This window comes from Armatimonadota bacterium (assembly GCA_016789105.1).
Classification (GTDB): Bacteria; Armatimonadota; Fimbriimonadia; order Fimbriimonadales; family Fimbriimonadaceae; genus UphvI-Ar2.
On sequence record JAEURN010000002.1, the window covers coordinates 1 to 115,343 of the forward strand.

At 58.9% G+C, this 115,343-nt stretch carries 109 protein-coding genes, 5 tRNA genes and 2 pseudogenes (1 of these 116 running past the window's edge); 59 read left to right on the forward strand and 57 right to left on the reverse strand.

Annotated elements, in window-relative coordinates:
* Positions 1-178: 178 nt before the first annotated feature.
* Positions 179-254: transfer RNA gene (locus JNM28_00810), tRNA-Ala, on the reverse strand.
* A 97-nt stretch (positions 255-351) separates the two neighbouring features.
* Between JNM28_00810 and JNM28_00815 the strand changes: the two genes are divergently transcribed.
* Positions 352-427: transfer RNA gene (locus JNM28_00815), tRNA-Ala, on the forward strand.
* A 1-nt stretch (position 428) separates the two neighbouring features.
* Here JNM28_00815 and JNM28_00820 read toward each other — a convergent pair.
* The 6 genes from JNM28_00820 to JNM28_00845 all read right to left on the reverse strand — a co-directional run bounded on the left by JNM28_00820 (position 429) and on the right by JNM28_00845 (position 6,510).
* Positions 429-2,021: a hypothetical protein gene (locus JNM28_00820; GenBank protein ID MBL8066970.1), complete on the reverse strand. Its 1,593-nt coding sequence runs from the start codon at positions 2,019-2,021 to the stop codon at positions 429-431.
* Positions 2,022-2,099: 78 nt separating this feature from the next.
* The gene (locus JNM28_00825) at positions 2,100-3,092 is read right to left on the reverse strand and encodes a TerC family protein (GenBank protein MBL8066971.1); all 993 of its coding nucleotides are present in this window, start codon (positions 3,090-3,092) and stop codon (positions 2,100-2,102) included.
* The gene (locus JNM28_00830; protein ID MBL8066972.1) at positions 3,092-3,346 is read right to left on the reverse strand and encodes a zf-TFIIB domain-containing protein; all 255 of its coding nucleotides are present in this window, start codon (positions 3,344-3,346) and stop codon (positions 3,092-3,094) included. Before JNM28_00830 ends, JNM28_00825 begins: the two co-directional genes overlap by 1 nt.
* Positions 3,347-3,560: 214 nt before the next feature.
* Complete coding sequence (locus JNM28_00835) at positions 3,561-4,376, reverse strand: carbohydrate ABC transporter permease (protein ID MBL8066973.1); 816 nt, start codon at positions 4,374-4,376, stop codon at positions 3,561-3,563.
* Positions 4,376-5,248, reverse strand: coding sequence for a sugar ABC transporter permease (locus JNM28_00840; GenBank protein MBL8066974.1), 873 nt, complete (start codon positions 5,246-5,248; stop codon positions 4,376-4,378). The genes JNM28_00835 and JNM28_00840 overlap by 1 nt, the downstream gene beginning before the upstream one ends.
* The gene (locus JNM28_00845) at positions 5,245-6,510 is read right to left on the reverse strand and encodes a sugar ABC transporter substrate-binding protein (protein MBL8066975.1); all 1,266 of its coding nucleotides are present in this window, start codon (positions 6,508-6,510) and stop codon (positions 5,245-5,247) included. Before JNM28_00845 ends, JNM28_00840 begins: the two co-directional genes overlap by 4 nt.
* A gap of 42 nt (positions 6,511-6,552) precedes the next feature.
* On the opposite strand from JNM28_00845, the gene JNM28_00850 reads away from it, so the two are divergent.
* Genes JNM28_00850 through JNM28_00865 form a run of 4 tightly spaced genes read left to right on the forward strand, consistent with a single transcriptional unit; the run spans position 6,553 to position 11,208 of the window.
* Positions 6,553-8,649: a hypothetical protein gene (locus JNM28_00850; GenBank protein MBL8066976.1), complete on the forward strand. Its 2,097-nt coding sequence runs from the start codon at positions 6,553-6,555 to the stop codon at positions 8,647-8,649.
* 10 nt (positions 8,650-8,659) lie between these two features.
* Positions 8,660-9,325, forward strand: coding sequence for a DNA alkylation repair protein (locus tag JNM28_00855; GenBank protein ID MBL8066977.1), 666 nt, complete (start codon positions 8,660-8,662; stop codon positions 9,323-9,325).
* A 25-nt stretch (positions 9,326-9,350) separates the two neighbouring features.
* Positions 9,351-10,310, forward strand: coding sequence for a cysteine synthase family protein (locus JNM28_00860; GenBank protein MBL8066978.1), 960 nt, complete (start codon positions 9,351-9,353; stop codon positions 10,308-10,310).
* Between the two features lies 1 nt (position 10,311).
* Positions 10,312-11,208: a formamidopyrimidine-DNA glycosylase gene (locus JNM28_00865; GenBank protein ID MBL8066979.1), complete on the forward strand. Its 897-nt coding sequence runs from the start codon at positions 10,312-10,314 to the stop codon at positions 11,206-11,208.
* Positions 11,209-11,210: 2 nt separating this feature from the next.
* On the opposite strand, the gene JNM28_00870 is transcribed toward JNM28_00865, so the two are convergent.
* Positions 11,211-12,164, reverse strand: coding sequence for a hypothetical protein (locus JNM28_00870; GenBank protein MBL8066980.1), 954 nt, complete (start codon positions 12,162-12,164; stop codon positions 11,211-11,213).
* Between the two features lie 291 nt (positions 12,165-12,455).
* Between JNM28_00870 and JNM28_00875 the strand changes: the two are divergent.
* Positions 12,456-12,647 (forward strand): annotated as a pseudogene (locus JNM28_00875) (prepilin-type N-terminal cleavage/methylation domain-containing protein).
* Between the two features lie 573 nt (positions 12,648-13,220).
* Here JNM28_00875 and JNM28_00880 read toward each other — a convergent pair.
* Complete coding sequence (locus tag JNM28_00880; protein ID MBL8066981.1) at positions 13,221-13,802, reverse strand: hypothetical protein; 582 nt, start codon at positions 13,800-13,802, stop codon at positions 13,221-13,223.
* A 17-nt stretch (positions 13,803-13,819) separates the two neighbouring features.
* Between JNM28_00880 and JNM28_00885 the strand changes: the two genes are divergently transcribed.
* Positions 13,820-14,551 (forward strand): prepilin-type N-terminal cleavage/methylation domain-containing protein, encoded by a 732-nt coding sequence (locus tag JNM28_00885; GenBank protein MBL8066982.1) that lies wholly within the window; start codon positions 13,820-13,822, stop codon positions 14,549-14,551.
* On the opposite strand, the gene JNM28_00890 is transcribed toward JNM28_00885, so the two are convergent.
* Positions 14,548-15,024, reverse strand: coding sequence for a hypothetical protein (locus tag JNM28_00890; protein MBL8066983.1), 477 nt, complete (start codon positions 15,022-15,024; stop codon positions 14,548-14,550). The genes JNM28_00885 and JNM28_00890 overlap by 4 nt on opposite strands.
* Before the next feature lie 128 nt (positions 15,025-15,152).
* Between JNM28_00890 and JNM28_00895 the strand changes: the two genes are divergently transcribed.
* Complete coding sequence (locus JNM28_00895) at positions 15,153-15,761, forward strand: ArsR family transcriptional regulator (GenBank protein MBL8066984.1); 609 nt, start codon at positions 15,153-15,155, stop codon at positions 15,759-15,761.
* Between the two features lie 66 nt (positions 15,762-15,827).
* Positions 15,828-16,907 carry a PEP-CTERM sorting domain-containing protein gene (locus JNM28_00900; protein ID MBL8066985.1) on the forward strand — a complete coding sequence of 360 codons (1,080 nt, stop codon included), beginning with the start codon at positions 15,828-15,830 and terminating at the stop codon, positions 16,905-16,907.
* A gap of 17 nt (positions 16,908-16,924) precedes the next feature.
* Here the strand turns inward: JNM28_00900 and JNM28_00905 are convergent, their stop codons facing one another.
* The gene (locus JNM28_00905; protein MBL8066986.1) at positions 16,925-17,134 is read right to left on the reverse strand and encodes a hypothetical protein; all 210 of its coding nucleotides are present in this window, start codon (positions 17,132-17,134) and stop codon (positions 16,925-16,927) included.
* Between the two features lie 112 nt (positions 17,135-17,246).
* Here JNM28_00905 and JNM28_00910 point away from each other — a divergent pair, with 112 nt between their 5' ends.
* Positions 17,247-17,990: a hypothetical protein gene (locus JNM28_00910; GenBank protein ID MBL8066987.1), complete on the forward strand. Its 744-nt coding sequence runs from the start codon at positions 17,247-17,249 to the stop codon at positions 17,988-17,990.
* Positions 17,991-18,026: 36 nt separating this feature from the next.
* Here the strand turns inward: JNM28_00910 and JNM28_00915 are convergent, their stop codons facing one another.
* Complete coding sequence (locus JNM28_00915; GenBank protein MBL8066988.1) at positions 18,027-18,485, reverse strand: hypothetical protein; 459 nt, start codon at positions 18,483-18,485, stop codon at positions 18,027-18,029.
* Between the two features lie 86 nt (positions 18,486-18,571).
* On the opposite strand from JNM28_00915, the gene JNM28_00920 reads away from it, so the two are divergent.
* Together JNM28_00920 and JNM28_00925 are read left to right on the forward strand one after the other, a co-directional pair.
* Positions 18,572-19,561 carry a tRNA-dihydrouridine synthase family protein gene (locus tag JNM28_00920; GenBank protein ID MBL8066989.1) on the forward strand — a complete coding sequence of 330 codons (990 nt, stop codon included), beginning with the start codon at positions 18,572-18,574 and terminating at the stop codon, positions 19,559-19,561.
* A gap of 70 nt (positions 19,562-19,631) precedes the next feature.
* Positions 19,632-20,624 (forward strand): lactonase family protein, encoded by a 993-nt coding sequence (locus JNM28_00925; GenBank protein ID MBL8066990.1) that lies wholly within the window; start codon positions 19,632-19,634, stop codon positions 20,622-20,624.
* On the opposite strand, the gene JNM28_00930 is transcribed toward JNM28_00925, so the two are convergent.
* The 7 genes from JNM28_00930 to JNM28_00960 form a co-directional block, all read right to left on the reverse strand.
* The gene (locus JNM28_00930; GenBank protein MBL8066991.1) at positions 20,625-23,141 is read right to left on the reverse strand and encodes a hypothetical protein; all 2,517 of its coding nucleotides are present in this window, start codon (positions 23,139-23,141) and stop codon (positions 20,625-20,627) included.
* Positions 23,142-23,237: 96 nt separating this feature from the next.
* Positions 23,238-23,549, reverse strand: a complete 312-nt coding sequence (locus JNM28_00935) for a hypothetical protein (GenBank protein ID MBL8066992.1) — start codon at positions 23,547-23,549, stop codon at positions 23,238-23,240.
* A gap of 1 nt (position 23,550) precedes the next feature.
* On the reverse strand, positions 23,551-24,657 hold the full coding sequence (locus JNM28_00940) for a histidinol-phosphate transaminase (GenBank protein MBL8066993.1): 1,107 nt from the start codon (positions 24,655-24,657) through the stop codon (positions 23,551-23,553).
* A gap of 40 nt (positions 24,658-24,697) precedes the next feature.
* The gene (locus JNM28_00945; GenBank protein MBL8066994.1) at positions 24,698-25,357 is read right to left on the reverse strand and encodes a CoA transferase subunit B; all 660 of its coding nucleotides are present in this window, start codon (positions 25,355-25,357) and stop codon (positions 24,698-24,700) included.
* 89 nt (positions 25,358-25,446) lie between these two features.
* The gene (locus JNM28_00950; protein MBL8066995.1) at positions 25,447-27,405 is read right to left on the reverse strand and encodes a methyl-accepting chemotaxis protein; all 1,959 of its coding nucleotides are present in this window, start codon (positions 27,403-27,405) and stop codon (positions 25,447-25,449) included.
* Between the two features lie 129 nt (positions 27,406-27,534).
* Positions 27,535-28,242, reverse strand: a complete 708-nt coding sequence (locus tag JNM28_00955; GenBank protein MBL8066996.1) for a CoA transferase subunit A — start codon at positions 28,240-28,242, stop codon at positions 27,535-27,537.
* A gap of 170 nt (positions 28,243-28,412) precedes the next feature.
* Positions 28,413-28,748 carry a hypothetical protein gene (locus JNM28_00960; protein MBL8066997.1) on the reverse strand — a complete coding sequence of 112 codons (336 nt, stop codon included), beginning with the start codon at positions 28,746-28,748 and terminating at the stop codon, positions 28,413-28,415.
* A 210-nt stretch (positions 28,749-28,958) separates the two neighbouring features.
* On the opposite strand from JNM28_00960, the gene mtnA reads away from it, so the two are divergent.
* Positions 28,959-29,936 (forward strand): S-methyl-5-thioribose-1-phosphate isomerase, encoded by a 978-nt coding sequence (gene mtnA / locus JNM28_00965; GenBank protein ID MBL8066998.1) that lies wholly within the window; start codon positions 28,959-28,961, stop codon positions 29,934-29,936.
* Between the two features lie 121 nt (positions 29,937-30,057).
* Positions 30,058-31,332: a thymidine phosphorylase gene (locus tag JNM28_00970; protein ID MBL8066999.1), complete on the forward strand. Its 1,275-nt coding sequence runs from the start codon at positions 30,058-30,060 to the stop codon at positions 31,330-31,332.
* Between the two features lie 107 nt (positions 31,333-31,439).
* Here the strand turns inward: JNM28_00970 and JNM28_00975 are convergent, their stop codons facing one another.
* Both JNM28_00975 and maf read right to left on the reverse strand, forming a co-directional pair.
* On the reverse strand, positions 31,440-33,026 hold the full coding sequence (locus JNM28_00975) for a hypothetical protein (GenBank protein MBL8067000.1): 1,587 nt from the start codon (positions 33,024-33,026) through the stop codon (positions 31,440-31,442).
* A 46-nt stretch (positions 33,027-33,072) separates the two neighbouring features.
* A complete protein-coding gene (gene maf / locus JNM28_00980; GenBank protein ID MBL8067001.1) occupies positions 33,073-33,657 on the reverse strand; it encodes a septum formation protein Maf in 585 nt (194 codons plus the stop codon).
* Between the two features lie 79 nt (positions 33,658-33,736).
* On the opposite strand from maf, the gene JNM28_00985 reads away from it, so the two are divergent.
* A complete protein-coding gene (locus JNM28_00985; GenBank protein MBL8067002.1) occupies positions 33,737-34,861 on the forward strand; it encodes a DegT/DnrJ/EryC1/StrS family aminotransferase in 1,125 nt (374 codons plus the stop codon).
* A gap of 193 nt (positions 34,862-35,054) precedes the next feature.
* Here the strand turns inward: JNM28_00985 and JNM28_00990 are convergent, their stop codons facing one another.
* Entirely contained in the window at positions 35,055-35,495 is a 441-nt protein-coding gene (locus tag JNM28_00990; protein ID MBL8067003.1) for a methylated-DNA--[protein]-cysteine S-methyltransferase, read from the reverse strand.
* Between the two features lie 200 nt (positions 35,496-35,695).
* On the opposite strand from JNM28_00990, the gene JNM28_00995 reads away from it, so the two are divergent.
* Entirely contained in the window at positions 35,696-36,841 is a 1,146-nt protein-coding gene (locus JNM28_00995) for a TIGR03790 family protein (protein MBL8067004.1), read from the forward strand.
* A 1-nt stretch (position 36,842) separates the two neighbouring features.
* Here the strand turns inward: JNM28_00995 and JNM28_01000 are convergent, their stop codons facing one another.
* Complete coding sequence (locus JNM28_01000; GenBank protein MBL8067005.1) at positions 36,843-37,838, reverse strand: iron ABC transporter permease; 996 nt, start codon at positions 37,836-37,838, stop codon at positions 36,843-36,845.
* 109 nt (positions 37,839-37,947) lie between these two features.
* Between JNM28_01000 and JNM28_01005 the strand changes: the two genes are divergently transcribed.
* The 4 genes from JNM28_01005 to JNM28_01020 all read left to right on the forward strand — a co-directional run bounded on the left by JNM28_01005 (position 37,948) and on the right by JNM28_01020 (position 41,526).
* The gene (locus JNM28_01005) at positions 37,948-39,075 is read left to right on the forward strand and encodes a pyridoxal phosphate-dependent aminotransferase (GenBank protein ID MBL8067006.1); all 1,128 of its coding nucleotides are present in this window, start codon (positions 37,948-37,950) and stop codon (positions 39,073-39,075) included.
* Positions 39,072-39,779 carry a ribonuclease III gene (gene rnc, locus JNM28_01010; protein ID MBL8067007.1) on the forward strand — a complete coding sequence of 236 codons (708 nt, stop codon included), beginning with the start codon at positions 39,072-39,074 and terminating at the stop codon, positions 39,777-39,779. The genes JNM28_01005 and rnc overlap by 4 nt, the downstream gene beginning before the upstream one ends.
* Positions 39,780-39,933: 154 nt before the next feature.
* Positions 39,934-40,671 carry a PEP-CTERM sorting domain-containing protein gene (locus tag JNM28_01015; GenBank protein MBL8067008.1) on the forward strand — a complete coding sequence of 246 codons (738 nt, stop codon included), beginning with the start codon at positions 39,934-39,936 and terminating at the stop codon, positions 40,669-40,671.
* Between the two features lie 174 nt (positions 40,672-40,845).
* A complete protein-coding gene (locus tag JNM28_01020) occupies positions 40,846-41,526 on the forward strand; it encodes a PEP-CTERM sorting domain-containing protein (GenBank protein MBL8067009.1) in 681 nt (226 codons plus the stop codon).
* On the opposite strand, the gene JNM28_01025 is transcribed toward JNM28_01020, so the two are convergent.
* On the reverse strand, positions 41,523-42,605 hold the full coding sequence (locus JNM28_01025; protein ID MBL8067010.1) for an aminopeptidase P family protein: 1,083 nt from the start codon (positions 42,603-42,605) through the stop codon (positions 41,523-41,525). The genes JNM28_01020 and JNM28_01025 overlap by 4 nt on opposite strands.
* Positions 42,606-42,690: 85 nt before the next feature.
* Here JNM28_01025 and JNM28_01030 point away from each other — a divergent pair.
* Positions 42,691-42,764, forward strand: a tRNA-Gln gene (locus tag JNM28_01030).
* 134 nt (positions 42,765-42,898) lie between these two features.
* Here the strand turns inward: JNM28_01030 and JNM28_01035 are convergent.
* Complete coding sequence (locus JNM28_01035; GenBank protein ID MBL8067011.1) at positions 42,899-44,527, reverse strand: alkaline phosphatase family protein; 1,629 nt, start codon at positions 44,525-44,527, stop codon at positions 42,899-42,901.
* A 135-nt stretch (positions 44,528-44,662) separates the two neighbouring features.
* On the reverse strand, positions 44,663-45,052 hold the full coding sequence (locus tag JNM28_01040; protein ID MBL8067012.1) for an Ig-like domain repeat protein: 390 nt from the start codon (positions 45,050-45,052) through the stop codon (positions 44,663-44,665).
* Positions 45,053-45,287: 235 nt separating this feature from the next.
* Here JNM28_01040 and JNM28_01045 point away from each other — a divergent pair, with 235 nt between their 5' ends.
* Both JNM28_01045 and JNM28_01050 read left to right on the forward strand, forming a co-directional pair.
* Positions 45,288-46,346, forward strand: a complete 1,059-nt coding sequence (locus JNM28_01045) for an exo-alpha-sialidase (GenBank protein ID MBL8067013.1) — start codon at positions 45,288-45,290, stop codon at positions 46,344-46,346.
* Between the two features lie 79 nt (positions 46,347-46,425).
* The gene (locus JNM28_01050; protein ID MBL8067014.1) at positions 46,426-47,097 is read left to right on the forward strand and encodes a MarC family protein; all 672 of its coding nucleotides are present in this window, start codon (positions 46,426-46,428) and stop codon (positions 47,095-47,097) included.
* Here the strand turns inward: JNM28_01050 and JNM28_01055 are convergent.
* Entirely contained in the window at positions 47,090-47,506 is a 417-nt protein-coding gene (locus JNM28_01055; protein MBL8067015.1) for a hypothetical protein, read from the reverse strand. The two genes, JNM28_01050 and JNM28_01055, sit on opposite strands and share 8 nt — an antisense overlap.
* Before the next feature lie 196 nt (positions 47,507-47,702).
* Between JNM28_01055 and JNM28_01060 the strand changes: the two genes are divergently transcribed.
* The 5 genes from JNM28_01060 (at position 47,703) to ychF (ending at position 53,655) form a co-directional block, all read left to right on the forward strand.
* Positions 47,703-48,245: a protoporphyrinogen oxidase gene (locus tag JNM28_01060; protein MBL8067016.1), complete on the forward strand. Its 543-nt coding sequence runs from the start codon at positions 47,703-47,705 to the stop codon at positions 48,243-48,245.
* Between the two features lie 64 nt (positions 48,246-48,309).
* Positions 48,310-49,290, forward strand: a complete 981-nt coding sequence (gene deoC / locus JNM28_01065; GenBank protein MBL8067017.1) for a deoxyribose-phosphate aldolase — start codon at positions 48,310-48,312, stop codon at positions 49,288-49,290.
* 6 nt (positions 49,291-49,296) lie between these two features.
* Positions 49,297-51,594, forward strand: a complete 2,298-nt coding sequence (locus JNM28_01070) for an aldehyde dehydrogenase family protein (GenBank protein MBL8067018.1) — start codon at positions 49,297-49,299, stop codon at positions 51,592-51,594.
* A 4-nt stretch (positions 51,595-51,598) separates the two neighbouring features.
* Positions 51,599-52,540 carry a hypothetical protein gene (locus JNM28_01075; protein MBL8067019.1) on the forward strand — a complete coding sequence of 314 codons (942 nt, stop codon included), beginning with the start codon at positions 51,599-51,601 and terminating at the stop codon, positions 52,538-52,540.
* Between the two features lie 23 nt (positions 52,541-52,563).
* Positions 52,564-53,655: a redox-regulated ATPase YchF gene (ychF, locus tag JNM28_01080; GenBank protein MBL8067020.1), complete on the forward strand. Its 1,092-nt coding sequence runs from the start codon at positions 52,564-52,566 to the stop codon at positions 53,653-53,655.
* Here the strand turns inward: ychF and JNM28_01085 are convergent.
* On the reverse strand, positions 53,645-54,370 hold the full coding sequence (locus JNM28_01085; protein ID MBL8067021.1) for a PEP-CTERM sorting domain-containing protein: 726 nt from the start codon (positions 54,368-54,370) through the stop codon (positions 53,645-53,647). The two genes, ychF and JNM28_01085, sit on opposite strands and share 11 nt — an antisense overlap.
* Before the next feature lie 115 nt (positions 54,371-54,485).
* Here JNM28_01085 and JNM28_01090 point away from each other — a divergent pair, with 115 nt between their 5' ends.
* Positions 54,486-55,028 (forward strand): thioredoxin family protein, encoded by a 543-nt coding sequence (locus JNM28_01090; GenBank protein MBL8067022.1) that lies wholly within the window; start codon positions 54,486-54,488, stop codon positions 55,026-55,028.
* Positions 55,029-55,053: 25 nt separating this feature from the next.
* On the opposite strand, the gene JNM28_01095 is transcribed toward JNM28_01090, so the two are convergent.
* The 3 genes from JNM28_01095 to JNM28_01105 all read right to left on the reverse strand — a co-directional run bounded on the left by JNM28_01095 (position 55,054) and on the right by JNM28_01105 (position 56,234).
* On the reverse strand, positions 55,054-55,281 hold the full coding sequence (locus JNM28_01095; protein MBL8067023.1) for a hypothetical protein: 228 nt from the start codon (positions 55,279-55,281) through the stop codon (positions 55,054-55,056).
* Positions 55,282-55,365: 84 nt separating this feature from the next.
* Entirely contained in the window at positions 55,366-55,518 is a 153-nt protein-coding gene (locus JNM28_01100; GenBank protein MBL8067024.1) for a redoxin domain-containing protein, read from the reverse strand.
* Positions 55,519-55,700: 182 nt separating this feature from the next.
* Positions 55,701-56,234 (reverse strand): TlpA family protein disulfide reductase, encoded by a 534-nt coding sequence (locus JNM28_01105; GenBank protein MBL8067025.1) that lies wholly within the window; start codon positions 56,232-56,234, stop codon positions 55,701-55,703.
* A gap of 95 nt (positions 56,235-56,329) precedes the next feature.
* Between JNM28_01105 and JNM28_01110 the strand changes: the two genes are divergently transcribed.
* Entirely contained in the window at positions 56,330-57,976 is a 1,647-nt protein-coding gene (locus tag JNM28_01110; protein MBL8067026.1) for a ribonuclease J, read from the forward strand.
* On the opposite strand, the pseudogene JNM28_01115 reads toward JNM28_01110, so the two are convergent.
* The 3 genes and pseudogenes from JNM28_01115 to uvrA all read right to left on the reverse strand — a co-directional run bounded on the left by JNM28_01115 (position 57,951) and on the right by uvrA (position 61,254).
* A pseudogene (locus JNM28_01115) lies at positions 57,951-58,970 on the reverse strand (excinuclease ABC subunit UvrA). The gene JNM28_01110 and the pseudogene JNM28_01115 overlap by 26 nt on opposite strands.
* 5 nt (positions 58,971-58,975) lie before the next feature.
* The gene (locus JNM28_01120) at positions 58,976-59,383 is read right to left on the reverse strand and encodes a hypothetical protein (protein ID MBL8067027.1); all 408 of its coding nucleotides are present in this window, start codon (positions 59,381-59,383) and stop codon (positions 58,976-58,978) included.
* Entirely contained in the window at positions 59,383-61,254 is a 1,872-nt protein-coding gene (gene uvrA / locus JNM28_01125; protein MBL8067028.1) for an excinuclease ABC subunit UvrA, read from the reverse strand. Before uvrA ends, JNM28_01120 begins: the two co-directional genes overlap by 1 nt.
* Positions 61,255-61,422: 168 nt before the next feature.
* Here uvrA and JNM28_01130 point away from each other — a divergent pair, with 168 nt between their 5' ends.
* The gene (locus JNM28_01130; protein MBL8067029.1) at positions 61,423-62,175 is read left to right on the forward strand and encodes a hypothetical protein; all 753 of its coding nucleotides are present in this window, start codon (positions 61,423-61,425) and stop codon (positions 62,173-62,175) included.
* 37 nt (positions 62,176-62,212) lie between these two features.
* Here the strand turns inward: JNM28_01130 and JNM28_01135 are convergent, their stop codons facing one another.
* From JNM28_01135 to JNM28_01150, 4 genes are all read right to left on the reverse strand, one after another.
* The gene (locus JNM28_01135) at positions 62,213-64,018 is read right to left on the reverse strand and encodes a M56 family metallopeptidase (protein ID MBL8067030.1); all 1,806 of its coding nucleotides are present in this window, start codon (positions 64,016-64,018) and stop codon (positions 62,213-62,215) included.
* The gene (locus JNM28_01140) at positions 64,015-64,389 is read right to left on the reverse strand and encodes a BlaI/MecI/CopY family transcriptional regulator (protein ID MBL8067031.1); all 375 of its coding nucleotides are present in this window, start codon (positions 64,387-64,389) and stop codon (positions 64,015-64,017) included. Before JNM28_01140 ends, JNM28_01135 begins: the two co-directional genes overlap by 4 nt.
* A gap of 69 nt (positions 64,390-64,458) precedes the next feature.
* Entirely contained in the window at positions 64,459-65,277 is an 819-nt protein-coding gene (locus JNM28_01145) for a hypothetical protein (protein ID MBL8067032.1), read from the reverse strand.
* 75 nt (positions 65,278-65,352) lie between these two features.
* The gene (locus JNM28_01150; GenBank protein ID MBL8067033.1) at positions 65,353-66,297 is read right to left on the reverse strand and encodes a prepilin-type N-terminal cleavage/methylation domain-containing protein; all 945 of its coding nucleotides are present in this window, start codon (positions 66,295-66,297) and stop codon (positions 65,353-65,355) included.
* A 156-nt stretch (positions 66,298-66,453) separates the two neighbouring features.
* On the opposite strand from JNM28_01150, the gene JNM28_01155 reads away from it, so the two are divergent.
* From JNM28_01155 to JNM28_01165, 3 genes are read left to right on the forward strand one after another with little or no spacing between them, the layout of a single operon-like run.
* Positions 66,454-66,807 carry a hypothetical protein gene (locus tag JNM28_01155; protein MBL8067034.1) on the forward strand — a complete coding sequence of 118 codons (354 nt, stop codon included), beginning with the start codon at positions 66,454-66,456 and terminating at the stop codon, positions 66,805-66,807.
* 3 nt (positions 66,808-66,810) lie between these two features.
* The gene (locus tag JNM28_01160) at positions 66,811-69,192 is read left to right on the forward strand and encodes a hypothetical protein (GenBank protein MBL8067035.1); all 2,382 of its coding nucleotides are present in this window, start codon (positions 66,811-66,813) and stop codon (positions 69,190-69,192) included.
* Between the two features lie 18 nt (positions 69,193-69,210).
* Positions 69,211-69,567, forward strand: coding sequence for a hypothetical protein (locus tag JNM28_01165; GenBank protein MBL8067036.1), 357 nt, complete (start codon positions 69,211-69,213; stop codon positions 69,565-69,567).
* 4 nt (positions 69,568-69,571) lie between these two features.
* On the opposite strand, the gene rmuC is transcribed toward JNM28_01165, so the two are convergent.
* A complete protein-coding gene (rmuC, locus tag JNM28_01170) occupies positions 69,572-70,987 on the reverse strand; it encodes a DNA recombination protein RmuC (GenBank protein ID MBL8067037.1) in 1,416 nt (471 codons plus the stop codon).
* A 66-nt stretch (positions 70,988-71,053) separates the two neighbouring features.
* Here rmuC and prpB point away from each other — a divergent pair, with 66 nt between their 5' ends.
* A complete protein-coding gene (prpB, locus tag JNM28_01175; protein ID MBL8067038.1) occupies positions 71,054-71,941 on the forward strand; it encodes a methylisocitrate lyase in 888 nt (295 codons plus the stop codon).
* Positions 71,942-72,047: 106 nt separating this feature from the next.
* Positions 72,048-73,196, forward strand: coding sequence for a citrate synthase (locus tag JNM28_01180; GenBank protein MBL8067039.1), 1,149 nt, complete (start codon positions 72,048-72,050; stop codon positions 73,194-73,196).
* A gap of 31 nt (positions 73,197-73,227) precedes the next feature.
* On the opposite strand, the gene JNM28_01185 is transcribed toward JNM28_01180, so the two are convergent.
* On the reverse strand, positions 73,228-73,866 hold the full coding sequence (locus JNM28_01185) for a hypothetical protein (GenBank protein MBL8067040.1): 639 nt from the start codon (positions 73,864-73,866) through the stop codon (positions 73,228-73,230).
* Between the two features lie 380 nt (positions 73,867-74,246).
* Between JNM28_01185 and JNM28_01190 the strand changes: the two genes are divergently transcribed.
* Together JNM28_01190 and JNM28_01195 are read left to right on the forward strand one after the other, a co-directional pair.
* Positions 74,247-74,621, forward strand: coding sequence for a hypothetical protein (locus JNM28_01190; protein ID MBL8067041.1), 375 nt, complete (start codon positions 74,247-74,249; stop codon positions 74,619-74,621).
* Positions 74,622-74,740: 119 nt separating this feature from the next.
* A complete protein-coding gene (locus tag JNM28_01195) occupies positions 74,741-75,664 on the forward strand; it encodes a glycosyltransferase family 9 protein (GenBank protein ID MBL8067042.1) in 924 nt (307 codons plus the stop codon).
* Between the two features lie 39 nt (positions 75,665-75,703).
* On the opposite strand, the gene JNM28_01200 is transcribed toward JNM28_01195, so the two are convergent.
* The 4 genes from JNM28_01200 to JNM28_01215 are packed head-to-tail and all read right to left on the reverse strand — an operon-like array spanning position 75,704 to position 80,350.
* On the reverse strand, positions 75,704-77,278 hold the full coding sequence (locus tag JNM28_01200) for an aldehyde dehydrogenase (NADP(+)) (protein MBL8067043.1): 1,575 nt from the start codon (positions 77,276-77,278) through the stop codon (positions 75,704-75,706).
* On the reverse strand, positions 77,275-78,525 hold the full coding sequence (locus JNM28_01205) for an FAD-binding oxidoreductase (protein MBL8067044.1): 1,251 nt from the start codon (positions 78,523-78,525) through the stop codon (positions 77,275-77,277). The genes JNM28_01200 and JNM28_01205 overlap by 4 nt, the downstream gene beginning before the upstream one ends.
* Positions 78,522-79,451 carry a proline racemase family protein gene (locus JNM28_01210; GenBank protein MBL8067045.1) on the reverse strand — a complete coding sequence of 310 codons (930 nt, stop codon included), beginning with the start codon at positions 79,449-79,451 and terminating at the stop codon, positions 78,522-78,524. The genes JNM28_01205 and JNM28_01210 overlap by 4 nt, the downstream gene beginning before the upstream one ends.
* Positions 79,452-79,453: 2 nt before the next feature.
* On the reverse strand, positions 79,454-80,350 hold the full coding sequence (locus tag JNM28_01215; GenBank protein ID MBL8067046.1) for a dihydrodipicolinate synthase family protein: 897 nt from the start codon (positions 80,348-80,350) through the stop codon (positions 79,454-79,456).
* A 48-nt stretch (positions 80,351-80,398) separates the two neighbouring features.
* Here JNM28_01215 and JNM28_01220 point away from each other — a divergent pair, with 48 nt between their 5' ends.
* The 3 genes from JNM28_01220 (at position 80,399) to JNM28_01230 (ending at position 82,187) form a co-directional block, all read left to right on the forward strand.
* Positions 80,399-81,232, forward strand: coding sequence for an SDR family NAD(P)-dependent oxidoreductase (locus tag JNM28_01220; GenBank protein ID MBL8067047.1), 834 nt, complete (start codon positions 80,399-80,401; stop codon positions 81,230-81,232).
* 78 nt (positions 81,233-81,310) lie between these two features.
* Complete coding sequence (locus JNM28_01225; protein MBL8067048.1) at positions 81,311-81,946, forward strand: PEP-CTERM sorting domain-containing protein; 636 nt, start codon at positions 81,311-81,313, stop codon at positions 81,944-81,946.
* 166 nt (positions 81,947-82,112) lie between these two features.
* Positions 82,113-82,187: transfer RNA gene (locus JNM28_01230), tRNA-Asn, on the forward strand.
* A 91-nt stretch (positions 82,188-82,278) separates the two neighbouring features.
* Here the strand turns inward: JNM28_01230 and JNM28_01235 are convergent.
* From JNM28_01235 to JNM28_01260, 6 genes are all read right to left on the reverse strand, one after another.
* The gene (locus JNM28_01235) at positions 82,279-82,959 is read right to left on the reverse strand and encodes a response regulator (GenBank protein ID MBL8067049.1); all 681 of its coding nucleotides are present in this window, start codon (positions 82,957-82,959) and stop codon (positions 82,279-82,281) included.
* The gene (locus JNM28_01240) at positions 82,952-85,513 is read right to left on the reverse strand and encodes a sensor histidine kinase KdpD (GenBank protein MBL8067050.1); all 2,562 of its coding nucleotides are present in this window, start codon (positions 85,511-85,513) and stop codon (positions 82,952-82,954) included. The genes JNM28_01235 and JNM28_01240 overlap by 8 nt, the downstream gene beginning before the upstream one ends.
* A 71-nt stretch (positions 85,514-85,584) precedes the next feature.
* Positions 85,585-86,160 (reverse strand): potassium-transporting ATPase subunit KdpC, encoded by a 576-nt coding sequence (gene kdpC / locus JNM28_01245; GenBank protein ID MBL8067051.1) that lies wholly within the window; start codon positions 86,158-86,160, stop codon positions 85,585-85,587.
* The gene (gene kdpB, locus JNM28_01250; protein MBL8067052.1) at positions 86,157-88,220 is read right to left on the reverse strand and encodes a potassium-transporting ATPase subunit KdpB; all 2,064 of its coding nucleotides are present in this window, start codon (positions 88,218-88,220) and stop codon (positions 86,157-86,159) included. Before kdpB ends, kdpC begins: the two co-directional genes overlap by 4 nt.
* The gene (gene kdpA, locus JNM28_01255) at positions 88,220-89,902 is read right to left on the reverse strand and encodes a potassium-transporting ATPase subunit KdpA (protein MBL8067053.1); all 1,683 of its coding nucleotides are present in this window, start codon (positions 89,900-89,902) and stop codon (positions 88,220-88,222) included. The genes kdpB and kdpA overlap by 1 nt, the downstream gene beginning before the upstream one ends.
* A gap of 1 nt (position 89,903) precedes the next feature.
* Positions 89,904-90,017, reverse strand: a complete 114-nt coding sequence (locus JNM28_01260; protein ID MBL8067054.1) for a potassium-transporting ATPase subunit F — start codon at positions 90,015-90,017, stop codon at positions 89,904-89,906.
* A gap of 456 nt (positions 90,018-90,473) precedes the next feature.
* On the opposite strand from JNM28_01260, the gene JNM28_01265 reads away from it, so the two are divergent.
* Positions 90,474-91,106, forward strand: a complete 633-nt coding sequence (locus JNM28_01265) for a PEP-CTERM sorting domain-containing protein (GenBank protein MBL8067055.1) — start codon at positions 90,474-90,476, stop codon at positions 91,104-91,106.
* A 32-nt stretch (positions 91,107-91,138) separates the two neighbouring features.
* Here JNM28_01265 and JNM28_01270 read toward each other — a convergent pair whose 3' ends face one another.
* The 3 genes from JNM28_01270 to JNM28_01280 form a co-directional block, all read right to left on the reverse strand.
* On the reverse strand, positions 91,139-94,666 hold the full coding sequence (locus JNM28_01270; GenBank protein MBL8067056.1) for a DNA polymerase III subunit alpha: 3,528 nt from the start codon (positions 94,664-94,666) through the stop codon (positions 91,139-91,141).
* Entirely contained in the window at positions 94,647-95,849 is a 1,203-nt protein-coding gene (locus JNM28_01275) for a hypothetical protein (GenBank protein ID MBL8067057.1), read from the reverse strand. The genes JNM28_01270 and JNM28_01275 overlap by 20 nt, the downstream gene beginning before the upstream one ends.
* Positions 95,850-95,922: 73 nt before the next feature.
* The gene (locus JNM28_01280) at positions 95,923-96,630 is read right to left on the reverse strand and encodes a M15 family metallopeptidase (protein MBL8067058.1); all 708 of its coding nucleotides are present in this window, start codon (positions 96,628-96,630) and stop codon (positions 95,923-95,925) included.
* A gap of 48 nt (positions 96,631-96,678) precedes the next feature.
* Between JNM28_01280 and JNM28_01285 the strand changes: the two genes are divergently transcribed.
* The gene (locus tag JNM28_01285) at positions 96,679-97,287 is read left to right on the forward strand and encodes a CHAP domain-containing protein (protein MBL8067059.1); all 609 of its coding nucleotides are present in this window, start codon (positions 96,679-96,681) and stop codon (positions 97,285-97,287) included.
* An 11-nt stretch (positions 97,288-97,298) separates the two neighbouring features.
* Here the strand turns inward: JNM28_01285 and can are convergent, their stop codons facing one another.
* Positions 97,299-97,946, reverse strand: coding sequence for a carbonate dehydratase (gene can / locus JNM28_01290; GenBank protein ID MBL8067060.1), 648 nt, complete (start codon positions 97,944-97,946; stop codon positions 97,299-97,301).
* 57 nt (positions 97,947-98,003) lie between these two features.
* On the opposite strand from can, the gene JNM28_01295 reads away from it, so the two are divergent.
* The 4 genes from JNM28_01295 to JNM28_01310 all read left to right on the forward strand — a co-directional run bounded on the left by JNM28_01295 (position 98,004) and on the right by JNM28_01310 (position 100,932).
* On the forward strand, positions 98,004-98,684 hold the full coding sequence (locus tag JNM28_01295; protein MBL8067061.1) for a hypothetical protein: 681 nt from the start codon (positions 98,004-98,006) through the stop codon (positions 98,682-98,684).
* Entirely contained in the window at positions 98,671-99,030 is a 360-nt protein-coding gene (locus JNM28_01300; protein ID MBL8067062.1) for a P-II family nitrogen regulator, read from the forward strand. Before JNM28_01295 ends, JNM28_01300 begins: the two co-directional genes overlap by 14 nt.
* A 55-nt stretch (positions 99,031-99,085) precedes the next feature.
* Positions 99,086-100,777, forward strand: a complete 1,692-nt coding sequence (locus JNM28_01305; protein ID MBL8067063.1) for a hypothetical protein — start codon at positions 99,086-99,088, stop codon at positions 100,775-100,777.
* 78 nt (positions 100,778-100,855) lie between these two features.
* Positions 100,856-100,932 (forward strand) — tRNA-Pro (locus JNM28_01310).
* A 7-nt stretch (positions 100,933-100,939) separates the two neighbouring features.
* On the opposite strand, the gene JNM28_01315 is transcribed toward JNM28_01310, so the two are convergent.
* Positions 100,940-102,211: a hypothetical protein gene (locus JNM28_01315; GenBank protein MBL8067064.1), complete on the reverse strand. Its 1,272-nt coding sequence runs from the start codon at positions 102,209-102,211 to the stop codon at positions 100,940-100,942.
* 115 nt (positions 102,212-102,326) lie between these two features.
* On the opposite strand from JNM28_01315, the gene JNM28_01320 reads away from it, so the two are divergent.
* From JNM28_01320 to JNM28_01330, 3 genes are read left to right on the forward strand one after another with little or no spacing between them, the layout of a single operon-like run.
* Positions 102,327-103,220 (forward strand): decaprenyl-phosphate phosphoribosyltransferase, encoded by an 894-nt coding sequence (locus tag JNM28_01320; protein ID MBL8067065.1) that lies wholly within the window; start codon positions 102,327-102,329, stop codon positions 103,218-103,220.
* Between the two features lie 18 nt (positions 103,221-103,238).
* Positions 103,239-103,961: an SDR family NAD(P)-dependent oxidoreductase gene (locus JNM28_01325; GenBank protein ID MBL8067066.1), complete on the forward strand. Its 723-nt coding sequence runs from the start codon at positions 103,239-103,241 to the stop codon at positions 103,959-103,961.
* Positions 103,962-103,966: 5 nt separating this feature from the next.
* Complete coding sequence (locus JNM28_01330) at positions 103,967-105,382, forward strand: FAD-binding oxidoreductase (protein MBL8067067.1); 1,416 nt, start codon at positions 103,967-103,969, stop codon at positions 105,380-105,382.
* A gap of 15 nt (positions 105,383-105,397) precedes the next feature.
* On the opposite strand, the gene pyk is transcribed toward JNM28_01330, so the two are convergent.
* Together pyk and JNM28_01340 are read right to left on the reverse strand one after the other, a co-directional pair.
* Complete coding sequence (gene pyk / locus JNM28_01335; GenBank protein ID MBL8067068.1) at positions 105,398-106,783, reverse strand: pyruvate kinase; 1,386 nt, start codon at positions 106,781-106,783, stop codon at positions 105,398-105,400.
* 50 nt (positions 106,784-106,833) lie between these two features.
* On the reverse strand, positions 106,834-107,364 hold the full coding sequence (locus JNM28_01340) for a hypothetical protein (GenBank protein MBL8067069.1): 531 nt from the start codon (positions 107,362-107,364) through the stop codon (positions 106,834-106,836).
* A 145-nt stretch (positions 107,365-107,509) separates the two neighbouring features.
* Here JNM28_01340 and JNM28_01345 point away from each other — a divergent pair, with 145 nt between their 5' ends.
* From JNM28_01345 to JNM28_01385, 9 genes are all read left to right on the forward strand, one after another.
* Positions 107,510-108,019 (forward strand): YbjN domain-containing protein, encoded by a 510-nt coding sequence (locus JNM28_01345; GenBank protein ID MBL8067070.1) that lies wholly within the window; start codon positions 107,510-107,512, stop codon positions 108,017-108,019.
* A gap of 119 nt (positions 108,020-108,138) precedes the next feature.
* Entirely contained in the window at positions 108,139-108,450 is a 312-nt protein-coding gene (locus JNM28_01350) for a hypothetical protein (GenBank protein MBL8067071.1), read from the forward strand.
* Between the two features lie 21 nt (positions 108,451-108,471).
* On the forward strand, positions 108,472-109,569 hold the full coding sequence (locus JNM28_01355; GenBank protein ID MBL8067072.1) for a phosphopentomutase: 1,098 nt from the start codon (positions 108,472-108,474) through the stop codon (positions 109,567-109,569).
* Between the two features lie 350 nt (positions 109,570-109,919).
* On the forward strand, positions 109,920-110,609 hold the full coding sequence (locus tag JNM28_01360; GenBank protein ID MBL8067073.1) for a type II secretion system protein: 690 nt from the start codon (positions 109,920-109,922) through the stop codon (positions 110,607-110,609).
* Positions 110,610-110,754: 145 nt separating this feature from the next.
* Positions 110,755-111,015 (forward strand): septum formation initiator family protein, encoded by a 261-nt coding sequence (locus JNM28_01365; protein MBL8067074.1) that lies wholly within the window; start codon positions 110,755-110,757, stop codon positions 111,013-111,015.
* A 16-nt stretch (positions 111,016-111,031) separates the two neighbouring features.
* Entirely contained in the window at positions 111,032-112,540 is a 1,509-nt protein-coding gene (locus tag JNM28_01370) for a YifB family Mg chelatase-like AAA ATPase (GenBank protein MBL8067075.1), read from the forward strand.
* 10 nt (positions 112,541-112,550) lie between these two features.
* A complete protein-coding gene (locus JNM28_01375) occupies positions 112,551-113,243 on the forward strand; it encodes a ThuA domain-containing protein (GenBank protein MBL8067076.1) in 693 nt (230 codons plus the stop codon).
* Positions 113,244-113,296: 53 nt separating this feature from the next.
* On the forward strand, positions 113,297-114,913 hold the full coding sequence (locus JNM28_01380; protein ID MBL8067077.1) for a DUF4127 family protein: 1,617 nt from the start codon (positions 113,297-113,299) through the stop codon (positions 114,911-114,913).
* A 109-nt stretch (positions 114,914-115,022) separates the two neighbouring features.
* Positions 115,023-115,343: the beginning of a dienelactone hydrolase family protein gene (locus JNM28_01385; GenBank protein MBL8067078.1), read on the forward strand. Its footprint extends 321 nt past the window's final position; the window shows 321 of its 642 coding nt (coding positions 1-321); its start codon is at positions 115,023-115,025; its stop codon lies beyond the right edge, outside the window.

Below are 115,343 nucleotides of genomic sequence, written 5' to 3' on the forward strand. Positions count from 1 at the left end.
TTCCAACCAAAAGCACGAACTGGTCGGATACATGTGTTCGAACTCGGTTTGGAGGGACGGAAAACTCGAAGTCGAGCTTCATGAGTTCTTTGATTTGATGCTAAATACCGTGATTTCGGAGCTTCCGAAAGAAGAGCCGGAGGAGGAAAAACGGCTCGTTTTTGTCAAATCTGTAGAGTGGTGGAGATGATGGGGCTCGAACCCACGACCTGTTCGTTGCGAACGAACCGCTCTCCCAGCTGAGCTACATCCCCGGATGAGAACAAGCAGTTTACCGCCGGCGGGCCTAATGAATCCCTGTGGGCGGGCCGACCCTCCAATTGGGCGGGTATCTTATGCGTTCGCCCGAGTGGGGGCTTAGCTCAGTTGGGAGAGCACCTGCCTTGCATGCAGGGGGTCAGGGGTTCGAGTCCCCTAGCCTCCACCACTCATTTCGATGGATCCTGCCTGATGGCGACCGGCACATAGCCGACCTCCAATCCCTTCGGAGGCTTTACCAACAGCGCGGGGTCAAGCGACGCGATTTTCCCGGCCGATGGCGGCGCCATATAGTTTTTTTCGGGAGTCCAATGACGGTGTATCTGCTCGACCAGTCGTTGTAAATCGGCCTTCTCGGTTACCGACAGCCCAGAATTCTGCATCGCGGGTTGATCCACAAACCGGTACCAGCTGTAAGTCACCACGCTCCCATCCGACAAAGTCGCCCGCATGGGGGGAGAGGCAGGACCAGGAGTAGCCCAAACCCCTTGGCCGCCATCTGATGGAAGGTAGCTCCGCGTCAAATCGGGTGAAGAAAAAATAACCGCGCCAAGGCCGGTATTTTCTGGAACTGCCTCTTGCTTGACGGCTTCGAACCCATTACCGGTCCGGCGGAAATACGCCGGGAATCCAGCCCGATAAAGCCCTTTCCCCCACGGCGAAAACGTCCCCGGCTTCCATTGCAAGCCAAAAGTGTAGGGATCGAGAGAGGCCGATTCGACCCACGACTCCACCCTGCTGACCGGTTGCTGGGGCCCCATGTCCAACCTGATCGGATTGGCCCGGAGCTTTTGGATCCGCGCCCCTTTGCCGTCGAAGGCGCCGCTCGGGATCGGGCCGCCGGCCATCCAGCCCTCCACCTGGTTCCACAAGGCCGACTTGGAATAGGCCGTCAAATTGTGGATGAGGACGGTCTTGCCGTCCTTGTCCGCCGGGAACTGGAGTTGGGGAATTTTGGCATAGCGGTCGCCGGCCACCGAATCGGCCACAAACTTTGGCACCGTGTTGATTTCAATGGCCCCGCTCCCCGCAAAACCGGGCAACGCATCCAAACCGCGCCCGACGGCCGGCGCATACCCGGCCGACATCTTCGACCACGCCGTTGGCAAATAGAAGGCCACCGGACCTCTGAAATTTGAGGTGTTGAAAAAGAGAGTCCAGCACTGGTTGCCGGTCTTGACCGGAACCTCCCGGGGGGCCACCAGCGGCAGGGCCATCCACGCGTAGCCCAGTAGCTCGCCCTTCGTCCTTTGAGAAAGGGTGACCCCATCAGGAGGGATCAGCATATGGGGGCTGAGTTGGACAATCCCCATCCATTCTGCCGGCAGGGCGCGGCCATAAAAATCCCAGCCGGGGGTCGATAGCTCGTGGTTGTAGCCGTCGACCGTGCCGTTGATTCGGAACTTGGCCGTGGGGGCGAGATAGCGGTTGCTTCCCCAAAACCCTAAACCACCCTCTATGGTCTGGAAGACCGTCCAAAAACTGGGGCCACGTTCCGGCATGGAATCCCGCGCTACCGTCCCCTTTGGCACAAGCGGTTCTTTGAAATTACGGTTGTCGGGCAGGATCCAGGTCGAAGCCAAGCCGATTTGGAATCCAGAAACGGGCTTTTCGGTCAACGGCCAAGCCGCAGAATAAAGGCTAACTCCAAAGCCGTACCCATCCGGCGTTTCTTCCGCAGTCGCATTGATGTACCCATGCAGACCCGATCGTTCGAGTTTGGGGAGTTCGGCTGGCAGCAACGCAACGAGCGCGGGGAGCATCGGCAAAGGTTACCGGCGGAGCCGGATTGGGATCTCCCTCATCTGGAATTTCCCAACCCGGATCCCTCACTTACCGCCTTAGGCAGCCACAGATGGATGCCGTCGCTCATGGCGGACCGATGCCACAATGGCAACCGCCAGGATTGACGCGATGATGGCCAGCGACCAGACAACCGGGAACTTGGGCCAATCGACAAACACCGCTTTCTCCAAATACCCATAGATCATCTTGCCCCCGACAAACACCAGGATCGCCGCGAGGCCATAGCCCAAGAACTTGAACATCTGCATCAATCCCGCCAGTGCAAAGAACAAGGCGCGGAGACCCAAGATGGCAAACACGTTGGACGTGAACACCAAGAACGGGTCGGATGTGATGGCAAAGATCGCTGGGATGGAATCAACGGCAAAAACGACGTCGGTGAACTCGATCACCAAAAGCACGACGAACAAAGGGGTGGCCCACAGCTTGCCGTTGATCCGGGTGAAGAACTTCTGGCCGACATAGTCGTCGGTCACCGGCAAAATCCGCCTCAATCCCCGGACAAGCGGGTTCTTTTCAGGGTCGATTTTCTTGTCTTTGGCCAGGGCCATCTTGACCCCCGTCAAGATCAGGAACCCGCCGAAGAGGATCATCATCCAGAAGAACCGTTCCAAAAGGGCAGATCCGGCGGCAATGAAAACCGCGCGGAACAGCAGGGCCCCCAAAATCCCCCAGAACAACACCCGGTGCTGATACTTGTCGGGAACCGCAAAATAGCCGAACACCAACACGAACACAAAGATGTTGTCGATGCTCAGAGCCTTTTCAACCAAGAAGCCGGCCAAAAAGGCCAATCCAGCCTCCTGGTTGCTAAGTGCGCTCCCCGGTTGGATCTTGTCCCAAGCCATGAATATCCCGGCATTAAAAGCCAAAGCAAGGGCGACCCACACAGCCGTCCAGCCGAGTGCCTCCTTCATTTCCACCTTGTGCGCCTTGCGGTGAAAGACCCCTAGGTCAAGGGCCAACATCAAGGCGACAAACCCAAGGAAGGATCCCCAAATCCAGATTGGGATGTTGGCAATCAGCATCAGAAGTCGAACAACTCCCCGAGCAGACCGCCCTTCTTCTTGCCCGGCTTGTGATGCCGGCTGCGGTCAAAACCGCGGTCGTCGTCGTCCCAGTCCCGGTGTTGGGGGCGGGCCTCCGCTTCCAAGTTCCGCTCGATGATTTTGTCGAGTTCCCCTCGGTCGAGCCAAACACCCCGGCACTGCGGGCAGTAATCGATCTCAATCCGCTGGCGCTCGGCCAGCAAAAGTTCCGTGTTGCATTTCGGGCACGTCATCGTTTTCTCCACTGAGACCACTTGCCCGGCAACAAAAAACCTCCACTGCCAGGCAGTGAAGGTCTCGCTTTTGCCGGTTGGCTCCGGCCCGAATGGGCGTGATGACGAATCCAACCACCCGGACGCACCGGGTTGCTACTCCCCTTCAGGGACTCTCCCTGCTAAACGCAATCTGTTGCCAAAACGTTTCCCGGTCCCACCAGATTCTTGGGCCTCACTTGATCCCGCTCATCTGGATGCCCCGCACAAACCATCTTTGGGCCAAAACAAACACTACGACCATCGGCATGAGTGTGACCACGGCCGCGGCCATTTGCAGAGGCCAGTTAGTGGCCCCGTAGCTGTTCTTGAAAATTGACAAACCCACTTCCAGGGTTCGCATCCGCATGGAGTTGGTGGCCAGCAACGGCCAGAAAAAATCTGTCCAAACGGCAAAGAAGGTGAACGCCGCCGCAGTGGCCAGCGCGGGCTTGCACAGAGGCATCACGACCTGGGCATAAATGCGCAAATGTCCCGCCCCGTCGATCTGGGAAGCCTCGTCCAGTTCGCGCGGGATCCCCACCATGAACTGGCGGAGCAAGAACACGTTGAAAGCGCTGGAGAGCCCCGGCACGACCAATGCCGCATAGGTGTCCAACCAGTGCAGATCCCGCATCAACAGATAAACCGGGATCTGGGTCACAACACCGGCAAACATCATCGAAGCGACAAAGAGGAAAAACACGGCATCGGCGCCCGGGAACCGGATCCGCGCCAAACCATAAGCCGCCAACGAACATACCACCAACTGCCCCGACACCACACAGACGGCGACGAACACCGAATTCAGCGCGAACCGGGCCACCGGCACTTCCGAATTCGTCAGCACAAGCCAATAGTTCTGCCACTGGGCGTGCGCGGGAATCAATTCGCCGTAATCCGGGATCGGGGCCCTGGTGGGATGCAAGCTGACCAAGACCATCCAGGCAAAGGGGGCAACAAGGAATGCCGCCAATGCAATCAGTGCCGCATATGCCAGCGCCCGGCGCATCAAAACACCCCCTCGGACTGCCGCCAAACCGTCCGCATCGGAATGAGGCTAAGCAACAACACCACTCCGAACAAAATCACCGACATCGCGCTGGCCTCACCGATTTGGAACCGCTCCCAAGCCGCCGAATAGATGTGATAACCCACCACGTCCGTCGTCCCTTCCGGGCCGCCCTTGGTCATCATGTAAATCGGGGTGAACACCTGCATGGCCCCGATCGTCCCGGTGAGCCCGACAAAAAACGTCGTTGGGGACAGCAGCGGCAAAGTCACCCGCGAGAACTGCTGCCAAGGACTGGCGCCATCCAGCTGGGCGGCCTCGTAAAAGGATTCCGGGATGTTCAGCAATCCCGAGACATAAAGGATCATCCGCGGACCAAGGCCAACCCAAATCCCCATGAACACCAACGCCGCCATCGCCCACCCCGGCGCACTCAGAAAGTCGGTGCCGTCCGGCAACCCCATCCAACCAAGGATCGCGTTCACCAGGCCTTTCTTGGGCAGGTAAATGTAAATCCAAACCATGGCGATGGCGACTTGGCTGCAAACCGCCGGCAGATAAAAAACCGTCCGGAAAAACGTGATGCCCTTCAGCCTTTGCGAGACCAACAGGGCCACCCCCAGCGCCACCGCCATCCCCAAGGGGACACTCGCCGCCGTGTAAACAAAGCTATTCATCAACGAACGCAAAAATTGGCCGTCATCGAATATCCGGGCAAAATTGCCGGTTCCGGCAAACCTCGGTCCACCCTTCAAGATGTTCCAATCGGTAAACGACAGGATGACGGCATAGGCGATGGGGCCGATCGCAAAAACTGCCAGGTGAATCAGGGCCGGTGCCACAAAGAGCCAACCGGTGCGCCGGGACTTCATGTCTTTCCCAATTGCCGGTCCACCCGCACGGCGAATTCGTGGAGGGCAGACCGGGTATCCCGGCCACTTTTGAGGATCCCATCCATGGCCTTTTGCCCTTCTGATTCCACAAAGTCGTAACCTTCGATGCTGGCCCCCCATGGCATCCGGCCCGACGGCACGATTTTCAAGAACTCCATTTCCAGATTGGTGTTGGCCCGTTCGCGGGCGATGTCTTTCCGCGCACAGATCCCCACGCCGCTGGACTGCACTTTCCGCTGGACCGGCTGGCTGGTGTAGTACTTGACAAATTCCCAGGCCAATCTTGGCTGCCGGCAATGTTTGCCAATCGCCCACCCAGATTCATAGATCACGGTCACCGGCTTCTGGCCCGGCTCTTTCACCGGGATCGGCGCGACCCCGATTTCCGACAGTTTGATTTTTGGGGCGTTGGCCAACCCGGTCAAGTTCCAATGGCCGCTCGTTTCCATCGCCGCCTCGGCATTTGCAAAAGGGGCCGCCCCCTCCGCCGCCATTTGGCTGAGCGAGGGCGCGACTTGGTGGCGGACGATCAAATCGCGCAACCAATCGACGGCGGCAACGGTCTTTGGCGAATCCGCCACCCCCACCGCCCGGCCATCCGGACCAAGCACGTCCCCGCCCCCGTTCCACACCCAGGGCAGCCATCCCGGCATCCAATTCCCAAATGTGTAGCCGAACTTGCCATCCCGGGTCAAAGCCTTGGCAGACCGCAAAAATTCGGCCCACGTCCATCCCGCCTTGGGGTAGCCGACCCCGGCTTCATCAAACAGCCGCTTGTTGTAGTAAACGACGAGCGGGGTGAAATCGACGGGAATCGCGTACACGGCATCGCCGCGACGGGCGATCTCCACTGTGTTCGGGAAAAACTCGTCCAAGTCGATTCCGTCCGGGCCCGCAATGTCGGTCGAGAGATCCCGTAGAACGCCGTTCTCGATGAACACCGCCGCGCTGCTGGCATCCAGGCGGATCACATCGGGTTCGGCCCCCGCCACAAAACTCAAGAGGAGTTTGCGGACATATTCTTGGCTACCGGGGATGTTCTCCATTTGAACCTCCACCCCGGGATGGAGGCGTTCGAACTCCTCGATCACCTCCCGCTCGATCCGGGCCGAATCGCTGTCGTCCCCCACGGCGTTCCAAACCGCGATCCGCAGCACCGTCTTAGGCTGCCCGGCGGGCTGGCACCCGGCAAGGCAAAGCACCAAGGCGACCGCCCCCCACTTGGGCCACGTTGCCTCCACACGGCCACTATACCGATCCACCTCAGTCAAAATGGCGATGCCATGCCCTTGCAGTGGACGGTTGATTACGGCAACGGGGCGATCCCCGTGGAACTCCCCCATGTTTGGCACCTGCAGGTGCCGATCACGTGGGAAGGGCCGGCAATTTACCGGGCTACAGCCAAGGTGGATCCCGATACACCAATACTCCTTTTCCACGGGGCGAGCTACCTGGCCGAAGTCTTTGTCGAGAGCGAACCAGTGGCCGACCATCGGGGGATTTGGGACGCCTTCACCGTCGATCTGACCCCATGGGCTAACCAACAGGTCGAAATCGAGGTCCGGATCACCAAAAATGGGGGCCGCCGGTTCCCGGTCAGGGATGTCGCCTCCGGATTCATCCCCTACGTCTTCCACACCTTTGGCGGACTGTTCCGGCCGGTCGAATTCGTAGGGCCGGGGTTCCAACTGCAAAAAGATGCGGCCCCGACCGGGGTCACCGTGGACAACGGGAGGATCCATATCAACGGCAAGCCGTTTTATGCCCGGGGCATCTTGACTTGGGGCTGGTATCCCCAATCCACCAACCCCCATGCCGACTTGGCAACCGTCCAGGCCGAGGCCGACCACATTCAGGACGCTGGCTTCAACCTAGTCAAATTCTGCCTCTGGCTCCCACCGCACCATTACCTGGAAGAACTCCATCGGCGCGGGATCTGGGCTTGGATCGAACTGCCGGTCTGGCTACCCAACCCAGATGCAACATGCCTCCACCAAATGGAGGAGGAATGCTTGCGGATTGTCGCCCAATACCGGCACCACCCAAACATTTTGGCATGGACGGCCGGTTGTGAACTCAGCGAGGGCATCGACCCCCAATGGCGCAAAGGGTTGGTCGAGAAAATTCAAGTTCTGACGGGGCATCCGCTGGTCAAAGACAATTCGGGCGGTGCAGAGATGTATGGCGGCCACCCGGATGAATTCGGCACGTTTGAAGATTTCCACCCCTATTGCGAACCAATGGACTACCCCGGCGTATTGGCTTCCCTCGCTCCCGGACCGCGTCCCACGATGCCGGCCCTGCTGGGGGAGTTCAACGACTACGACCTCTTCCGCCCGCTCCACCAATGGGTGGATGACTGTCCTTATTGGGCCAGCGGGGATCCGCAACTCAACGACCAGGGGGTGAGGTGGCAACATGATCTGCCGGCCATCATCGCGAAATGCCGGGATTCGGAACTCGGCGAATGGCTAAAGCGACATGGCAACGAACTGTCCCTCAACTCGCAACTCCAATCCATATGGATGCGCCAGCGCGCCTTTGACGCCACCCGCCTCCAGCCTTGGATCGATGGATGGGTGCTCACCGGTCTCCGGCACACCCCGATTTCCAGCGCGGGGATTTGGGATGACGGCGGTGAGCCAGCCTATCCGGTGCAAACCCTGCGCCAATGGACAGCCGATACGTCGCTTCTGCTCTTCCCGCGCCGGACTCCGCCTTGGGTCAATGGCGGAAACCGGGTGGGCTTTGAACCCGCGACCGTCCGGTTTGCTGGCAATTGCCGGTTCCATGCAGCCGTCCACAGTGTCGTTGAGCTCGAATCCACCTTAAGGTGGAAGATCGATGGCATTGGTAGCGGGGAATGCGCGACCACCCGGGTCAGGGCACTCGAAACTGTCGAAGTTGGCTCCTTCACCGCCGAACTCCCGGCTGGCCGGCACCGCTTGGAACTCTCGTTTGGCGACGCCGTCCGGGAATTCCCGATCCATGTCACCACTCCGCTCGACCGGTTTGATTTGAGCGTCACGCACACGCCCATGGCCACGCTTTCCCGGCCGTTCTTCCGCGAGGCCTGCCTGCAGTACCAACACCCCGCGTGGGCCGAACACGGGTGGCAAAACGACTTTGACCGGCTTGCGTTGGTCGCCTCAGACCAAGCCATCGACCCCCGCTGCCTACCCCAAGACGCAGAAATCCTGCTCACGCGGCTCGATACCCGCACATTTGAACGACTGCCCCTCGCCGCCCGCATCGGAGACCGTTTCGTGACAACACTGTTGCCTGGCTGCCCGCGCGGCGACCAACCGCCCGACCCATCCAAAAACCCCGCCGCCCACGACTTTTTGCGACTAGCCCAAAGGATCTTGGAATCGGAGTAACCTCACCACCATGACGTTCGAAGAAGCGATGGCCCGCCTGGAAAGCCTAGGGTCCGACAAAGTCAAAAAACTCAATATCCGCAACGGGGCCGGAGGTGACCAATTCGGGGTCAAACTGGGCGATATCCGCAACCTTGCTAAGGAAATCAAATCCGACCACACCCTAGCCCTCCAACTTTGGGATTCGGGCAACCTCGATGCCCGACTTCTTGGCCTGCTCGTGATGACGCCCAAACAAATCTCGGCCGAGCAACTCGATGAAATGGTTAAAGACGCCGGAAACGACCAAACCGCGGACTGGCTGATGACCAACATCGTCAAAAACCACCCGGCCGCGGAAGGGTTCCGCGAGCAATGGATGGCCGACCCGAACCCTTATGCCCGGCGGGCCGGGTGGAGCCTCACAACCCGGGGGGTCGCCAAACTTACCGACCCGGGTGCGCTCACCGCCCTCCTCGACCGGATCGAACGCGAGGCGCCAACGGCCCCCGCCCCCGCCCAATGGACGATGAACTATTGCCTCGCGGAAATCGGGATTACGTCACCAGAGCACCGCGACCGAGCCATCGCACTCGGCGAGCAACTCGGGATGTTCCGGGACTACCCGGTCTCAAAGGGCTGCGTCTCGCCCTATGCCCCTATTTGGATCGCTGAAATGGTCAGGCGAAAAAGCTGAGCCGACAAAAGCCATAATCCCTGCTATGGACAATTTGCCCGGGTGGGAGCCAACGCCCCTCGTCAAGGTTGACGGCATCTATGCCAAGGTCGAAATGGTCAACCCGTGTGGCAGCATTAAAGACCGCATTGCCCATTACATCATCTCGAGGAGCATGGAAACCGGGTGCCTGAAGCCCGGGATGGGGCTGATTGAAGCCACAAGCGGCAACACCGGCATCGCCCTCGCCTATTACGGCCAAAAGTATGGGTTCCCCGTGACCATTGTCATGCCCGAACACATGACGGAAGAGCGCAAGCAAATCATCCGCTCATTCGGGGCCGAACTCATCCTGTGTTCGCAAGAAGGCAGCTTTGCCGAAGCTGCCGAAATCCGCGACCGGATGGCCGCCGAGAATCCTGGCCTGTATTGCACCGACCAATTCAGCAACCCCCTCAATGTTGAATGCCACGAGCGCACCACCGGCCAAGAGCTTGCCACCCAAGTGCCGGGGCAGATCGACGCTTTTGTGGCGGGGGTAGGGACGGGGGGCACACTCATCGGGGTCGGCAACCGGCTGAGGCGCGACAACCCCCAAATCCACCTTGCCGCCGTGGAGCCCAAACAGGCGGCCGTCATGTCCGGGGGGCCGGAAAACAGTTCCCACCGGATTTTCGGCATCGGCGACGGGTTCATCCCCGCCATTGCCGGAGACGGCGAAGGGGGACTCCACCCCATGATCGACGAAGTCATCGTCATCTCCGATTGCGAAGCCTTGGATGCCGCCAAATACTTGGCCCGGGAACATGGGCTGCACGTCGGTATTTCCAGCGGGGCCAACTTCCTTGCCGCCAAAAAACTCCAAGACCGGTTCAACACCGTGGCCACCGTCTTTTCCGACGGGGCCCGCAAGTACCTCAGCCACGGTCTCACCCTCTGCGACCCAGACACATGCCAGTTCGCCGAACTCTGCGCCCGCTGTGTGATCGACAGGGCCGACGGCTGAAATGCCCGAACTCCCGGACATCGAGCTCTACATCGCTTGCTTGAGGCCGAGGGTAGTCGGCCAGTCCTTTTCCGAGTTCAAAACGTACAACCCGTTTGCTCTGCGAACCGTCACGCCCAAGCCCGCCGACCTGATCGGAACCCCGATCACCGACCTATGGAGGATCGGCAAGAGGATTGCCTTCGGTTTTGAAGGGGGTGCCACCATGGTGATCCATTTGATGTTGGCGGGCCGCTTCCGCTGGACCGCCCCAGTGGCGGCAATCCAAAGAAAAGTCACCCACGCCTCCTGGCGGTTCGGCGAAGGGTCGCTCCTCCTCACCGAGGCGAGCACCAAAAAGCGCGCCGGCATCTGGCTTTTCCCTGATCGGGAATCAGCCCAAACCCTGGATCCTGGCGGGCTTGAACCCCTGGCCTGCACGCCTGAGCAATTCGCCCGGGTGGTTGCCGAAGGGAACCACACCCTGAAACGGGCTCTGACTAACCCGTTCCAATTTTCCGGGATCGGCAACACGTTTTCCGATGAAATCCTCCATGCGGCCAAATTGAGCCCGTTCAAGCTCGGATCAAGCCTGAGCCCAGCGGAAATGGATGCCCTCTACCGGGCTACGGTCGAAACTCTCACCAAGTGGCGGGATCGGCTAATCGCCGAATTTGATGGCGGCGAAAAATTCCCCGGCCCGGGCCAGGTCACGGCCTTCCGACCCGATTACGCCGCCCACGGCAGATTCAAAGAACCGTGCCCGGTCTGCGGCAAGCCGATCCAACGGGTGGTCTATGCAGAACGCGAGTTCAACTACTGCGCCGTTTGTCAAACCGGCGGACGCCTGTTAGCCGACCGGTCGCTCTCCCGGTTGCTTAAAGACGACTGGCCCCGCTCAATTACCGACGACGAATAGTCCTATCTCATCCCGTCTGGGGGCAAAAGCGGCGGAATCACCGGCTTGCCAGACCGCGGCAATTTTGGCCGCATGATGGTTTTCAAATATTCCCACTTTTCGGCGTCGACAAACTCGCAATGGCTGTCGCAGAAACAAACCAAATAAGTTCCGTCGGGCCACGGTTTGGGGTCGTAGAGCAGGGGCATTTCCGTGATGTCTTCAATGACCGTGGCATTCAGGCCGGCAACCCCCACGTTGTAGCGGAAATCTCCCGGGCCGTTGGGATTCAAAGTCCGGAAAATCTCGCGGTTCTTGCAGTAGGGGTAGACCACGCTCTGGAAATACGGCGTACTTTCGACATAAGGGAATTCGTCGTCATAGTCCGCCAAATAAATCATCGTGGCCGTTCCCAGTTGCTTGATGTTGCTCATGCTGGTCGTCTTGGCCGACGCGGGGACAGCCGAAACCCCTTGCCCCCCACCAGAATTTGCCAATTCCCCCAACGCTTTGACAAACGAAGCCCGGTCCAATCCCGGTACCGCCTCGATCGACGAGATGTTGGCCGGATTCACAAGCCGCAACGTCATCACAAGCGACTCGGGCTTCATTTCGCCCATCCCTTCGGTGGTGGTTCCCGGAGTGGGGGCGTACACGTAAGTCACCAACAGTTCTTGGCCATAAAGCTTGACCGTAGACCCATTCGTCCAACTCGTGGAAATCAGTTGATAGGCGGTGGCGACCGCCGTCGAGTCTTCGCCGTCCGTCATGGCGCCCATCATGGCCAGGGTCATGATGGAGGCCATCGACATCCCGTTCATCTCCCCGCCCAGCTCCTTGACTTTGACAGGATAGTAATCATCCGGCAATTGAGAGATGGGCACCGACGCTTTCAACTCCGTCCCCGGGAAATTCTGGGCTAGGGCCGCCGGGACAACGGCAAACAGCAAGGCGGACAAAGCAAGCCAACGGGTCATGACGGAACTATTCTAGTCGCAAGGACGGTGCTTTTGTTCATCCAAACAACCGCAATCCTCGAGCGGGTCTGAAATGCACTGGCATCTGTATCGCATACCGCGCCCGCCCCCCAAAGTCAGGTGTCACAGTCAATCCGTTCCGGTGGGCAGCCCAGGTGCTTGGCTCAAACCAGGTCTTGCCGACAACCGAGGTGCCCGGAGAGACTAATTGCAGTCTCGGCCAGCGAATATGCGGGAAAATCGATGTTTTCCAAATGCGCGACTAGGTGGCAATTGTATAATCAAACAGTGATTTCACGCCGCGGGGCCTTTACTTTGATCGAACTGCTCGTTGTGATCGCAATCATCGCGATTTTGGCGGCGATCCTGTTCCCCGTCTTTGCCCAGGCCAAGGAATCTGCAAAGAAGACTGCCTGCCTCAGCAACAACAAGCAGATCGGTATTGCCCTCTACCTTTACTTGAGCGACTATGACGATAGCCTCCCCATGGCCAATTACCCGGCCCCGCCGGCCTATATGGGCCCCCCCTGGACTGTCTTCCAATTCCATAACGGGGCCGGGATTTCCGAACTCTCTTGGGCTGACTTGCTCAACCCGTACGCCAAAAACATCCAAATTTTTGCCTGCCCCGACGATGGGCAACAGGCCCGCACCTCGGGCGGGGCGGCAATCCCCGGCGAAAAACTCAGCTATGCCCTCAACTACTATTTTTACCGCCAGCCAAACGGCGTGTCCCGATTTGCCCTCACGGGAGGCAACATGTCGGAGATGACGGCTCCCGCTTCCAAAATCTTTATCGCCGAAACCGGAGTCGACGCAGCGGGTACCCGCCGGGAGATCGTCCGGCCCGACCGAGACGCCGGGATGCACCGCCACATCAACGGCGGCGCCAACTATGTTTATGCCGACACTCACGCCAAGAACCACACCGAGCCCAAGTGGTGGGCCACGGTGGCCCCCAGCGTGTGGGGCAATCCTGATATCGCCCAGGATCAACCCTGTCCGCAGTGGTTCCCTTGGGTTGAAGATACCGGCGAGAAGTGGTAATCGGTCGGCTTAGTTGCCGAACTTGACACCGGTGCCCGGCATGAGCCGGGCACCGGTGCTCCCATTGGAACCCGACTTGCCAGATTTGCCCCAGCCGTAGAATCCGACTCCGGTGACCGTGACTGTTTCATCGACAGTTTTCTTCTCTGGGGTCGGGTGGTATTTCTCTTCCAGTTCTTTACGGGTGGCGGCGATCTGCCCCTCCAACGGCGAACCCTTGCAGATTGATGGGTCAGGGACTTCCACAACTGTGTGCCCGCCCTTTTCACCCCGGATGACCATGTAGAAGTCACCGTCCTTTTTGAGTTCGATCGATTCCAAACGCCCATGCACCCGGAAAGTGTAGCGTTCGAACGATCCCCGCCGCCCCCCCAGGTCTGCCGGAAGATGCATCGCCATGAGCTCCTCCACGGTGATGTCTTTCGGGTTTAGGTCGATTTCGCTTGCCGCGGCATCCATCGTTGTCTTGACTAAGCGGCGCTCAGCGCGCAAATCCGTCTTGGGCTGGTGGGTTGCAGCCCAAATGCCAATCCCGGCCAAAACCAATAGCGAGCCGCCGATCACGATCTCTTTCGACTTGGCGTGTATCATGGGTCTCAAATCCAATTATGTCCGATCTGAAGTTCCGATGCGCCCGGAAACCATCTGGGTTTACGCTGGTCGAACTGCTTGTCGTCATCGCCCTGATCGCCATACTGGCCGCCATCATCTTTCCTGTATTCAGCCAAGCCAAAGAGGCCGGAAAGCGCAGCAGCTGCCTCAGCAATGTGAAAGAAACCGGAATGGCGGTCCAGCTCTATAACTCCGACTATGACAACACCTACTCTCAAACCCGTAAGTCCTCCAAAGATCCGGCAATTGACGATGCCGATGGCAGCCTGGAAGAGCCCGACTTCGGAAGTTTTTTCAACCGGTTGACACCCTACAAAGTCACTGGCGACATGCTTGGCAAGTGCCCCTCTGACCCCGACCCATTGGGCCGGGACTGCGACACTCCCGCCCCCGACCATCCCGATCTCCTGTCATATCTGGTGAACGGATATTTTGTGTTCGGCCTCGCCGAATCGGCGGTGGACAAACCAGCTGAAACCATCCTTCTTGCCGAGCGGCGATCACAAGGGACGGCAACCGCCGACCCGTTTTGCAATTATCTCTATCGCCCGTGGTTCAACCCTGGCAATCCCGCCGCCCCGGCCAACGATATGGATGCCCGCAATGGTGCCATTGCCACCAAACGGCACGTCCGGGCCAATTACGGCTTTGCCGACACCCATGTTAAGGCCCTTTCGTTTGACCAGACTTTCCAGGTTTCAGGATCGCCGAACCTCCATCGCCCCTAGCCGCCGGTATTCCACACCGGAGCTTGGGCACTGATGTCTGCCGCCAGCTTGTCAACGCATTTCTTGAACCAGGCAGGGGTGACCCCGTGGTTTTCCAGCGCGTAGCCGCACATCAAAACATCTTTCGAGGTCACGTAGAACATCGTGGGTTGGATGGATCCATTGGCCTTGAGCAACCCGGCGTAATTGGTCTTGGCCGTGGCCGGCCCCAAGTTGGCGGTCAGCCAAACATAGTTTTTGCTCGGACTGATCTCGGCCCCTACTGGCACATTAAAGGCATCCGTCTTGACCGTGAACGAGTACTTTTCTTTGCCGACCTCTTCATTCAAGACTTTAACTTCGTACCCGAGGTTTTCGACGAGTTTCTTGAGCTCAGGGGCGGTCAACGGCTCGGTTTCTGCCTGAGGCGATCCAATCCCGACCAATGAAGGCAAAGTGAGCGTGAGCCCAGCAAGGGCCATACCGATCTTCATATCAGTAAGGACGCGGAATAGCCGGCGGAGAGTCCGAAAAGCCTGATTTTTTTCCCTTTCAATCGCATGTATGAGTGATACTGTCTTTTGCTTTTTTGACGGAACCGGCTATGGAGAACCTCTACCCAATGCAAGTCGATGCGGTCACATTTAGTGATGAGCAACTCGCAGTTCTGGCATCAGCTCAGTGTAATGAGGTGTTTGAAGCCATCCCCTACGCTCATGCCTCATCAATTCGTGAAATTGCAAAGGAGGTCGATAAAAGCACTGCTTCAGTAGGAGAACATCTTGTCAAGCTTGTCGAAGCTGGGCTCGTTTTGGCTGTTGATTCTCGCAAAAGACGGGCACGAGAAGAGACTCTTTACGCACGATCCGCTTTTCGCTACAACCTTGACCCCCTCAAAATGAGCGATAAATCAAAGGAGCTCTATGTCACCAAGTTTCGATGTGAAATGAGGCAGATCGATCGACTGCACGCTCTCGCACAAAAGGGGCTCAATAATGATGCGTCCCTCATCGATCACATGCTCTATAAAAACTTTGCTGGTTATTTGAGCCCAGAGGGTGCCACAAAGGTTAAAGAAGCCCTTGTTCAAGCCCTCAGGGTTTTTGTTGACAACATGGAAACAGATCCCGCAAAGCGCGAGTCCGGTCACTACGTCCGAGCCAAGTTTGCGGCCATCTTAATGCCAGCCCAGACCGAAAGCGAACGCCGAATCAGAAAGAAAAAGCCCTGAAACAAAAGCCCTATTTGCCGGAACAATTCACGAATCCGGTTATCATAGCGTTCGTTGAGGACACGTATGACCCATTTCCAACGCTATCGCGCGCTCGCCCCCATAGCCCTGATGGCTTGTGCAGCTGTTGCCAATGCAGAACTGCACTACCATGTGACCGAAATCGGTGGTTTGCCCGGAGCCGACCACAGCTACATTTCGGCGATCAACAATTTGAACCACGTTGTCGGCACCAGTTATGCTCCAGGAACGAGCCGAGGATTTATGTGGCGAGAAGATTGGGGCGTGCTTGAAGTCCACCTCTATCATGCGGACTCTAGCGTTGCCACCGACATCAACGACAACGACGCCGTTGTTGGTTTCATGAGCGAGAACGGATTTGAGCATGGCTTTACAACCCACTATGGCGGTTGGTGGTTTAACGAAGGAATCGGCGGAGTATCCGGTGGTCACACTCAAGGGATCAACAACTTGAATCAAAGCGTAGGCGGCACCGGTTGGGCCGAAGACGTTCGGGCGACCGGGTGGCTTCTTGGTTCGCCAGGGTTTGGCTTGCCAAACTATGGGCCACAAGAACCATCAGTTGCATTCCGAATCAACGACTCTGGTGAGAGCGTTGGCTGGGCGAGACTCGCCGGACTGACCCGCGCCACATGGTTCCGGAACAACAACACGGTGTTCGACCTCCACGGGATGTTGCCCGGCGGAACCACCTCTAGCATTGCCAAAGATATCAACAACCTCGGGTGGGTCGTTGGTCATTTCCAAGATGGCAACAGTCACTCCTACGGTTTCGTTTTCAACCAAGAACTCGGTATGCAAGTGATAGACTATGGAACCGTTGGGCTCAACCTAAACGCGATCAACAACAGCGGCATGGCGGTTGGTCGTAGCAACGGAAGCGAAGCGTTGATTTGGACTCAAAACACGGGACTAATCAACATGAATTCGCTGATCGACCCCAATGATGGTTGGGATCTTGTAAACGCGATTGACATTAACGATAACGGATGGATTACCGGCCACGGAGTGCACAACGGTGTCTATACGACTTTTGTTGCGCGGCCCGATTCGGTTCCCGAGCCGGCGAGCCTATCAATCATCGCCATTGGTCTTGGCACCTTGGTCGCTCGACGGCGGCGATAACGGTTCATAGTCGGGGCTTACCAATCCCAAAGACTGTAATGGTCAGGGTCGGTGAGCTCCCGCTCATTTTCCGGCAACGCTTGTTCAATCAAAGCTCGGTGATACGCCTCAAGCGCCGCGCAACCGCCAAAAAACGTCAAAGCCGGGTGTTTGGCCCGGCCCGGCAATCTGCACTCGCCAAAGTCGGCCACCACTTTGCACACCTGGGGGTCATCTTTTAACTGCAATAAAATTTCTTTAAAAAATCACAATGAATTATTTGTGCGAGATCCTTGAAAAATGCTCAGAAAACTGGCAAAATTAGTTTTTCACCCAAATGGGTGGAGAGGAGCAAACAGCATGGAATTCAAAACGACCTTGGCCGTCGGCATGATTGCCGTCGCCTCCTTGGCACAGGCACAAAACATCACGTCCCGTAAGGGCGAAATGAGCTACACCTATGTTTACGGTGCGGGCGGAGACAGCCACTCGGACTCGTACTCAAACGTGAAGACGGCAATTCTCGGTAGCGACTTTGACGACGCCTTTTTCACCGGTTCGACCAGCGGCGTGCTGCCGGGCGGAACCCCCTATGCCGCCGGCGTGGGCACCAACCAGCATTACGAATATGCGGTCACCGGGCCGACCTCGTCCTTTAGCTCGATCTCGGCTTCCGGGTCGACAACCGTCACCACAACAACTTCTGGCGCAGGCACGGCCCAAATGCTGTCCTCTAACCCGGGGAACGAACAGGTCATCGAATTCACGTTGGATTCGTCGGTCGACTACACGCTCTCCGGCATGATCGAAACATCCCTCACCAACGCCGGAACGGCAAACTACGTTGACCTGAGGAGGTTCGATGGCATCACTTGGCAGATCGTTTACACGTCGATCTTCTTGCCCAACCAACAAGGCACGATTGCCTCGGCTGGGACTTTGACGGCCGGGCAGTACCGGTTGGGATCCGGCATCGCGCTCAATGCGTTTGGCAACCAAAATGAATCGGGGTCGTACAACTACCAGTTCGACGTCGTCCCCGAACCGGCCACGTGCCTGCTGGCCATCCCCGCATTGGCCCTTCTCCGGAAAAAGCGGAAATAACCTCTCGGAATCCCGGTAGCTAGGCCGGGGATGTGCTCAATGGGCGGGAGTTTGCCATTCCCACAGGCCGTAATGGTCTGGGTCGGCAAGTTCTCGCCCGTTTTCCCGCAACGCTTGTTCGATCAAAGCTCGGTGGTACGCCTCATGCGCCACGCAATAGGCAAAAAACGTCAAAACCGGTTGTTTGGCCCGGCCCGGAGACCCGGCCCTATTCCGGATCAAAGTCTGCATGAGCCGGTTGGATTCCTCCAAACCCGCTTGGATCTCTTGCCTCTCAGCGGTTTTGGCGTTCAAAGGCTTGAAATCGAATGCCGGCATCCCTTTAACCCCCTCGCACCACATGCCGCGCACTTTGACCAGGTGCACAAAGGCTGACCGCACCGTTTTGCCGCGCCCCGGTTTCAAATCAAAGGCATCATCGGGGATCAGAGCCAGCAATCGCTGGTTCACGTCGTTGTTTGCGTCCCAAGCGGCGACCAGGTCTTCTTGATCCACCTCGGGAGTCTACCGAGGCCCAAAGCCCGCACAACCCATAATAGGGCGTGGCTGAACGGGATCGCCCTGCCTTGATCCTCGCCCCGATGGACGGCATCACCGATGCCGCCATGCGGGCGTTCCAGGGTGCCCAAGGGGCGTTCACCGGTGCCGTTAGCGAGTTTGTCCGGGTCAGCAATCAGCCGCTCCCGCGCAAAGTGTTTGCCCGGGATATCCCGGAGCTTGCAACCGGCTGCCGGACCGAAACCGGACTCCATGTTCAGGTTCAAATCTTGGGTGGCGATCCCGATTGCATGGCCGCCAGCGCCCTCAACGCCGTTTCTGCCGGAGCCGACTCGCTCGACATCAACTTTGGTTGCCCGGCCCCCACCGTCAACCGCAACGACGGAGGAGCCTCAATCCTCCGGTGCCCTAACCGGGTTTTTGAAATCACCCGCGCGGTACGGCAAGCCGTCCCCCCCGAAATCCCGGTCAGCGTGAAAGTCCGGCTCGGTTGGGATACCATCGACGCCATCCACGCCAATGCCGAAATGGCAGAACGCGCCGGTGCCGCCTGGATCACCATCCACGCCCGGACTAAAACGCAAGGCTACTCCCCGCCCGTCTATTGGGAACCCGTCGCGCAGGTGCGCCGGAGTGCTTCCATCCCCATTGTCGCCAATGGCGATATTTGGACATTGGATGACCTGGAGCGGTGCGAAAGCATGACCGGGTGCCGTCACTTCATGATCGGGAGGCCAGCCCTGGCCGATCCGAGGTTTCCCCACCTGGCCGCCCAACACCTTGGCCTGGCCAAACGATCCCCAATCCCCTCAACCGACTGGGTTGCCTTGTTTGAGGGGTTGCTCGCCTTTTCAGACCGGTTTTATGGGCCAGGCAACCCCCATTCACTCAACCGCCTGAAACAGTGGTTGGCATTGGCTTCCCGATTCGGCCAATTCGAAGGATTCGACAACTTGAAGAGGATTCCAGACCGGCGAGGATTCCTGGATGCATTGAAAGCATCTCAAGCTCCGTCGGACTTCATTTCAGATCCATCAGCGGCGTCCCGCCGTCCAGTTTCCCCGGTCGGCTGATCCTTTTCGACCGGCTCTGTCCCGCCCCGTGATTGCCCCAGCCGGGCCGATTCATGTAACCTGGCAAAAATTGGCGATCCCCTTTTTCATCGCAACCTACACGGCTCCCAACGGATCACAGGGGATCTACAAATCCACCCTAGATCTGGAAACCGGTGCCCTTTCTCAGCCAATCCTGGCCGCTGCGACCCCCAACCCCAGTTACCTGGCCATTTCCCCGGATCGACGCTGGATTGCTTGCGTGAACGAACAGAACCCGGGCCAAATGACGCTTTTTTCGCTCTCGCCGGAGGATGAGCTCCATGATCCCCGCGTTTTGCCGTTGCAAGGCAAGGGGCCCTGCTTTCTGCAATTTTTGCCAGATTCCCAGAGCCTGCTAGCCGCAAGCTATGGCTCAGGAGATTTCGAGTGCGTCTCCTTGGCCGGCAAACCGCTGTGGGGTTGGAACAACGTCCAAGCTGGACAATCACCGCCCCACGCCCACTGTCTCCAACCCCTGCCAAATTCTCCGTTCGCCGTCGGCACAGACCTCGGGCGGGACTTGGTCTTGACCTTTCGAGATGGGCGGCCGGTGCAAGCGCATGTTTTGGCCGCCGGCTCTCCTCGCCACTTCGCTTTCGACCCGACGGGGAAGCGGCTTTATGTCGGCAGCGAGCACGGCAACTCCGTCACAACCCTTGAAATCGACCGGGAATCGGGGGCCATGACCGAAACCCAAACGCTCAGCACCTTGCCCATGGATTTCCAGGGCAACAACACGACAGCGGAGGTCTTGCTCCACCCTTCTGGCAAGTGGCTGTATGTCTCCAACCGGGGACACGATTCCATCGCGTGCTTCCCCCGTTTGCCAAACGGGGTTTTGGCGAAGCCGTCCATTGCCACCATCGCCGCCAAAACCCCGCGCGGCATGGCGATCGACCCCTCTGGCCGTTACCTTTTGGTTGCCGGGCAGGAGAACGGAATCGTCACCAGCCTCAAGATCGACGGATCGACCGGCCTCCCATCGCCGACAGGGTTCGAAATCAAACTGTCAAAGCCTGTGCATATGCTTTTCCTGGACTAACTACCCTGGGCCGAGAACTATGGCGTTCAAAACCATTTTCCAAAGGCCCGGCCATTGAGCGCGTTCCGTCGGGTCGTCTGCAAACCAAGTCACCCGACCCCGGCCAAGCTCAACCGATTCGCACCAGGACGTCCCTTCCAATGTCTTTGGCGAATCATCCCAGGCCCAGCCGCTAAGAAACCCATTGGGCACAACTTTGGCCGCCGATTGCCCGTCGCCCTTGAAAAATCGGGTGCCAGAAATCGGCACCGCCAACTTGACCTTCCCATCTTTGTCCCGTGGGTAGCCGTATGAAATCACACTGGAGGAATCCAGTTCAGCGCGGAACAAGGTGCCCGGGATCTCGTCTTCCCCATCGACGCCTTTGAGGTCAAAGAACCCATCCCCTCCCATGGCCCAATCGCCGCCACCCAGCAAAACAAGCGACCCGCCCTCCGAAACCCATTCCCGCAGAGATTCGTCCAGCTTGAGGCTGACTCCGGCCGGGATCACCAAAGCCGTCACGTCTGGGAGTGCGGCTTTCCAGCCCCGGCTGGTCAGCGATCGGAACGGGAGTTGGAATTCCCTCTCCATTAAGTACCACAGCGAACCTCCACTCAGACTCCCGGCATCGCCCAAGACCACTCCGATTTCCGGTTTGCGCAAGTATTGGATGGTCTCGCTCCCGGGTCCCTGCCGACCGACGTCAGGGAAACTCGTGGACAACGGGAGCCACCCGTTCCGCCGATCCGCAAACCGCGACAAATCCGCCTCCGGGTTGCGCTGCCTGAGAACCAAGAACGAGCCGGGCAGGACCCCCTGCCCTTGGACGACCATCTTTTTGCGAACCAACGAGACCCGGATCCCCGACCTCATGGCCGCAACCGCTTCGAACATGTCGTCCCGGTCGCGATAGGGCAGGTAATAGCCGACAACCGGGCCATCGACGGCGAAGGACGGGTCGCCGATCATGGACATCCCGAATCCAGGCGTGTCTTCGCACCACCAGGCGTCGATTCCATAGGCGTATGGCAGGCTCCAACCCGTCAGGTCGTAAAACTCGAAATTGTCGATCTCATCAAACGGCTGACCATCCTTGCGGGCCTGGGCGAGCTTCTTCTGCCGTTCGACGAACTCCGGTTCAAAATCACTTCCGGGCTCTAACATCGCCTTGGCGAGCGGACCTTGGCTTTGCGCCATGTCAACTACGAGGCTTGGGCCGCTGAACTCGCGCCGACCCGATTCTCTCGACCAATAGTCGTGAGATTTGGCTTGTGTCCAGACCCCTTCGGTATACGTGCTTTCGACACCCATCCGGCCTAGATGGGTTTGCAAACGGAGCAGCTCCCGCCGGTCGCCTTGGAGCACGACCCGCTTGAAATCACCTGCGAATTCCCCGCTATTCGCCGCCATTTTGAAGTCGGCGTAATCCGACATAAGCCCCTCAGCTTGGGTGGCGGCACCCTGGATCACGGCCAATGCGCTGACCATGTGCTTTTCAATGCCCTCGCGCAAGGTCACCGTGAACCCGTCCCGGTCTTCGGAATTGATGACCCGGCCGCCATTGGTTTCGTGCGTCATACCGATCGCCCCCGTCAAGGTGGCAAATGAATCGAGATAGCACGGCGCATACAAGTCAAAACTGTCGCGCACAAAATAGCTCCAACCCTGGCCGTCGAACGCTTGGGCCGTTGCCCGGCCGAAGATTTCCGTCCACTTGACATACCGATCCCGGCCGACGTTGACGTTGATGCTTTGCTGGACAGGCGGCATAAAGTAGTTTTCGACCTGGCCATGTTGGTCTGCATAGACCTGGGGGTTCCAGGAAAGCATGAATACCACTTCTTGGCGGGTTTCCAGCTGGCTCATCGCAATCCGGTCGCGGTTCATATCGAACCGGTAATGGTTCGCGCGGCCCAAAAATGCGGAAGGGATAGCCCGGTCGTAGCTCCCCTCTTTGCCATTGCCGTTGGGGATGGAATTGTAGGCCACCACATACCGTTCGTGACCATCAGGGTTGTAGCAGGGGTTGACCATGACCACGACCTTTTCCAAGGCCCCCACAATCGCCGGGTCGTTGCTGGCCGCCAGGTTGTAGATAAGGGCCATTGCACTTTCAAAACTCGCCGTTTCGTCGCCATGGATGCATTCGTTGACCCAGACGATCGGCGGCGTGCTTTCCAATCCGCGCAAGCTGTCGCCCTTCTTTGCTTTAGCCAGTCGGGCATGGGCCGCCCGGATTTCGTCGAGGCGGGCGATGTTCCCCGGGGAACTAATGGCGACCACCCGCAACGGCCTCCCTTCGGTGCTGGTGCCATAGGGCAAGTACTTGGTCCGAGCGCTCGAATCCACAATCGCGCGCACCACCCTTTCCTGATCCATCAACACGGTGTGGCGCGTGCCAAGTCGATAGCCTAAGACTTGTTCGGGTTCGGGGATCGAGTCCTCGTAGGGCGCATGCGCGCGCAGCCGATCCCCATCGGCGATTGCCGGGCGGGAAAGCACGGCCGCAAGACCCAGGGAAAACGCTCCAAGCATCGCCGGAGTATAACGCGCCCGGGCAGGCAGAAGCCTCTGAGATCGTCAATCATCCGTTGGTCAGCCGACAAACGGGTCAGGCAAATGCCGGTTCCCCTAAACCTCAAGGACTGACAGTTCGAATCCGTCGGCAGACTCGCCCAACATGCCCTGTATGGCTCCCACCAGTCCCTCTGGATCGCAATCGGCCAACCAAGGAACCTGGAGCACGTGCGAAACCGATTCCGGGTCGGGCCCGTTGATCTCGCAATATTCGAAGTCAAACGAAACCACCCCGCTTCGTCCCGCCGAACGGAGTTCGGAAATCAGTGATCCGACATCAGCCGCCAGTTCTTCCACCGAACCCGCCGTGCTGGCCGCCACAAACAGGTTGCCGAATTGATCCGTTGCTTCCCACTGAACCGCCATATCAGACCCCCGCCCCCAACACCACTTGGGCAAACGCCCTCAGGAACACCTCGATTTCTTCGGACGTCCCGATGCTCACCCGGATATGGCCCGGCATGCCGAGCGGGCCCCCGCTCCGCACGATCACCCCCAGTTTGAGCAGTTCTTGGAACACGTCCTGGCCCGGACGCTTGACATCGATGCAAATGAAGTTGGCCCGCGATGGCACCGTTGGGAAGCCCCACTCCGCCATCTGCTTTTCGATGCGAAGGATTCCAGCTTTATTGGATTCCACCGATTGGTGGAGAAATTCGCTGTCGCCCAGTGCCGCAATCGCCGCCGACTGGGCCAAAGAATTCACATTGAACGGTTCTCGCGCACGGTCCATGGCATCGGCGAGGTCAGCCGGCACCAACCCGAACCCGATCCTGATCCCGGCCAACCCATACGCCTTGGAAAACGTCCGCAACACCGAGACGTTCGCCCCGGACTTCAACAAGTCCACCGACCGCACCGGGTCATCGACATCTTGTCCGAACTCAAAATAGGCCTCATCCAAAACAAGCATCGCCGAAGCCGGCAACTGGCGACAAAATTCCGCAACCTCGGCGTGCGCCAACACGGTCCCGGTCGGATTGTGGGGATTGGCGATAAAGACAAGCTTGGTGTGGTCGTCGCAAGCCTCCAGCATGCGGCCCAGGTCGTGCCGCCATTCGGCGTCCAAAGGGACCCGCCGGTGTTCGGCTCCCGACAACCCGGCGGCGGCATCGTAGCGGACAAAGCTCGGGGAACCCGTCACGATGTCGTCGCCCGGTTCCAGATAAACGAGCCCGAGCAAATGGATCAATTCATCGCTCCCGTTGCCCAACACCACCTGGTTCATCGGCAAGCCGAACCGGTCGGCGACCGCCTCTTTCAGCACATGGCCACTGGCATCCGGATAAAGGTGCAGCTGGCTGGCCGCTTGCCGCACCGCTTCCACAGCCCGGGGGCTCGGGCCAAGTGGGTTTTCGTTGCTTGCCAGCTTGACCACGTCGGTAAGGCCGAGCTCGCGCTTCACCTCGTCGATCGGTTTGCCCGGGACGTAAGGCGTCATCCGCAAGACGTCGGCGCGGATCTTCGGGGACATGTTGGCAGTCTACCGGTCTCCGGTCGGGCTCCGGCCGACTTCAGGCCAATGCCATTTCCCGCAAACCGGGGCTCACCGAGAACCGGGCTTCTGTTTTTGCGGCGATCTCTTCTTGGCTGACCCCGGGGGCGAGCTCTTTCAAAATCAATTCGCCCTTGCCCACCTCAAAGACGCACAGGTCGGTGATGACCATGTTGACGCAGGCCTTGCCCGTCAACGGCAGAGTGCATTCCGGCAAGATCTTGCTCTCCCCCGCCTTGTTGGTGTGCTCCATCACAACCACGACCTTTTTGACCCCGGCAACCAAGTCCATGGCCCCGCCCATCCCTTTGACCATCTTGCCGGGGATCATCCAGTTGGCGAGGTCGCCGTTTTCGCTGACCTCCATCGCCCCCAAAATCGAAAGGTCGATGTGCCCACCCCGGATCATGGCAAAGCTATCGGCACTCGAGAAATAGGCGGTTCCTGGAATCTCGGTAATCGTCTGCTTGCCCGCATTGATCAAATCCGGGTCGGCTTCACCCTCATAGGGAAAGGGGCCCATGCCCAGCATCCCGTTCTCGCTTTGGAGGATGACCTCCACGCCGGCCGGAATGAAGTTGGCCACCAAGGTCGGGATGCCGATCCCCAAGTTCACATAAAAGCCGTCTTGGAGTTCTTGCGCCGCTCGTTGCGCCATCTGATCCCGCGTCAAAGCCATGCCCAGAGTTTACACACAATAATGGGTTCAACATGGCTGCGGGCTCCCCGGCAGAACCGGGGAGCCCGCAGATTTGGCCATCGTGGCCGTCAGGCAGCCAGCCGAGGTTGCTCGACTGGCGCCGGCGTCGAACCCATGTCGTACTGGAACCGGCTGACCATGATCTTCAGGCTTTCCGCAGTCGAAGAAAGCTCTTGGCTCATCCCGCTGATCTGGCCGATCAAATCGACCTGCTCACGGACGGTCCGGCTGACTTCTTCCACGCTCGCCGTCATTTCTTCGCTGCTCGCGCTAAGTTCTTCGGCACCAGCCGCGGTTTCTTGGCTGATCGCCGCCACTTGGCTGACGGTCCCTTGCACGGCCTCGGCGTTCCGCGACATCGACTCCACGAGTTTGGTGTTCTGCTTGGCCGACTCTTGCACCCGCGCCACTGACGAGATGATGCCTTCCAGCGCGGTGCGGGCCTCGCTGCTGAAGCTGGTGCCGTCCGCCACCTTGGCCATGCTCTCGTCCATCGCCACGATGGATTGCTGGACACCCGCGCTCACCGTTCCGATCAGTTCGCTAATTTCTTGAGTGGCATTGGCGCACCGTTCGGCCAGCTTGCGGACTTCTTCGGCAACCACGGCAAAACCTTTGCCATGCTCGCCTGCCCGGGCCGCTTCGATGGCCGCATTGAGGGCCAACAGGTTGGTTTGGGCTGCGATGTCGTCGATGGTCTGCACGATCGTGCCAATCTGGGCCTGCTTTTCGCCAAGGTCTTGGATGACCGCCGAACACTCGCCGACCTTGCTTTCGATTTCCGCCATGCTGGAGATGGTCCGCCTGACGGCTTCGCCGCCTTGGCCTGCAATGTTGGCCGCTTCTTCGGTGATCGCCCCTTGTTCTTGGGTCGAAGCCATCACGCCTTCAATGGCGCGGGAGAGCGAATCCACCGCTCCGGCCGCGTCTTGGGCTTCGCCGGCAAGCCGTTGGGCCCCTTGGGCAATCTGCTCGCTGGTCGAACTCGTCTCGTTCACCGCATAACCAACTTGGTTCATCGTCTCACCGGTGGAGTTAGCCAGCCTCTCAGTGGAGGATGCGCTTGCCGAAAGCTGTTGGCTCGCAGCCGCCACCCCGTTCGATTGGGCGTCGATCTCGGCCATCACGCCGCGGAGGGTCCTCAGGCAGTCGTTGTAACCCAAAATTGCTGATTGGGCGGTTTTCAGCGTCGTGTCGAAACTCTGGCAGATTTCGCCGATCTCGTCCTTGGCGTCATAACCGACCGGGTTCGTCACCGGGGTGACTTCCAGACACAGATTGCCGTTTTGCAGGCCGGCAATGCTATTGGACAAGTTGGTGACACAGTTAGCCCCCAAAGAATGGAGTTGGGCCTTGAGCTTGTTCAGTGGGAGGACAACCGACCGGGAGACCAACCGACCAAAGAAGCCGGCAACCCCAAGGCAGAACACGGCAACGGCAATCGAAACAACCCTCTGGGACGCAAAAAAGTTGGATGTCTCCTTGTTGCGGCGTCCGCCCTGCTCAATATTCCATTGCACCATCTTTTCAAGCTGGGGTTTGACCTCGGCATAGTAGGTCTCGGTCACCGGGCCCATTGTTTGGGCCAGGGCTTCTTTGCCCTTTCCGGCGGCCATCATCTTTTCCGCTTCCTCCGAAAATCCAACGTACTTATCGTAAGAAGCCTTCAACTGATCCCAATTCTTCTTGTCTTCCGGAAGGACGACGGTGTCGCCATACTCTTTAAAGAGGTTGTCCCGTTGAACATCCAAGTCGTCCATTCGCTTTTGCACGGCTTCCGGGATTTCTTTTCCGCCGACCTGGTACGAGGCCATCTCGATCAATAGCCCGCGGTCTTGCGCCAGGTTGGCATAGAGTTGGGTGATGCTTCCCGTACCCAAGACGCCATCCCGATAAAGGTTGTCGACGTGTCCGGTTGCTTCATTCTGACCCAGAAGCGTCACGGCGATGAACAGGACGATTGCCCCACAGACCGCTCCAAACGAAACCACGAGTTTTTTTCCGACGCTCAGGTTTTTGAACCACATATCTCGAATTCCCTGACCCTGGCAGTTCTTACAGCCAGCTGATCACGTTTCAATGGTCGGATTCCCCGTCGGCCGTCTTCAGCAGACGCCAATACAATCTTGTCAAGTTTGCGGCAACAACGGTAGCTGTCAGCCCGAATCGCGGGAGCGGGTCGTCAGGCGTTCGATCCGCTTTTCGTAATGTGGCCCTTGCAGCAGCCGATCCACGTAGATCCCCGGCGTGTGGATCTGGTCGGCGTCAAGCTCGCCGATTTCGACGATCTCTTCAACCTCCGCAACACAGAACTTCCCGGCCGCCGCCATCATCGGGTTGAAGTTGCGGGCCGTCTTGCGGAACTGCAAGTTGCCCCACCGATCCGCGCGCCAAGCCTTGACGATGCTGAGGTCGGCCCTGAGCGCACTTTCCATCACATACATTTCGCCGTCGAACTCCCGGGTCTCTTTGCCTTCGGCGACCAATGTCCCGTAACCGGTTTTGACAAAGAATGCCGGAATCCCCGCCCCGCCCGCGCGGATCCGTTCCGCCAAGGTGCCTTGAGGGTTGAACTCCAATTCGAGCTCGCCGCTAAGGTATTGCCGCTCGAACTCGGCATTTTCGCCCACGTAACTGCTGACCATCTTCTTGATCTGCTTGGTCTGCAGCAAAAGCCCGAGCCCAAAATCGTCAACCCCGCAGTTGTTGCTGATGACCGTGATCCCACTCACGCCGCTGTCGCGCAAGGCAACAATCAGGTTTTCGGCAATTCCGCACAAACCAAAGCCCCCGCTCATCACCGTCATCCCGTCGAAAAGCAAACCATCGAGGGCCTGGGCTGCCGTGGCGACCACTTTGTCCATGCCTGGATTCTACTGAATCGAACGACGACACAAGAAAAAGACCGAGCCATGGGCACGACTCGGTCGACTGGATCTGAATGTTGCTCCAAAGAAAAGGGCCAAGGGCCCTCAATCCCTGAGAATGAGCCCAACCCCAAATTGTTCCCTCATCTGTCAGAACACTGGCATTTTTACGGGGAGGAAACTTCCGACAAGATCCTTTCTAACTTGAATGTGAGTTCCCCGTTGCTGACAATGCGGTCCACTCCTGCTGCCCGCCCCGATTGCAAGATCGCTTTTTCTTTGTGACCCGCATGGGCAATCAAAAAAATCCCGCTTTGTTTAAGGCGTGCCGCAAGTTCGGGGCTCCAAAGTTTGGGGTGGGTCAAATTTAAGATCGCGGCTTCGGCTTTGGGCACCTCATCGGGAATCCGGCCCAACACCACCGGCACATGACCCAACGCAGCAACCGATTTCCGCAGGCGCTCGCTCCAAATCAGGTTGTCTTCAAATATCAAAACCGTCATCGCAACCCATCCGGGGGCTTCCACTCCCTTTGTGGAGACCCCACTGGCTCCAGTTCCAGCCGATCCCAACTTGATGGAATCCGTCCCGGACGCCTCATCTTGACTCCAATCCTGGTCATGCAGTGAGCCTCGCCCGCAGTTTTCCAACACTCCCTTGGCAATTGGTTACCCCCAATGCAGGCCATCGCCGGCAGGTACGCTCATTGACGCATGGCCGATTCCCTGCGCTGCATCCGGTTCGAGGGCGGGCAGCTCCACCTGCTCGACCAGAGGGTCTTGCCTTCAAAAACCGTGTGGATCACGCACTCAAAACCAGCGGAAGTCGCGGAATCGATCCGCAACATGGCCGTGAGGGGGGCCCCTGCCATCGGAGTTGCTGCCGCCTATGGCATGGCCCTTGCCGCGGCCGGCGGCGAAGACTGGGAATCGGCACGGGCCGTGCTGGCTGCAAGCCGCCCAACGGCGGTCAACCTCTTTTGGGCCCTCGACCGGCTGGACCGCCTAGACGACAAATCACCAGGATCCGTTCTTGCCGAAGCGATCGCCATAGAAGCCGAAGATCTCCGGATGAATCGGCAAATCGCCGAGCTCGGTGCCGGGCTTGTCCCAGATGAGGCGGGGATCTTGACGATTTGCAACACCGGGTCTTTGGCCACCGCGGGGCATGGCACGGCCCTCGGCATCATCCGGACGGCCCACGCGACGGGGAAAGTCCGTCACGTCTATTCCTGCGAAACCCGGCCCCGGCAACAAGGGCTCCGCCTGACCGCGTATGAGCTCCTACACGACGGCATTCCATTCCATTCCATTGCCGACGGGGCCGCCGCTTCGCTGATGCAGGACGGGAAAATCGACTTCGTGGTCGCCGGTGCCGACCGGATAGCTGCCAACGGCGACACTGCCAACAAGATCGGCACCTTGATGGTGGCGGTTCTAGCCCGCCACTTCGGCATCCCGTTCGTCATCGCCGCGCCTTCATCGACATTGGATCCGACGATTCCCGATGGCAAGGGCATCCCGATCGAAGAGCGCGACCCCCAAGAACTCACGCATTGCGAAGGCATCCCCGTGGCACCGGAGGGGTGTCCCGTGTTCAACCCGGCATTCGACGTCACACCCGGCGCATTGATCTCGGCCATTGTCACGGAACGCCAGGTTTTCACCGCCCCTTATCGATTCCAGTCATGATTTGCGTCCCCTTTTGCCCCTTGTTGCCGCTCGATCCGCTTGAGGGTGGTTTGCCGCTTTGCCAGATCCGGCAGATCCAGAACCGTGGGCCACGGCAAATGGGCCACGAGGCCCCAACGCTATGACCGTCATCGACATCATCGCCAAAACCCGCGACCGCGCGCCGCTCAGCCGGGCCGAATTCGACTTTTTGGCCCGGGGGGCCGCCAATGCCACGATTCCCGACTACCAACTCGCCGCCTGGCTCATGGCGGCGTACCTCAATGGCCTCTCCGACCAGGAGACCGCCAATCTGACCCTGGCCATGGCCGATTCCGGCGAACGGGTCGACCTTGCCGGACTGCCCAAACCATGGGTTGACAAACACAGCACCGGAGGGGTTGGCGACAAAACGACTCTGGTCCTGCTCCCGCTCCTTGCGGCCTGTGGGCTGACCGTGGTCAAGATGTCGGGGCCGGGACTCGGGAAAACCGGCGGCACGATTGACAAGCTCGCCAGCATCCCGGGATTTAGAACAGACCTCTCGCCGGACCAAATGAAGGAGCAAGCCGGCGCAATCGGCATCGCCCTCACCGGGCAAACCCCCGCCCTAGCCCCGGCCGACAAGGTGCTTTACGCTTTGCGCGACGTCACCGCCACCGTCCCCAGCTTGCCGCTCATCGTCAGTAGCATCCTCAGCAAAAAAATTGCCGGCGGAGCAGAAACCGTCATCCTCGACGTCAAGTGTGGCCGTGGCGCTTTCATGCCAGACCTAGAGCGGGCCACGGAGCTTTCGGCCGCCCTCGAACGGGTTGGGTCTCAGGCCGGACTTCGCGTCAAAACCGTCGTGACCGACATGGATCAACCGTTAGGCCGGACCGCTGGAAACGCCCTGGAGGTCAAAGAGGCGATCCGGGTGCTGAAGGGAATGGAGTCGGGACGGTTCACCCAATTGTGCCTGCATCTGGCCCATGCCATGTTGGCCACGGTAGGGATGGATGCCGACCCCTCCGAGGCCATCCGGTCGGGCAAGGCCATCGCAAAAATGGAGCAGTGGGTTGCCGCCCAAGGAGGGTCGGCTGAAGTGTTCACAAGCGAGAATTGGCAAGTCGCCCCCTCCCACACCGAAGTCACCCATACCGGAGGATCAGCCTGGGTCGAATCCATCGACGCCGAAACGGTTGGGCTCGCCGTCGTCGGTTTGGGAGGCGGACGCAAAATCAAGTCCGACACGATCGACCCCCGGGTTGGGGTGGAGACCCTGATCGAAGTTGGCGACGCGGTCACCCCCGGCCAAACCCTGTTCCACGTCCATGCCGCAGACCACCATGCGGCAGAAGCCGCAGGCCAATCCCTCGCCGGCGCAACCCGGTTTTCAGCGGTCCCGGTCAGCCCTCGGCCGGTCATCTTGAGCTAAAAGCCCGCGCCCCATGGGATCCCCAAGTTTTCGATGTCTGCACGGGCACAGTCATGCCGTTTCGGGACATCGCTAGTCCCACGGAACATGCCGACCGAATGGCAAAGTCACTTTTTCCGGGTTGAAAAGAAGTTTGAGGAATCCCCGACGGTGACAGCGTTGACCGGGACATTGAGGTCGTCTTCCAAAACCACGACCCGCTCGCCATCCGGAAACACCACCACCCCGGTCACCCGGTAAACATAGTCTTTCGGTTTGTATCCATCGCCTTGGTCATAGGAAGTCCAGTGGCAGGTCAGCAGGTCGCCTTTGAGAGACCAGGTCCCAGCCCCTTTCGCCCCGCGGAACGTTGTGGCCCCCACGGCACCGGAAGCACTTGAAAACGTGTACTCGAACTTCCCATCCGGCTTGAGGAACAAACTGCCGCCGTAGCTGACGAACGTCATCGATGTCGAACCCGTGAACACGTTGACCCACTGCTGGCTCGCCCCACTCCCAAACCAATAGTCCCCCACCATCGCCTCGCGGTCGATCAAGGCCGCGCCTTTTGTATAGGGGCACCGGATCCCCGCCAAGAACTCTTCCCCGATCGGGGCAGAACTGCTAAACGTCAACCCCGCCGTCATCGAAGCCCCCACCGGGTATTGAGAATTGGGATCCCAATACGTTTGGGCGATGATGAGGGGTTGCCAATAGGGCCCGCAATCCACAATGTAGAGGGAGTAAAGCGCGTCCCACTTCACCCCGTCTTCAGGACCCCGGCCAAACATAAAGAAAGCCGGGACGCCGTCGCCCACATACCGGCGGAACACCATGCCCGTGCCCCGGTCTTTGAGCCCGGCGGGGACGTTTTCAGCCCAAAGTTTCCGCAGGGAGGCCCCCAAATCGCTGGATGCCGGGATGGCCGGGAGGAGCCGAACGCTTGCCGCCATCATCTCGCTGTAATACGGCTTGGCGCCGACAAGCCAACCGGAGTTTTCAGTCCATCCAGATGGCAGCGAGTAGCTGAACCCTTCGGCCAGTCCACCCTTGGAAGCTTCTGCCCCCCCGCCAGACTTTGGTTTGCCGGCGATGGTGAGTTTGCCCCCCTTAAACGTGGCCTGGTCCGGCATGGCCCCAGTGAGAACCGCAAACTGGGCGGCGACCAAAGCGGGCAGCTGATCTTTGGAATCCCCATCCGCCAATGCCGCATAAATGCCCACGGTGCTGAAGCACACACTCAATGACCACTCGTAAAACTCTTGCTTTTCCCGGTCGGTGGCCTTGACTGATTTCAGCGCGTACCGGATTTGGCCCGTTGTTGCCAAAATCGCCTCATCTCCGATTTCCATTTCGCCCTTCTGCGTGAGCGAATAGACGGTCAAAGCCGCAACGGCATAGGCGGCCGCCCCGTCATTCTCCATCTTTTGGTTTTTTGCCTCGTCTTCGTAACCTTTGATCCCTTCTTCGATGACTTGCTTGATGGCCTCTTTCAGCTCTTTGCTGTCATCGTAGATTTTCAAGTACTCGTCAATGTAGATCCGATTGCCGGTCGATTTGAACACCAAGTTGCCGTTCAGATCGGTTTGACCGCCCAATCCTTTTTCGCCGAAAGCCTGGACCGCCTTGACCAACGGGTTCTTTTCGGGGAACTGGGCAAAGGCCGGGCAAACAACAACCACAGCCGCCAACAATGCAAAGAGCCTTGTCAACACATTTCGATTGTATCGCTAACGCCAGGATGCAAGAGCATTCCGCGCCCTAATTCCTGATTTCTTTAAGAGCTTCCCTAACCCGCCCGACCGGCAACCCGATCACGCTATCGGCGTCGCCCCGGATTTGGGTGACATACTGGCGTGCCCCGCCTTGGAGACCATAAGCCCCCGCTTTGTCCATGGGTTCACCGGTTGCGATGTAGGATCGGATCTGGCCGTCCGTCATCGGGGCAAACGTCACCTCGCTTCGTTCGACGAAGCTGGAGATCCCTTTTGGCCATTTGATGCAGATCCCAGTCAGGACTTCATGGGTTTTCCCGCTCAGCAGACCCAGCATCCGGGCGGCGTCCCCTTCATCCACCGGCTTGGACAGTTGCGTCATGACACCCTCAATCTCGATCGCGACAACCGTGTCGCCCCCGATCACAATCGAATCTGGATGCCGGGCAAAAACCTCCAGTGCCTTTTCCCGGGCGAGGATTTTCGCCGTCTGCCAGGGATCCTCGACCGTTAAGGCGTCTTCATCCACGTCCGCCGGATCGACCAAGAAGCCATCGACCAGTTGGGAGAGCAATTCCTGGCGGCGGGGGCTGCCGCTTGCCAGGACGACGGGGTAATCCAACTGCAACACCCCGCCCTTTTACCCAACGATCGGGGCCCACTCCCCGGTGCCCCGCCCCCCGGCCCGCCAACCATGTAGAATCTCTCCCGTGAACGTCCCGTTCATTGACCTCAAATCCCAGTACGAAGAAGTGCGGGAAACCCTTGACCCGGCCATTGCCGAGGTTCTCTCCTCCGGTGCCTATGTGCTAGGCAAGCACAACGCCGAACTCGAACGCATCATCAGCGAGCGGCACGGTGTCAAACATGCCGTTTGCGTTAACAGCGGCACCGACGCCTTGCGCATCATGCTCCAAGCCGCCGACATCGGGCCCGGTGACGAAGTCATCACCACGGCGTTTACCTTTGTGGCAACGGCCGAAGTCGTTGCCCAACTCGGCGCCACCCCCGTTTTCGTCGATATTGACCGAGAAACGATGTGCATTGACCCGGCCAAGATCGAAGCAGCCATCACCCCAAAGACCAAGGCCATCATGCCGGTTCACCTGTTTGGGCAAATGGCGGATATCGCGGCCATCCAGGCCATTGCCGACAAACACAACCTATTTATCTTTGAAGATTCGGCGCAAAACATCTTTAGCCACTACAACGGCACCTACACCGGCAACTTCGGGGTCGCCGCCGGAATCAGCTTCTATGTTACAAAGAACTTGGGGGCCGCCGGCGATGGCGGCATGATCCTCACCAACGACGACGAAATCAAACGCCGCTCCCTCAGCCTGCGCATCCACGGGATGGGCCGCGAGCGGTACTACTACGACGAAATCGGCTACACAAGCCGATTGCCCGAACTCCAAGCCGCCGTCCTTGTCGCAAAAATCGCCAAGCTCGACGAGTGGAACGCCCAGAGGGTCAAAGTCGCCGAATACTACTTGGAGGAACTCGCCAACGCCAACGTGATCCTTCCCCGCACTTACCCGGGCAACAACCACGTTTGGCACCAGTTCACCATCCAAGCCCAAGACCGCGATGGCCTCATGGAGCACCTGAAAACCAAAGGCATCGCCAGTGCCATCTTCTATCCGGTGCCGTTGCACTTGCATGCACCCTACGCCAAGTTTGGAGGGGGCGAAGGTTCACTCCCCGTCACCGAAACCGTGTGCAAGCAATGCCTCTCCATCCCTGTGCACCAACATATGCGCATGGAGCAGGCTGCCCTGGTCGCCCAAGAAATCAAGGCGTATGTGGGGACAAAACAAACTTCTCCGGCATAACCGCCTGGGACCCAAGTCCGGGATCAGTGAACAATCGCCGGGGAAATCCGGTCAACATAGGTGCGGAACGGGAAAGATTCGAAATTATTTTTGAATCCCCGGACTGCAGTCTCCAGTAGAACAATAAAGAGAGGCGGCCATTTCCTCACGCTTGCGGTCCCTGTTGAGGTTACGGCCTGTCTCTCTTTTTAGCCTAAAACAGTCCTCTTTGGCCGCTCTCCAAACCCAACAGGTGCTGTTTGCGCCAAAGGCCGCCCGCATAACCGCACAACTGACCATCGGCTTGAACAACCCGGTGGCAGGGGACGACGACCGCGACGGGGTTCACTCGATTGGCCATCCCCACCGCCCGTTGCCCGTTTTTCACCCCAAGCCTTTCGGCCAGCTCTGAATAACAGACCGTCTTGCCGAAGGGGATCGCCAAAAGGGCCTTCCAGACCCGGACTTGGAACGGTGTCCCCATCAGGCGCAACGGGATTTCGAAACCCTGCCTCGTCCCGGCAAAGTATTCGCCAAGCTGGACTCCGAGGTTCCGGCCGACCGGATCTGCGGGGCCGATGATGGGGGTGCCAGAACCCAGTTCGGGGCAAAATTCCAAGCTCAAGAGGCTGTCCCGGTCGGTTAACGCCCTCATGAGGCCGATCGGCGTGCGATGCAAAGACTCGAATGTGGTTGGTGCCGCCCGCTCTGGCAATGGGGCCCCAGAAGGTGCTTCAATATCAAAGAGCGAGCTCTGCATCCTGACGCTCAAACAGACGGATCATGAAGCTCAACCGGTGCGGCGTCCCATCCCGGCATACTCCTTGCAGGGGAGAAGGCACGTCTAACCCCTTGGTGACCCAACTGATGGCCCTCGTCCCCGCCCTCCTCGCATTGGCCTGTGTGGCCGGCTGCCAGCCGCAACAAGACGACATCCTTTATCCGAAATCGACAACGGGGACAAGCAACCCCGCACCCGTTGTGGCACCCCCGCCAACGCCGGAAGAGGACGCCAAACGGGTGATGCTGGTCATCAACGCTGCCAGCCCGGAAAGCCGGGATATCGGTGCCTATTACCGGGCAAAAAGGCAGATCCCGCGGGAAAACGTCGTCATCGTGAACGTGAGCACCTCCGACAATGTCGGCGACGCCGAATTCGTCTCCGGGATCCAAAAACCGATCCAAGATGCCATCAAAGCGTCCAAAAACCAAATCGACTTCATCGTCCTCACCTCGGGTTTGCCCATCCGGCTCAACGACGGCGGCGGGAACTCCGTCGACGGCGCCTTGAGCACCATGAATTTAAGCCTGCCGCCGATCCCGGAACTGAAAAAGGAAGGCATCACGTGCTCGATGAACCCCTATTACAAGGCAACCGACCACTTTTCCAGCAAGAAATACAATATGTACTTGGTCACGAGGTTGATTGGATACACGCCAGAAGACGCCAAAAGGCTCGTCGACAACGCCTTGGCTGCCAAGCCTCTCAAGGGCCCGTTCTTTTTGGATAAGGCCGGCAACCGCAACGACGGAGGCTACGGTGCCATGCAAAAGCTCATGGACGACGCCGACGCCAAGCTCAAATCAAAGGGGTACGACTCCAGCCTGGACACTTCGGACGAGTACATCCTTCCACCAAACCCGCTCATGGGGTACGTGACCTGGGGCAGCAACGACGCCGGGTTCAAGGCCGACCGCTACAAGGGCGTCAAATTCCTTCCGGGGGCCTTGTGCGAAACATTTGTTTCTACCAGCGGCCGGACGTTCCACCCCACCGAAGGCGGGCAATCGCTCATCGCCGACCTCATCGCCAACGGCGTGACCGGTGTCAAGGGGTATGTCAGCGAACCCTATACATTCGCCCTGGCCCAACCGGACATTCTGTTCGATCGGTACACCGACGGGTTCAATTTGGCCGAAAGCTTTTATGCCGCAAGCCTCGTGTGCAAATGGAAGGACATCGTGGTCGGCGATCCGCTCTGCAATCCCTACGCCAAATAAGTCACACCCGGTACACGTTCCGGCGGAGCAACACCAACAACACCGGCGAACCCAGCACCGCCGTCACCGCCCCAACCGGGAGTTCGGTTCCCGGCACGGCCTTTTGGGCGACGAAGTCGGAGACCAACAAGACCACCGCCCCAACCGCCGAGCTCAATCCCAGCATCCGCCGCAGGTCCGGCCCAACCAGGCTCCGCGCGATGTGGGGGGCAACCAGCCCAACAAAGCCGATGATCCCCGCCGAGCCAACCACTGAGCCGACTGCCGCCGTCCCTAAAGCCAAGTGGAGGGCCACCTCCTTTTGCGTGTCCACGCCCAACCGGCCCGCCAATTCCCCGCCAAAAGCAAAGGCGTTCAATTCGCGGGCTTTGAACCACCCATAACCGAGGGCCAGCAATCCGAACCCAGCCATCAGGGCCACCCGCTCCAAATACATCGGAGTCAGGCTCCCCAAAAGCCACCGGAGCACGACGTTGGTGTCTTTGCCGATCAAAAGGAGCATCACCGTGGCCAGCGAGGCCAGCATCGATCCGGCCACAACCCCGGCGAGGATCAACCGGACGACATCGCGGTGGCGGAACCAGCCGCCCAAAGCCAAAACGGCTGCCAAGGCCGCCAATCCGCCGGCAACCCCACCGGCCACCGTCAAGGCGCCACCGGCGGCCATCCCCAATCCCGTGGCTAAAACGGCCGTGCCGCCGACCCCTGCCCCGGCACTCACGCCCATCACATACGGTTCAGCAAGCGGGTTTCGCAGCAAAGTTTGGAACACCGCTCCGACCCCGCCCAAAACCGATCCCGCAACCAAGGCCGCCAAAAGGCGGGGCAAACGCAACTGCCACACCACGGTCGATGCCACCTCGCCGCCTTTGCCCAAAATGGCGGAAAAAATTTCGGCCGGTGTGAGGGGCACAGACCCAGAACAAAACAAATATCCGGCCGATAGAGCCACCAGAAGCAGAACCACACCCAACAACCAACCGCGGGCCGGAATCACACGGCCAGCATACACGCGGGCCAACCCAGCAGGCCGGTACAATCCCAGAGTGCTCCTCGCCCAGCTCAGTTCGCGCTGCCGGAAAATTCAGCCTTCGCCCACCTTGGCGATGACGGCAAGGGCCAGAGAAATGAAAGCAAGGGGGATCGACGTGCTTTCATTTGCCGTCGGAGAACCCGACTTCAACACCCCGGAACCGATCATCGAGGCAGCAAAAAAGGCACTGGATCAGGGCATGACCAAATATGCCCCTTCCCGAGGACTGCCGCTCCTCATCGAGGCAATCCAGCGGAAAACCGAGCGGGAAAACGGATTCTCCTGCCAGGCCAACCAAGTTGTCGTTTCATGCGGGGCAAAGCATTGCCTTTACAACGCGTTCCAAGTTTTGCTCAACCCGGGTGACGAAGCGATTCTGTTCGCCCCGTTCTGGATGACCTATGCCGACCAAGTGGCCCTCGCCGATGGGATCCCGGTCATTGTCCCGACTTCGGCGGAAAATGGGTTCCAGCCTGAACCCGCCGCCATCGAATCCGCCATTACCCCCCGAACCAAAGTCATTGTTTGCAACTCGCCCAGCAACCCGACCGGCGGGGCATGGGATCGGGCGACCGTGGAAGCCGTGGCCGCGATCGCCGAGCGGCACAACCTGACCATCGTCAGCGACGAAATTTATGAACACCTGACCTACGATGGCCACCAACACACCGGGTTTGCCCAACTCGGCCCGGAAACGGCCTCGCGGACGGTGACGATTTTGGGAGTAAGCAAAACTTATTCCATGACCGGGTGGAGGATCGGGTTCGCCATTTCCCCTCCGGAGATTGCGACCGCGATGGCCAACATCCAAGACCAGGTCACCAGCAACGCCACGACTTTTGCGCAGGCTGGGGCTGCGGCGGCCCTGGATTCTGACCCCGCCTTGGTTCAAAAAATGGCGGCAACCTTTGCCGAACGTCGCGCGTTTGGGATGCAACAGTTGAGGAAGATCGACGGTTTAGGGGTGCCATCACCCAAAGGCGCCTTCTATTTCTTTCTGGACGTCTCCCGGTTCTTGGGCGGGGAAATCGCCGACGATTGCGCCTTGGCCGAGCACCTCCTCGACAAAGCACACATCGCCACCGTCCCCGGATCGGTCTTCCATGCTCCGGGGCATATCCGGTTCAGCTACGCCGCGGGGCTGGACACCATTGCCGAAGGGGCCCGGCGATTGGGCGACGCCCTCAAGGGACTCCAATGATTCCCAAACAAATCCCCCTCAAAAGCGAGCAACTTTTCCGATTGGCGATGTGCCACCGGTCGGCGGCAGAAGACTCGGTGACCGACAGCTACGAGAGGTTGGAATTTTATGGCGACGCCGTTCTCGGGCTCGTTGTGGCCCAGTATTTCTACGAGCACCATCCCGATTGGGATCAAGGGATGATGTCAAAGGCCCGTTCTTCGGTCGTTCAAGAAGCCCCGCTGGCGGAAAGGGCCCTCGTGCTCGGGCTAGACCAACACCTCCTTCTTGGACCTGGGGAAGAACAATCTGGCGGGCGGCAGCGGCCCGGGATCCTTTGTGACATCTTGGAAAGCGTCATCGGAGCGATCTACATCGAATCCGGGCTGGAAAAAGCGCGATGGTTTATCTTGGAACAGCTTGACCCCTACCTGATGCAAGTCAGCGCCGGAGACGTCTCCCCCAATGACTTCAAAAGCCGCCTCCAAGAAGTGAGCCAGGCCCTGTGGCGCAAAACCCCGACTTACAAAGTGGCGTCTGAAAACGGCAGCGCGCACGACCGCCGGTTCACGGTTCAAGTTTTGTTCGACAACGAAGCGATCGCCGATGGGCAGGGGCGATCCAAGAAAGAAGCCGAACAGGCCGCCGCCCGAGAAGCCCTGGAAATCATCAGCCGCGCCCAAAACAGCCGCAAACTTGCGGCAGAAGCCGGAACGATTGACTAAGGAATTTTGAGGGTTTCTGCCTCATTTTGCCGATCTATCCGGAACATTTGGTCTCCAAACCAGTACTATGTATCCAGGCTCGCAAAGTATTTTTTTTGCGATGAAAGGCGTATTGGCACGGTTGGTGCCCAATCGTCAATTCCGGAGTGGGTTTATGAACAGCAGAACCATCAAAGCTGTGGCTGTCTTTGCCGCAGTCGTGTGCGTCGCCTTCGCGACGGCACGGACTGAACCAAATAGCTTCCTCAACAAGCCGGCGGCAACGCACGAGCAACTGATGAAGCAAATCCAAAACGACGACCAGGTCATGAACCGCTATATGCGGCATTTTGGGATGACGAGGCCACAAGTCATCGAATACTTCAACGGCCTCAAACTCGATACCTTGACCGCAGACGGCGTTTACCTCGTCTACAACGTCCCCGAATCCGAAGAGCTGCGGGCCAAAGCCATTTTCTACAAAGCAGGCACCAAAGTCTGGGTTGACGGAGAAGGCACCATCGTCCTTAAAGCCTCTTGCGGCAACCCGATGAAGCGCGGGACCGACGAAACCTCGATCGAAGTCGAGCAACCCGTCACCGCCGACCTCATTCGACCTGAACCGACAGTCGTGGCTCCGCAAGGAACCCCTGCCGAACTCGTTGTCGGCACCATGCCATCATCCATCGAATCTTCGGCGCTGCCCTTCCCGGCCGCTGCCCCTGCCGACATCACCGAAATCATTCGCACGGGCGGTGCTTCGTTCAATCCGGGCTTCTTGGCCCCGCTGGCAATCGTCCCGTTTATCATCAAAGACAATCCCAAAGAACCGGTGCCCGAACCGGCAACTTTTGCCGCCCTTGCGGCCGGAGCGGCCATCGTCGCCCGCAAACGCAAGTCGGCCAAAAAGTAAGCATCGAGTCGGAACCCATTGATTTGGCCCGGGAGCGCACTGGCGCACCGGGCCAAATTTTGTTTTAAGCTTGCGTTAAAGGGACGGATCCTTAACCGCGCCACTACATTCTCATGAGATTTTGAATCAGTCGTTCCCTTTGTGGAGCGGCTTGCTTTGTAGCAGAGGAAACCCATGAAAAATCTGATCCCGGCGCTTGCCGTCTTGGCCATCGCATCCATCGCCCCCGCTCAATCCTTGTTCGGCGGCAACATCATCAAAAACGGTAGCTTCGAAGCCGGAGCCACGTCTGTTGACGGGGCCAGCGTCGCAGTTCCCGACTGGAACGGCACCACCACCGTTGGTGAGTACGGAGCGACAAACTGGTGGGAAGTCCCCGCCGGCCCATGGTCCGACGGAATCAAGTTTGCCGGCGGCGGGAACTTTGCCTCCAATTCCATCAACCAAACCTTCACCATCGACGCCGCCGACTTTGCCACCGTTGACGCCGGCCAGGCCGCCTTCACCGTCGATGGTTGGTTCGGCGGGTGGTCATCCAACAATGACAACGCCATCCTCAACGTCACCTTCAAGAACAGTGTCGGCGGAGATTTCCGGACCATCCAGATCGGCGGGGTCACCGCCACCGACCGCAACAATGTGACCAGCATGTTGTTCCGGTCGGCCACCGGCGTCCTCGATTCGGGAACCCGCTCCATCGTGTTCAACTTGGTGTTCACCCGCACCAACGGAACCTATAGCGACGGCAGCGCGGAAAACCTCCGGTTCAACGCAAACGCGGTTCCGGAACCCGTATCCATGGTTGCCCTCTTCCTCGGTGCCGGACTCCTGGCCCGGCGGAAGCGGTCGGCCTAACCGACCCGAACCAATTCGGCAGACGGCTCGGCATTAAAGCTGCGGTGGCCGTCTGCCGTGCAGGTCACGATGTTCTCGATGCGCACTCCAAACCGGCCCGGCAAATAGATCCCGGGCTCGATGCTGAAGCAGTCTCCTTCTTGGATCATCTCATCGCTGCCAGGCATGATATAGGGTTCCTCGTGGACCCTCATCCCCAAGCCATGGCCCGTGCGGTGAACGAAAAACTCGCCGTAACCGGCATCGGAAATAACCCGACGGGCTGCCCCATCAACCTCTCCTGCCGTCACTCCGGGCCGGATCACCTCGCGGGCCACCATATGGGCGTCGTAAACAACCCTGTAAACCTTGTCCGCCTCCGGGTCAGGCTCACCGACCGCAACCGTCCGAGTGATGTCGCTCATGTAGCCACCCGTTTCACAACCAAAGTCCATGATGAGCACTTCCCCTTCTTTCAGGATCGTCTCATCTGTGTGGTGATGGGGCTCGGCCCCATTGGCACCCGTGGCGACGATGGCAAACATCGGTTTGCCTCCTTGTGCCGCCATCGCTGTTTCCAGCCGGCCCCCGACCGCTGATTCCGATTCACCGGCGCGGATTGTCGAAACGACATCGCGATAAGCTGCATCCGCCATTCCCCCGGCGCGGAAGAGAATTTCAAGCTCGTCGGCACTTTTGCACCGCATCACCTGGCCGGCCAATCGGCTCCCGGCGATGAACTCCACATCCGGCAACCAGCCCTGGAACCGGAGCAAGATGCTTGCCAGCATTTCGTCTTCCACCGCCACCGTGCCGCGCAGACCAGAGGCGCGGATCGCATCGGAGGGGTCTTCTCCATCGGCAAAGCCTTGCACGCACTCGATCCCACACCGCCGCGCTTGGTTGACGCTCAATGCAGGGCAGAACAACCGGACGCCTTGGTCGCGGTCGAGGATCAGGGCCATCAAACGCTCACCCCCGCCTTCGGAAAAACCCGCGAAGTAGCCCATGGTCACGGGGGTTGTGGCGATGAATGCGGTTGCGCCTTCCGCCTTGAGGACTGCGGCCAAAAGCCGCTGGCGATCCAAATATCCGGGCATACCGCCAGTTTATCCCGACCCGGAGACCATTGCGACCAGACCCAGGCTCCGGGGCAAACCGCTCTGGTATAGTGCCCCTTGGCTTTGCCGGATCGTCCAATGGCAGGACAGCGGTTTTTGGTGCCGTTAATCTAGGTTCGAATCCTAGTCCGGCAGCCAGAGCCTCCATTTAAAGCGCGGGGAATGGCCAAAAGCCCCCGCACCTTGAGCGGGGGTCTTTGGCATCGCACCGATACTTTATTGTTTCCCCAATCAGCAACTGGGGCACCTCATCGGCCTGATCTTGCGGGTTCTCAATTGCCCGGCAGGGATTCGAACAGAGGCTCGCCAATGTTCCCGTTCGGATATTCGATGCCCAACAGCGTGCACAAGGTGCTCGCGATGTCGTGGGTGTAAACGCGCCGGGCAACCTTGCGCGGCTTTTGGCCACCCCAGCGGGTCATGATCGGCACGTGGGTGTCGTAAGCCCAAATCGCACCGTGTGATGTCCCAGTGGCCCCCGTCTCCACATAATCCGGCTTGAAGATAACAACGACGTCTCCGCCATTGATGGGATTCAATCCGTTGGTGATCCACTCCCGCAATGGGAGGTCTGGGATGAGGCCTTTGAGGACGTTTGTGCGCGTATAGGCTTGCCAAACACCGTCAGCGGTCATGGCGGCCTCCGCCGCCGCTTCTTCGACATCCGAGCGGTTGAGACCCTTCGCCGCGATCGCCTCGCGGTTCAAATACAGGTTGAACCCGTTGAAACTTGGAGCCCAATCTGCATCCCCGAACTGCTGATCCAAGGCCGAATCGACAGCCTTCAGGATATCAGCCCCGCTGACCCTTCCGGCATCCAGTTTGAACGTGTCCCGTGCCTCAGCCGGGATTGGGGCGACCCCGTGGTCGGCCGTCAAAATAATCGCGACATTGTCGATCCCGCCGGGGACGGCTTTGTTCAAATGATTGAAAAACTCCGACAGGAGCTTATCGGTGACAACCGTGATATCCATGACCTCCGGGCTGTTGGGGCCATAAGCGTGGCCTACGTAGTCGTTGGTCGCCAGATTCACCACCAAAATGTCCGGAGTCTCGTGGGATCCCAATTTCTCGGTATCAACGGCTCGAGTTGCCAAGTCGAAGATCGCCCGTTGGCCCGCCTCGCTGGCCGCGACCGCCGAATAGTAGGAGCTTTTAACCTCGGTGCCATAGGGGTGAGAAAAGTTCTTGGGCTGGTTCGCCACATGTGGGGCATTGCGAGCATTGGCATAGGCGGAAGCCGGCATCGAGGCATTCCAGCTTTTGCCGACGAACGAATCCATGAACCCACTCTTGTTGAAATCCTCGGCCCACTTGGGCACAGAGGTGCCGTAGTAGGTGCTGGTCACGAACTTGCCGACCCCGTTGTCGAACCAGACCACTTGGTCGGCCGCATGGCCCGCCATTAAGATCCCCGCTCGGTCTTTGAACGAGATCCCAACGACCTTGCTCCGCCCGTTGGTTGCCATCTTGAGCTCGTCGCCAACGGTGCTCACCAGCAGAGGCCGGCAAGACATCCCGTCCATCGTCCCGCCAACCGTCTGATAAGCATCCTTGTCTTCGGTGGAGTAATGGACTTTCCCTGTTTTTCGGTCGTACCACTCGTTCCCGATTACCCCATTGATCGCGGGAACCGAGCCCGTCGTCAAAATCGCGTGGCCCGCCGCCGTATAAGTGGGAACGTGGTGATGGTGGGCGTCTGTGTAGCGGACACCGGTCTCGCCTAGCCACTGGTAACCACCCAACTTTCCACCCGCCTTCGCCGGAAGGAAATGATCCGAAAATCGGTCGACATAATCCGCACGCCCCTGGTCGACTGAAATCAAAAGCACCAACTTCGGGGCTGACTTCGGAAGGGCCGCGGTGGGCGCAAGCGCCGCCAAAGCAATCATGCTGAGCATGCCGAGAAGATTACCGTCCGAGGGGTCTTTCCCCTGCCGGCCGGCAAGACATTCCCAATGAGGTTTAACAACCGTTAACAACTGCCCGAGCAAGATTCAGGGGAGGGGGAAGAACCCCCCTTCCCAAAACCCGTCTCAATTGGTGACGGTCAGCTTTGCGCTCGGGATCGATGCCCCCCAGGCCCCGTTGCCCGAAAACTGGGCGGCCCAACGATAGCTGCCGGCATTGATGTTGTAGTTGGCAGGGCGGAAAGAAATGCTCGCCACACCGGAATTGTTTGTGTAGGCCACGCCAATTTGCTGCGAATAGCTTGGGTATTGGGCATAGAATTCGACCCGGTAACCCGCCAGGGCTTGACCATTCGTGCTCGTCAACCGGGCCGAAACCGTAGCCGTGTTTGTCCGCTTTACGGCCAAATCCCCAATTTGGAGCCAACTCGGGCGAGTACCACCCATTTGGGCGGTAACGATGCCGACAAGGGCGACACTGGCCAGAGTTGCAAGAAGTATCTGCGTTTTTTTCATAGTAATCTCAGCCGTCCCGCTTGGCGGGGGCTGGTAGATGTGACGCACGGGTGGGGCCGGGGTTTTGCCGACCACTAGGACTTTTCCGGGCAGGCAGCCAACTTGGGGCGGGTGTTTTTCCCCCGGTTCCCGCGCGTCGATTTGGCCGTGCCCTTCCGCACAACGCAGGTGACCCTTGGCAACGGCATGGTTCTGAACAATCGCATACACGAATCCATGCAGGCATAATGCCAGCGTGACGATGGCCGCCTTTGCATTCTTGGTTTCCGCTCCCACCGTCGTTTTCCAAAGCCCATCAGATGGATTCGACACATTCAGGATCCCGGCCCTCATCAAGGCTGGCCCGGGAACACTCCTGGCATTTGCCGAAGGCCGGCAATCCCAGGCCGATGCCGCCGGCAACCGCATCGTCTTGCGGCGGTCTTCCGACAACGGCCGAAGTTGGGGGCCCTTGCAAGTCATCGCCGTCCCAGAAGGCGGGTCGTTCAACAATCCGACGGCGGTGGTTTCCGAGCGAGGGCGGTTGCTGCTCCACTTCCAGCACTACCCCCAAGGAACCCACGAATATGATGTCGAAGCGGGGTTGACCGGCCCAAAGTCCGTCCAGAGCTATCAGATGGTGAGCCTTGACGGCGGCCAGTCATGGTCGGAGCCGGTAAACATCACGAGCCAGGTCAAGCATCCAGAGGCCCAAACCCTAGCCTCTGGTCCGGGGGTCGGGATCACGCTCCGCCACCTGCCCCACAAGGGTCGGGTCGTCGTCCCCTATAACCAGCGTATCGGGCAACGGTGGTCTGTTTACATGGCCTACAGCGACGATGGAGGCACCACGTGGGCCAGAGGATCAACGGTTCCTGCCAGCCCCGAATACCAACCCAACGAAGTCCAGGTCGCCGAGCTGGCTGACGGTCGGATTTTGATGAACTGCCGCAACCAGGCCAAAGGGAAGTTCCGCCTCAGCGCCTCCAGCACCGACCAAGGCCGGACATGGGATTCCGCTCACCCCGTACCCGACCTCCCCGACCCGACCTGCCAAGGATCGCTCTTGAGCCTTGCGGGGAAACAACCAACACAGGCCTTTTCGAACCCGGCCGACACCAAAGACCGCGTCCGAGGCACTTTCCGGCTCAGTTTTGATAGCGGCGCAACATGGAGCCAATCCGTGGGGATCGAAAGCGGGTCGTTCCAATACTCGTGCCTGACCGAACTGGCCGACGGGCTGATCGGCATTCTTTACGAGCACACGGAATCAGGCCGATACCAAATCCGCTTCCGGCGGATCTCCTGGCGTTAGCGGACCACAAAGGGCACCAAAGGCCCCCTAAGTGCCATTCGACTAGGGCGCGGCAGTCTGCTCCCGCACAATCTTAAATATGGCCGCAGGTTCGGTCCAGTTCTTCCTCACGGCCTTTGCGGCCATATTCGCGGTGCTCAACCCGTTCAGCATCGTTCCAGTCTTCCTCGCCGTCAACGAAAACGCCAAACCGGGAGTTCGGCGGTCTATGGCCGCCGTCATTGGAATCTTCGTCGTCGTCGCCCTCTCGATCTGCCTCATCGGGGGCGAGGCGGTGCTGGATTTCTTTGGGATTTCGATCCCTGCGTTCCAGATTGCCGGAGGGATCCTGCTGTTTAGCACCGGGCTTGCCATGATCCAAGGCACTACCAGGTTTGTCGACCGGTTTGTGGCATCCCACGAAAACTTGTCTTCGTTCGAAGAAGCCAGGGCTCGGTTCCGCGACCTCGTCGTCCCCATCGGGACGCCGTTGTTCGTTGGGCCCGGATCTATTTCAACCGTGATTCTGTTCGGCAGCCGGGCCAAAGCCTTTGAACCGACGGTCGCCGGCTATGGGCTGGTTTTGGCCGCCTGCGTGGCGTGCGCTGTCGCTTCCTACGTGATATTGTTGAGTTCGTCCGCGCTTCTGCGGATCCTCAAAGACACCGGTATTGCGATTTTTTCGCGATTGATGGGGCTGCTGCTCTGCGCGCTCGCCGTCCAATTCGTTGTCAGTGCAGCCAAAACGCTGATGCCCACTTTGTTCACGTGAGGCGATAGGTGAAGACCCCGGCAACGGGGGGTCGGCCAGATTCGCTTTCGAACCAGGTCCGCAGATCCGAACCCTTCCGTTCGATCATCAACAGCGGGCCATCGGCCTTGTTGGTTTGGCGGAACGCGGCCTTCATGTCCGCCAACGATTCCAGCGTGAACTCTGTCCAGGCATCTTTTTCTTCCCATCCGCAGGCATCGGGGTTGAAGTGCTTCAACCGCATCTGGATCTTGCCATTAAACTCCCCGAGCAAAATCCACTCATAAAGCCAGGGTTTCCCGGACTTGAGCCATCGGAAGGTCGCCGTCATCTGGCCAGCAACGGCGGGGCTCCAATGCTCCTCCACGGGGTCTCCATCGATTTCGCCGACCCACCGTCCCTCCAGCCACTTGAATGTTTCCAAATTCATGATCGAATGTATGACGCCTGCCTTTTCCGGTTGCCGACAAACCGGGTCATGCCTACCCCAATTCAAATCTGGGAACATCGCGAATCCATGTCGCTGACGGTTGGCTACTTGCCTTGTGGCTCACCATCTGGCCACAAGATTAATCTTCACTGATTTTGCATTATTCGCCGGCCCGGATTGCTTCTATCCTCTAATCATGAAGCCCCTGCTGATCGTTTATGCCACGACTGAGGGTCAGACCCGGAAGATCGCCTTTTTCGCTCAAGATGCCGTCATGTCGACCGGGCGCCCCGCCGAGGTGTTCGATGCGGCCCACATCCCTCCGGATCTGGACATCGACGACTTTGCCGGTGCCATCCTTGCCGGTTCGCTCCACCAAGGCAAACACCAAGCAGCCCTCGCCCACTTTGCCCGGCGCAACGCAACGGCCCTCAATGCCCTGCCGACCCTTTTCCTCAGCGTCAGCCTTTCGGCCGTTGTGGACGACGAATCCCATCGGGCCGATTGCCAGGACTGCATCGACACCTTTCTCCAAGAAACCGGATTGAGGCCCACCGAATGCCATGCCGTTGCCGGGGCCCTCAAATATGTCCAATATGATTGGGTGAAACGAATGATCATGAGGTCGATCAGCCAACACGAAAACCGGGAAACTGACACCAGCCGAGACTACGAGTACACCGACTGGGTCGGACTCAAGGAACTCGTCGTTCGGTTCGTGGCCTCAATTCCAAGCTGAGATATACTCGCGGCTCCCCGTGGCCCAATCCGAATCCCAAACCGTTGCGGCCCACAACGCAACAATGCCGGCAGCAGATCCCACCCAGAACCTGCCAGTGCCCGCCCAACGCAACCCAGGCCAACCTCTCGACCTGGATTGGGTGCAATCCTTGACCGTTAACCGCTCCGCCATCGACCGCCGGGCCGAAACGTTTGCCAAGCGACGGACTGTCAAAAAGGAATACCAGGCCGCCTATTTAATCCGCGCCATCGAGTGCATCGACCTGACGACCCTCAGCGGCGACGATACGCCTGGCAACGTCCACCGGCTCTGCGCAAAGGCCAAACAACCCCTTCCGTTGCCGGTGGTTCGCGGGTTGGGGATCGCTCCGATCCACGTGGGAGCCGTCTGCGTTTACCATGCCTATGTTGCGGATGCCGTGCGGTTCCTTTCCGGATCGGGCATCCCCGTCGCTGCCGTCAGCACCGGTTTCCCGGCCGGGTTAAGCCCACTACGCCAAAAGGTCGAAGAAATCCGCGAATCGGTCAAGGCCGGGGCGCACGAAATCGACATCGTCATCACCCGGGCCCATGCCCTCCGTCAAGATTGGAAATCCCTCTATGAGGAAATGAGCCTTTACCGGGAAGCTTGTGGTGCCGCCCATGTCAAAGCGATCCTTGCCACTGGTGAACTGGGGACCTATACCAACGTGGCCAGGGCTTCTGCCGTCTGCATGATGGCCGGAGCCGATTTCATCAAGACCTCCACCGGTAAAGAACCCGTCAATGCCACCCTGCCCTTTGCCCTGGTGATGGCCAGGCTCATCCGGGAATACCACGGCCGCAACGGATGCCAAATCGGTTTCAAACCCGCCGGAGGGATCCGAACGGCCAAACAAGCCGCCGAATACCTGATGCTGATGCGAGACGAACTTGGCCCCGAGTGGCTCTCGCCCCACTTGTTCCGCATCGGGGCCTCAACCCTCCTCGCCGATATCGAGCGCCAGTTGGAACACTTCCTCACTGGCCGCTACAGTGCCTACAACCGACACCCGATGGGCTGAACCCTTATGCCGAAAATCACCGAACTCCTCCCCGACTTGCCTTATGGCCCGGCTCCCGAAGATGCCGCTGCCGCCCTCACATGGCTTGATGCGCACAACCGGGTATTCAGCGCTTATGTCGGGGGCCAATGGGTGGCCTGCCCTTCCACTTTCGCCACGATAAACCCGGCCGACGGCACCGAACTCGCTCAAATTGGCCAATCGGATGCGGCAATTGTCAACCAAGCGGTTGAATCTGCCCAGGCGGCCTTGCCGATCTGGCAGGCCTTGGGGACGCAGCGCAGGGCGGAACTTCTTTATGCGTTGGCTCGGCAAATCCAGAAAAATTCAAGGCTGTTTGCCGTGCTCGAAACCCTTGACAACGGCAAGCCGATCCGGGAAACCCGGGACATCGACATCCCCTTGGTTTCCCGGCATTTTTACTACCATGCCGGGTTTGCCAAAATCGCCGAATCGGAACGGTTTGCCGGATACGGCCCGGTGGGCGTCTGCGGACAGATCATCCCCTGGAACTTTCCACTGTTGATGCTGGCCTGGAAAATCGCCCCCGCCCTCGCCGCCGGCAATACCGTTGTCCTTAAGCCAGCCGAATTCACGTCCTTGACGGCCCTGCTCTTTGCCGAGACCTGCACGGCTGTTGGCATCCCCCCCGGCACCGTGAACATTGTGACGGGAGACGGATCCACCGGGGCCGCGCTTGTTGACCACCCTTTGGTGGATAAGATTGCATTTACCGGATCCACAGAGGTTGGGCGGATCATCCGCAGAGCAACCGCTGGCACGCCCAAAAAGCTCAGCCTTGAGCTTGGCGGCAAATCCCCGTTCATTGTTTTCGACGACGCCGACCTCGATTCCGCCGTCGAAGGGCTGGTCGATGCCATTTGGTTCAACCAAGGCCAAGTGTGCTGTGCTGGGTCCCGCCTTTTGGTGCAAGAATCCATCGCGGATGCCTTTTATGCAAAAATCCGCACCCGCATGACCACGCTGAGGACTGGGAATCCCCTCGACAAGGCCGTCGATTTAGGGGCGATCGTCGATCGGACTCAGCTGGAACGCATCGGGCACCTGGTCTACCAAGGGGTTGAAGAAGGAGCGACGATCTTCCAATCCGAATGCGACCTGCCATCCAATGGGTTCTATTTCCCGCCAACCCTCCTCACAAACGTGGAGCCCGCCTCCACAGTGGCCCAGGAAGAGATCTTCGGCCCCGTACTGGTCGCCATGACCTTTCGCACGCCTGCAGAAGCCGTTGTCCTAGCCAACAACACCGCTTATGGACTTGCCGGCTCCGTTTGGACTCAAAACATCGACACCGCCCACGATATTGCCGCCCAAATCAAGGCTGGGGCGATTTGGATCAACTGCACCAACCAATTTGATGCCTCGGCCGGATTCGGCGGGTACCGCGAATCCGGGTTTGGCCGCGAAGGCGGGCAAGAAGGCCTGTACGAATACCTTAAACCCCTGATGCCAACCGCCCTCGGCGTGCAAGGGGCAAGCCTGCCCAAAGCCCCCAACCAAGATCGGACGCACAAACTGTACATCGGCGGCAAACAGGTTCGCCCAGATGGTGGATATTCGTTTTCTGCGGCCGGACACGAATTTGCCCTTGCCAACCGCAAAGACGTCCGCAATGCTGTCGAGGCGGCCGCCGCCGCCCAACCGGCATGGGCAAACCAGTCGGCATTTTTGCGAACCCAAATCCTCTACTACTTGGCCGAAAACCTCCGGGCCGCCCACGGGCAGCTTGCCGACGCCGGGATCTCCCAGCAAGAGTTCGAAGACTCCATTGGCCTCATCACCCACTATGCGGCGGTTGCCGACAAATACGATGGGGCGGTGCACCAGGTGCCGCTCCGCGCTTTGGTCTACACCCGCAACGAACCGATCGGAATTTGTGCCAGCTTTGCCCCGCATGGCCAACCGCTTTTGGGTCTGCTTGCCGCCACCATGCCGCTCATCGCCATGGGCAACGCGGTAATCGCCATCCCCAGTGCCGAAAACCCCCTCCCCGCCCTAGAACTCGTCCGGATCATTGAGGCCTCCGATGTCCCGGCAGGCGTTTTCAACCTGCTCACAGCACCCCACGCCGACCTCGAAAAGACCGTCGCCGAACACTTGGGGATCGACTCTGTGTGGCACTTTTCTGGCACCCAAGGCGCAATGGCCATCCAAGAGCTCAGCGCCGGCAACCTCAAACAAACATGGTGCCTGGGAGATGGGCAACGGTTTGATGAGCCCCACCCAGAATTCTTGCGCCGGGCCGTGCAAGTCAAGAACATCTGGACACCCTACGGGGCATAGATCTATGCCGTATTTAGTCCGATCAGTATTTGAGTTTATAGATGGACAAGGTTTGTCGTTTGACGAAGGTGAGATTCGCTTTGAAATTTTGGGTTACCCTTCAATGCTTTCACTTGAATCTCCTATCGATGGTCAGACCTCCGGATGCAATGTAGTCTTGTCAATTGAAGTACCAACTTTGAAAAATGCGCAGGAAATTTTGATGTTAACTCAAAATGCTCTCCATCACTATATAGTCACCAATAAAGTTGGCTTAAATTTGGGCCGTTTTCAGCGAACCGGCGGTATATCACCGTGGTTTGCAAGAGTGATGCAGGAAGCCGATGGCCGGCCTAGGCTGAATGCATATTTTGGAAGCAAGTTGTTTGAGGTACCGCCAAGACCGATATTTGTTGATTTTTCTGCGAAGGTTTCTGTGATCCGTCAGGCAAAACTATTTTGTGAAGAAATTACTTCATACTATGAAGAAAGCAACTATTCAATGACCGTGCTACAAGCGATCGATATCTACTCTACGTCCAAGTTCGAAAAAACTATCGAGGCGAAGTTTCTAACTTTGATTTATGCTATTGAGTCTTTAGCAAATACACAGCCGGTTGATGACGATCAAATGCGAATCATTGATGAATGCGTAGAATGTGTCCGAAAGTCCTCGCTCGACACGGATACCCAAAAATTGCTGATGAGTAGACTAGGCTCCCTCAAAAGAGAATCCATCTCTGCTGCGGTGAAGCGGGTAATTCGCGATTATGTTCCGAGGGACACGGTCATCATGGGAGTCGATCCGCAAAGACTTTTCTCCGATCTGTACAATATACGGAGTAAGTATGTGCATGGCGACTTTGCTGAGTCAATGGAGCAGATGACAAAGTACTACCAAGGTGCTGAAGAACTGTTTCTGTCACTAATAATCAACCTTCCTAAGGCGAGTCCTTTGGCAGAATAGTCAACCGGGCATAATCATTCCCAATGCTCCAAGCCGGAATCGTCGGGCTCCCCAACGTCGGGAAGTCAACCCTCTTTAACGCCGTGGTCGCCAACGCCCAGGCACAAGCGGCCAACTTCCCCTTTTGCACGATTGAGCCAAATGTGGGAATGGTCAGCGTCCCCGATGCCCGATTAGAAGTCCTCGCCAAGATTTCAGGTTCCGAAAACATTCTGCCTGCACGGGTGGAATTCGTCGATATCGCTGGGCTGGTCAAAGGTGCATCCAAGGGCGAGGGACTCGGCAACCAGTTCCTGGCCAACATCCGCGAAGTCGACGCCATCGTCCATGTCGTCCGGTGCTTTGTCAACGATGACATTACCCACGTCCACGGATCCGTCGATCCTCTGCGGGACATCGACGTCATCAACTTGGAACTCGTCCTCGCCGATTTGGCCCAGGTCGAAAAGCGCATTGAGCGCGCCCGCAAAGATGCCAAAACCAACAAAGACGCCAAACCCGAAGTCGAGGCCCTCGAAAAAATTCTGCCCCTGCTGGAAGATGGCAAACCCGCCCGCCAAGCCCAACTCGATGAGGAGCAAGCCTCAGCCATCCGGCACTTGGGACTGCTCAGCCTCAAACCCGTCATCTATGCCGCCAATGTGAACGAAGAGGACATCGCCACCGGGAACAGCCTCACCCAATTGGTTGAACAATTCGCCAAAGCAGAAGGGAACGACATGATCGTCATCTCGGCACAAATCGAAGCCGAACTCATCGAATTGCCCGAAGAAGACCGAGGCGAATTCTTGGAAAGCCTCGGGATCACGGAATCTGGACTCCAGAACCTCATCCGCCACACCTATGACCTCCTGGGGCTGCAAACGTACTTCACAACCGGGCCCAAAGAAACCCGGGCGTGGACCATCACTAAAGGCATGAAGGCCCCCCAAGCCGCCGCCGTCATCCACACGGATTTTGAAAAGGGGTTCATCCGGGCCGAAACGGTCGCCTATGCCGATTTGGTTGAAAATGGCTCGATGGCCAACGCTAAAGCCAAAGGAAAGGTGAGATCCGAAGGAAAGGAGTACGTCGTCCAAGAAGGCGACGTCCTCCACTTCCTGTTCAACGTTTGACCGATCGGCGGCGGATCAACGCCAACCCGGCAACCGCCAGGCCGACCATTGAAACCGGTTCTGGCACGGCTGCCACTTGCATCGAGTCAAAAAATACCGGATTCGAAACCGGGCCGAACAGCGCCGTGCTCTGGAACCCCCAGTTGTTCAGAACGGCCGTCGGGTCATAGGTGTCAGATCCGATCAGGACGTTGTCCGCGTACATTTTGGTTGAAAAGTTGACCGTGTCCACATCCAGTCGCATCAGGTGCCAAGTGTTCATTGTTGCGGCCGGGCCAGTGAAAAGATTGCTCCCAGATCCATAAACGAAACTGTTGTTGGCAATCCCGGCAAAACCCATGCGGGTTGCCCCCGAGCCTCCAAGTCCGAGAACCTGGATGATTGCCGAACCGAGGTTTTGGGTTCCGGCCGTGACATAAATCGCTCCAGACATGCTCAGAATGTCATTCCCTACCGTGCGGCCCGACCAACCCGTCGGCAAGTGGATCCCTGCCGCGCTTCCGGTTGTTGGCTGCTGGGTGGCCATCCTCGTGCCCGAAAACGGCGAGACAATGCCCACCGTCCCAACAATGTTGGTTGCAGAACCGCTTTCGGACCAACCGCCTTGCCCGTTTAGGCTTCCCAGGCTCATGGAATCAAAGTTGTCTGTCCACACCACTTGGCCAAACGCGGCAAACGGCAACACGGCGAAAATCAGTGAAAGTGCTCGTTTCATGTGCTCCACTCCCCAGATGCCAATTGCATCTTTGCAACATTAATCTACCAGAAGGAGGAGAAAATAAGTTGAGAAATCTACACGGTTTAAGAGTTCAACCAGTACACTGCCAAATATGAAAAGAGTTGCCCTCGTCGCGTCATTGCTCGTGCTTGCCGCCGCTTCGTTCGCCGCCGAATCCGCGGACACTATCATGGCCAAGGCCAAACAGCAGGCCGCCAAAGAGAACAAAAACATCCTCGTCAAATTCAGCGCGAGCTGGTGTGGGTGGTGCCACCGCATGGATGACTGGATGCACGACACCGAGGCGGGAAAGCTCGTCGCCAAACAGTACGTTGTGGTCGTCCTGATAGTGGACGAAGATGACAAACACAAAGCTGACGAAAACCCCGGAGCCGACGACCTGAGGCATCGGATGGGGGGCGACCAAGTCGGGATCCCGTTCTTTGGGATGCTCGATAAGACCGGGAAAGTTTTGGCGACCAGTAACCCCAACAAAGAAAAGCCCGGCAATATCGGGTTCCCGGTGGAAGATAGCGAAATCGAACACTTCCTCAAAATGGTTGCCGACACCTCCAAGCTCACCAAAGCCCAGATCGAACAGGTTCGCGCTTCTCTGAAAGAAAGCGCCAAGAAAATAAAAGGAGGCGGGCTCTAAGCCCGCCTGCAATTCGCATTGCCGACTACTTGTCGGCTTCGATGAGCGCTTTTAAAGTGTCTTTGTCGATGAAGTTGTCGATGTAGAGGACGTTCCCATTCTTTCCAATCACAACCTTGGTCGGGAAGGCGTCAACTGCATAGTCCTTGTTCATTTTTGAGTTGGGGCCCATTTTGCCTTGACGCCAATTGACGTTTGACTTTTTGAGTTCGGAAACAAACTCCTCGGCCGTCATGTCGTCATCGTTGTTCATGCCGATCAAGACAAAGCCTTTGTCCTTGCCGCCGAACTCGTCGTTCCATTCGCGGAGCTCACCGAGCTCCGAAACGCATGAGCTTCACCAAAACGCCCAGAAGTCCAACAGGATGGTTTTGCCTTTGTAGTCGGAAAGGTGCCACTCCTGACCCTTTTCGTCCTTAATGGCAAAATCGGGGGCTGGTTTGCCTACGGCCACCGTCTCCGAAAGTTTTGCCATCGGCGACTTGGGCATAGCCGCGCCCGCGGACGGAGCGGGAGCGCCGGAAGGCGAAGCCGAGGAAATCGCTCCCTTAGGCTCCGGTTTGGGCATGGGCTCTGGATCTTTGGCACACCCGGCAACGGAAAGGACCAATCCGAGGGAGAGGGCGCTAATCCAAATTCTGTCCATGGTTGCCATTGTATATCAAAGGCCGCTTACAAATACGGTTCGATGGCCTCTTTGGTGATCGTGTTGCCGATGTACACAACCGTCCCCTTTTTGTCAATCAGAACCTTGGTCGGGAATTCGCTCACCTGGTAATCCGCATGCATCGGGGCCTTATCCGGGATCAGGCCCTGCCGCCAATCCACCGGGCTCTTTGCCAATTGCTTCTTGATCTGGCCTGCATCGGCTGCATCGGTGTTGATCCCAAGAAGAACGAAGTCCCGCCCTTTCAGCGAGTCGTTAATCTTCCGCAGGTCGGGCAACTCTTGAACGCAGTAAGGACACCAGAATCCCCAAAAATCCAGCAAGACGGTCTTGCCGCGATAGTCGCTCAGCTTCCACATGACCCCAGATTCGTCGGGAAGTTCAAAATCCGGGGCCGGCGAACCGACCTTGACCGTCCCGGACAGTTGGCCCGGTTTGCTTTGTGCGGGCGGGGCTGGGGCCGCGGCTTTGGCCGGGAGGGACGGAGAGCATCCGGAAAAGGTCAGCGCCGTGGCGGCCAGCATGAGAGGAATCTTCACAAACAAGGGAATTCCGCGTCCCGCCCGAATGTTCCAACCGCCATCCGGCAGGGGACGATTCACCCAGCGAAGGTACCCTGAACCTTCCTCCCCCTATGTCCCTTTTCAAAATCATCCCCCTGGGCGGCACCGGCGAAATAGGCAAGAACTGCACCGTCGTTGAATCGGCCGACGATATCGTCGTGGTCGACTGTGGCATCTCCTTCCCCCACGAAGAACATTACGGCGTCGACATCGTCATCCCCGATTTCACTTACCTGCTGGAAAACCGCGAGAAAGTCCGGGGCATTGTTCTCACCCATGCCCACGAAGACCATGTCGGGGCCCTCAGCTATCTGCTCACCGAACTCAACGTCCCGCTTTACTGTTCACCCCTCACCGAAGCGCTGGTCGGCATGAAACTGGAAGAACGGGCCCGCAACATCGAGCCCAAGTTCGTCCGGATGACCCCAGGGGAAAAGTTCATACTTGGTGGCTTTGAAATCGAGCCCGTCCGCGTCACGCACTCGATCCCCGAAACGAGCGCTATCGCCTTCCACACATCAGAAGGGGTCATCCTGTTCACCGCCGATTTCAAATTCGACAAAGCACCCGTCGACAAACTCCTTTCCGATGAATCCCGGCTCAAAGAACTCGGGGAGGAAGGCGTCCTCCTGCTCTTGTGCGACACCACCAACGTGGACCGCCCCGGGTGGAGCAACTCAGAATCCGAAGTCGGACCGTCGCTCAAAGAAATTTTCTCCGCCGCCGAAAGCCGGGTTTTTGTCACCCAATTCAGCTCCAACATCCACCGGATGCAGCAAATCTGCGATTCGGCCAAAGCCGCCGGCCGCAAAGTGAGCATCGCCGGGAGGCGGATGGAGCAGACCTTCAACTTGTGTCGGCGTCTGGGCTACCTCAATGTGGCCCGCGAGGACACCGTCCCCATCGAGGATTCCACCAAACTCCCCAACGACCAGGTCGTCATCATCGTCACCGGCTCGCAAGGGGAGCCCAATGCCGCCCTCAGCCAGATGTCCCGCCGGGAATACAACCGGGTCAAAGTCCGCAAAGGCGATACCATCGTCTATTCCGCCCGGCCGATCCCGGGCAACGAAGGCGGAATCTGGAGGGTTGTCAACAACCTGATCCGGCAAGGGGCAAAGGTCATCACCGACTACCCCACCCCCGTCCACACCAGCGGCCACGCCAGCCAGGACGAAATCAAACAGATGTACGAACTGACCAAGCCGTTCTACTTTGCCCCCGTCCACGGCGAACCCAGGCACCAACGAAAAATGGCTGACCTTTTGGTGGAGTGGGGACATGCGCCGCACCGGATCTACACTCTGGAAAACGGTCAGACCCTTAACATCGGGCCGGAAAGCGCCTGGGTTGAAGAAGGTGCGCCCTTTGGTGAGGTTTTCATCGACCAGAATTCGCACGTCCCAGTCTCGGAATCCGTGCTTCGGCACCGTCACACTTTGGCGCACGATGGGGTGTTCGTCATCACAGTCGTCGTCGACCGGCAGCATGGCGAACTGGCGACCCGCCCCCGGGCGGATGTCCGCGGGCTCAATGCCGAAGCTGGTGCCGTCGAAGACGTGATGGACGACCTGAGCAGCATCTTGGCCAAACTCTCGCCTTCCGAGCTGACCGTTCCGGACTATTTGTCGGCGCAGATCCTCGAAGCCTCAGGAAAGCTCATTTGGCGATCCACCCGGCAACGGCCCCTCGTCATCCCGATTGTCGAGCTGATTTAGCCGTTTCACCCAAGATCCGCTTCAAAAACGCCCCGGTGTGGCTCCCTGTCACGGCCGCGACCTCTTCGGGGGTTCCGGTGGCCACGACCGTGCCGCCGCCAGAGCCTCCTTCCGGTCCCATGTCGATCAACCAATCCGCCGTTTTGATCACATCCAGGTTGTGCTCGATGACCAAAACCGTGTTCCCTTGATCCACCAACTGGTGGAGAACAGAAAGCAGCAACTTCACGTCGGCAAAGTGCAGGCCCGTGGTCGGCTCATCCAGAATATAAAGCGTCCGGCCCGTCGACCGTTTGGAAAGTTCGGTTGCCAACTTGACGCGCTGGGCCTCGCCTCCCGATAGGGTGGTGGCCGCTTGGCCCATTCGAATGTAGCCCAACCCGACCTGTAACAAGGTCTCCAGCTTTTTGAAGATTCGAGGGATCGGCTTGAAGAATTCACACGCTTCCTCCACCGTCATTTCCAAAACATCGGCAATGGATTTGCCCTTGTATTTGACCTCTAGCGTTTCGCGGTTGTAGCGCCGGCCTTTGCAGGTTTCGCACGGCACATACACATCCGGCAAAAAGTGCATCTCGATCTTGATGATCCCATCGCCCCGGCACACTTCGCACCGTCCGCCCTTCACATTGAAGCTGAACCTCCCCTGTTTGTATCCGCGGAGCTTGGCATCCTGGGTTTTGCTAAACAGGTCGCGGATGATGTCGAATGTCCCGGTATAGGTCGCCGGATTGCTGCGCGGGGTCCGCCCGATCGGCCCTTGGTCGATGTCGATCACCTTGTCGATCTCTTCGTGACCTAACAATTCGTCATGCGGTTCCCAAACCCCTCGTGTGCCGTGTAGCTCGTACATCAACCGGGGGAACAACGTGTCTTGAATCAAGGTGGATTTGCCGCTCCCGCTCACCCCGGTGACACAGGTCAGGCATCCCAGGGGGATCGCGGCATCGACCCCCTGTAAGTTATGCCCCCGCGCATTCTTCAAAACCAGCCAGTCGCTCAAGCCGCCTCCCTCGCCCGCATCTCAGCCAAAAACTCCTGCCCGCACCGGAGCTTCTTAGCCAGGGGCGACTTTGGGTCAACAACCCGCCAAAAGGGAGTGACGGAATCCAACGGCGCCCCCGCCAGGTGCTCGTCCCAGGCCGCCTCGCTCACAATGCGCAGGAATATGCCAACCGTCAGCGGGCAGGTCATGTCCGCGCCGTACTCTCCGGCCCACTCCTCGCGCAGCTCGGCCGGGGTTTTGAATTCGCCCACGCCAAGCTTGGCCACCCGGTCCCGGACGATGCGCGGATTCAAAATCAAAATCCTCGTCCCGGCCTTCACCCAGCTGAAATCTTTTGCAGCGGTTTCGATCTCCGGATCTCCGCCCGACTCCATCTTTTGCGCCCAAGTTTTCTTTGCCATCACTTTTTCCCCTGCTTGCCGAGCGGGTTGGCCGAACGCGGTTTCCGGCGCTGCTTGGGAACCTCGATCCGGTCGGCTCCGGTCAGGTAGCGCGACGTCGGCGAATCGCGCTTCACAAAGTCTTCATACGGACCTTCGTTCACAATCTTCCCGCCATGTTCTCCGGCCGCGGGCCCGATGTCGATTAGCCAGTCGGCAGCCCGCATCGTGTCTTCGTCGTGCTCGACGACAATCACCGTATTACCCAAATCACGCAGCCTCACCAGGGTTTCGATGAGCTTGGCGTTGTCGCGTTGGTGCAAGCCGATCGAAGGTTCGTCTAGGACATAAAGGCACCCCATCAACCCGCTCCCGATCTGCGTGGCCAGGCGGATCCGCTGGGCTTCCCCCCCGGCCAAGGTATTTGCCGACCGGCTGAGATTCAAGTAACTCAAGCCCACATCGTTCAAAAATCCCAGGCGTTCCCGGATCTCTTTCACTGCCCGCTCGCCGATCGTCCGCTGGCGCTCATTGAGTTTTTCCCACAGACCTTCAAAGAATTGGAAGGCGTCGCCCACGCTCATGTCTGTGATTTCGCTGATGTCGCGCATCGCCAATTTCACGCAAAGACTCTCCGGCTTCAGTCGCTTGCCACCGCATGCCGGGCAAGGACGGGTCCGCATGTATTGCGCCAGGTCGGCTTTGACCCATTCGCTTTCGGTCTGCTCATATTTCTTTTTGAGCACGTTCAACACGCCATCCCACTTGGTATTGAACTCCCGGGTCGTCTTGGCATACTGCATTTGAACGGTGATCGGCTTGCCCAACCCGTGCAAAACCGCATCCAACTGCTCTTCCGTGAGGGCGCTGACCGGCCCCTCCGCATCGAACCCCATCGCCCGGCCGACCCCATCTAAAACCTGCGGCCACCACTCTTTGACTTCGCCCGATTTGTAGACAAACGGCACAATTGCCCCGTCTCGGACCGGCTTCGACCGATCCGGAATGCACAAGTCCGCATCGAACTCGGTTTTGGTCCCCAAGCCGGTGCATTCCGGACAAGCCCCATAGGGCGAGTTGAACGAGAACATCCGGGGCTCCAGTTCCGGCATCGTGAACCCGCTTTCCGGGCACGAATAGAATTCGCTAAACAGCACATCCACCCATTCGCCAGACGATTCATGGCTAACCGTGACGAGCCCTTTTCCCATTTTTAGCGCGGTCTCAACCGAATCCGCCAACCGCCTCTCAATCCCTTCCTTGACCACCAACCGGTCAATCACAACCTCGATCGTGTGCTGCTTGTATCGGTCCATCGGGATGTCGTCGGTGACTTCGTACATCTCGCCATCCACCCGTACCCGGACAAACCCGGCCTTGCCGATGTCCTCCAATTCCTTTTGGTAGACCCCTTTGCGGCCGCGCACCACCGGGGCCAAAACCTGGATTTTCGCGCCGTCGCCCAATGCCATCGTGGCATCCACAACCATTTCCGGGCTCGACCGCTCAATGGGTTTCCCCGTAGCCGGCGAATAGGGGATCCCGATCCGGGCATAAAGGATCCGGAGGTAGTCATAGATCTCCGTCACGGTGCCCACCGTCGAGCGAGGGTTCCGGCTCGTGCTCTTCTGATCGATGGAGATGGCCGGGCTCAAACCCTCCACGCTATCCACGTCCGGTTTGTCCATCTGGCCCAAAAATTGGCGGGCGTAGGCGCTCAGGCTTTCGACATACCGCCGCTGCCCTTCCGCATAGATCGTGTCAAAGGCCAGGCTGCTCTTGCCGCTGCCGCTCAACCCCGTGATGACCACCAGCTTGTCCCGGGGGATTTCCACCGTGATATCTTTGAGGTTGTTTTCACGCGCGCCGCGGACAACGATTTTCTCGCTCATGGCCAGCGGCCATTCTACTCCGGGGATGTAGACATGATGCTACCTATGCCCATCGGAATCGGCCCCATTATTGACAAAACATTTACAGAAACATCCCCTATTTGGACGGTGGTTTGATACAATGTGGGTGTTCGCCGGGCAGTGGTTCGGCAATTGGAGTGGATGCAAATGAATATCAAACCAGCATTGGCCTTTTTGGCCCTTCTTGCAACGGCAGTTGCCAGCGCCCAACTCAGCTATCACGGCGCAATGAACGATCGACTGACTATTGGCGGCACGGCGGTGGGGAACTACCCCCTCTTCATCGACTCCAATTTCGGGACGCCGGTAGCCACGTTCACCTCGGATGGCATCGATTCCATGCAGGTCACACCGAGCGCAAACGTTGGCGCTTTCGACAGCCGGAATGTCTATTACAGCTTCTCCACCGACAACACGCCGGTGCGGTTCAATTCCCTGGAAGCCACATTCGACGGCAAATTCGTTTACGGCGGGGGGGCGGGAACGGATAGCCTGGATGCCTCGCTTTATGGGGCCGTGCTCCTCTACCAATTCGAAGACGCCAACAACAACAACACTTACGAGTTTGGGGAAACCAGTTTCCTCGCCCTTTCAACCGGGGCCGTCCAGCTGGCCCATCTCACCGGCAACGGCCTGCAGGTTTACAACCACACAATCGCCACGACTCCCAACTACATCCTTGGTGCCAATTCCCACTGGTTTGTTTTGCTGCAATCGTTTGTCCAAGCGAGTGGGTCAGTCGGCGCATCTAGCCCGGCCGTCGTGCTGACAAATGAATACAACAAGAACACATGGGACGGCAACACCGTCACCATCAACCACGAGGCGGTGCCCGAACCAGCTACCCTTGCCTTGGCGCTCCCCGCTTTGGCATTCTTGAAGCGGCGCAAAAAGTCCTGACAGCTCATGTGGGGCCAGGTCTCCCTGGCCCCACCCGTCATTGCGCACAGGGCAAACCGGAAATGTCCAGCCGCAGAACGGGGCGTTCTTCCATCACAACCGCGGCCACATCCTTCCCGTCAACATAGGCGCGCCAAGTTTCCCGCATCGAAGCCCGCTGATCCACCATGAACTGTCGTGTGGCTTCCCGGCGACCATCTTTCATCACAAACACGACCCTCCGGTCCGTTGCCCCCCTGTCGATCACTTGCCAATCGTAACTGAACTCGAATGGCGGGGTGCTCGGTACCATGATCTGCCCGTAATCGACCAAGAACTCATGTTCCGCCAAGTCGTTGCGGCTGATTTGATCCATTTGCCGGAACTTCAATCCTTTGAATCCGGCGATCCGCCCTTGTGGCACCCCGCCCAACTCCATCCGGCCAACCTCTTGCCACGGCGAACGCGAATACACGAGGTCTGTCAGCCCCCGAGCGACGTTCAGGCTGTAAATCATCGTGGAAACCCGGCCATCCCAGGCGACCGCATTCCCATTTGAGAGGGAGTACGCCCGGTCGCCCTCGATCGACGGCCATCCGTCGATTTTCGCCGTCAATAACACGTTGCCGGATTCGATGCTCCCCTGGTAGAGGCCCAGTTCCTCGGTGTTCTGAACCCAGCCTCCAGCAGGGGTCCACCTCATCAGCTTTCCATCCCTCATCTGGACGAGGCTCTCAACCTGGCAGGTGAACCCGTCCCGATCTTTGGCCCGGAACCTGTTTTGGGGCGTCAATTCCAGAATCCGCTGGTAAGGCTTTGTTCCCGCCACAGATTGCATCCCATAGCTACGCGCGCTCAACCCGATCATCAGGCCGAGCAGGGACGCGAGAAAAATGCCGGCCACCACGCCGCGCCGCCCCCAATCCTTGCTCTCGAGGCGGCCATGCAAGATTTGCGAGACCCGGGATTTGAGCCCGCCCGATTCAACCATGGGCAGGGCGGTTCGGGGAACCCCCGAGACTTCCCGGCCCAGCCGCAGGAGCAGCTCGGCATAAGCGATCCGGTCGCCGCCGTGCGCCAACACAGATTCGTCGGCGGCGCGCTCTGCCAGGTTGCGGATCAATCGGGGCAGAGGCCACATCCAAGGGAAGCACCAACCCAAGCAGGCCAGCAGGGCAGCACCCAACGTAGCAAAGCCGTGACCCTTGCGCAAGTGGGCGACCTCATGCCTCAAAGCCAAGCGCACCTCTTGCTCCGGCCAATCGATGGCCGCAGATGGCAATACGATCCACTTCGGAGCCAAAGACCACGGCACCGTCGCCGAGTCAGACAAAGCCAAGAGGCATTCCCGACCCTTCGCCGGCGACTGGTCGACTTCGCCTAGAATTTCCAAAATCCAATCAGGGGCGACGCGCGAACATCCAAGGGCCTTGCGGGCTCTCAGGGCAAATGCCGCGACGGAGAGAACCCCCACTGCCATCCCGCCGATGTAGAACCAGGTCGCGTCTCTTGGCGGCAAGTATTTGGCCCGCTCCGCATCGGTTGCCCGCATCCAATCACCGGGGCTCTTCACGGCCTGCGCGTCCGATAACGCCCACACGCGTGCCGAAACTTTGTCGTCGATTTCGGCGCGGCTGGGACCGTATTTGAATACCGGTGGCCCTGGGACGAAACTGGCATTCCCCACTATTCCCACGACCTGCGATCCAAAAACCCCGCAACCAACCAAACCCAAGGCCAAACCCATCTTCCCGCGGGCGGAAATGCCAGGCAAGGCCAACGCAACCCACAAAAGCAAGCCGACCGCACCGGCAAACAGCCCCATCGCAGGAACGGCCTCCATAATCGCGCTCCACCAGTTCACTCCGTACCCTCCTTGGCCCGGGCGATCAGGGCTTCGAGTTCGGTGATCTCGGCCTCGGTCAGGCGTGTGCGGTCATCCCCCAACAAGCTGAGGGCGGCGGCCCCATGACTCCCGCCAAAAAAAGCGTCCACCACCCGGCCCAACATCCCTTTTCCTGCCGCCTTTGGGCTTTCGACCGGGAAATACACATATTTGCCGTCAACCTCCTCATGGCGGAGATGCCCCTTTTCTTCCAGGATCCGCAGTTGGGCCCGAATGGAACTATAACTCGGCGGGTCGGCCAACTGACCGATCACATCCGAAACCGTCGCTCGGCCAAGCCGATAAACCGATTCCATGATCTGTTGCTCCCGTTTGGAAAACCGTGTCATGCTAAAAATCTAGCACAAGCAGAACCGATTTGCAAGGAGTTGTGCTAATTTTTTAGCAAAACTTCCAGATCACTCCGGTTTCGGCATTGTTTTCAGGGATTTGCGGAGCGAATTGATCTCTTCCGCGTAAAGTGCTTCCCTCTTTTTGTCGGCCACTTCCACCTTGTGGGCGTCTTTGATCGGCTTTCCTTGGGCGTAATCCATTTTCTCCGACTCACTCATCCCCGCCGCCTTCGCCGCTTCTTCAACAAGGTCGGCGACCTTGGAAGCCAGGTCCGTTTGAAAGGTGTCGTACCAAGCCGCAAAGGCATCCAATTGTTTTTGGGTTGCCTCGACCTTCGCTTGATCCTTTTTGGATTTCCAGAACTCGATTTCGCTCTGGTACGCCTTGCGCACCACCCCTGCCCCGTTCAAAACCGAGAGGCTGCAGACCGGTTCGGCCTGGGCAACTCGGTAACCCATTTTCCGGACTTCTGAAAAGTATTCAGGCGCAATGTCCGGGAAGCTTGCGAACTTCTCGGTAGAGAATCCGACTTGGCGAACCCGGCCAAGAGTCGGCATCGAATCCGTGGGAGGCGGGGCCGTGACATAGATCACCACCTTTTTCGCCCCGTTCCCAGTTTTGATCGCCTCCAGGGCTCCGGCGAAATCCTTGTCTTGTACTTTCAACCAGGATTCCAGGTAGTCCGAATACCCGTTGGCAGGGTCAGCTTTTTTGGCAGCCTGGAGCGCAGCGGCCGCGCCCGGCCGATCCGACGCCCCCTTGTCGTAAAACGTTTGGTAGTTGTCGGCAATCCCTTTATTGATCTCAGGAGGGTCGGCAGGCCCACACCCGGGGATGAGCAAGGCGCAGGCAAAAACGGCAACGGCAATCGGGATTGGTTTCATCTGGGTATTCAAAAACGGTGGCCCGGGCCTCGCGAACAAAACGCGGGGCCCGGGCCGAAAATCAACCGGCTTGCATCACCACTTCCGGTTGGAAAGGGTGGTGCAAGTCGTGTCGCCCTTCGGGCAGTAGTTGTTGTCCGGCGTTTCCGGGAACGAATAGATGCCGCGCTGTTGGTACTCCCACATGATGTTCCGTTGGGCTTTCGTCGTCCCATCCGGATTCTTGTAGTCGGTGTCCTTGACAAACTTGGCATGGCCGTCGGTGAACGTCCAGTTGCGGCCGTTGCCATAACGTCCGCCCCGTTCCCAGCGGCCAGTCCCGTTACCGTTGTTGCCGTAACCCGGCGCGATGTACCAACCAGCAAAGACGCCGCCGCTGGCCAACCGGGCAGATCCGACGTCGGCCGTGAACACGACGTTAGCCGGGTTCACGATTTCGGTCAGGATGCGACCCTTGTCCGTCGTCGAACCACGGGGGGCGTCATAAGCGCGTGCCAAGAAGTAGTTGCCCGCATAGCTGACCGGGAACGCCTTAGCCATCGCACCGGCAACGGGTGCCATTCCCGTGTATGCGCCCTGGATGCCGAATGCCACGAGTTGGGCTTCATAGCAGTACGAACCTTCTTTGCCCCACACGCCCTTGTCAGGGTCAGCCGGGTCTTGAACCAGCTGTAGGTTCTTCATGTACGGTTGGTTGGCAAGCGGGAACGCATAGACGCCGCTCCAAAAGGCATCGCCAACGCTGGCGCTGGTGAGAGTGTGGATCTCGGCCGGGCGTTGGCAAGGGCCATCCCAACCGGTTTCGGGAAGAGTGTCGTCGTAGTCGCCGGCATACATCTGGGTTGCCAGGGCGATCTGCTTTTGGTTGGACAGGGAGTTGGCCTTTTTGGCAGCTTGCTTCGCTTGGGCGAACACAGGGAAGAGAATGGCGGCAAGGATCGCGATGATGGCGATGACAACGAGCAACTCGATCAACGTGAATGCCGAGCGGTTGCCCATGGAATTTCCACGGATTTTCATGATTTTGGCCTTTTGCCCAACTGGCTGAGGGTACGGCCGAAGGGCACTCCCCAATGCTCTATCGCTACGGTTAACGCCCCGTTAATTCTCGCGGAAAACCCAAGATTCCATGCTGAAATTTCACATCCACTTAACATTCGTTTCCCTGAATCAACCATGCTCTTTTCGAAATCGCTCCGTACCGCCGTAATCGGCACCCTGGCCCTTGCCGTCCTGGCCAGCTGTGGACAGGCAAAGCCGCCGCCCGACTCCGAAATGACTTCCGCCCCCACCGGGCTTTGGACTGGGCAGTCGGACACCAACCTCAGCCTGGACATCCAAGCCGATGGATCGATCAAACTAACAGCAAACGGCCAAGAGACCTTTGGCACCTGGAAGAAAAAGGACGACCACACCTTGACCATCGAGTTGGGTGGCCAAACCCAGGACTGTCCCTTCACCCGGAAAGACCTGAACCTTGAAATCCAATTGCCGGGCCGCGAGAAATCTGACACCTTCTCTCAAATGTGAATCATGAAAACCAACGCCGTCCTTGTTGCCGTCTTCGCCGGGGCTCTTGCCACCGCCGGAACCGTGTTTGTCCAGTCCAAGCCGGTCACCTACCTCCCGAGTGGATGGAAGCTCCAGCCGCTCGGCCAGACCTCTCAGACTGGGAACCTGATGGCAGGGGGCGAATTGAGCCCCGACGGCAAATGGCAAGCCTTCGTCTCTGTTGGGCAAGGCACCCACAGCCTGTATATCGTCGACCAAACCACCGGTGCCACCGCGAGCAAAGCCAGCATCCCCGCGGGCTGGATCGGCATGGCTTGGTCGCCAGATAGCCGCACCGTCTATGTCAGTGGCGGAACCAGCAACTCCATCGTTCCGTTTGCCGTCGATGGCGCAGGCCTGGCCACCCGCCAAGATCCGCTCAAGATCGAAGGGTTCACCGGTGCCAGCGGGTGGTTCAGCGGGCTCGCCCTCGTCGACGGAAAGCTGTTCATCGCCAGTGCCGCCAGCGACGCATTGCTGAAGATCGACCCGGAAAATGGACAAACCTTGGCCCGGCTCGACTTTGAACCAACCGCCAGCCCATTCGACGTCGTGGATGGCAAAAACGGCAAACTCTATGTCTCGCTGCAAGGGTCGGGCCGCATCGCGGAAATCGATCCCGGCGAACTCAAAGAAACGGCGACCATGCCCACTGGCGCTCATCCGAACGACATCCTCGTCCAAGGCGATCGGTTGTTCGTCGCCTGCGGCAACGAAGACACCGCCGAGATTTTCGACCTCTACACTCTTAGCCGCGAAGAGAGGGTCAATGTCCGCCCATGGCCCGACGCCCCCGCCGGTTCAACCCCAGACGCCTTGGCCCTGGATGCCAAACGGCAAATCCTTTATGTGGCCCTGGCCGACAACAACGCCGTCGCCCAAATCGACGTTTCAACCCGGGGTCATGCCCACATCCAGGGCTATATCCCGACAGCCCACTACCCGTGTGCGCTGGCCGTTCTCAAAGATGGCAGCCTTTTGGCATCGGCCGGCAAAGGGTTTGGCACCGGCCCCAATGGCAACACAGACAAAATCGATCCGGTCGCGCCCCAGGGATACCCCTATATCGTCAGCTTGATGCAAGGAACGTTCAGCCTTGTCAAACCCCTGAGCCAACAAGAATTGGCCAGCGCCACAAAATCCGTGCTCGCCCTGGCCAAATACCGCCCCAACGTCGAAAACCAACCGGCGGGTGCGCCCAAACCCGGTTCCAACCCCATCCCCAGCCGGCTTGGCGACCCTTCGCCGATCAAGCACGTGCTTTACATCATCAAAGAGAACCGCACCTATGACCAAGTCATGGGCAACTTGACCAAAGATGGCAAGCCCTATGGCAACGGCGATCCGAAGCTCAACCTCTTTGGCGAAGATGTCGCCCCCAACCACCGGCAATTGGCCCGTGACTTCGTGCTCCTCGACAACTTCTATGCCAGCGGGGAGGTCAGCGTGGACGGGCACCACTGGTCAAAGGGTGCCTATGTCCCCGAGTTTATGCAACGGACCTGGCCCCAGCAATATAGCGGGAAGCCAGCTCCAAGGCTCAGCCCCAACCTTTCCACCCCGCCCAACGGCTACATTTGGGACCGCGTGCGGCTTTCGGGTAAGTCGTACCGCACCTATTACTACCACACGACCGACCGGGCCAACACCGATTGGGCGGCCGCCCGCCGCGCCGGGGCCAGGGACTACCAGTACGTTGAGATCTTCATCGACGAATTCCACAAATTTGAACGGGAAGGCACCATGCCCTCGTTCATGGTGATGGCGCTCAGCGAAGACCACACTTCTGGGACAAGGCCCGGGGCGGCCACTCCCCAAGCCGCCGTGGCCAGCAATGACCTCGGCCTTGGCAAAATCGTGGAAGCCATCTCCAAAAGTTCCCTTTGGAAGGAGTTCGTAATCTTTGTCGTCGAAGACGATGCCCAAAACGGCCCCGACCACGTGGATGCGCACCGCACGGTGTGCCAAATCATTTCTCCTTACACAAGGGGGCGCGGGATCGACAGCACCCACTACACGACGACCTCCATCCTCCGGACGATCAGCCTGATCCTTGGAACCCAACCGATGACCCAGTTTGATGCGGCGGCAACCCCGTTCTATAACGCCTTCCGCAACCAATTGGATCTCACGCCGTACCTTGCGCGGACGCCCAAACAGGATCTCTCCGCCAAAAACCCGGAACGCGCCCCCAAAGGGCTCGTCGATACCATCGACTTCTCCGAGCCCGACCAAATGGATATCCGGCAAGAGCAGGCGCTCAACCGGGACATCTGGCAAGCCGTCAAAGGCGATGAGCCTTATCCAGGAACCACCCGGCGGTTTGGACAGCCCAAGAGAGTCGAAGATTCTGACGGCGACTGATTCGGATAGAATCCGGCAATGAAAAATTTGATCGCCATCTTCGCCCTGGTTGCCGTTGTTGCCCTGGTAGGATGCGCCCCGCCGGAACCGGAAGGCAAACTCGGAGAGGCGGCACCTGCCACCGGTGGGGAGTCCCCAGCGGGGAACCCGGCCGGATCGGCTGACAAGGGTTCCGCACCTGCGGGAGGTGGCGACACGGGCGTCCAAATCCATGGCGCCGGTGCCGGCGGGATGGCCCCGGTTACCGGAACTGAAAACCTTCAGGGCTCCGGTGGCGGCGGGGGCGGAGTCGGTCAAGCGGCAAAATCCCAGGCTCAAAAAGCCGCGGCCAGTGCATCTGGCGGGACAGCAACCCAAATGGGCGACGGCGAATAACTGCCTAGTCCAGGCTCAACTGTCCGCCTGATTCCGGCAGGGCGCCAAAGTCAGCCGCCCGGAGTTCCCTTTCGGAGAACTCGACCACCGCCGTCTCGTTGACTTCCTCTTTGACCGGAAGCCCGGCATCGGCCATCCGTCGGGCTTTGGGGATCACGTGGCGGTCCAACGACCCCCCAAACTTGTTGTAACTGACCCCGACGGCGTTGATCTTGCGGCCCAGGTCGTCGTAATAGCCTTTCATCGTGACCAAGGCATCGTAGAGGTCTTTGCCCCACTTTTGGATGTTTTGCGCCTCTTTGGCCAACTTTTCTTGCCGCCACCCATAGTTGACCGCCTTCAACAATGACAGGAGGGTGGATGGGGTCGCCACGACGACATTCAGGTTCATGACGTCTTCGATGAGCCCCGGACGCCCTTCGACCGCCATGCGGAAAGCCGATTCGCTAGCCATGAACATCACGACATAATCCGGCGCGGATTCCAATTTGGCGTAATCCTTCTTGTTCAGGCTTTTGGCGTATTCCATCACCTTGTTGGCAACCGCCATCGACAAAGCCTTCCGGCCGTCTTCATCAGCGGCTTCCATCGCTTCCAAATCTTGGATCGGCACCTTGGAGTCAATCACCATCGTGCGTCCGCCGGGCAGGAACACCTGCATATCGGGTCGTTGCACGCCGTCCGTCCCTGCAATCGACTCTTGGGCCACGTAATCAACCCGCTCCTGCATTCCGGCGAGTTCGACGATCCGCTTGAGCTGGACTTCCCCCCAGCGGCCGGCACTCCCAGCGCCCTGGAGGGCCGAAATCAATTTGCCCGTCCCGCTCGCCAATTGCTTGATCTGTTCGCCCAGCGAACTGGAATCCAGTTTGCGTTCCTGGTCCATTTTCTGATTGAACTCCTCAAGCCGCTTCAGTTCCTTTTGTACCGGCTGCAGCAGGTTCTCGATTTCCGCCCTCTTGGCTTTGCTGGCTTCCTCGTCGTGGTCGCGGTACCGCTTGATCAGTTCTTCGGTGCTTTTGCTCAAAGCCTCGCTGCTCAGCACTTTAAAGCTTTCTTTCAAGTTCGATTCCATCGACTTGATCTCTTTGATCTGCTTTTCAAAACTGAGTTCGCGCTCGTCCAATGTGGCCTTCAGCGTGTTGAGTTCAACGTCGCATTCGTGGTAGCGCTGGCGGAGTGCCTCGCGCTCTTCCACGGCTTGGTTTAACTCCAATTCAAGCTGGAGGATGCGGTCGCTGCGGCCAGAGGCTTCGGCTTCGGCTTTGGTGCGATCCGTCAAGAGACCCTCAACCCGTAAGCGCAGGGCCTCGGCTTCGGACCGCAGCACCCCATCCTTCCCGCGGAGCAAAAACCAAACCAAACCTGCCCCAACCAACACACCGCAAACGGCCGCAACCACGATTGCTATAGCATCCACATGTCTAGTATGACTGCAAGCCCACACTTGCAGTACTCGTAATTCTCCCAAGGGTAACCTCGCGCCATGCTCCACCCCCCGCTGAAGTCTCCCGGCGCCAAACTCCGCGACCTGTGGCAAAGCGGGATCGTGACCATGCCCGGGGCCTTTAGTGCCCTCACCGCTTTGGCGGCGTACAAGCAGGGGGCCCAGGCGGTCTACCTGAGCGGGGGGGCCATCACCAACAACGTCACCGGCCTGCCCGACATCGCCGTCATCACGCCCGAGGAAATGTCCGGCACCGCCGCCCGAGCCTGCCAAGTGGCGCCTGTTCCCATCATCTGTGACGCCGACACCGGTTTTGGCGACGTGTGGAACGTCGCCCGAACAGTCATCGAAATGGAAAGGGCCGGGCTTGCCGGCATCCACTTAGAAGACCAAGTCTCACCCAAAAGGTGCGGGCACCTGGATGGCAAAGACGTCATCGAGCGGTCGGCAATGGAATCGAAAATCCGGGCGGCCGTCGCCCACAAATCCGATCCGACATTCCTGATCGTCGCCCGGACCGATGCCCGCTCGGTCATGGGACTCCCCGAAGCCATTGAGCGGGCCAAAGCCTACGTGCAGGCCGGAGCCGATGCCATCTTTCCCGAGGGGTTGGCTTCCGAACAGGAATTCTCCGATTTCCGAAGCGCCTTGCCCGAGGTGCCGCTGCTGGCCAACATGACGGAATTCGGGAAAACACCATTGATCTCCTCCGCCCGGTTCAACGAACTCGGATACCAAATGGTGATTTTCCCCGTCACCGCCTTGCGCGTCATGCTCAAATCGGTCGAGGAATTCTATGCCGACTTATTGGCAACCGGCACTCAAGCCGGCTGGATCGACCGGATGCGGACCCGGCACGACCTATACGAAACCATCGACTACTCGACATTCAGCGCCCGCGACCTTGAGTTCAACAATCCCGGTTGACCGGGATCCTGCGAGAGGACCCGGCCCAATCTGAGCCTAGGTAAACTGCCCCCAAGAGAGGGCCGAGGCCCAATCCGGCCACGCCGGACACGCGAGATTCGAGACAATGAGCGAAAAAACGTATCCCGACTACAGCCCCGGACTGCAAGGTGTCATCGGCGGCATCACTTCCATTTCCAAAATCACGGTCGAAAAAAGCCAACTCGAATACCGCGGTTACAACGCGCACGACCTGGCAAGCAAAGGGTCGTTTGAAGAAACGGCTTTCCTGCTGATTAAGGGCCACTTGCCCACCCAGGCCGAGCTCGACGAATTCAACGCCACCCTGGATGCCGAGCGGGAAATCCCCAGCCAAGTGGTCGATGCCCTGCGGGCCTGTGCCCCCGGCACCCACCAGATGGATCTTCTCAAAGTGGCCTATAGCGCGCTCAGCGGCTACGACCCGGATTACAACCAAGAAGACCCCACCGACCACGAAGCCAACGTCCGCAAAGCGATCCGCATCGTCGCCAAGGCGCCAACCATCGTGACCGCTGCCTACCGGGTTGCCAACGGCAAAGAACCCATCGCACCGAAAAAGGGGCTCAAAACCGCTGCCAACTTCCTCTACATGCTCCACGGTGAGGAACAGGATGATTACACCGTGCTCGTCATGGATGCCTCCTTGACCCTGTATGCCGAGCACACGTACAACGCCAGCACCTTTGCCTGCCGCGTTTGCGTCGCCACCCTCAGCGACCTCTATAGCGGGATCGTCACCGGCATCGGCACGCTCAAGGGCCCCCTCCACGGAGGAGCCAATGAAGAGGCCATGCGCATGCTGATGGAAATCGGCACACCGGAAAATGCCGAACCCTGGCTGCGCGACGCCTTGGCCACCAAAAAGAAGATCATGGGATTTGGCCACCGCGAATACAAAGTCGGTGACGGCCGCGCCATCTACCTCACCGAAGTCGCCAAGGAAATCGGGCGGCGCAAAGGCAACACCAACTGGGGCGACATCGCCGACATCATGGAAAAGATCATGCGGGAAGAAAAGGGCATCTACCCCAACGTCGATTTCCCCGCTGCCTACGCCTATTACCTCCTCGGCATCCCCATCGACCTCTACACACCCATCTTCGTGATGGCCCGCGTCAGCGGGTGGTCTGCCCATGCCATCGAACAGCTGGACGACAACCGGCTCATCCGGCCCAGCTGCATCTATGAAGGTGCCAGCGACCTCGAATACCCGCCAATCGCAACCCGCGGCTAATCCCACATGAGGGCATCCTTGCGTTTTATCGTCAAAGCGCAAGGATGTCTGGATGAGCACAAAGCAACTGGCGGATTTCGTTGACAAACCCGCGTCGTGAACTCAGCCCTTCGGCGAACGTGGTGAAAAACGTGTCCACAAATTCTTTTTGCCATTTGGCATAGGCCGGGCACCGGTCGCTTGGTGGCAAGTCTGTACGGTGCGAGTGATAGCTCCAACTCCCGCAGCCACTCGCGCACAACTTTTCGACGTCAAAGTCGAACTCATAAAGCAACCGGCCGTTAAGCCGCTGGTGGGGCGTCAGGATGCTTTTGTAAGGGTTTTCCGGATACTCCTTCAACAAGCGCTGGGGCCAGTTTCCGTGACCCTGGCTGGATCGCCAAGGGCGGTTGAGCACCAGGGCATCCAACCCTCCCTCCACCGCTTTGAACTCGGCATTTCCCATGTTGTTCAAAAGCCACCTGGCCAAGCCCCGGTGCCGGCTGAAGAGCGGGGCGACGATCCGAGTGACGTTGTTTCCTTCGAACCACCTCGTCGCCTTTTCAAATATCGACTGGGCAAATTTGAGCGAATAGATCGGCCGACCCCAGATGTAATGCGTGAACATCAGTGTGCAACCCGAACCCGCATTCAACTTTTTCAATTCGTTGTCGCGAACCGTTGAGACCATCTCAGCAGAATAAAAGGCTTGCGAATTCCCAGATGAAAGCATCCGATCGGCAAATAACGGGGACATGAGGTTGGCTGAAATGAACCCGGCCACTTTGTCATTCACTTCCACAACCCGGACATATTGGCTGTGGCTGCTAGCACGCTTCGACCCGACATAAGCTTCCAGCAGTCCCCGGGTGGCATCGGCGATGCTCCGACGATCCTACATCACACACAGAATGGCACCCAATGGTTCGATATCCTGAACTTGGAGTGACCTATATTTCACATAACTGACCTTACCTCTCAGAGTCGTTTTGATTTTCCGGAATATCCGGACACAAAATTTTGCCGGCATCCCCAGAATAACAGATGGATGCAGAGCATCCTCCCAAGAAAATGAAACATACACTCGTCATTGCAATGCTCGTTTCCTCGGCTTGGGCCTACGCCGCAAGTCTGGACGTGTTGGTGTATCCGTACAACGACGGCGGGAACTTTAAGGTGGAACTCTTTGAGCGGGGAGCTGCAACCCCAACCAAAGTGGCAAATATCTTCACCACAAATTACTTCCTGTTCACGTGGAGGGACATCCCAGAAAAATATGGACCGTGGTGGTTCCAAAAGCGGGCCTATTTCGTCCGCCTGACCAAGGCCGGGAAATCCAACCAGACCAAAGCGTTTGTGTTTGACAGTAGCTCGGCCAAAATCGACCTGCGATGGAACCACCCGAATCTGCAGCCGTCGTGGTGGAACCTCTCGTTCGTGGAGTAGATTGCCTGAGGCGCCTCTCCAATCGGAGGGGCGCCCTCCACTATGCTGAGAATCGGTCTCACCGGGGATGTAGATCCCCGCTCCAGGTAAATTAGCGGTTCCGCGACCCGCCGCGCACCATGTCCAAACCCAAGGCCCTGCTCATCACCCACCCCGCGCGCCTCGGGGACACCATCCTCAGCATCCCCCTCCACCGGACGCTTGCCGCCAATTACGAACTCCACAGCAACGCCGGCGAACCATACCGATTCCTTTTCGACGAGCTCAAAGGCCAGGTCGCTTTCACCGACCCGCAAGCCCCCAAAACCCTGGGCGAAATCATCAAAAAAGCCCGGGAACTCCGCGCCGAAGGGTTCCAAACCTGTTTCATCCTTCGGCCCTCGTTCCGCTCGGCCTTGCTGTGCAAACTCGCCAAAATTCCCCAACGGGTCGGGGAATGCACCGAAGGCCGCGGGTTCTTGCTCACCCACAAACTTCCCTATTCACCCGACTTGGCCGAATTTGAGCGCATGGACAAGTTCGCCCAATTGGTTGGCCTCAGCACCGATAAAACCGCCCATCTCCCAGCATCGCCCGAATCGCTGACCAAGGCCACGGCGGCTCTCCAAGGGGCCACCGTCGGCATCGTCCCCGGAGGCACGTGGCCCCAAAAACTCATCCCGACCGAAACCCTGCGTCAAACAATCCACCATTTGGTTGCCCAAGGTCACAAGGTCGCCATGCTTGGCGGCCCCGGCGACGAAATCTATTGCAAGCCATTGAAGAAGGAGCCTCTTGTGGATCTTGTGGCCAAATTCAAACTCTCCGAGATGGCCGGGATCCTTAAATCGATCAAACTCCTCATCACCCCCGATGGCGGCCTCAGCCACTTCAGCGTGGCTTGCGGCACCCCGGCCCTGATCGCCTTTGGGCCAACCCCGCACAAGCGGTGGGGGTACCACATCGAACCCCACAAAACCATCGTCGCCCCCGGCAGCAACATGGAGCGGCTCACCTGGGCCGAATTCCAACCCCACGTCGAAGAAATGCTGGCCAAACTATAGAAATTGGGTCTTCAGGATCGCCGGTCGCCGCCCCGGCCTTTACTCCCGGCCCATCACCGAATCCACCCGGCGCCAAATCCCCCGCGGATTCCCGTCCCGTAACTCCTCTGGCAAAATATCCGGCGGGGCCCCTTGCCAGCACACTGGCCGCGCCCACCGAAGGATCGCCGCCCGGCCCACACTCGTGAACCGCGGGTCTGTCGTCGCCGGGTATGGCCCGCCATGGTGCATCGCATCGCCCACTTCAACCCCCGTCGGATACCCGTTGAAGACCACTCGGCCAACCCGATCCACCAATTGGTTGTGAATCCTTCCCGCCAGTTCCTCGTCCAATGCAGCCATCAGAATCGATCCCGTCAGTTGGCCTTCCAGAGCCGCGGCAACTTGCACCATCTCCTCTGGCGACTGACACTTGACCACCAAAGCCGATGGCCCAAAAACCTCCTCATGGAGCCCCCGGTCAGCAATGAATTCTTCCGCCGAAGTCTCAAAAACAACGCCAACGGCCAAACCCGGCACGGTTTCGCCCATCCCGGCAATCCCAACGCCGCTATGCCGGGCCCGGTCCGCAACCCCCTGCGCATAACTATCGCAAATCTGTGGATTCAACATCACACCGGGATCGGCAGACCGGATGCGCGCGGCCACAGATTCCACCAGGTGGTCAAATTGACTGCCGGCCAGGCCAACCAAGATCCCCGGATTCGTGCAAAACTGGCCCACACCCATCAGCAACGACGCCGAAAAGCCAGAAGCCACCCCCTCCAAATCCGACTCCAGGGCCCCCGGAAGGGCAAAAACCGGGTTAACGCTCCCCATCTCGGCAAAAACCGGAACCGGTTCTGCCCGCGCGGCCGCCAAGGCGAACAACGACCGGCCGGCTCGATGGCTCCCTGTGAACCCAACGGCGCGGATCCCCCGGTGCTGGACCAACCATTCGCCGACTTCCACCAACCCGTGGACCATGGAAAAAACGCCGTCTGGCATCCCTTCGCCAACGGCCGCCTTCACAATCGCCCGTCCAACCAATTCGCTCGTTCCCGGATGGCTTGGGTGCGCCTTCACCACCACAGGGCATCCGGCCGCCAACGCACTCGCCGTGTCGCCACCGGCAACAGAAAACGCCAATGGGAAGTTGCTTGCGCCGAACACAGCCACCGGGCCGATCGGCACCAGCATCCGCCGCAGGTCCGGGCGCGGCAGCGGTTGGCGGTCGGGCATCGCCCGGTCGATGCGCGCATCGACCCAACTCCCTTCTTCGGCCACCTCGGCAAACATCCTCAGCTGGGCACAAGTCCGCCCGCGTTCGCCGACGAGTCGGGCCTCCGGGAGTGCGGTCTCTGCCATTGCCCGTCGGATCAGGGCCTCACCGAGCGACTCGATCTCTTCGGCAATGCGCCGCAAAAATCGGGCGCGGGCGGCCCCGCCCAGCCTCCCAAACTTCGATGCGGCTTCAACCGCGCGGCAAACTGCGGCATCCACTTCGTCATGGGTGGCGATGCAAAAGCCCGGCTGGAGTTCTTTACGGGTCGCCGGGTCGATCCCGTAAATCTCATCTTGCCCCTGCCGCGAAGTCCGGGCGCCGATCAGCTGGGATCCCAAATAAGCAATCATCGTGTAAACCTCTCTGGGGACAAGGCGTGGATCGGGACTGTGGGCTTGGCCCCACTCAACGTTTCAGCCACCGCAAGACCCGTCACCGGCCCCAAAGACATCCCCATCATAGCATGGCCAGTGGCCACGAACAGGTTCGAAAAGCCCCCGGCCCGCCCCACGGCCGGCAGGCCATCGGGAAGGCATGGTCGCAACCCAGACCACGTGGCCGCTTGCTCCAACTTGCCGCGAAACTGAGGCAGAACCCCGCCAATCGACCGGCGCATCCCGGCAAGCCGACGGGGGTTGACCTTAGATGACCAGGCACCCAGTTCCATGGTGCCGGCAAACCGGACAGACCCACCGCCCAAAGGAGTGACGGCAACCCGTGCGTCTTCCAGCAAAATCGGCCCATTGAGTTCCACCGGGGGCTTGGCAAGGTCCATGTGCTGACCCTTCCCCGGCACCAAAGGCAGGTCGATCCGCAGCTGCCCAGCCAGCCTCCCGGTCCAAACCCCCGCCGCAAAGACATATTCATCCGCTTCAAACGAAAGCCCGCCGGCTTCCACCCTCGAAATCCGGTGGCCGTTGTGGTGGACGGTATCCACGTCGCACCCCTCGAAAAACCGGATCCCGCGAGCCTGCAAAAACCCGGCCAGCCGAGCCATCACGATGCCCGGATCCAGATGCCCGTCACATCCAAACCACGCCCCACCCGGAGAATTGGCTTCGACGGGGCCAAGTCGGTGCCGCAACAACAAGTCGTCGAGTTTTTGTGCCTCGAGTCCAAAAGAAACGGCCTGGTCGACCAAATGGTGGAGTTCGTGAACGGTCTGCTCTTTGTTAGCAACAACCGTCAATCCCGCGATCTTCGGCATGTCCTGCCAGCCCAGATCGTTGGCCAGCACTTTGTAAAGGCGGCGGCTTTCCAGGTTCAGATCCCGGATCAAGGGGCTCACCCGTTCAACGTGGCCGGCAGTGGCTGCACGCCTGAACAGGAGGCTCCACCGGGCCATTTCTGCCGATGGCCTGATCCCCAGCGGCCCGGCCGGGTTCCACATCAGGCGCATTCCCAGACGCAATGTCCCGGGGGAGGCGAGGGGGACGAAGTGGCTCGGGACGATCAGGCCCGCGTTGCCATGGCTGGTTCCGGCATCGGCTAGTTTGCCCCGCTCCAAAACCGTGACATCCCAACCCCATTCGGACAAATAGAACGCCGAGCAAAGACCAACGATCCCTCCCCCGACCACAACTGCCTTGCCGCTCAAAGCCGGACTCCGGTAAAGCCATGGCGCAACGGGTCGTCAGGGTCGATCACCAACTCTGTTTCAGCCGTGATGTAGGCCCTCCCCCGGATATGGGGGATGCACTCGCCGTCTGTAACCTCCACCCAACCTTCAAAAACGCTCCCGGTCACACTTTCTTGACGCCACACCTTGCCGGGGGCAATCTTGCCGTCCGCATACAGGCAAGCCAACTTGGCGCTGGTCCCGGTGCCGCATGGCGAACGGTCATACGCCAGCCCCGGGCAAAGCACAAAATTTTTGGCCCCGCCAACGGCTGACGAGACCAATTCGATGTGGTCGATCTCCCCACCATCGCTCCCTTTAACCCCTTCGGCAACGAGCTTCCGCCGAATCTCTTCACTCAAAGCGGTCAACGGCCCAAGATTGTCCAGACTGATCTCCAAGCCGTGATCCTGGCAAAGGTAGAACCAGTTTCCCCCCCAGGCGATGTCCCCCGTCACCGTTGACCCGCCCAGGTCGAGCTCTAAACCGGCAACAGAGCGAAATGAGGGAACGTTGGCAAACTCAACTGAACTGTCCGCATTGATCCTCACCCGGACATCGCCGACCGGCGTCTCCAGCACGTGCTCGCCTTCGCCCCAAGTACCCAGAGATCGCAATGTCTCGGCCACACCGATCGTCCCGTGCCCGCACATGTTCAGGAGCCCCATGTTGTTAAAGAACACCACGCCCCACTGGTGCCGGAACCCGGGCACCAGCAATGCCCCCACCAAGATGTCGCTGCCCCGAGGTTCGCAAACGAAAGCCGAGCGCAAATGGTCTAGCCGCGACCCGAAATCAAGCCGGTAATCCGCCATCGAGGACCCCAGCAAACCCAGATCTCCGCCAAAGACGACCCGGGTTGGTTCCCCGCCTGTATGCGAATCGATGGCCCGGAAGCGTTGCATCGTCAACCCAATTGCGGCCGGTCGGCAATCCCCTTCTCGATTACGGCCAAAACACGATCGCGTTCGTCACCTTCTAGTTCCTGTCGAGGGCGCCGGACCCACTCCGAGCCCAAACAAACCGCTTGGATCGCGAGCTTGATGTTTTGGACAAATTTCGTGCCGACATCCAAATGCAGCAACGGCGTGTACCATCGGTAAATCTCTCGCGCCTCATTCCAACGGCCCGCCATCATCAGGTTCCAAAGGTGCTGGTTTTCTTTGGGGAACGCCAATCCGATCCCGGCAATCCAACCGGTCGCCCCCAACAGGGCGCATTCCAGGGCCAAGTCGTCCACTCCAGCAAAAATCGCGTACCGGTCGCCGACCGTGTTGAAGACATCCGTGACCCGTCGGGGGTCTCCGCTCGACTCCTTCACCGCAACGAATTTTTCTTCCAACGCCATTTCTGAAAGCATTTCCGGCGTGATGTCGACCTTGTAGGCCAGCGGGTTATTGTAGATGATGATCGGCCGTTCGCTTGCTTCGGCCACCATCCGGAAGTGCGCCAAAGTCTCCCGGCGATCCGAGTGGTACACCATCGCGGGCAAAACCATAAAGCCGTCAACCCCTTGGCGTTGGGCCGCCCGGACAAAATCGCACGCAAATTCGGTGCTCAATTCGCTCACCCCGCTCACAACCGGGATCCGGCCGGCTGCCACCTCGTTGGCGCAGGCCAAAACCTGCAACTTTTCATCGCGGGTCAGGGTGTTGTTCTCTCCCAGGCTGCCCAGCATCACCAACCCTTGAACCCCGCTTTCGACCACAGCTTCCAAATGTTGGGCGGTCGATTCCAAGTCGAGCTCCCCGCCTTGTTTGAACTGCGTCGTCGCTGCCGGGAAAACCCCACTCCACTTGACCATGGGGAGATGTTACCTATGGCCATTCCGCGCCCCCGTAGACTGTCGGGTATGGGAACGCGCACTTGGTTTGTTACCGGGGCGTCTGCTGGATTGGGACGCACCCTCACCGAAAAACTGCTTGACCAGGGCGAAAGAGTCGTCGCGACCGCCCGCAACCCCGATTCCCTGGCCGACCTCCTCGAACGGTTCCCCGACCGCCTTGCAACCCCTCGGCTGGACGTGACCGAGCAAGCCAGCATCGATGCGGCCGTCCAATCGGCAATCGGCCGGTTCGGGCAGATCGACGTCTTGGTCAACAATGCCGGCTATGGGGTGGTCGGCACGGTTGAAGAAGTCTCCGACGCCGAAGCCCGCCACCAATTCGATGTCAACGTCTTTGGGCTCCTTAACGTATCTCGTCCCATCATCGCCCACATGAGGGCCAACCGGTCTGGGCTTATCTACAACATTTCCAGTATCGCCGGGTTGGCATCCAGCGCCACATTCGCCATCTATTGCGCCAGCAAACACGCGGTGGAAGGCATTTCCGAAGGTCTGGCCGCCAGTGTCAAGCCATTCGGCATCAAAGTCGTCATCATCGAACCCGGTGCGTTCCGAACTCGGTTCCACAACGGCCAATCCATCCGCATGGCGGAAAACCAGATCCCCGACTATGCCGAATTGCGGTCCGGCACCGCAGAGTGGCTCGAAGGGATTGACGGCAACCAGCCAGGCGACCCGGAAAAGCTCTGCGCCGCCCTCATCGCGATGGCAGATGACCCCGAACCGCCGCTTCGGCTGCTTTGTGGCCAAGACGCCTATGACAGGGCGATGGCCAAACTTGATTCCCTGCGGGCCGACTTTGAAAAAAACGCCGAGCTCAGCCGGTCGATGGTCTACTGAAAACCTCGAGCAACTTGGCACGTTTTGTGCCCCGGAACCTCACAGGCTGGCGCAAGGCGCTGGCAATTGAGGTGCATCGTGAACAAAATCCTTCTCACCAGCGCGGCGGCCATGGCCCTTTCGGCCGGAGCCCACGCCGTTAACCTGAACATCCAATCCATGCAGCCCGGTCTGTATCAGACCGTCACCATCAACTTCAACGGGAACAACCAGACCGTTTATGCCGGAGCCCAAAAAGTTTCCATCGACGGGGGTCCGGGCACTTCGCTCTACTGCGTTGACCTCGGACACGCCAATCACTTTGGCGACAGCTACAACGCTAATGTCCAAGGGCTGAACACGTTGAGCAACGGTAACTTGGTCGGCAACCTGATGACCAATTTTTGGAGCACGCTGGACACCTCGACCGAAGCGGCCGCCTTTCAATTGGCCCTTTGGGATGCCGTCGTTGATGGCGGCGACGGATTGAACGCTGGCAATTTCAAAGGGGTCAACGTCTCTGCCGCGCTGTCCAACCAGTTCTCCATCTACAAGGCGGCCATGAACAACGCCGGCCCCGAAAACTTGATGATCAGCGTTTACAACGCTGTTGACCACGGCCCGTACAACAAAGACCACCAAAACCTGATTGGAGCGGAATCCGTGCCCGAGCCCGCCACCATGGCGATCCTCGGAGTCGCCGCGGCTTTTGCCGCCCGCCGCCGCAAACGGTGAGAGTCACTTGGTGCAGGCGGGTCTCCCAAGCTCCCGCCTGCACCATGGCACCCTAGCCGGAGAGCCGTGGGGATCTCAATGGGCCCGATTGTCAATTGCGGCCCGGACTGCTGAAGCAAAACGCCCACATCGCCGATAATCCTAGGGTATCGTTTCGATTCCAAGCTGCCGCTTAGCTCAGTGGTAGAGCAGCTGACTGTTAATCAGCGGGTCGTAGGTTCGAATCCTACAGCGGCAGCCACTAATTTGAACCTAAAGCCGCCAGGTAAGGCGGTTTTTTTGTTAGGTAATCGAACATATGAAAGCATAATTGACAGCAGAGAAACTTAGACTCACCCCCGGATCAAGCGATATCCAACACCGATGTCGGTCTTGATCAAAACCGTAGGTTTGACCTTCTGCCGCAAGTTCGCCATATGAACTCTAAGCGTATGCGTCGAATCTTCGTAGGCTGGCCCCCACACTTCCCGCAAAAGGTGTCTTTGTGTAACCACCCGATCCACGTTTTGGGCAAGGATCGCAAGGAGCTTAAACTCAATTTGAGTAAGGGGCAGCACAGCCCCTCCAATAGATGCAATATGTCCAGCCAGATCAAGTGACAACAAACCCACTTCAATCGTAGACGGTATCGATTGGTCTTGAATCTGGGCGCGTCGCATCGCAACCCGGATTCTCGCCATCAACTCCGCTACCGAAAACGGCTTAGTCAGATAATCGTCCGCGCCGCTATCCAAAGCAGTGACTTTGTCCGAATCTTTTCCCCGTGCAGTTAATACAATCACCGGCACATTCGACCAGGTGCGAAGTTCCCGCAACGCGTCGAGCCCGTCTTGGTCTGGCAAACCAAGATCAAGAAGCACCACTTGGGGATTCTTTCGGGCTATAAGGGTCAGCCCCTCAGCTCCAGTACTGGCTTCGTGGAGTTCAGCTTCTCCATCGCCAAACGATGCTTTCAGGAATCTCCTTATCGCTAACTCGTCTTCGATGACCACAACGCGGATAGGCTCAGACATCGTCAACTTCCTTCCCAAGCGGAACTCTGATTTCAAATTTTGCGCCGACCGGCGAAGGAACCAAATCAATGGTTCCCCCATGCGCTTCGACCGCCGCCTTTGCAATGGCGAGCCCGAGCCCCGAACCCACCGCCCCGCCGCTTTCAAACCGGTCAAAGACGTGCGGTTGTCTGTCCGGCGAAATCCCCGGCCCTAGATCTTCAAACCCAATTACGGCAAAACCTTCGGCTCGACTCAATCGGATCGTTACCACCGTGTCCCGCCCGGCGTGGCGAGATGCGTTTTCCAGCAGGTTGACCAAAACCTGCTCAAACAGCAATCCATCAATTTGCACCATGATCGGCTTGGGGGGAGTTTCAACAACCACCGGCAAATCAAACAGGTCAGCTGACCGGGATATCGCACTCTCAACGACTTCGTCGAGCGTATACCAATCTAGCCTCAAATCGACCTTTCCTTGGATCCGTGTCATGTCGAGCAGGTTGCGCACCAAACGCTCCAGCCGGTTCGATTCTTCCCGGATCGTTGCCGCCAGCTCGCGGCTTTGGCCCGTCAATTCTGGTTGAATTTCAAGGGCAGAAGCCGATCCGGTAATCGAAGCCAGCGGAGTACGCAAATCATGCGACACAGAACTCAACAAGTCGCTTCTCAGCTGTTCCGATTCGGCCTTTAGTGTGGCCTGGTGGGATTCCTTCGCGAACTGGGCCCGTTCAATCGCCGTTGTCAACTGGTTCGCAATCGCCTCAACCAAATGGCGCTTATCAATGCGCCAATCTTCAGCCCGCTCAACCTTCACCGCTATGGCCCCAAAAGTCTTCCCCGATCCCTTCAAAGGCAAATACCATCCCGCCGATCCCGCCAGGGTATTCGTCGTCGATCCCGCTGGCTTGCCGTGTTCGATCACCCATTCGGCAACTGCCCGCTCTTTAACGTCATTATCAAACCCCGATTCAGATTCCCCCAAGACCTTCATCGAACCCGACGAGTCAACCCTCAACACCGCCGCATCCGCCCCGGTCAACGTTCGGATCGCCTCCACTGCCGCTCTTGCCATTTCCGTCTTGCTTCGGGTTGCCGCCAAAGCTTGACTTAACGAATAAAGTGCACCGGTGTTTCGCTCCCTTTCCGAAAGCGCCCGGTTCTGCTCTTTGAGCCGGGCCGTCAAGGAACTCAAAATCATGGAGACCGCAAGCATCACCCCAAATGTGATAAAGTCGCGGAAATCGTTAACGTGCAAGGTATGTCGTGGTTCGGTGAAAAAGAAGTCATAAGCCAATACTGAACCCAATGCGCAAACCATTGAGGAATATCGGTCGTGCCTCAACGACACAGCGACCACGCCAATCAAATACAGCATGATTAGGTTCGCCGGTTGAACATCGGATTCGACCAGAATGCCAAACCATGAACTCGCCGCGACCCAACCCACCGCCTCCAACGAACCCCTCCAATCCCACGAACTACGTCGGGAAACTGACTTCATTCCTTGATTCGCATCGTTTCCCGTCACAACTAAAACATCGATATCCCCGCTTGCCCGAACTGTATGATCGACGACCGATCCAAAGACATACTCCTGCCAGCGAGGCTTGATCGGTTTCCCCATAACGATTGTCGTGACGTTCTCAGATTGGGCATAACGGATAAGTTCTCCCACAATGTCCCCGCCCGCCAGAGTCGCTGTCTTAGCTCCCAGTTGTTCGGCAAGCGTCATTGCCGATTCAAGCTCTACCTTGCCCCGATCTGAAGGCGATTGACGAGGCGACGAAACACTGACCGCCAAAAAGTCCGCCTTCAGACTGGAAGCCAGGCGACGGGAGGCCCGTACGATCCGCCTTGCCATCATGTTTGCAGCAACGCAAACCAAAATGCGCTCACGCGTATGCCAAGGTTCGATTGCCAACTGTGTTCGGCGGGACTTCAGAAGTTCCTCGTCCACGCGCTCGGCTGTATGCCGCAACGCGAGCTCCCGCAATGCCAGCAAATTGCCCTTGGAGAAAAACTGACTGAGTGCCAGCTCAATCTTCTCCGGCGCATAAATCTTGCCCTCGCGCAAACGTTGCTGCAACGCCTCTGGCGGAATGTCAACCAGTTCGATCTCGTCGGCGCGTTCGATAAAAACATCCGGAACCGTCTCTTGAACGAAGACGCCGGTTACCTGGGCAACAATGTCGCGCAAACTCTCGATGTGCTGGATATTAACCGTCGTCCAAACTTCGATTCCTGCGTCGAGTAAATCCTCGATATCCTGCCACCGTTTAACATGTCGCGAACCCGGAGCATTGCTATGGGCAAGCTCGTCGACGAGGCAGATGGCTGGCCCGGCTTCGACGACAGCTTCCACATTGAGCTCTGCCAACAGCACGCCTTTATGCTTGATCATCTTCGGCGAGATGACTTCGAGACCGACGGCTTGGGCAAGAGTATCGGGCCGGTCGTGGGGCTCCAAATAGCCGATAACCACTTCAATCCCTCGCTTCTGGGCGTCCCGTGCATCGGAAAGCATCGCATACGTTTTTCCAACCCCCGCCGCCATGCCCAAATACAATTTCATCCGCCCGCGTTTCTCGCTCGGAACGCTTGCCAACAATGCATCAGGGTCGGGGCGGCGGGGTTCCATCAAGATTAGCGGGCTTTGGCCCGGTCAAGGTCGAGATTTAGTTCCTGAACATTCACCACCCGCTCCCCGAAAACTCCAAAATCCGAGCCGTGCGTGTTTTTGCTAACCAATGTCCGAACGTCGGTCTCCTTCATTCCCCGCGACCTCGCAATTCGGGGAATTTGGTATTCCGCCGCCGCAACCGAAACGTGCGGATCAAGACCGCTTCCGCTCGCCGTCACCAAATCAGTCGGAATCGGCTGGTCGTTCCCCGAGTCAGCCGCCCGCAACGCATCCACCCGCCCCTGAATCGCCTTCATCAAATCAGGATTTGTCGGCCCTAAATTGCTCCCCGATGACGCCGTCCCATTGTAGGGATCCGGCGAGGTTGCCGAGGGACGCCCCCAGAAGTATTTCGGATCATCGAATTGCCGACCGATCAATGACGATCCGACGACTCGGCCATCCTGGCGGATCAACGACCCGTTCGCTTGCTGCGGGAACATCGCTTGGGCAACGCCGGTTATCACAAGCGGATAGACAACACCCGTCAAAACCGTCAGAACAACGAACACCCGGATTGCAACGATCACTTCTTTCATTTGAAAAACCCTCCGATCAACAGGTCGATGACTTTGATGCCGATAAACGGCACAACCAACCCGCCTAAGCCGTAAATGAGCAAATTGCTCTTCAACACTTGGTCTGCCCCCATTGGTCGATACCGAACGCCCTTCAACGCCAGCGGAATCAAGAACACAATGACAAGGGCATTAAAGATAACCGCGCTCATAATCGCGCTTTCCGGTGTCTTCAGCCCCATAACGTTGAGAACGCCGAGTTCCGGATAGGTCGCCGCAAATGCCGCCGGGATGATCGCAAAGTACTTGGCAATATCGTTGGCAATACTGAAGGTCGTGAGCGACCCCCTTGTCATCAACAACTGCTTACCCGTCTCGACAATCTCGATCAACTTAGTCGGGTTACTGTCCAAATCGACCATATTCCCCGCTTCCTTCGCCGCTTGCGTTCCCGAATTCATCGCAACCGCGACGTCGGCTTGAGCGAGGGCTGGCGCATCATTCGTTCCATCGCCCGTCATCGCCACCAAACGACCGCCTTGCTGATATTCGCGAATCAACTTCAACTTCGCCTCCGGCGTCGCTTCTGCCAGAAAGTCGTCCACACCCGACTCTGCCGCAATCGCCGCCGCCGTCTTTGGGTTGTCGCCGGTGACCATCACCGTCTTGATCCCCATTTGCCGAAGCTCAGCAAACCGCTCCTTGATCCCTCCTTTTACGATGTCTTTCAAGTAAATCGTCCCCAGCACCCGGCCCTCTTCGGCGACCACCAGGGGCGTACCGCCTGCCCGCGCAATGTCATCGACGTCGTTTTCAACTTCTTGCGGAAATCGTGACCCCGCTTCCTCAACCCACTTTCGGATCGCATCTTGCGCGCCTTTCCGTAACTTTCCGCCTTCAAAATCCACACCCGACATCCGGGTCTGGGCCATGAACGGCACAAACGTTTCGCCGCCCACCTCACGTCCCCGCAACCCAAACTGCTCTTTGGCGAGGATCACGATGCTTCGTCCCTCAGGTGTTTCGTCGGCGAGGCTCGAAAGTTGTGCCGCCGCCCCCAAGTCGCTAGCCGAAACTCCCGGCGCAGGGCGAAACTCCACCGCTTGACGGTTGCCGAGTGTGATCGTTCCTGTCTTATCGAGCAACAAGACATCGACGTCGCCCGCTGCTTCGACCGCCCGGCCACTCGTCGCGATCACATTCTTACGCATCAACCGGTCCATGCCCGCAATCCCAATCGCACTCAGCAAACCGCCGATCGTCGTGGGAATTAAGCAAACCAAAAGCGAAACGACCACCGGGATGCTGATGACCGAACCCTTGCCCGACGATTCGACCGCATACTGTGAAAACGGCACAATCGTCAAACAAGCGAGCAAAAAGATAATCGTCAGCGCCGCCAACAAAATGCTAAGCGCGATTTCGTTCGGGGTCTTCTGTCGTTTCGCCCCTTCCACCATCGCGATCATCCTATCCAAAAACCCTTCGCCCGGATCGGCGGACACCTGCACCACGATCCAGTCGCTCAGCACTTTCGTTCCACCGGTGACCGAACTCCGGTCGCCCCCCGCTTCCCGGATCACCGGCGCAGATTCACCCGTAATCGCACTCTCGTCAACCGTCGCAACCCCCTCCACAATCTCGCCATCGGCGGGAACAAATTCCCCGGCCCGAATGAATACGAAATCGCCCTTTCGTAAAGTATTCGCCGAAACCATCTCCGACGAGCTCACTTCCAAGATCTCCAGACCCTTACCCGAATGGGAACGGTAGTCGATCTTCCTTGCCGGAACATCCTGCTTGGACGACCTGAGTGCGGCTGCCTGTGCCTTGCCCCGACCCTCCGCCATCGCCTCGGCAAAATTGGCGAACAGCACCGTGAACCAAAGCCACAGCGTAATCCCCAGCACAAACGGCGAAAAAGCCATCGCACAAATCAATGTCGTGGCGACAGACCCGACAAAGACCACGAACATCACCGGGTTCTTCAACTGAAGACGAGGATCGAGTTTGACGAACGATTGTCCGACTGCCTTCTTCATCAACCGGGAATCAAAGAGTTTTTGAGTTGCATCTGCCATCACCGCGCTCCGTGCATTTGAATCTGTTCGACCACCGGCCCCAATGCCAAAGCCGGTATGAAAGTGAGTGCGCCGACGATCAGAACCGTCCCGCACAAGAGGCAAACAAAAAGCGATGTATGGGTCGGCAACGTCCCCGGCCCTGAAGGCGTGACCCGCTTCTTAGCAAGCGATCCTGCGAGTGCCAAAACCGGAACGATCAACCAAAACCGGCTGATCCACATAATCGCACCGCCGACATAGTTATGGAACGGCAAATTTGCCCCGAACCCTGCAAACGCCGACCCATTGTTGTTCCCCATGCTGGAATAGGCATACAGAAGTTCGCTAAACCCATGCGCCCCCGGATTCGCCATTCCCGTCTGACCGGCACCGTTCATCAATGCCGCTGCCGTTCCGATCAAAACAACTGCGCATGGGATCAGAATCACTAACGACGCCATCTTCATCTCGTACGGGCTGATCTTCTTTCCCAAGTATTCCGGTGTCCGACCAACCATCAACCCGGCGATAAACACGGCGATGATCGCAAACACCAGCATCCCGTACAACCCAGAACCAACGCCCCCAAAAACCACTTCACCCAACTGGATCAAGAGCATCGGCAACATCCCGCCGACCGGCGTATACGAATCGTGCATCGAATTCACCGACCCATTGCTTGCCGCCGTAGTCGCCACCGCCCACAGCGCGGAATTCTCAATCCCAAACCGGGCTTCTTTCCCTTCCCAATTCGCCGTACTCGCCAAACCGAGATCCTTAAATGCCGGATTGCCATGTTGCTCGGCAAGCACCGTCGGAACCAAGAACATCAACAAAAGCGCCGACATAGCGGCGAGCACCGCCCACCCCTGACGCCGATCTTTGACCATCTCCCCAAATGTGATGCAAAGTGCCGCCGGAATGAGCAAAATCGCCAAGCACTCAAGAAAGTTGGAGAGCCCTGTCGGATTTTCAAACGGATGCGCCGAATTCACATTGAAAAACCCGCCCCCATTCGTTCCCAGCTGCTTAATCGCAATCTGCGATGCCGCCGGGCCAAGGGCTATCACCTGGCCCGCAACCGTTTTCACCGCCGGATCGAACGTTTGCACAACCCCTTGACCAACTAATGCCATCGCCAACACGACCGACAGGGGCAACAACACATAAACCGTCGCCCGGGTCATATCCACCCAGAAATTCCCGATGGTCGCAGCCTCTTTTGCTCGCAACCCCCGGATCAACGCCACCAGAACCGCCATCCCCGTCGCCGCACTCAAAAAGTTCTGAACCCCCAACCCCAACATCTGGGTGAAGTAACTCATCGTCGATTCGCCCCCATAACCCTGCCAGTTCGTGTTGGTCGCAAAGCTCATCGCCGTATTGAACGCCGAATCCGCCGATACCGACCTCATCGCATCCGGATTGACCGGTAGCACGGCTTGCAACCGTTGCAATCCAAAGACAGCCACTGCCCCAAGCAGATTGAACGCAATGACCGACCACGCATACCGCTTCCACCCCTGCTCCTCGGTCGCATCCACCCCGCCAACCCGAAGAACGAGTCGCTCCAACCATCCAAAGACTTTAGAAAGCAAATGCCGCTCCCCATCGAACACCTTCGCCATAAACCGGCCCAAAGGAAAGGACAACCCGATCAAGACCGCCAAATAAACCGCGATCTGAATCCAACCGGACATCCTAAAACTTCTCCGGCTTTAACAACGCGAACCCCAAGTACCCCAAAATCAGGGCCCCGACAATACCGAGAATGTCCACCTCGGTCACTCCTTCACCTCTGCCAGTCGGTCGCACAACGCCACGAACCCAAGCGTCGCCAAAGCCAACGCTACGATCAACGCCATAGCCAAAATGTCCATGACACCATCGTGTAACCCCACCCCATCAAGCCCGTGTCAAGCCCGTCCCGCCGGTATCAATTTGATATCAAGAAAACACTTTGAAGGCGGGATCGTACAACAACCCGTACAACAACCGCGACGGAATTCAGCGGACGCAGTTGACAAAATGGTGAGACCGAATCCACGATTTTGAACCTAAAACAGTACTAAACACCACACCAACGGACAGTTTCAGGAGTAACTGTTTATCAGCGGGTCGTAGGTTCGAATCCTACAGCGGCAGCCAGACAATATTCCCAATTTCCTCTGTTCACGCGTTTTCTTGTCCTTCCGGGCGCAATTTCTGCTATAATCTGGGCATCCGAAAATTCTGCTGGCGTTGGCTAGCGGTTCGGAGAGGAGTCAAAACATGTACAAAGCACTCGCCATCCTTGTCGCGTCCGCCTGCGTGGCCGCCGCTCAAGCCGTCAACCTCGATATCCATGGCATGGTCCCGGGGTTCTATCAAACCGTCACCATCAACCATGGCTCTGGGAACGTCAACGTCTATTCCGGCGCCCAAAGCGTCAGCATCGATGGCGCCCCCGATGTCCCACTCTATTGCGTGGACTTGGATCACAACAACCAAAACGGCTTCAGCTATGGCGCAACGGTCAACCCGGTCGGGGTTTTGGCCAATGCTGCCCAAATCGCGAACCTGTTCTCCAATTCCTATGCCGACGTGACCGACGCCGACACCGCCGCTGCCTTCCAATTGGTGCTGTGGGATGTCGTTGTCGATGGCGGCGATGGAATGGCCGCCGGGACATTCACAGCCAGCGGCCTTTCGGGCGGGGTGGCCAGCAAAGTGTCTCTCTATGCCGCAACACTCAACACGGGCGGCCCAGACAGTTATAACCTCACCGTTTACGTCCCGACGTCCCATGGTGCCAACGGCAACAACTACCAAGCCCTCATCGGGGCCGAAGGCGTGCCGGAACCGGCAACGTTCCTCGTGCTGGGTGCGGCCGCAATCCTGGCCCGCAAGCGCAAAAAGGCCTGACCGGGCCCAATACCGGGTGGGGTCGCGCAAAGCTACCCCACCAAAAAATCCGCCGTTTTAAGCGTTCCCCGCCGCGTCACGCTCTCCGCCAAGATCAGCGGATGATAGGGGATGACCGCCGAAGCCAAGAATGCCGGATAGTCGTTCCGCCGTTGGATCACCCCCCGCACCGTCGCGTATTGCGATAGCACGATCGCATGGCCGTACCGCTGGTAAACGTCGTCGAAGCAAGTCACGTTCATCAACCCGGATTCATCTTCCAGGTCAAAGAACACCACACGCTTGCCGGTCGGTGTCGGCGGGAACCGCAAACGGATCGGGTTGCCAACAATGAACCCCTTGGCCCCGTGGGGCAGCCCCCGCGCCTCGGCTGCCGTGATGCCCCCGTGCGCCCGAATCCGTTCCCGTTCGTAAGCCAACAAATGCTGGTCGATGTCCAGCCCGAGCACGCCGCGTTCGGCAAGCCGCTTCTCGGAAAAGTTGAAATCCACCACATCCAAAGGCATCGGCGGTTCTGGGTGCTCCAGCGGCAACCGATCCGGGGAAGGGGCAACGGAACGGGCATATTGGAACGCCGACCCCATTGCCCACAGCATGGCCCGGCGGTTCCCGTGCAAGCCGTCCAGCGCACCGCAAAGGATCAGGTTTTCCAATTCGTTGCTGTCAGGGCGGATCCGCACCACAAAATCAAAAAAAGACCGGAAGGGCCGTTCCGCCGCCACAATCCGATCCCTAACCGACCGGGAAAGCCCGTGCACAAACCCCAAGTCGAGCCGGATGCCCCCCTTTGGGATCGTCATCGTGGGGTCTTCGCTCCGGACATCCTCCACTTGAACCCGGTGGCCGCTCACATCCACATCCACGGGCAAAACCTTCAAACCCCGGATGCGCGCCTCGTTCACAAGGGTTGATGGACCATAGTAACCAGCCGGCTGGGCATCTAGCAACGCGGCGAAATAATCCGCCGGAAAGTTCTGCTGGCAATAAACCGACCGCGCAGAAATCTCCGCAAACGCCAGCGCATGGCCTTGGGCAAACCCATAGCCTTTGAAACTCACGATCAAATCGATGACCTCTTGGGCCACTTGCGCCGGGTAGCCCCGCGCCACCGTGCTTTCAAACAACCCCTGCCGAATCTTAAGCCCAAAATCGTGGTGCCGCTTTTCGTGGATCCCTTCCCGGATCTCCTCCGCCTCCCCCCCGCTGAGCCCGCAAAAACGCTCAAGTAACTGGTCCACCTGTTCCTGGAACACGACAATCCCATAGGTGTGGCCCAAAATCTCTTCCAGGTCGGGGTGGCTAAACGAATATGGCTCGCCATGCCGCCGGGCAATCAATGTGTTCAATTTGACCGCCCCCCCCACTCCGGGCCGGATCCCGGCTTGCACGAGGCTTGCATCTTCAAGGTTCCCCGTCTTGATCCGGGCGTGGGCCTGCGTCATGGCCGGAGATGCCGACTGGGGGATGCCAACCGTCTGGCTGGATCGCATCGCCCGGTAGATCGCGGGGTCGTCCGTCGAAAGCTTGTCGACCATGAAACCCGCATCCTCCCGAACCAGCCGGTGCTGAACCCCCGAAAGGACATCCTGCCCTCGCAAACACAGGATGTCGAACTTCACAAAACACCGTTTGGCGCTCCGCTTGTCCCATTGGATGATCTGGATGAACCCCGATTCGTCCTCTCCCGACCCGGACCACATTAAGGGAACGGTATCGGTCAGCGGGGTCTCGCTGATCACCACCCCCGACGAATGGGCCCGGATGTTTGTGGGAACATCCCGCAGCAACTCCGCCAGCTTGAACACCCACTGGAACCGTTCCCGGCTAATGTTCGATTCCCGCAGCTCCGGCCGTTTCTGGATCGCATCATACAGGGTCTCCGGCGTCACCCCACCATGGATCTTTTTGGCCACATATCCGATCGTGGATTCCGGGATCGACAAAGCCTTGCCTACGGCCCGCAAAATCCCCCGCGACCGGTAAGAACCCATGGCCGCCACCGTCGCCACATGACCCTGCCCGTACTTGTTTGTGAGATAACTCCGGACGTCCTCACGGCGCGACGCCTCGAAATCGATGTCGATATCCGGCTGCTTGGTGCCATCGGCCGGCAAAAAACGGTCGAAGTGCAAACAATGCTCAAACGCATCGATGCGGCTGAACCCCAAACAGTATGAAACCGCCGCATCCACCACCGATCCCCTCCCGCTGAACTGGATCCCCTCCCGCCGGGCCCAATTACACATGTCCCACGCCACCAGAAAATGGTTCGCATACCCCAGCCGGATGATCCGCTCCAACTCCCATGCAACCCGCTTCCTCAACGCGGGAGAAACGTGGCGGTGCCATTCGTGCAACCCAGATTCCACCGCTTGGTGGAGGGCTCGGTCTGGATCCGGCGCTGCCAAAGGCAAGCGGGTCGGCCCCGGCAAAACATCCGGTTCGCACATCTCGGCAACCTGTAACGTCCCCGCCAAAAGGTCCGGGGCGTCGGCAAACAACTCTGCCATCTCCTGCGATGTCCGGAAGAACCCTTCCGCATTCATCGAACGCAAAGGCGCACTGCAAACATCCGGCTGGCTGGGGTGCCGCCGCGGTTTGCGGCCCAAAACCTCCTCTACGCGAGCCAAGGTCTCGGCGCAAACCGCAACATCCTGCGCCGGAAAATGCGACCGCCTGCGATGCGTCACCGCCCCCCCGGCAACCAACGCCAACCCATAGCGCGTGCCCAATTCCCGCAGGCGACGCTCGACCTCAATCCCCCAGGGCAGGTACGACCGCTCAACTTCCAAAAAGATGCGGCCTGAACCAAAGAAATCGACCAAACGGTTGATCAAACGGTCAGCGCCGGCAAAATCCTTGCGCGCCAACAAACGGTCAAGGGGGCCAACATTCCCCCCGGTCAAACACAGAAGGCCGTCCCGGTGCCGCGCCAAACGGTCCCATGTGCATAGCGGGTGCCGGCGGGGCTCGGCCAGGTGGCATTCCGTCACCAAACGGCTCAACGAAACATAGCCCGCCGCATTCTGGGCGATCAAGACCAGTTCTCCACCCTCCGGCATTTCCAACGACGCGCCGATCAAGGGCTTCACACCTTGTTTGCCGCACTCTTTCGCCAGTTCAACTGCCCCCGAAAGCGAGAACCGGTCGACCAGGGCCACCGCCGGCAAACCGGCGGCCGCCGCCAATCGCGGGACCTCGTTGGCCAGCAGAATGCTCCGGCCGTAGCTGTAGCCCGAAAGGATGTGCAAAGGCACATAGGCCGGGCCACGCGTCAAACGCGGGCGGACGACCGAAGTCTCTTTAACCGACCCGCAGGCCTTCCCAACCGTTTCGTCCCGACGTTTCCGCGGCCGGATCGAAGCATCCTCATAGGCGTGCTGGGGCTCGCGTCGGCCGTTGATCTGGGTGGGATCGGCCAAGGCCGGGAGCTGCCGCTCCGATTCCCGCCGGATCCCCTTGCCATCCACCCAACGCACCGTCTCCACCGGGGGCTCGCCCTCCCACCATTTTCCCGCCAAACGCCAGCGGGCCAAAACCTCAACGCCATCCCGTTGCACGCTTCCACTCCTTCAGCACTTGCTGGTTGAAATCAAGCACAACTGAACTAGCCGGGATAACCGCCCTCGTCCCATGGGCAAGGTTCACCCGCTCTAATGCCTCCGATAGATGCCGCTTGGCATGGCTGTCCCCCATCCCAAGCGCCAATGGCATCTGGCGGCGTTGCGCCGACCGGAGATCCGATAGTGAAAGGTGCAAGAATTCCACCGGCTCGCAAATTGCGGCCTCGCCAAACATGTGCCCCGCCACAACCGCCAGCTGCGAGGCCGATGCGAGCGGCTTGGCCAGGTTCCGTTGGATCCGGGATGCCCGCCCGCCCTCGAATCCGACCGCTAACAGGACCGACTTCGCCTCCTGGTCCGCGCGGTTAAGCCGCTCGACAAGCCTCCCGCACAGGCTACGGAGGGCTTCATCAACCTCAAGCCGCCCAACCACGCCTCCCAGATGCCGGCACTCAGCTAACGTTCCCGGAGGGTAGTTCGGCTGGATCGGGTCGGCAAGCCGGCCCATCGCCGCCAAGTGGATCAAAACCCCCCGGCGGGGGAATTGTCGCTCCAACACGGAAGGGTCAACCAACTGGACCTGGGAAATTCGGTCGAACCCGAGGTCGCGCAACCGCTTGCGATCCTTGGAATCCACGGGCAACAAGTTCCCGACCGGCTGGGGCGCAAGCCATGCCGCCGGATCCTCAACCGGTTCAAAGGCGGGTATCCCCAATCTCAGCGCAGAGGGGTTGCAGGGGCGGGCCGAAGCCCGGGCCAACCATGCCGATGGCGCGAGCCCAGCCAGCAAAGGCAGGCCCGTGCCCCGGTAGACGTCACCCAACAGCAACGAGGCGATCCCCACCGGATCTGGGTGCCCCGCCAAATCCGCCAACGCCTCCCCTGCCCGACCGGCCTGAACAAGGTTGCTGTAAACCAAAAACGGCTCTAGCCACCCATCCCGCGCCGGCTCGAACTTTTCCGGGACATATTCCACGCAAAGTGCGTCCCCCCGCAAAATCGTCTTGGCTTCCTTCAGAGGCATCCCCAAAGTAGCTTTGCGGGCCAAGGCAGCCGCATTCAAATCGATCACCGCGCCACCCGAATGGATCAGGCACGGCCGGTCATCCCCCAAACCCGATTGTCGGAGGGCTTCCTGGGCGCAGAGCCCGATGGTGCGAGCAAAGAGAATATACTGCACGTATGTCTACATATACCACGGATCGCCCCGCCATCCACAACCCCCAAACCGTTAGAACTTCTTAATCGCCCAATCACTTCTTTTCAAAGTGCTGGTAATCCTTGGCCCCTTTCCAATCCCCGCCCCATGTCCAGCCATGACGCTTGAAAATTAACACCGGCGCCGAGCCGGGATCCAAAACCCCCTTCCCGCCAGGGATGTAGGGCCGGGGAGTCTTGCCATCTGCCGCAACAAACGGGTTTTGGTAAGGGTTCAAATCGATCGCCCGGCCAAACGCGTGCTTGGAGAGCACGCCCTTCGATGTCCCTGGTCCGATCGTGAACCGATAGTTGAACCCCGAGCTGTTCTGGTCGTCGATCGAGGCTTGGTCATCCCAACCGTAAGCTGAAACCGGGATCACTTTCACGATGGGGAACCCCGAGGCCCGGATCTCCCGGAAGATCTCCACAACTTCTTCCGCCAAATCCCTGTCCACAACAATCTGCCCCTGGTGGTCTTTGCCGTCAAATCCCAAATAGCCGACCTTGACCACTTCCATCTTGGCTAAGACCGCTGCCGGGAAATCTTTCCCCCCAAGCGCCTCGGCGCGGGTCATGTCCGAATCCACCACAGCCCCCTCGAATCCCGGGATCCGCTCATCGGGCGATTGCCGACCCTCCTGGGGGACGGCCGGGGGAAACCCGTTTGCCCGCGGCCGATCCGGCGGGACAGGCTTCTGGCGCGGAGGGTTGCACCCGGCCAAAAAGAGAAGCCCCAACACCAGGATTCCGCCCCATCTCACGACCCCATTATCCTTACAAATCTCAGCGCGACGTCAAAATATCAGGAAATGCCCGCGATCCCGCGATCCCGCAGCCGGAGGAGGAAATGGATAGCCGCATCGGCTTGGGCCGTTGCCGGGCTCGCCGCATTGGTTGCCGCCTCGGTTGCCGGGCCGTTCATCGAAGCAAGCCGGTATTCGCTCAAAGGCAAAACCGTCCCCGCCGATGCCCTGGCAGGGCAACCCGGACTCGTCTATGCCCTCAAAAGGTACGAAATCGGCGGTTCCCATTACAAATGGGGGCAAAACGATTGCAGCACGTTCGTCACCGACTACCTACGAGCCCTCGCCCGGCCTGCCTACCCCCGGCTCACCACCAGAGACCTCTATGAGCCCGCCGCTATGCAGTGGAACGGATTCATCCAAACCAACCTGGCCGCACTCAAGCCCGGAGATATCATCGTTTTCCGCTACACAGGGCGGTACCACACCCTGCAAGGGCACACCGGAATCGTCGTCCGGCATGGCAACGCCCTTTATGTCGTCCACAACTCCCTGAGCCATGGAGGGATCCAGTTCGAGGAGTTGGGATCCTTTGTCGAACGGGCGAACCGGATCGCCGACAAAACCCCGAGCGGGAAAATGGTCCGCTTTTTCACATCCAAGGGCGCGACCTGACCCAGCCCCGGCTATCGCTCGACCATTTCGTAAAAATCGCGGCCAAACAAGGTTGTGGATTCTTTGCGGTTCTCGCAAGTCACATTTAAATCTCGCAAAAGCCCATCCTGAAGCGAGTAAATGAGCCCGTGGACGCTGAGGGGCCGCAAACCGTTCCAGGCGTTTTGCACGATAGACGTCCGGGTCACGTTCATCACCTGCTCCATCACATTCAATTCGCAAAGCCGGTCAAACCGTTCATGGCCGCCCAATTTTGAAAGCCGCTGGCCATATTTGGAGTGGATGTCTTCCACATGTTGCAGCCAACTCACCACCGCCCCTTGGCCAGAAGGCTCCAGCGCCGCCCTAATCCCGCCGCAACCATAGTGGCCGCAAACGATGACATGCTGCACATGCAAAACCTCGATGGCATATTGCAACACCGAAAGGCAATTCAAATCCGTGTGCACCACCACGTTCGCGATGTTGCGGTGGACAAACACCTCGCCCGGCGGCAAACCCATCACCTGGTTGGCCGGCACGCGGCTGTCGCTGCACCCGATCCACAAGTATTTCGGGTTCTGTTGTTTGGCCAAACGGTCAAAGAACGCCGGATCTTCCTGGCTCACCCGGGCCGCCCACTCCCGGTTCTGCTTGAAAATCTGCTCAAGGTTCCTCATCTGACGCCGTGATCCTACCCTTCGCGAATCGGTCGGAACCGTTGTAGAATGAGTTCGGTGCAACTTCCGGCCAATCCATTCCCCGAACCTCACACCGTCCCCGGCTGCGTCGACAGCCGGACTTACGGGGAAAAAATCCGGTTCATCAAAGCCGCCCTTGTGGGCCACCTGCTCACCGTTCTCGCAGTGGCGTTTTGCGCAGTCCAGATCCACCTCCCCCTCACCGACTCGGAGTTGCTTGTTTGGCTGGGAGTCATTTTTGCGGCCATGACTGGGGTCAGGCTGGGGATGAAGACCGGTGTGCACGAAAGTTGGTTCAGCTTTGCGTTGCTCATGGCCGCCGTGCCCCTGCTTGGGCAGTTGGGGAGAGACATCCACGCGGCCGGCTATCCGGTCATCATCTTGCTGGGTTCCGCCGCTTTCGCTGGGGTCTACACCTTGCTGGCCGGCCGGGACTTCTCGTTTCCCGGGATGGTGGCCTGCGGGTCCGTGGCCCTCATCCCCGCGCTCGCCATCCTCACCCGGACAGATGTCCTTGACCCCGGGTCGGCCCCCTTTGCTTGGATCCTGGGAACCGCCTACCTCGGCTATGTCGCCTACGACCTCGCCATGATCCTCAAACGGCGGAAGGTGGACGAGATCCCCTCGGCCATCGCCGACTTCTACCGCGATTCGCTCAACTTCCTCACCTATCCATTCCGGGTGGCGCGGCATTGGCAAACCTATGAATTCCACTGACCATCCCTTCGTCCGCGTCTTTGCCATGGTGAGGCCACACCGCCTGCAAGAAGTCAAATCCGCCCTTGCCCTCCTCCCCATCTCCGGCCTGACCGTCGCCGATGCCCGAGGCACCGGGAACAATCCCGAACGCCCCGTATCGTTCTTGGGGCGCGAACTGGTCGTCCCCCTTCCCTTGCGCATGGCCGTTGAAGTCGCCGTGCCTGCCGCACTGGCCGAAGACGTGGTCGCGGCCATCCGGCAAGCCGCCTTCACGGGGGAATCCGGCGACGGCAAGATCTTTGTCGAGCCAGTCCTTTCCGCATATCGGATTAGGACCGGGGAAGCCGGGTCCGACGCCATCTAGTTACCATCGCCAGGAATAGGCGTCATAATCATTCGCGAGGCCCTAAACCAACCCCATGTTTGCCAAAAGACTCCTCGGAACCGCCCTCTTGATCGGGGTCGCCAGCCTTTCCATGGCCGCGATCTCGATGACCGCCAACGTCCAAAACGGCCAGACCATCGGCGGCACGTTCACGTTCGATGTCAAAGTGACCTCCGACGCCCTCGTGACCAGTGTCGAATTCTATGTCGGCGACGACCTCCGGTCGACCGACCAAAGCACGCCTTACCAATATGTCCTCGATACGCTCAACGAATCCGAAGGCAATTTCACCATCACGATCCAGGCGTACAACACCAACCAAGAATCCGTCAAAAAGACCTTCACGCTCAAAATCGACAACGGGCTCGACAAAGGCGTCGGTTACCACGTAGACCGGGCAAACCAACTCACCCGCGATGGCAAATACCGCGAAGCCATTGATGAAGCGAGGATCGCCCTCAAAATCGACAAAAACAGCAACGCGGCGAGGATGGCCATGGCCCGCGCCAACTACGCCACCGGCACATTCGATTTGGCGCAGAAATACGCCGAAGACACCCTGGCTTCCGACCCGAATAACCAAGAGGCAAAATCCCTCTTGTCGGCCATCAACCTCCGGCGCGTCTTCGCCCTCAACACCACCAACCCCACCGAACGGAACGAAGCAGTCGCCAAATCCTTAAAATTCGCGGCTGCCAACTCGGCCGCCGTGCTCAACGACATCGCCGACAAAGCCGGCATGAAAGCCGATTCCGATGCCATCGATGCCAACCTCGCCGCATTCCGATATGTGCCCATTGCCGCACTCCTCCGGCCCGATTGGGAAAAGAACCTCGACAACCCAGGCGTCATCAACCGGTTCCTCTATGCGCTCATCATGGGCGGACGCACCGAAGAAGCCAACAAAGTCTGGGCCAAGTTTGAAAAATACGGCAGCCCAGATGGGTACAGCTATGCCTTGAGAGCCGTGCTCAGCCAAATCACCGGCGACACGACCGGCGCCGAAGGGGCCGAAAAAGAGGTCATCCTCGACAACCCCAACGCCGACATCACCAAATACACGCAGCTCTACCTGGCCCTCAGCCGAGGACGCTACAGCAGCATGCCTGCATTCCTCGACGACCTGGAAAAATCCAACCCCAACTCGGTCGGGTTCAACTACTACACGTCGGTCACGGCTTTCCTTGCCAACGACTACAGCCGGGCGACCTCGTCGTTCCAAGATGCCCTGCTGGCCGACCCGGCATCCGTTTCGGTCTTGGTCGAGCGGGGCCACCAGGTCGTCCAGGGGATTTTCGCGCAAAAACTCACCGGCAGCGATGCCAAAAATGAGGCCAACCTCGCCCTCGCCTACTTCGAAGCGGCCCTCACGGCCAACCCGTCGTCCATCCAGGCCCTTTGCGGGGTCACCCTTGTGCAAACCCTGATCGGGGACACCGCCAAGGCCCTCAGCTTCGGCCGGGCCGCCGTTGCCGCCGGGCCGGAATGCGGGGCAACCCACCTCCTCCTTGCCGGGGCCTTGCGGCTTGCCCAAGTCGAGGCGCTCAAAGACCCCTCAATGCGGGCCCAGGCAACCGCCTACCGCGATGAAACCGCCCAAGTCCTCCTCAATGCGGGGAAATACGATTCGCGGCTCAAAGGAACCTTTGCCCCGGGGCCCGAGCAGGCTTGGATCTACCTTTACCAACAGGGACGGCTCCCCTACCTGCCGTTGCCGCCGAAGTAAGCGGGAATCCTGCCCTCCCGACCCCATCCTAGCAGGGTCGGGAGGGTCTGCCCAATTGCCGGGCTATAATCAGGTTGTCGGGGCGTGGCTCAGCTTGGTAGAGCGCTTCTCTGGGGGGGAAGAGGTCGAGAGTTCGAATCTCTCCGCTCCGACCATTTTCCGCTAATTTGTTTCTGCTTCGGCTAAGTTGTCCGATCCCGATCCGAGCTGCTCGGAAATCAGGGGCTCCCACTGCCGCCTAAACCCGAACAAGGCCGCAACCGTCAACCCGCACAGAATGATCCGAGGCCACCATTCTTGGATCGAAAGGCTCACCCCACCCGCAAGCGCGAACCCATAGTGCCACCAAAGCAATTTCAGAGGCTGGCTGCGGGCAAGGGTGCGGTGGGCCCACCAAGCGAGGCCGACCGTCGGCAGGGGCCAGGCGTAGCAAAGCAAACGGCCGACCCCCGCCCCCAGGCTCGGCGCCGCCAACAGCGACGCCAAACCGTACCAAAAGGCAATCGCGACCGCGGGCGGCGCCTCCGCAACCTCTTGGCGGATTGACCGCCGGCGGAGCCACAACATGGAAATCGCCAAGCCGAATAGCGATGTCATCAGCCCCGCCAAAATCACCGGATGGCCGAACTCCCAATTGTAAACCCCGATCTCCGTGATCGCCCCAACTTTCACCGGCGAAGCCCATTTGAGCCAAGGTTCGCCCCCAAAAGTGTCGGCCAGAACATTCGACCACAATGAAAACCCGAACACATTCCGGGAGATGTTCGCCGGGATCTTGAGGAGCATGTACACCGGCCAAGAGAGCTGGTGCGCCGAGGCCCCGCCTCCAACAAACCGGACGGCGGCAAACAGGCCCGCCGCCGCCGCTGGCAAAGACCCGATTGCCGCCCACTTGTTAGAGCGGTAAAGGACCGGCAAAGCGACAAGCCCAAACAAAAGCGCGCTCTCACGCTGCAGGCCCATCAAAGCGCAAAGCAAGAGGAATCCCAGCGTCTGCCGAACCTGCAGGCACACCAGCGCCCAAACAATCAGCGCCGAGGAAAGCATCTCCGGCATGAATGGTTCCGTCACCCCCGCGACAAACGGGGCCAAAAATGCCGAAAACCAAAACCACTCTGGTGCAATTTCCAAAAGCTGGAAAAGCTTGGCCAAACCAAACAAAAAAACCATTCCAACCGCGATTTGAATCAGCCATGCCGCCACATCGACCGGCAAGATCACAGAAACCTGCTGGATCAACCAAGGGGTCACGATCCGGGTTCGGAAAGGTGCCGGGACGCCGTCGTAGCGGCCCGACGCCATCGCCCGGTAAAACAACGAGTCCGTGTCATAGCCGGTCGCAATCCCGACGGCAGATAAAACCGCTAAGAAAAAAAGCGCGAGCTGGAACCGTTTTTCGGATAGCAGAAAGTAACCGCCCAATGTTTTGCCCACCGCCCTGTGACCGTGACGAGTATACAGCCCCTCTCCCCCCATCGGATTCTGTGCCAATAGCCCGTAATTCCAATATGCTGGTACAGTTCCTGCCGGGTTGGATGTTGAACCCGCAATGATGGAGATCGCGAAGCTCTTGAGGCCCAAGCAATGGGCAAAGAACCTGCTCGTGTTCGCGGCAATTATCTTCACGGGCCGGGTCGGAGAATTAGAGGCCGTCACCCACTCGTTGCTCGCGTTCGTCGCGATGTCCCTTGTTAGTTCGGCCACCTACATCGCCAACGATATCGTCGATGCCCCCAAGGACCGATTGCATCCCAAAAAGAAAGACCGGCCCGTGGCATCGGGAAAGGTTCCCTCGGCGGTGGCGACCGCCTTGGCTGCCATCCTGCTCCTGGCCAGCGTCGGCACGGCCTGGTTCATTGGCTCCCGGGGGTGCCTGGCCCTCATCGGCATCTACGTGGCCATCCAAATCGCCTATAACCTCAAACTCAAGCACATCCCCATCACCGACGTCTTTGCCCTCTCGTCCGGGTTTGTTCTTCGGGCCGCCCTGGGGGCCGAAGCCATCGACGTAAAAATGTCCGGCTGGATGTTCATCGTCACCGGTGTTCTCGCGCTCACGTTGGGGTTTGCAAAGCGCCGGAACGAATTCATCCTAATGGGCGAAGACCGGTCGGCCAGCCGCGCCGTTCTCAACGAATACAGCCGGCAAACCCTGGATATGCTCGTCCTGCTTTTCAGCGGCATGTCGTGTATGGCCTACTGCATCTATTCGATGGAATCGACGACCGGACGGGCCCATCCGGCCCTCGTCCTAACTACGCCCATGGTCATCTATGCGGTCGCCCGGTACATCCAACGCGTCTTTAAAGATGACGAAGGCGGCGAGCCCGCCGACCTGCTATTCAAAGACCCGCACATCCTCATCGCTGTCGTCCTTTTTGTCGCCGCCGCCGTTTTTGCCATGACAACCGGCACCCACGTCCCCATCATCGAGAACCGCTGACCCATGCCCACACCTGTGATCGGAATCAAAGCCATCGTCGTCGGTGCTTCATCGGGCATCGGGGAGGAAATCGCCCGCCAAATCGCCGAAGGCGGTGGGTTCGTCGCTACAGTTGCCCGCCGCACGGACCGGATGCAACCGCTTGCCGACAGGTTCCCCGAGCGGGTCTTTCCGTTTGGCCATGACGTCCGGGACATCGACGAAGTCCCGGAGTTGTTCCAAAAATGCACCGACGCCCTGGGGGGGCTCGACCTCATCGTCTACTGCGCTGGGGTCATGCCGCCCGTGGGGCCCCACGAATACAACACGGAAAAAGACTTGTCCATGATCGCCATTAACAATGTCGGGGCTGTGGCGTGGCTCAATGCCGCCGCCACCCGCATGGAAGCCGCCGGGCACGGCAGCATCATCGGCATCGGCAGCGTCGCCGGGGATCGCGGCCGTTTCGGTCAGCCGGTTTACAACGCCTCCAAGGCGTTCCTCCACACTTACTTGGAGGCCCTCCGGAACCGCCTGGCCAAAAAGGGCGTTAAAGTGGTCACCATCAAACCTGGGCCAACGGCAACGGAAATGACGGCCGACCTCAACCTCAAAGGGGCGATGCCGGCCCCCGTCGCCGCCGCCAAGATCATTGCCCTCAAAGACCGGACCGGGGAGCACTACCTCAAGTTTGCCCATCGCATCGTTTTCGCCGTCATCAAAGCCATCCCTTCGCCGATCTTCCGACGGCTCAAAGTGTGAAACTCATGCCCCTCCCGCTCGACCGGATTGCCCACGTGACCGGCTTTGGCATGGTCGCCGGGGCCGACGGCTACCGCTACCGACCGACGCGGGCAGACGAGTTCTCCCAGATTCTGGACATGGCCCGGGATTCGGGTCGGCAGGTCACCCTCCGGGGCGCGGGACGCAGCTATGGGGATGCCAGCATCGGATCCGAAGCTATCCTCGTCGATATCTCCCGGTTTAACCAGATCCTCGATTTCGACCCGGAAAGCGGGGTGGTCGATTGTCAGGCCGGAGTCACCCTGGAGCAGCTTTGGCGGCACACCCTGGAGTCGGGATATTGGCCGCCCGTCGTCAGCGGGACGATGTTTCCCACCCTGGGCGGGGCGCTTGGCATGAACCTTCACGGCAAGAACGCCTTTAACGCCGGGCCGATTGGGAACCACGTCATAGATATCGAAGTCCTTTTCCCAAACGGGCAGCGCCGCATCCTCACGCCTCAAGACCGCCTGTTCTACCAAGTTATCAGCACGGCCGGGCTGTTGGGGGTCATCCTCAGGGTCAAGTTGAAGATGAAACGGGTCCATTCCGGGGATCTCCGGGTCTTGCCCCTCTCCATCCCCAACTGGGATGGACAGTTCCGTACCTTTGAAGACCTCCGCGGGAAAGCCGATTACATGGTGAGCTGGATCGACTGTTTTGCCCGAGGGAAAGAGGCCGGCCGGGGAGACTTCCACGCGGCCTTCTATACCGAAGAAGACGGAGACATCCGGGTTTCGCTCCGCCCTGAACACCAGGATCTGCCCGACACCCTCCTTGGATTCTTCCCTAAATCCGTAGTCTGGAGGTTCCTCAAACTCCTCAACAACCGCACCGGCATGCGGTTCACCAACTGGGCCAAGCACACCAGCGGCAAAATCTTGGGCAATGGCAAGCCCCACCCACTCAGTTTGGTGGGGTTCAGTTTTCTGCTCGATTACGTGCCCGGATGGCGAAACTCCTACCTCCCCGGAGGATTCATCCAGTACCAGTCGTTTGTGCCCGCCGAGCACGCTCCCCGTGTTTTTGCCCGCCAGGTCGAACTCCAACAGGCCGCCGGGCTCGAATCATTCCTCGGCGTTATGAAACGGCACGTCCCCGATAAATTCTTGTTCAGCCACGGTGTCGATGGATACTCGCTCGCTTTGGACTTCAAGATCACCCGATCCAACAAAGAGGCAGTCTGGCGGCTCTCCCACCAAATGGATGAGCTGGTGCTCGGGGCGGGCGGGCGGTTCTACCTTGCCAAGGATTCCACCCTCACCCCGGAACACTTTGCCGCTTCGATTGGGGATCAGACGATGGGCGAATACTTCTCGCTCAAAGCCCAACTGGATCCGGATTCCATCCTGTCCTCCAACTTGGCCCGACGGCTCGGACTCGATCCACGGGCCCTCTAAAGTCCGGCAAGAGCGCTAGACGGTGCAAACCTGGATCAGATTTGTATTGCCAGGCTGCCCAACGGGGACTCCAGCCGTCACCACAACCGTGTCGCCGATGCCGATCAACTTCCGCCGCAAAAAGGCGTTCACGGTCGCGCGGATCGCGTCGTCGGTGTTCAGCGGGGGGTCGACCAACAAGGCATGGACACCTCGGACCACGCTCAGTTGCCGCTGAACCCGGTCCGACCAGCAGGCCACCAAAATCGGTTGTTGGGGCCGGTATTTACTCACCATGGTCGGGGTCATGCCGCTGGCGCTCGTCGTCAAAATAGCCTTCGCCTTCAATCCTCTCGAAATCTTCACCGCCGACTCGGCGACGACATCCGTCGAGTGGCCGGTCTTGTTCTCGTCCCCAAAATTCGGATGGACATTTCCTTCGGTGGCGGCCGCGATGTTGGCCATGGTGCGCACCGCTTCCAACGGGTACATCCCGCTGGCCGTTTCCCCACTTAACATCACGGCATCGGTTCCGTCTAGGATCGCATTCGCCACGTCGCTGGCTTCGGCACGGGTTGGGCGGCTCGTCGTGACCATGCTTTCCAACATCTGGGTGGCGGTGATGACCGGCTTGGCAAACAGGTTGCAGCGGGCAATGATCTTCTTCTGCGCTGCCGGCACGTCCTCGATCTCCATCTGCAAGCCCAGATCCCCCCTGGCCACCATCACAACATCGCTCTGCCGGATGACGTCGTCGATGTCTTTTAGCGCCTCTTTGGTCTCGACTTTTGCCACGAGTTTCACCGTGGGGTCGATCCGGTCGACGATTTGGCGGAGTTCCCGCATGTCGGCGGCCGACCGCACGTAGCTCAGCGCCAGGTAATCGCACCCAGAGGCAACCGCTTCTTGGATATCGCCCAAATCTTTTGCCGTCAGGGCCGGGATGTTGAACGAACGGCCGACGATCGTCACGCCTTGTTTGGTCTTGACCGTGCCCCCCGCCAACACCTTAGCCACAAAATGGTCTCCTGATCCCGATGTCAGCTTCAGCTCGCATTGGCCGTCGCCCAGCAAGATGCGGTCGCCTTTGCGCATGCTTTCGACCAACTCCCGCGAACCGACCGGCAGTTCGACCCCTTCGGCCATGCCGATCGAAGTCGTCGCACCGGTTTGGAAGGTGATCTCGCCGCCCGGCAACACTCCGAGGCGCGTTTTAGGCCCTTGCAGGTCGGCCATGATCCCTACCGGGGCCAATTCGGGCGACTCGGCCCGGATCCACTCGATCATCTGACGCTTGGAATCCCAGTCCCCATGGCTGCAATTCAGCCGCGCCAAGTTCATCCCCTCTTTGATCAGCCCGGCAATCATCTTTTGGGAATCAACCGCCGGACCCAGTGTGCACACGATTTTTGTTTGCCGCATAGCCCCCTCCAGTTATCGGGACGAGGGGTGCCGGGCAAAAGGCGTTTGGGTCAACCGGTCTTCAACAGCCGGTTCCAATACATCACGGTGACCCGAGCAACCTGCGCAAACCGGAAATCGGCCAAAAACCCTTGCCCCCGCTTGTGGCTGTGCGTCACAAATCCCTCGACCTCGATCACACGCCCGTCATCCTCAAAGGTCAAAGTCGATCTGCCCTCGGTCGGCAATTCAGCGGGGCTAACCAAGGCCATCGATTCCCCAGACCCCCCGATGATTTGCACTTCACGTTTGCGGAAATTGTTGCGGAATGTCGCCGCCACCGGATCCATGAGTAAAGACATCGCCGTGTCCGTCTCAACGGTCAACATGCGGCCCTTCGCGCGGATCGTCATCATCCCTTTGGCGTCTGCCTGCAAAACATCGCCCGAAAACAAAATATGCCCTTTGCCCGCCAAGCACTCCACCAAAACCGTGCCGACAAGTAAGGAATCGTCACGGCGCTCCAAGGTGCAGAAAATCTCGTCGCCCTCCGTTCCGGCAATTCGGACGGGCACCGTTTCTCCACTATTGAGTGCCGTCAAACGGGCACGGGTTCCTCGCAGAACTGTCACAAATCCTTAACCCTGTGGGGATATTTTGCGCCGCGGAGCGCAATTTCCACAACATTGTCGCAAATTGCCGGACTATTTCCTTCCATAAAGCGTCCCCCCATAATAGATGTTGGCTATGAAACGTCCGATCCTTGCCCTGGCAATCCTCCTGGCAGCCCTTCCGGCTCCATCAAAAATCAGCCCCGATCAGACTGCATCGCCGATGCAGATGGTTTCAGCTGTCACTGATGACGAACTGAGGGCCATCGTCGCCACCACCAACTTGCCGGGGGAAAAAATCTCCGTCAAAGAAGAAAAAGACGCCGAAGGGCTCACCGCCTACTATGTCTATGAAGGGGAATCCATCCTCCTGGCCCTCTACCAATACACCGATAAGCCGGGCGGGCCAACCACCAGCCTGGGGCTCAGTGTCGGCAACCGGCTGGCCCGCGCTGCCGACATCCGCAAAATCAACGACTGGAACGCCAAAACCCGTTACGTCAAAGCCTATGTCGATAGCGAGGGCGACGCCATGCTCACTTCCGACCTCCTCCTCAGCCCGGGAGTGACCAAACTCACCATCCAAGAGTGGATCAAAATGTTCGCCCGCTTCTCCCACGAATTCACCGACTACCTCAAGCCGTAAGACCCAAACTTCGGCTCCAGGCCCCAGTTTCCGGAACCCTGCAAGCAAGCAGCCGGTATCCCCGCTTGTCTTTGGATTGAATTGCCTGGCGCATTGCCTATTGCCTCAAGGAGCAACCAATGGACAACCGGAACAAAAAAATTGTCGGCCTCACAACCTTGGCCGTTGCCGTGTCGCTGACCGCCATCGTCTACGCGCAGGCAACCGTCTTCAAAGCCGCGCCGGCAAACCCGCAACCTGCTGAGAAGGCCAACCCGGCCAGCCAACCTCCCGTCTCGCTAGCCGTCAATGGTGACGAGGTCTACCTTTACAAAGATCAGGAGCTCATCGTCTTGGACCGGGCAACCTTGCAAGTCAAGCAATCCCACAGTTTCCGCCCCCATGGACCCATGAACCCCGTGGTGGTTATGCCGCCAGAAGAATCCAACTGACGACCTGGTAGCCTTGGCCCAGTGTCAAGGCGCGCGATCGTTATCGTTCTGGACGGCTGCGGGGCCGGGGCCGCCCCCGACTGTGCCGAATTCGGCGACCCGCCGACCGTCTCCACCTTGAAGAACGTGTGGAACCTGGTCGGCGGGATTGAAGCCCCCAATCTGGCACAAACCGGGTTCTTGGCCGCCGCCGGAATCGGTAAGCAAACGGGAGCCGCCGGCCGGCTCCGACCCCTGAACCGGGGAAAAGACTCGGTCACCGGCCATTGGGAAATGATGGGGATCCCGGTTCCAACCCCTTTCCCGACATACCCGTCCGGATTCCCGGCGAACCTCATCTCTGCCTTCGAATCCGCCGTCGGACGGAAAATCCTTGGCAACCGTCCGGCCAGCGGCACCGCCATCGTCGACGAACTGGGTGAAGAGCATTACCGCACCGGCCGGCCCATCGTGTACACCTCGGCCGATTCCGTCTTCCAAATCGCCGCCCATGAATCCATCGTCCCGATCGGCACGCTTTACGAATGGTGCCAAATCGCCCGGGATCTCTGCGTCCCGCCCAACAATGTCCAAAGGGTCATCGCAAGGCCGTTCAATGGGGAGCCCGGCAGGTTCCAGCGCACCAACAACCGCAAGGATTTCCCCGTCATCCCCCCACCCAATCTTTTGGACCGGCTGGCCGACCGTTTTGGCCCGGCTTGCGGAATCGGCGTCGTGCCCGAACTGTTCAGCGGCCGCGGTTTCCGGCCGGGCCGCCGAACCCAATCCAACCCGGAACACTGGCTGGCCCTGCAACAGGCGTTGGATGCCGATTGCCAGTTCGTCTTTGCCAACTTCGAAGACACCGACATGCTCTTTGGCCACCGCAGCGACCCAGCGGGATTCGCCAATTGCCTGGAACAGTTCGACGGCTACCTGGGTGCCCTCCTCGCGCGGCTGAGCGCAGACGACCTGCTCATCCTGACCGCCGACCACGGCAACGACCCCACCGATGGTTCCACCGACCACACCCGCGAATATTCGCCGCTGGCGGTGGTCAACTCCCAATTCACCCAGTGGCTGGGAGACCAAGACGGTTTGGCCACGGTCGGACGGTTGGTCGAGGGTTGGTTGGAGTAAAGTTTTGAGATTGTTAAACTTGTGCTAAATGTCACGCACTCCCTTGACAACTCTCCGGGGGGGGGATACTCGCGTTCGGTGATGCCCCTGAAAACAAAAAAGACCTTCTTGCTAACGGGATTCTTCATTCTTGCCTTGACGGCCTGTGGTTCAAATTACTCTGGATATACCGATGTTGACTACTGCCGGTGGCAACAATTCTCCCCGTATGAAACATGTATGAGTGCTGTGCAAGACTGCCGCGATATCAACCCCAACGACGAAGCAACAATTGGGTGCATGGCTTCTCAAGGATATCCCGTTCCAGAAGAAGGCGAGGTGCCCGGATCAGGAAACTAGACCAAGTTCGCGTGGACTCTGCATTGCGACGGGCATTCACGCTCGTTGAAGTCCTTGTTGCCATTTCCATTGTTGCAATCCTCGTTGCGATCTTGATTGTGATCACCCGTTCCTCAAAGTCTGCGGCAGGTCTATCGGCTTGCCTTTCGGAAATCCACCAGCTGGGCTTAGCCGGCAGGCTCTACGTGGACGACTACGACCAAACATTTCCTCCCCACGTCGATCGCCCCATCCGTGATGGCGAGCCGACCAGTGACTGGCCGACGTGGCGGGACAAGGTGTCCCCCTATTTGGGATCGATGCTGAAGTGTCCCCAAGCGGCCGTTGCCGAAGATGTGCCCAAAAGCTATTTGTGGGGCTATGCCATCAACGATTTGGTCAATCGCACTCTCTTTGAATCATCTGCAAAAACCCTCGTGCCCAAGGCGGCATCAATCGTCGAGAATCCAAGCGACGTCGTCTTTTTTGCCGACTGCAACCTGTTCGATATCACACTGTCGTCAACGGATGAATCGCGGATGCACCTCGTTGCGCTTGTTGCCGTTGACCTGCTCAAAAAATACCGCCATCTCCCGCCTGCCTCCACCCGCCATAACGGTGGCGCTAACTATTCTTTGATGGTTGGGTCAGCAAAGATGATCCGCCCTGTGCAATTGAAAGGCAAGGACGGCCGATTTACCTTTTTCATTCCCCGGGGCTAAGATTCTGCCCGTTCCGCCCGGGGGCAGAGCCCTCCGCCTGCGGAGGGCGAGGGATTGGCCTTGGGCCCGGCGGAACGGGTTCCGCAAGGCCAACGCCCACAAAATGCAAGTATAATCACGAGATTCATCCGCCAAGGAAGGCTCAATGAACCGCATCGCTATCACCCTCTTCACTGTCGCCGCGGCGGTCGCCGTAGGCCTGTTTTTCAGCCGCAGTTCTTGGCAAACGGTCCAAACGCAGCGCAAAGAGTACAAAACCCAGGTCGCTGAATCCCGCAAAATCCAAGCTGACCGGGCGGAACTCCTCCAAAGGTCGGCCGAGCTCGAATCCCCCTTCGGCAAAGAGCAACGCGCTCGCGAACTCGGGTACCGCAAACCCTACGAAAAGCCGCTGAACTTGGACTAGGTAACCTCACCGCGACATGGTCGCCCAAGCGCACTCCGCCACACTCAACGGCATCGATGCGCTCTCCATCGTCGTCGAAGTCGACCTCCGGGGCGGGATGGCCAAATTCCTCCTCGTCGGCCTCCCCGACAAAGCCGTCCAAGAATCCCAAGAACGAGTCGGGACCGCCATCCGCAACAGTGGGCTCACCTTTCCAAACGGCTTGCTCGTCTGCAACCTCGCCCCAGGGGACATCCGCAAAGAGGGATCCGGATTCGACCTCCCCATCGCCATCGCCATCCTGGCCGTCAGCGGCCAAGTGGCAAGTCGGTCGCTGACCGATACGCTGATCGTGGGCGAACTTGGACTCGACGGCGAACTCCGCCGGATCGACGGGGCCGTCAACATCGCCATCATGGCCCACCAACAAGGCTTCAAAAGGCTAGTGCTCCCCGAACCCAATGCCGCCGAAGCCGCCATCATCCCAGAACTTGAAGTCTATGGTCTCAAAACCCTCCTCGAAGCCGTAGAGCTCCTCAATGGCAGCATCCTTTACCAACCCCACCGGTTAGAAACTCAGCCTGACCAACACGAAACCGAATTCCCCATCGATTTCTCCGATGTCAAAGGGCAATCCCAAGCGATTCGAGCCCTCGAAATTGCCGCCGCCGGGGGGCACAACATCCTGATGTCCGGGCCGCCCGGGTCGGGCAAAACGATGCTGGCCCGGAGGCTCCCCACCATCTTGCCGCCCCTCACATTGCAAGAAGCCATCGCCGTCACCCGAATCTTCAGCTCGGCCGGGGAGCCCAAAGAATCCAATGGCCTCGTCTGGCGACGTCCATTCCGGTCACCGCACCACGCCACCAGCTATGCCGCCATCGTCGGCGGTGGCAAATCCCCAAAACCCGGCGAAGTCTCCCTGGCTCACCACGGCGTGCTCTTCCTCGACGAAATGCCCGAGTTCGGCCGGGATGTCTTGGAAGCCCTCCGCCAGCCGCTTGAAGACGGAGTGGTCACCGTGGCCAGGGTCCAATCGACGCTCACGTTCCCCGCCGGATGTATGCTCGTCGGGGCAATGAACCCATGCCCCTGCGGATTCAAAGGCTATCCCGAGGCCAACTGCGTCGGCGCTGCCCAATGTCTCAAATATGGGGCCAGAATCAGCGGCCCCCTTCTCGACCGCATCGATCTCCACGTCACCGTGCCCCGCCTCAAGCCAGAAGAACTCACGGGCATCCCCGCCGGTGCCCCCAGCGCCACGATCCGGGAAAGAGTCATCCAGGCCCGCTCAAAACAGGCCGACCGGCTGGGACCAGGAAAAACCAACGCCATGATGTCTCCCCGCCAGCTCAAGGAGATGGTTGCCATGGATGAGGAATGCAAAATCTTCATGCAGGCCGCCGCCCATAAACTCAACCTCTCCGCGCGGGTGTTCGACCGTCTCCTCAAAGTCGCCCAAACCATCGCCGATCTGGGGGGCAGCCAACAGATCACCCGCTCCCACCTTGCCGAAGCCGTGCAGTACCGCTCGGTCAACGAATAGACTCAATCTAATGCTTGCCGCCGCGTTCATCGCAATCGCCTTCGCCCCAAAACCGGCCATTCTCGTCTTCTCCAAAACCGCCGGTTATCGCCACGAATCCATCCCCGACGGCATCGCCGCCATCCAAAAGCTCGGCAAGCAAAACAACTTTGCTGTTGAAGCCACCGAAGATTCATCCCAAATCAACCAGTCCAACCTCAAGAACTACCGGGCCGTCGTCTTCCTCAGCACCACCGGCGACATCCTCGACCTCACCCAACAGACCGACTTCCGCAGCTATGTCGAATCTGGCGGAGGATTCGTCGGCATTCATGCCGCCGCCGATACCGAATACGATTGGCCGTGGTATGGCAGGCTCGTCGGGGCCTGGTTCAAATCCCATCCGGCCATTCAACCCGCCGCCGTAAAAATCCTCGATGCCGGCCACCCGTCCACCGCCCACCTCCCCAAAACCTGGGCCAGAACCGATGAGTGGTACGACTACCGAGCCCTCCCCGAGACCCAAATCCTCGCCAAATTGGATCCCGCCAGCTACCAAGGCCACACGATGGGCGATGACCACCCAATCGTCTGGTGCCACATGGTCGGCAAAGGCCGGTCGTGGTACACCGGCATGGGCCACACCAAGGAAAGTTATGCCGACCCGATGTTTCAAAAGCACCTCCTCGGCGGAATCCTCTGGGCAACCGGGATCAAAGAGTGAGGGGCTTACCGCCCGCGCCCCCGCCACCGTAAAATAACGCCGCCCGCCCGCCGATGAAAGCCGTTCTCGCCGCCCTGACCGCCTTGCTGATTGCCGTTGCTGCCCAAGCCCAAACGGCCCCGGGGGCGCACCGGATCCTGCTTATCCCCGTGGACGACCGACCCGCCGTCAGCCACTTTGCCGGCATGATCGGCGATATCGCCGGATACGACGTCATCACCCCGCCCATAGAAATCTTGGGCAAGTTCAAGCAACCCGGCTCCCCCACCGCCATCCTCGCCTGGCTGGCCAAGCAAGATCTGGGCAAATTCGATGCCGTGATCGCCTCGGCCGACATGGTCGCCTATGGCGGGCTCATCGCCAGCCGCACCGACCGCAGTTCCGAAACCCTAGCCAAATCCCGGCTCAGGGAACTCTGGAAAATCCGCAAAGGCAGTCACGAAACCCCCTTCTACGTCTTCTCCACCCTCACCCGGATCGCCCCGACCGCCGTTGCCGAAAACCGCACTTGGCGGCAAGACCTCTACTACTGGGCCACCTACCGGGAGCAATACCGCCTCTACAACGACCCTGAGGCCAAGCGGAAAATGGACATTTATGCCAGCCGCGTCCCCCAATTGGAACGGGAACGGTACGACGCGGTTCGGGCCCGCAATGTCGCCATCCAAACCGAATTGATCAAAATGACTTATCACGGGGCATTCAATCAGCTCACCTTCGGCCAAGACGACGCCGCCCCCGTCGGCCCCCACACCCGCGAGATCGCTACCCTCAACAAAGAGATCGACCGCCTCAAACTCCGGGGCCAAACCCAATTCTGCATGGGGATCGACCAAATCTCCAACTGCCTCGTCAGCCGGGCCATTTGCGATAGGGATCATTGGTCGCCCACCGTCGCCATCCGCACCGCCGACACCAAAGGGCTCGACCAAATCGCCGCGTATGAATCCGAACCGATCCGGGAATCGCTTAAAGACCAGATCGAAACCAGCGGCGCCACGATCACCGATAACCCCGACAAGGCCGATTACGTCCTCTATTTGAACACGCCAAAGCGGGACGGCATCCAATTCGACGCCTTTGTCAAGGAAATGTCGGCTTCCATCGACGCCGGAAAGCGCATCGCCGTGGCCGACACCAACCTCGGCTGGAGCGGCACCGCCGACCCCGAGTTGTTTGATTCCCTCACCGCCAAACGCCAAGGGCCCCAGTTGGTCAGCTACGCCGGGTGGAACACCGCCGGCAACACCATGGGCACCACCGTCCCCGCCGCCAACGCCTACCTCCTCGCCCTCCGGTCCAAAGTCGATGGCCTCCGGCGCGAAACGGCCGCCCGCAAATTCGTCCTCCACCGGCTCGTCACCGACTACTTCTACAACCGGTATGTCCGGCCCGAGGCGTACCGGATGATCGAACAAATGCAAAACGGCGACCGCGAAGAGATCCTCTCGGCCGAAAATGAAGCCAAAGTCGAGGCTTTTGTCAAACAAGACATGGCAGACCACCTCCAAAAAACGTTCAACGAACAAATGGTCGCTAACCCTTTCAAAGCCGACGGGCATACCTATGCCGTCATCGGTCTGGAAAACGTCGTAGTGGAACTCCCGTGGCCCCGCGCCTACGAAGTCCACATCGACTTCAACCTCGTCGTCCGCGAAGTCTCGCCGTAAAAAAGGCCGTTCTCTGGGGCGATTGCCCAGGAAAGCCGGGCGGCATAAGACGGCAACCCAATGGGAGATTTTGACGGCCTGTTGCCCACGCCACAGCTAAAATGACCGTATGGCCTCCGGGTTCCTGGATTTCGCCGTCGGCGGCAACGAATTCGTCATCTACGTCCCCCGCAAACCGGTGGCCGCACCGGCCCCGGCTATCTTGTTCCTGCACGGCAGGGGCGAATCGGGCACGGACGGAATCAAACAAACGGCGATCGGGTTGGGAAACGCCATCCGCATGGCCGCGGCCGATTGGCCATTCCTGGTCGTCATGCCCCAAAAGCCCGACTTCGACCTGCTTTGGCCTAATTACACCGATCGCATTGACGAATGCCTCCGATTTGCCGAATCCCGTTTCAAAATCGACCCGCACCGGCGCTACATCACG

Bases quoted from the DNA above. Each gene is read 5' to 3' on its own strand.
- JNM28_00820 (MBL8066970.1), bottom strand. From the start codon at position 2,021: ATGCTCCCCGCGCTCGTTGCGTTGCTGCCAGCCGAACTCCCCAAACTC.
- JNM28_00825 (MBL8066971.1), bottom strand. From the start codon at position 3,092: ATGCTGATTGCCAACATCCCAATCTGGATTTGGGGATCCTTCCTTGGG.
- JNM28_00830 (MBL8066972.1), bottom strand. From the start codon at position 3,346: ATGACGTGCCCGAAATGCAACACGGAACTTTTGCTGGCCGAGCGCCAG.
- JNM28_00835 (MBL8066973.1), bottom strand. From the start codon at position 4,376: ATGCGCCGGGCGCTGGCATATGCGGCACTGATTGCATTGGCGGCATTC.
- JNM28_00840 (MBL8066974.1), bottom strand. From the start codon at position 5,248: ATGAAGTCCCGGCGCACCGGTTGGCTCTTTGTGGCACCGGCCCTGATT.
- JNM28_00850 (MBL8066976.1), top strand. From the start codon at position 6,553: ATGCCCTTGCAGTGGACGGTTGATTACGGCAACGGGGCGATCCCCGTG.
- JNM28_00855 (MBL8066977.1), top strand. From the start codon at position 8,660: ATGACGTTCGAAGAAGCGATGGCCCGCCTGGAAAGCCTAGGGTCCGAC.
- JNM28_00860 (MBL8066978.1), top strand. From the start codon at position 9,351: ATGGACAATTTGCCCGGGTGGGAGCCAACGCCCCTCGTCAAGGTTGAC.
- JNM28_00865 (MBL8066979.1), top strand. From the start codon at position 10,312: ATGCCCGAACTCCCGGACATCGAGCTCTACATCGCTTGCTTGAGGCCG.
- JNM28_00870 (MBL8066980.1), bottom strand. From the start codon at position 12,164: ATGACCCGTTGGCTTGCTTTGTCCGCCTTGCTGTTTGCCGTTGTCCCG.
- JNM28_00880 (MBL8066981.1), bottom strand. From the start codon at position 13,802: ATGATACACGCCAAGTCGAAAGAGATCGTGATCGGCGGCTCGCTATTG.
- JNM28_00885 (MBL8066982.1), top strand. From the start codon at position 13,820: ATGTCCGATCTGAAGTTCCGATGCGCCCGGAAACCATCTGGGTTTACG.
- JNM28_00890 (MBL8066983.1), bottom strand. From the start codon at position 15,024: ATGAAGATCGGTATGGCCCTTGCTGGGCTCACGCTCACTTTGCCTTCA.
- JNM28_00895 (MBL8066984.1), top strand. From the start codon at position 15,153: ATGCAAGTCGATGCGGTCACATTTAGTGATGAGCAACTCGCAGTTCTG.
- JNM28_00900 (MBL8066985.1), top strand. From the start codon at position 15,828: ATGACCCATTTCCAACGCTATCGCGCGCTCGCCCCCATAGCCCTGATG.
- JNM28_00910 (MBL8066987.1), top strand. From the start codon at position 17,247: ATGGAATTCAAAACGACCTTGGCCGTCGGCATGATTGCCGTCGCCTCC.
- JNM28_00920 (MBL8066989.1), top strand. From the start codon at position 18,572: ATGGACGGCATCACCGATGCCGCCATGCGGGCGTTCCAGGGTGCCCAA.
- JNM28_00930 (MBL8066991.1), bottom strand. From the start codon at position 23,141: ATGCTTGGAGCGTTTTCCCTGGGTCTTGCGGCCGTGCTTTCCCGCCCG.
- JNM28_00935 (MBL8066992.1), bottom strand. From the start codon at position 23,549: ATGGCGGTTCAGTGGGAAGCAACGGATCAATTCGGCAACCTGTTTGTG.
- JNM28_00940 (MBL8066993.1), bottom strand. From the start codon at position 24,657: ATGTCCCCGAAGATCCGCGCCGACGTCTTGCGGATGACGCCTTACGTC.
- JNM28_00945 (MBL8066994.1), bottom strand. From the start codon at position 25,357: ATGGCTTTGACGCGGGATCAGATGGCGCAACGAGCGGCGCAAGAACTC.
- JNM28_00950 (MBL8066995.1), bottom strand. From the start codon at position 27,405: ATGTGGTTCAAAAACCTGAGCGTCGGAAAAAAACTCGTGGTTTCGTTT.
- JNM28_00955 (MBL8066996.1), bottom strand. From the start codon at position 28,242: ATGGACAAAGTGGTCGCCACGGCAGCCCAGGCCCTCGATGGTTTGCTT.
- JNM28_00960 (MBL8066997.1), bottom strand. From the start codon at position 28,748: ATGACGGTTTTGATATTTGAAGACAACCTGATTTGGAGCGAGCGCCTG.
- mtnA (MBL8066998.1), top strand. From the start codon at position 28,959: ATGGCCGATTCCCTGCGCTGCATCCGGTTCGAGGGCGGGCAGCTCCAC.
- JNM28_00970 (MBL8066999.1), top strand. From the start codon at position 30,058: ATGACCGTCATCGACATCATCGCCAAAACCCGCGACCGCGCGCCGCTC.
- JNM28_00990 (MBL8067003.1), bottom strand. From the start codon at position 35,495: ATGAGGGCGTTAACCGACCGGGACAGCCTCTTGAGCTTGGAATTTTGC.
- JNM28_01005 (MBL8067006.1), top strand. From the start codon at position 37,948: ATGACGGCAAGGGCCAGAGAAATGAAAGCAAGGGGGATCGACGTGCTT.
- rnc (MBL8067007.1), top strand. From the start codon at position 39,072: ATGATTCCCAAACAAATCCCCCTCAAAAGCGAGCAACTTTTCCGATTG.
- JNM28_01015 (MBL8067008.1), top strand. From the start codon at position 39,934: ATGAACAGCAGAACCATCAAAGCTGTGGCTGTCTTTGCCGCAGTCGTG.
- JNM28_01020 (MBL8067009.1), top strand. From the start codon at position 40,846: ATGAAAAATCTGATCCCGGCGCTTGCCGTCTTGGCCATCGCATCCATC.
- JNM28_01025 (MBL8067010.1), bottom strand. From the start codon at position 42,605: ATGCCCGGATATTTGGATCGCCAGCGGCTTTTGGCCGCAGTCCTCAAG.
- JNM28_01035 (MBL8067011.1), bottom strand. From the start codon at position 44,527: ATGCTCAGCATGATTGCTTTGGCGGCGCTTGCGCCCACCGCGGCCCTT.
- JNM28_01040 (MBL8067012.1), bottom strand. From the start codon at position 45,052: ATGAAAAAAACGCAGATACTTCTTGCAACTCTGGCCAGTGTCGCCCTT.
- JNM28_01050 (MBL8067014.1), top strand. From the start codon at position 46,426: ATGGCCGCAGGTTCGGTCCAGTTCTTCCTCACGGCCTTTGCGGCCATA.
- JNM28_01055 (MBL8067015.1), bottom strand. From the start codon at position 47,506: ATGAATTTGGAAACATTCAAGTGGCTGGAGGGACGGTGGGTCGGCGAA.
- JNM28_01060 (MBL8067016.1), top strand. From the start codon at position 47,703: ATGAAGCCCCTGCTGATCGTTTATGCCACGACTGAGGGTCAGACCCGG.
- deoC (MBL8067017.1), top strand. From the start codon at position 48,310: ATGCCGGCAGCAGATCCCACCCAGAACCTGCCAGTGCCCGCCCAACGC.
- JNM28_01070 (MBL8067018.1), top strand. From the start codon at position 49,297: ATGCCGAAAATCACCGAACTCCTCCCCGACTTGCCTTATGGCCCGGCT.
- JNM28_01075 (MBL8067019.1), top strand. From the start codon at position 51,599: ATGCCGTATTTAGTCCGATCAGTATTTGAGTTTATAGATGGACAAGGT.
- ychF (MBL8067020.1), top strand. From the start codon at position 52,564: ATGCTCCAAGCCGGAATCGTCGGGCTCCCCAACGTCGGGAAGTCAACC.
- JNM28_01085 (MBL8067021.1), bottom strand. From the start codon at position 54,370: ATGAAACGAGCACTTTCACTGATTTTCGCCGTGTTGCCGTTTGCCGCG.
- JNM28_01090 (MBL8067022.1), top strand. From the start codon at position 54,486: ATGAAAAGAGTTGCCCTCGTCGCGTCATTGCTCGTGCTTGCCGCCGCT.
- JNM28_01095 (MBL8067023.1), bottom strand. From the start codon at position 55,281: ATGAACAACGATGACGACATGACGGCCGAGGAGTTTGTTTCCGAACTC.
- JNM28_01100 (MBL8067024.1), bottom strand. From the start codon at position 55,518: ATGCCCAAGTCGCCGATGGCAAAACTTTCGGAGACGGTGGCCGTAGGC.
- JNM28_01110 (MBL8067026.1), top strand. From the start codon at position 56,330: ATGTCCCTTTTCAAAATCATCCCCCTGGGCGGCACCGGCGAAATAGGC.
- JNM28_01120 (MBL8067027.1), bottom strand. From the start codon at position 59,383: ATGGCAAAGAAAACTTGGGCGCAAAAGATGGAGTCGGGCGGAGATCCG.
- uvrA (MBL8067028.1), bottom strand. From the start codon at position 61,254: ATGAGCGAGAAAATCGTTGTCCGCGGCGCGCGTGAAAACAACCTCAAA.
- JNM28_01130 (MBL8067029.1), top strand. From the start codon at position 61,423: ATGAATATCAAACCAGCATTGGCCTTTTTGGCCCTTCTTGCAACGGCA.
- JNM28_01140 (MBL8067031.1), bottom strand. From the start codon at position 64,389: ATGACACGGTTTTCCAAACGGGAGCAACAGATCATGGAATCGGTTTAT.
- JNM28_01145 (MBL8067032.1), bottom strand. From the start codon at position 65,277: ATGAAACCAATCCCGATTGCCGTTGCCGTTTTTGCCTGCGCCTTGCTC.
- JNM28_01150 (MBL8067033.1), bottom strand. From the start codon at position 66,297: ATGAAAATCCGTGGAAATTCCATGGGCAACCGCTCGGCATTCACGTTG.
- JNM28_01155 (MBL8067034.1), top strand. From the start codon at position 66,454: ATGCTCTTTTCGAAATCGCTCCGTACCGCCGTAATCGGCACCCTGGCC.
- JNM28_01160 (MBL8067035.1), top strand. From the start codon at position 66,811: ATGAAAACCAACGCCGTCCTTGTTGCCGTCTTCGCCGGGGCTCTTGCC.
- JNM28_01165 (MBL8067036.1), top strand. From the start codon at position 69,211: ATGAAAAATTTGATCGCCATCTTCGCCCTGGTTGCCGTTGTTGCCCTG.
- prpB (MBL8067038.1), top strand. From the start codon at position 71,054: ATGCTCCACCCCCCGCTGAAGTCTCCCGGCGCCAAACTCCGCGACCTG.
- JNM28_01180 (MBL8067039.1), top strand. From the start codon at position 72,048: ATGAGCGAAAAAACGTATCCCGACTACAGCCCCGGACTGCAAGGTGTC.
- JNM28_01185 (MBL8067040.1), bottom strand. From the start codon at position 73,866: ATGGTCTCAACGGTTCGCGACAACGAATTGAAAAAGTTGAATGCGGGT.
- JNM28_01190 (MBL8067041.1), top strand. From the start codon at position 74,247: ATGAAACATACACTCGTCATTGCAATGCTCGTTTCCTCGGCTTGGGCC.
- JNM28_01195 (MBL8067042.1), top strand. From the start codon at position 74,741: ATGTCCAAACCCAAGGCCCTGCTCATCACCCACCCCGCGCGCCTCGGG.
- JNM28_01200 (MBL8067043.1), bottom strand. From the start codon at position 77,278: ATGATTGCTTATTTGGGATCCCAGCTGATCGGCGCCCGGACTTCGCGG.
- JNM28_01210 (MBL8067045.1), bottom strand. From the start codon at position 79,451: ATGCAACGCTTCCGGGCCATCGATTCGCATACAGGCGGGGAACCAACC.
- JNM28_01215 (MBL8067046.1), bottom strand. From the start codon at position 80,350: ATGGTCAAGTGGAGTGGGGTTTTCCCGGCAGCGACGACGCAGTTCAAA.
- JNM28_01220 (MBL8067047.1), top strand. From the start codon at position 80,399: ATGGGAACGCGCACTTGGTTTGTTACCGGGGCGTCTGCTGGATTGGGA.
- JNM28_01235 (MBL8067049.1), bottom strand. From the start codon at position 82,959: ATGTCTGAGCCTATCCGCGTTGTGGTCATCGAAGACGAGTTAGCGATA.
- JNM28_01240 (MBL8067050.1), bottom strand. From the start codon at position 85,513: ATGAAATTGTATTTGGGCATGGCGGCGGGGGTTGGAAAAACGTATGCG.
- kdpC (MBL8067051.1), bottom strand. From the start codon at position 86,160: ATGAAAGAAGTGATCGTTGCAATCCGGGTGTTCGTTGTTCTGACGGTT.
- kdpB (MBL8067052.1), bottom strand. From the start codon at position 88,220: ATGGCAGATGCAACTCAAAAACTCTTTGATTCCCGGTTGATGAAGAAG.
- kdpA (MBL8067053.1), bottom strand. From the start codon at position 89,902: ATGTCCGGTTGGATTCAGATCGCGGTTTATTTGGCGGTCTTGATCGGG.
- JNM28_01265 (MBL8067055.1), top strand. From the start codon at position 90,474: ATGTACAAAGCACTCGCCATCCTTGTCGCGTCCGCCTGCGTGGCCGCC.
- JNM28_01285 (MBL8067059.1), top strand. From the start codon at position 96,679: ATGCCCGCGATCCCGCGATCCCGCAGCCGGAGGAGGAAATGGATAGCC.
- can (MBL8067060.1), bottom strand. From the start codon at position 97,946: ATGAGGAACCTTGAGCAGATTTTCAAGCAGAACCGGGAGTGGGCGGCC.
- JNM28_01300 (MBL8067062.1), top strand. From the start codon at position 98,671: ATGAATTCCACTGACCATCCCTTCGTCCGCGTCTTTGCCATGGTGAGG.
- JNM28_01305 (MBL8067063.1), top strand. From the start codon at position 99,086: ATGTTTGCCAAAAGACTCCTCGGAACCGCCCTCTTGATCGGGGTCGCC.
- JNM28_01320 (MBL8067065.1), top strand. From the start codon at position 102,327: ATGATGGAGATCGCGAAGCTCTTGAGGCCCAAGCAATGGGCAAAGAAC.
- JNM28_01330 (MBL8067067.1), top strand. From the start codon at position 103,967: ATGCCCCTCCCGCTCGACCGGATTGCCCACGTGACCGGCTTTGGCATG.
- pyk (MBL8067068.1), bottom strand. From the start codon at position 106,783: ATGCGGCAAACAAAAATCGTGTGCACACTGGGTCCGGCGGTTGATTCC.
- JNM28_01345 (MBL8067070.1), top strand. From the start codon at position 107,510: ATGAAACGTCCGATCCTTGCCCTGGCAATCCTCCTGGCAGCCCTTCCG.
- JNM28_01350 (MBL8067071.1), top strand. From the start codon at position 108,139: ATGGACAACCGGAACAAAAAAATTGTCGGCCTCACAACCTTGGCCGTT.
- JNM28_01365 (MBL8067074.1), top strand. From the start codon at position 110,755: ATGAACCGCATCGCTATCACCCTCTTCACTGTCGCCGCGGCGGTCGCC.
- JNM28_01370 (MBL8067075.1), top strand. From the start codon at position 111,032: ATGGTCGCCCAAGCGCACTCCGCCACACTCAACGGCATCGATGCGCTC.
- JNM28_01375 (MBL8067076.1), top strand. From the start codon at position 112,551: ATGCTTGCCGCCGCGTTCATCGCAATCGCCTTCGCCCCAAAACCGGCC.
- JNM28_01380 (MBL8067077.1), top strand. From the start codon at position 113,297: ATGAAAGCCGTTCTCGCCGCCCTGACCGCCTTGCTGATTGCCGTTGCT.